Source organism: Dietzia sp. KRD202, from assembly GCF_017168155.1.
Classification (GTDB): Bacteria; Actinomycetota; Actinomycetes; order Mycobacteriales; family Mycobacteriaceae; genus Dietzia; species Dietzia kunjamensis.
Genome location: NZ_JABFAN010000005.1, coordinates 214,332 through 328,614 on the forward strand (window position 1 = coordinate 214,332; position 114,283 = coordinate 328,614).

The following is a 114,283-nucleotide window of genomic DNA, read 5'->3' on the forward strand; positions in this document are numbered from 1 at the left end:
CCCATCCCCCGCCGCCCTCGCAGAGGGCCTGGGGTCGCGCGCGGAGGCCGACCGGTGGTGGAGCCTCATGGGCCCCCTGGGTCGCAGGGCGGAGGACGTCGTCGCCACGGCGCTGTCCGATCAGCGCTCGGTCCCGCACCTGGGGGCGACCGCGGCGCTCGGCGCGGCGTTCGTCCGCGCCCACCCCCGCGGTGTGGTCGGCGATCCCCTCGGTCCGGACGGACGGACGCTGCTGTCCGGGATCTCGGCCCACGCGATCACCCCGCTGTCCTCCCCCGCCGCGACGGGGGTCGGCCTCGTCCTGGGCTCGTTGCTCCACTCGCCGCTCGGCTGGACGCTGCCGGTCGGCGGCAGCGGGGCCATCACCGCCGCACTGGCCGAGGCGATCCGGGATGCCGGGGGTGAGATCCGCACCGGAGTCGGCGTGGATTCGCTGGCACGGCTCGACGCCCGGGACGTCGTCTTCAACACGTCCTCCCGGATCCTCGGCGAGATTCTCATGGCATCCTCGCCCTCTCCGGCCGTGGCCCGCCGCGCACGCAGACTCCTGGAGGCGCCGGTCGGCGGGGCCGCGGCGAAGGTCGACCTGGTCCTGTCTGGCCCGGTTCCGTGGCGCGACGGCCGGCTCGCCGACGCCGGCACCGTCCACCTGGGTGGGGATTCCCATGCCATCGCGGCCGCCGAGCGCGAGGTCGCCGCCGGTCGGCACGCCGATCGGCCCATGATCCTCGTCTCCCAGCCGTGGGTGACCGACCCGGGACGAATCGCCCCGGACGGTCGACGTCCACTGTGGACCTACGCGCACGTGCCCGCGTTCTCCGACCGTGACCAGACCGAGCAGGTGCTCGCCGCGCTCGAGGCGGTCGCGCCGGGGGTGCGGGACGTGGTCGTGGCCGCCCACTGCACGCCCGCGGACCGGATGGCCGAGCACAACGCCAACAACGCCGGTGGGGACATCGCGGCGGGACGCGTGGACCTGCGGGGGCTCATCGCCCGCCCGGTGCCGCGCGCCGACCCGTTCGCGACCGGCGTGCCCGGGGTGTGGCACGCCTCCGGCTCGACCCCTCCCGGCCCGGGCGTGCACGGCATGGCCGGGCAGCACGTGGCGGAGCGCATCCTCGGCCGGCTACCCCCTCACTGGTAGGACACGAATCACTGGTAGGACACGAACCACGGCCGGGGCTCGACCGCCATGGTCTGCTCGGGCGTGAACGTGGGGGTGTCCTCGTCGTAGAAGTTCTTCCACGCCATCCGGATGCCGGACGGCAGCCCGCTGCGCAGGACGTCCCACGTCTCCATCTTCAGGTCCGGGGTGCCGTGACCGTCGGCGTGCAGGACGATTGACACCTCCGGCCTGGAGGTGTCGATCTGGTCGCGGTCGTCAATCATGGCCATGCTGAACTGGTGGAGGATGAGAAGCTTCTGTGGCCCTCCGCTGTCCCGGGTCAGGTCCGCCAGCCAGTCGGTGACCCGGTTGATCTCCTCGGCGTCCACCGACCCGATCTGCGCGCCCGGCTGTTGTCCCGGCTCGAGCTTCCACTCGGGGTCGAGCGCGAGTCCGACGTTCGGGCGGGTGAGCAACTCCTCGAAGATCCTCGCCTGATCGAGGAGGTCGGCCATGCCGGGCTGGAGGTCGATCACCGCGTACCCGCCGGCGTCGGTGATGGCGTCGATCAGCGGGACGAACTCCTGCGGGTCCCACTCGTTGGTGAAGTTGCCGTCGGGTCCGGCGGACGTCGAGGCGACCGTCGCGATGATCTCGAACGCCGGGATGACCGGTTCCGGGGAGTGCGGCTGGTACTCCCCGACCAACTGCTGAACCCGCGCCACGCTCTCCTCGGGGCCCTGCTCGCCGAGGATACCCAGGGCAGGGGTGATCGGCGACCCGTAGGCGGCCACGAACCGCCGGCCCGGGAACAGCAGCTGTCCGCCGCCCGGCAGTTCGGGAACCGTCCGCGCCTTCTCCACCCGGTCCCCGAGTTCGTCCTCGGTGCCCCACCCGGGCCCGAGCGCGTAGACCGCCTCGGCGTCCCGCACCGCCTCCACGGACCCGCCGTCGACCCGCGGGTCCGGGGTACGGAGGTGGGACACCGCCGCCCCGACGGCCACTGCCGTCGCGACCGCCGCGACCGGCGTCTCGTCGTACACGAGCACGCTGGGTGCGCCCTCGCCGTCCCATGCGGGTTCGCCGCTGTCGAACGGATCGGGGGCCGCGCCCGCGCCGTCGGCAGCGGTGATCTCCCCGGCCGTCATCAGCGCAGGCGTACCCGGCACCTGGTGGACGGTGACGTCGTCGATCCGCCCCGGCGGGACCTCGACCTCGGAGTCGAACGTGATCCCGGTCAGCTCCTCGAGCTCCGGCCGACCTCCCGGGGCGTCGACCACCTCGCCGTCGTCGGGTGTGAAGGCCACCTGCCCGACCCGCAACACCCGCTCGGCGCCGAGTCGCGACACCTCGTCGGCCAATGCCGCGTCCCCGCCCTCGACGGCGGTGAGCATCGGTGCGTGCAACCCGACCGCGACGGAGGCGGCGCGCGCCTGCGCGGCGGCGTCCGGGGCTGCCACCACGACCACCGGGGCGGACTCGATGAGCAGTCTCGTGGTCTCCACGCCGGACCCGTCGGCGTCGGCGGCGACCCGCGTGCCCTCCACCGGGGCGGCTTCGGTTCTCGGTCCGCCGTCACCGGGGTCGGACGTACACGCCACGGTCGTCCCCACCAGGGAAACGGCGAGGACCGCCGCACCCACTCCTCGGTTGAAGTGGCGCACGGCGGTCCTCCTGCTGAAGTCGGGAATCGATCCCGGTGGACCCTACAGGGGCTTCACCGGGTCGGACCCGAGGACCCTCAGGCAGTCTCCGTGATCGGCCGGTCGACCCAGCTCATGAGGTCGCGCAGCTTCTGGCCGGTGACCTCGATCGGGTGCTCGGCGTTCTCCTTGCGGAGCTGCTCAAGCTCCTTATTGCCGCCCTCGACGTTGGCCACGAGGCGCTTGGTGAAGGTGCCGTCCTGGATGTCGGACAGGATCTCCTTCATGCGCTCCTTGGTGCCGGCGTCGATGACCCGCGGGCCGGAGAGGTAGCCGCCGAACTCCGCGGTGTCGGACACCGAGTAGTTCATGCGCGCGATGCCGCCCTCGTACATGAGATCGACGATGAGCTTGAGCTCGTGGAGCACCTCGAAGTAGGCGAGCTCCGGCTCGTAGCCGGCCTCGACCATGACCTCGAAGCCCGTCTTGACGAGCTCTTCGGTGCCGCCGCACAGCACGGCCTGCTCACCGAACAGGTCGGTCTCGGTCTCGTCCTTGAAGGTGGTCTTGATGACGCCCGCGCGGGTGCCACCGATCGCCTTCGCGTAGGACAGCGCGAGCGCCTCGCCCTCGCCCTTCGGGTCCTGCTCCACGGCGATGAGCGCCGGGACGCCCTTGCCGTCGACGAACTGACGACGCACGAGGTGACCGGGGCCCTTGGGGGCGACCATCGCGATGGTGATGTTCTCCGCCGGCTTGATGAGGCCGAAGTGGATGTTGAGGCCGTGACCGAAGAACAGCGCGTCGCCGTCGTTCAGGTTGGGCTCGATGTCCTCGGTGAAGATCTGCGCCTGCGAGGTGTCGGGGGCGAGCAGCATGATGACGTCGGCCCACTTGGTGGCCTCGGCGGCGGTCATGACCTTGAGGCCGGCCTCTTCGGCCTTCGCGCGGGACTTGGAGCCCTCACGCAGGCCGATCGCGACCTCGACTCCGGAGTCGCGCAGGCTGAGCGAGTGCGCGTGCCCCTGCGAGCCGTACCCGATGACGGCGACCTTGCGGCCCTGGATCAGCGACAGATCCGCCGAGTCGTCGTAGAACATCTCCACTGCCATGGTGGATTCCCTTCGTGTTGTTTCGTGAAGTCGAGACTTGTGTAGGAGTCGAGACTATCGAGTGGTGTTGATGGACTTGGGGCCGCGTCCGAGCGCGACCATGCCGGACTGCACGATCTCGCGGATCCCGTAGCCGTCGAGCATCCGCAGCAGCGCGTCGAGCTTGTCGGGGGTACCCGTGGCCTCGAGAGTGAGCGACTCGGGTGAGACGTCCACGATGTGTGCGCGGAACAGACTCGCGATCTCCACGATCTGACCGCGGTTGGTGGCGTCGGCGCGGACCTTGACGAGAGTGAGCTCGCGGGCCACCGAGCCGGCCGGATCCTGCTCGACGATCTTGATGACGTTGACGAGCTTGTTGAGCTGTTTGGTCACCTGCTCGAGCGGGAAGTCCTCGACGTTCACGACGATGGTCATGCGCGACAGGCCTTCGGTCTCGGTCGGGCCCACGGCCAGCGACTCGATGTTGAACCCGCGCCGGGAGAACAGCGACGAGACGCGCGCGAGCACGCCAGGCTTGTCCTCCACCAGCACGCTCAGGGTGTGGGAGCGAGCGCTCACTGGTCCTCCTCCTCGGCGGCGATCACCGCGGCGTCGATCCGCTCGGTCGCCTCGTGGATATCCGCGGCGTCGTCCGCCACGGAGTCGGTGTCGTCGAACAGCGGCCGGATGTCCCGGGCCGCCATGATCTCGTCGTTGGACGTGCCCGCCGCGACCATCGGCCACACCTGGGCGTCCTTGCCCACGATGAAGTCGATGAGGACCGGGCGGTCGTTGATCGCGCGGGCCTGTGCGATCACGTCGTCGACGTCCTCGGCGCGCTCACACCGCAGCGCCACGCAGCCCAGGGCCTCGCCGAGCTTGACGAAGTCCGGGATGTGCATGGAGTGGGTCGACAGGTCGGTCTGCGAGTACCGCTCCTCGTAGAACAGTGTCTGCCACTGACGGACCATGCCGAGGTTGCCGTTGTTGATCAGCGCCACCTTGATGGGTGCGCCCTCGATGGCGCAGGTGGCCAGCTCCTGGTTCGTCATCTGGAAGCAGCCGTCGCCGTCGATGGCCCAGACCTCGGCGTCCTGACGGCCGAACTTGGCACCCATCGCCGCGGGGACCGCGTACCCCATGGTCCCCAGGCCGCCCGAGTTCAGCCACGTGCGCGGCTTCTCGTACTGGACGAACTGGGCCGCCCACATCTGGTGCTGGCCGACGCCCGCGCAGTACACGGCGTCCGGGCCGGCGGCGGCGCTCAGCCGCTCGATGACGTACTCGGGAGACAGGGAGCCGTCCGACTGCGGGCCGTAGCCCAGCGGGAACTCACTGCGGATCTCGTCCAGCTCACCGACCCACACGGCGGGCTCGCCCAGCGTGCCGGATTCGCGCTCGCCGCGCAGCGTCTCGACGAGCTCGACGAGGACCTCCTTGATGTCGCCGACGATCGGCACGTCGACGGCCCGGTTCTTGCCGATCTCGGCCGGGTCGATGTCGGCGTGGATGACCTTGGCGTCCGGGGCGAAGGTGTCGAGACGACCGGTGACCCGGTCGTCGAACCGGGCGCCCAGGGTGACCAGCAGGTCGGACCGCTGCAGCGCCGCGACGGCGGCGACGGTTCCGTGCATCCCCGGCATGCCGTAGTGCAGCCGGTGGGAATCCGGGAACGCCCCGCGCGCCATGAGCGTGGTCACGACCGGGATGCCGGTCAGCTCGGCGAGCGCCATGAGCTCCGCGGAGGCGTCGGCCTTGATGACGCCGCCGCCGACATACAGCACCGGGCGCCTGGCCTTGCCGATCATCCGGGCGGCCTCACGGATCTGCTTGCCGTGCGGCTTGGTGACGGGCCGGTAGCCGGGCAGCTTCATCTCCGGCGGCCACGAGAACGTCATCTCGGCCTGCAGGACGTCCTTGGGGATGTCCACGAGCACAGCGCCGGGGCGACCGGTCTGCGCGATGTGGAACGCCTCGGCGATCATCCGCGGGATGTCCTCGCCGTGGGACACGAGGAAGTTGTGCTTGGTGATCGGCATGGTGATGCCCGAGATGTCGGCTTCCTGGAAACCGTCCGTGCCGATGAGTGCGGTCCCGACCTGACCCGTGATCGCGACGATCGGGACCGAGTCCATCTGCGCGTCCGCGAGCGGGGTCACCAGGTTGGTGGCGCCGGGGCCCGAGGTCGCCATGCAGACGCCGACCCTTCCGGTCGCCTGGGCGTAGCCGGTCGCTGCGTGACCGGCGCCCTGCTCGTGCCGGACCAGGACGTGCCGGACCTTGGCCGAGTCGTAGAGCGGGTCGTAGACCGGCAGGATGGCCCCGCCGGGGATGCCGAAGACGACCTCGGTGCCGATCTCCTCGAGGGACCGGACGACGGCCTGGGCCCCCGTCATCCGCTCTGGGGCCGCGGACCGGGCCTTCTGCTCTGCACCCGGACGGGGTCCGGGCTGTGCCGTTGGTGCGCTCACTTCAACTGTCCTTCATGCTGGTCGTGGAGCCGTGGTTCGTGGTCGGCCGTGATCGTGGATTTCTCTGACCGCGGTCTGACCCGGCAACAAAAAACCCCCGTCGGCCACGAAAGGCCGGCGAGGGTGCGCGTCGACGGAAAGCCAGGTAGGGCTCAGGCGCCGACGCGCCGGCCGAGTACGAGACCGTTCCAGGTGTTCACGAGGCCCAGACTAGGCCGCGGCCGACGGCAGCGTCAACTCGTGGAACATCGATCCCACTATGTGGGCCATGCCAGACTGGAGGCATCATGAGTGCCCCTTTCAGAGCTCCCGTCCCGGAGTCGAGCCCCCGCGATCACGCCCTCTTCCGGGTCAACCCGATGTCGTACGTCGTCATCGCCATTTTCGTGCTGGCGATTCTCTGGCCCGTCACGTCCTACCCCGTCGCCCTGGGCTGGCTGGTGCTGCTCCCCGTCGCCTTCGGTTGGTGGGTGGCCCGGACCTGGACCCGACTGGACGAGGACGGTGTCCACCTGTCGTCCTGGCGCTCCCGACGGTCCGTGCCGTGGGATGAGGTCAGGGGTGTGATGTTCCCCAGGCGTGGGTTCGCCCGGCTCGTGACCACCTCTGACACGTCACTCCCGATGGGCGGGGTCTCGTTCCACGACCTCCCGCGGCTGTCCGGCGCCAGCCGTGGCCGTATCCGCGACCCGTACGCCGCGAGCGGACCCGAGTCCGCCTGACCCTCCCGCTCCGCCTGACCCTCCCGCTCCGCCTGACCCTCCCGCTCCGCCGGTCACCCCGCGGCCGGCGGGGACCCGGTCGGCCACGGCCTGGCGTCGCATACCCATCCGCTCGTAGCCGACGGTGACCGCCACACCCACGACGAGTCCTGCGACCGCCCAGCCGCCGAGGACCCAGACCGCGTGTCCGAGACCCGCCTCCCACCCGGAGTCGAAGAACATGATCGACCGCAGCCCGAGGTAGGCCTGGTGCATCGGCTGCAGTGTCCCGATGGCGACGAACACCCGCGGGAGCATCTCGGTCGGGGTGGCGCCGCCCGAGGTGGGGATGCCCAGCACCACGAACACCACGAGGTTCACGAGCAGACCGGCGTTGCCGACAGCAGCGATGATCGTGTGCGCACACACCCCGACCGCGACGATGACCAGGTTCGAGAACCAGAACATGTGCCACGGGTCGTACCCGGTGACACCGATGATGTCCGCCACCCACAGGACGAGCCCCGAGACGAGCGGCGCCGTGATCAGGGTGACCACCCACTTGCGGGCCAGTGTCTGGAGTCGCCCGAACGGCGCCACGTGGACGTGGAGGGCCAACGGCCCGATCTCCAGCGGGATGAAGCCGAGCCGGGCGTCCAGGAGCGCGGAGATGATCATCGCCCCGGTGAATCCCGCCAGGATCACGACCAGCGCGTAGAACATCGGGAGCGACGCGTTCGACACCCCGTCCGGCAGCGGGTTCCACGCGACGACGTCGATCGCCACCGGATCGGAGAGGGCGACCGCGGCCGCGGCGCCGACGGTCCTGCCCTCGGCCTCGGCCAGCAGCCGGGACTGTGACAGCAGTTCGGTCCCCATCCGGTCGTGGAACGATTCCTGCATCGCGTCCGCCATGGTGTTCATGACCTGGCCGGAGACGATGGACACGCGTGGCGAGTACTCGAGTGAGATGCGGGCGCGTTCGGGTGGCCCCGCCGTGTCGCCCGCCTCCGTCGCCGCGGCCTCGACGAGCCCGGCCACCCGCCCGCTCAGTTCGGGTGGGATACGGACCGCACCGAAGTACGTGCCGTCCCGGAGGCCCTCCTCGGCGGCCTCCGGATCCACCACGTGCAGCCGGACCCTCCCCCAGTCGTTGTTCTGAAGCAGCCCCGCGGTGATCCGCGACCCCATGTCGAGACCACGCGGACCGATCGGGGTCTCCAGGGTCGCGGCGACGTCCTCGTCCACCACCGCCACGGGGATGTACCTCGCGTGGGACTGCGGATCCGCGGTGCCCCCCAGGTACATGAACGACAGGAGGAAGAACAGTCCACAGACCAGGGCCACCGCCCCCGCCGAGTGCGAGAGGAACTCACGTAGCCCACCCGTGTGACCGGAGTCGGTCATGTCCATCCCCATTCGCGTCACGTCGAGGCCGGCCGGATGGCCGACCGTGAGAAGAGTAGACCCACATCGGGGCGTATTGTGTGGTGGTCACGGCGCGATCGGGTGTCGCTGCGGGGCGCGCGCACACTGCGGCCCCGTACGGCACGACTCCCGGAATGCGCCCTCCCCATCGAGTCGGAGCGAGGTCCCATGCCGCCCCTGAGGTCACGAACCAGTACCGCCGGACGCAACGCCGCGGGGGCGCGTGCCCTCTGGCGCGCGACCGGCATGACGGACTCGGACTTCGGTAAGCCGATCATCGCGATCGCGAACTCGTACACCCAGTTCGTGCCGGGCCACGTCCACCTGAAGAACGTCGGGGAGATCGTCGCCGAGCAGATCGCGGCGTCGGGCGGCGTGGCCCGGGAGTTCCACACCATCGCGGTGGACGACGGGATCGCGATGGGCCACGCGGGCATGCTCTACTCGCTGCCCAGCCGGGAGATCATCGCGGACTCGGTGGAGTACATGGTCAACGCCCACACTGCGGACGCCCTGGTGTGCATCTCGAACTGCGACAAGATCACCCCGGGCATGCTCAACGCCGCGATGCGGTTGAACATCCCCACCGTGTTCGTCTCCGGCGGGCCGATGGAGTCGGGGTTCTCCGTCGTCGTCGACGGCGTGGTCAAGGCGGGCTCGGACCTCATCACGGCGATCTCCGCGTCCGCGAACTCCGCCGTCGACGACGAGGGCCTGGACGCCATCGAGCGCTCGGCCTGCCCGACGTGCGGGTCTTGCTCCGGGATGTTCACCGCCAACTCGATGAACTGCCTCACCGAGGCGCTGGGGCTGTCGCTGCCCGGCAACGGTTCGACCCTCGCCACCCACAGTGCGCGGCGTGAACTGTTCGCCGAGGCCGGCCGGGTCATCGTCGACCTGTGCACCCGCTACTACCGGGACGAGGACTCCTCGGTGCTCCCCCGTTCGGTCGCCACCAGGTCGGCGTTCACCAACGCCATGGCGCTGGATGTCGCGATGGGCGGCTCCACAAACACCGTGCTCCACATCCTCGCCGCCGCGCAGGAGGGCGAGGTCGACTTCGACCTGAGCGACATCGAGCAGATCTCCCGCCGGATCCCCTGCCTGGCCAAGGTCGCGCCCAACTCGGACTACTACATGGAGCACGTCCACCGGGCCGGCGGCATCCCCGCGATCCTGGGCGAGCTGTACCGCGGGGGCCTGCTGGAGACGGACGTCCACTCGGTCCACTCCCCGTCGCTCGAGCAGCACGTCGCGGACTGGGACATCCGCAGCGGCACCGCGACCGAGAAGGCGATCGAGTTGTTCCACGCGGCCCCGGGCGGGGTGCGGACGATCGAGCCGTTCTCGACCGACAACCGCTGGGAGTCGCTCGACACGGACGCCGAGAACGGCTGTATCCACTCGGTCGAGCACCCGGCGACCGCGGAGGGCGGGCTCGCGGTCCTGCGCGGGAACATCGCGCCGGACGGGTCCGTCTTCAAGACCGCCGGCGTGTCCGAGGACAGTTTCCACTTCTCCGGTCCGGCCAGGGTGGTCGAGTCCCAGGAGGAGGCCGTCTCGGTCATCCTGGACAAGACGCTGCAGGTCGGCGAGGTGCTGGTGGTGCTCTTCGAGGGCCCGGCCGGCGGTCCGGGGATGCAGGAGATGCTGCACCCCACGGCGTTCATCAAGGGCGCCGGCCTCGGAACGAAATGCGCGCTCATCACCGACGGCCGCTTCTCGGGCGGGTCGTCCGGGCTGTCCATCGGTCACATCGCCCCGGAGGCCGCCTCGGGCGGCCCGATCGGCCTGGTGCGTGACGGAGACATCGTGACCATCGATGTCGCCACGCGGTCCATCTCGGTGGATGTCGACGACGACGAGCTGTCCCGCCGCCGCGCCGAGAGGGGCCCTCTCCCGTGGCGACCGGTCAAGCGTGATCGGAAAGTGTCCACCGCTCTCCGCGCGTACGCCTCGATGGCGTCCTCGGCGGACAAGGGTGCCGTGCGCATCCTGCCCGACTGACGCGCCTGGTCAGGGCCGCGCGCCCCGGCTCCCGGGCTCTCAGCCCGCGGTGACCGGGGCGCTGTCGGCTGAGGAGGTCAGCGGATTGGTGCCGTTGAGGAAGTACCACACCAGACCGGCGATGACCGCCACGACGATCACCCACACGACGCCGCTGAAGCGGGGACGGTGGGACCATGCCCACTTGCGGTCGGCGGACCATCGTCCCGGTCCGGAGAAGAGGAGGGTCACCAGCGCCGCGGCGTAGAGGATCGACACCTCGAGTCCGCGGGTGGTGTCACTCAGCACGGGGATGGGGTCGGTCCCGGTCAGTCGGATCGCTATCCCCAGTCCGATGAGCCCCAGCAGACCGGCCGCCGCCACCGGGGTGGCGAGTCCCACCACGAGCATGACGCCCGCCACCAGTTCGACGGCGCCGCCGGCGATCGCCAGGATGCGGGCCTGGTCGAATCCGGAGTCGGTGAGAGTCTGCGTGAACCCGTCGATCCCGGGCCCGCCGAACAGTCCGACGAGCTTCTGCAGTCCCCGCATCGCGAGGAGGACGCCCACGGCCAGTCTCAGGACGAACAGCCCGAAGTCGGCCGTTCCCCGGCGGCCGATCGTGTCCCGCGACGCGGGCGCGATGGTGGTGGGCTGGTCACCGAAGGGCAGGGGCGAGGACACGTCGTACCCCCCGGACTCGGCGAACTGCGAGTAGTCGGTGCGCCCGGCCGCGGGGAACGCGGTGGTCGCGCCGTCCCCCGGGCCGCCCCGCGAACCGGCGCCCGCGCCCTGGGCGTTGGGGACGTCGAGCGGGTAATCGACGTCGTGGATGATCTCGGTACGGGCGTCGTCGTCTCCGCGCTTTGAGGAAGTCACGGATCGACTGTAGGCCGATGCCGGTGCGCGGACGCTGAAGGACACGGCGCGCCGTAGTCTGGTCGGCATGAGATCGCTCCCGCTGCTGCTGGCACTGGCCGTCGCCGTGTCCGGTTGCGCGAGGTTCGACGACCGCCTCGAGGACCCGTTCACGCCCGCGGCCGGGCCGGGGATGGGTGCCGCTCCGCCGAGCCCTCCCGGCGCACCGACCCCTCCCCCGACGTCGCGCCCCGGGGAGCCGGAGCCCCCGGCCGAGACGGGCCCCTGCGTCGATCCCGACCCCGCCGTCATCGCGACCTGCCTCGAGCCGGCCGTCGCGGTGGCCGGGCTCGGTGAGCGAGCGCTGGTCGCCGAGTCCACGGGCGGGGTGAAGATCGTCTCCGCCGATGCGGACCCCGAGCAGTTCGGCAGAGTGGATCCCCGGTCCGGTCGGGTGGCCGCGGTCGCGCCGTCCCCGGATTTCGCCCAGGACCGGTTGGTGTATCTCCTCGTCGTCGGCGACGGACCCACCCGGGTCGAACGACTGGCGCGCGGCGACGCCCCCCGCACGGTCGCGGAGCTCGCACCCGCGGACAGCGGTGGCCTCGCGTTCGTCGACGACATCCTGACCGTCGGCGCCGGCTCCGAGGTCGTCCGGTTCCCGACGTTCACCGGGATCGGCCGCGCGGAGGACCCTGAGGTGATCGGACGCGACCTCGGGCGCATCCAGGCGTTGTGTCCTCTCGGCGAGGATCTCTTCCTCTCCACGGTCACCGACCGCGGTGCGGCGATCCGGACACCGGATCGCACGGTGTGGACGTGGCCGGACCAGCGTTCCGCCGGTGGGTGCGCCGCATCCGAGGGCACGCTCGCCATCGCCCTCCCGGACGCCGAGCGGGTCGACACCCTCCAGACCGCCGGCGGCGCGGCTCGTGGTCAGCCCGAGGCGCTGGCCGAGGGCCGGTACGGGCGGCTGACCGGGTTGTCCGTCGTCGGCGAGGGCGTCCTGCTGGCGGGCACCACCAACAAGGATGGTGCATCACCAGTGCCCACCGATGACCGGGCCGTGATCCTCCCCCAGTCCGGTGGTGGCGGCGACGCCCGGACCTAGCTCGTCGAACGCTTGTGCCAATACGACACCCCGGGTAGGGTAGTACACACATTCGATTCGGAATGCCTGGCGCATGGGGGTGAGGGCCTTGGTGACGACGATGAGCCCTTCCGACTTCGGGGCGCTGCGCGCGGTGGATGAGCCGTTGGAGTCGTTGGACGCGTCAGCGCTCAGCGAGGTGGCCCGGTCGGTGACGCTGGCGCAGAACCTCGCCGCGGCGACCCGGCTGCACGCCGCGTACCTGCTGGTGGAGAGCTTCCGCCGCCTGGACGAGGCCACCCACGGCGACACGCAAGACGACACCCGCCCCGCCCACGCCCGCCTGGATCCGGCCGGCCGGGCCCGCGACCACCTGGCCGCGGCCATGTCACTGACCTGCTGGCACGCCGGCCACCTGGTCACCGCCGCCATCCAGGCCCACACCCGGCTCCCGCTACTGCGGGGCGCCCTCGAACGCGGCCTACTGCCCGAGCAACTCGCCATCGACGCCGCCTGCCGCCTGGCCGGCGTGCCCGACGAGGTCGTCGGCGCCGTCGAGTCCGATGTCATCGGCCGCCTCACCCGGGCCCTTGCCGGCGGCCACCGGCCCAGCCGCTCCGCACTGGACACCTCCGTCGACAACGCGGTCGCACGCCACGCCCCACAAGCCGCCCAGGACGCCGCAGACGCCGCCGCCGAAGAACGGACCGTGCGGTTCCGCCCCGGACGCAACGGCATGACCTCCATGTGGGCCAACCTGCCCTCCGGTGACGCCGAGAAGCTGCGCCGCCGCATCGAGGCCGCCGCCCGTGCCGCCGCAGACCTGTGCCATCCCCGCAGCCGCAACCAACTCCGCGCCGACGCCCTCATCGCCCTGGGCGACCCCAACACCACCGACATCGCCGACCCCGCACACCACCCCGAGGAGACCGCGAACACCGTCGACGGCGACCGCGGACACCTGCCCCCGCTGGGCGCCTCGTGGGGCACCGACAAGCCCGTCCGCATCTCGGTCATCAACACCATCGCCCAAGGACTGCCCAACCAGGTCCAGTTCGTCAACGGCGCCTACGCCAGCTTCGACTGGCTGTGCGAGGAGATCCTCTCCGGTGGCGACGCCACCGTCCGGTTCGAACTCATCGACCCCGCCCCCGGCAACCTGGACGTCCCCGAAGCACTCCTCAAATACTTCATCACCCCGGCCCTGGCCGAACGGATCCGACTACGCGACGGGACCTGCCGCCACCCCGGATGCACCGTCGACGCCCACGACTGCGAGATCGACCACGTCATCGCGTTCGATCACAGGCGCCCCGAGCTGGGCGGCCCCACCGCCGAGTGGAACCTGATGTGCCTCTGCCGCAAACACCACCGCGAGAAGACCTTCGGCCACTGCGCCTACCGCCCCGGCCCACTGGGCGAGCTGACCATCATCACCGAAACCGGCCACGAACACCACACCAACCCCACCGGCCCCCTGGCCCAGGCACGCAACCACATCCTCGAACACCAATGGCGAGAACACCTCGACCGCCTCACCGCCGACGACGGCCACCTCACCAACCCGCCAGGCACCACCCGGCCGAACGCCACCGGTACCGACCGGCGACTCCGCCCTGATGACGCGACCGAGGGAGATCAGTCCGCATAGCCATGGTCAGTCGGCGTGGGTGGCCGTGCCGATTTCGCTACCGTTCCGATTCAGTTGCCGTGCCGATTCAGCTACCGTGCGAGTTTCAGTTACACGCCGCGATAACCAGCTCTTTCACGCGCGCCGGGTCGGCCTGACCGCGGGTCGCCTTCATGACGGCACCGACGATCGCACCGGCGGCCTGGACCTTGCCCGAACGGATCTTCTCCGCGATGTCGGGCTGCGCGGCCAGGGCGTCGTCGACGGCCTTCTGCAGCGCCGAGTCGTCGCGTACCACCTCGAGGCCCTTGTCAGCGACGATCTGGTCCGGCTCGCCCTCGCCGTCGAGGACGGCGTCGACGACCTGGCGGCCGAGCTTGTTGGTGAGCTTGCCCTCGGCGACCAACTCGATCACGCGCGCCAGCTGCACCGGCGAGATCTCCAATTCGGTGAGCGCGACGCCGCGCTTGTTGGACTGCTGGGTCAGGTACGACACCCACCACGAGCGGGCCTCGGCGGCCGGAGCGCCCGCGTCGACCGTGGCGAGGATCAGGTCGAGGGCCCCGGCGTTGACGAGGTCCCGCATCTCCTCGTCCGAGACCCCCCAGTCCGCCTGGACCCGGGCGCGGCGAACCCACGGCAGCTCCGGCAGTGTCGCGCGGATCTCCTCGATGAGCTCCTCGGTCGGCTCGACGGGCGCGAGATCCGGCTCGGGGAAGTAGCGGTAGTCCTCCGCCGACTCCTTCGGCCGGCCGGAGGTGGTGGTGCCGTCCGACTCGTGGAAGTGCCGGGTCTCGAGCACGACCTCGTCACCCGCGGTGAGCACGTCCGCCTGGCGGCACATCTCGTGTCGGACCGCGATCTCGACGCTGCGGAGGGAGTTGACATTCTTGGTCTCGGTGCGGGTGCCGAACTCGGTGGCGCCCTTCGGCATCAACGAGACGTTCGCATCGCAGCGCATCGAGCCCTGGTCCATCCGGACGTCGGACACGTCGAGGCTCCGGAGCAGATCACGCAGCGTCGTGACGTAGGCGCGCGCGATCTCGGGTGCCCGCTCCCCCGCACCGACGATCGGCTTGGAGACGATCTCGATGAGCGGCACGCCCGCGCGGTTGAAGTCGAGCAGCGAGTGGGTGGCGCCGTGGATGCGGCCGGTGGCGGATCCGACGTGGGTGGACTTGCCGGTGTCCTCCTCCATGTGCGCGCGCTCGACCTCCACGCGCCACGTGCTGCCGTCCTCGAGCTGCACGTCGAGGTACCCGTCGTGGGCGATGGGCTCGTCGTACTGCGAGATCTGGTAGTTCTTCGGCTGGTCCGGGTAGAAGTAGTTCTTCCGCGCGAACCTGCTGTACGGCGCGATCGAGCAGTTCAGCGCCAGACCGATCTTGATGGCCCACTCCACCGCCTGGCGGTTGGCCACCGGCAACGCGCCCGGCAGACCGATGCACACCGGACACACCTGGGTGTTGGGATCCGCCCCGAACGCGGTGGGACACCCGCAGAACATCTTGGTGTTGGTGTGCAGCTCTACGTGCACCTCCATGCCCATGACGGGATCGAAACGTGACACGACCTCGGTGAACTCCATGCGGAACAATCTAGCCGAAGAGGCATGCGGCCTCGCGGTAGCGGTCCTCCGGGACGGTCTTGAGCACGGCGACCGCGTCCTCTACCGGCACCATCTCGATCGACTCCCCACGGAGCGCGACGATCTGCCCGAAATCCCCCCGGTGCGCGGCGTGCGCCGCGTGTACCCCGAAACGGGTCGCGAGCACGCGGTCGTACGCGGTCGGCGTACCGCCGCGCTGGATGTGGCCCAGCACGGTCGTCCGGACGTCGCGGTTCATCCGCTCCTTGATCGCCGCGGCCATCTGGTCGGCCACCCCGGTGAACACCTCGTGGCCGAACTGATCGTTGCCTCCCTCGCGCAACGTCATGCCGGAACCCTCGACCGGCGTGGCACCCTCGGCGACCACGCAGATCCCGTACGCCTCCCCCATCTGGAACCGGCGTTTCATCACCTTGCACACGTAGTCGATGTCGAACGGGACCTCGGGGATCACGATCATGTGTGCACCGGACGCCAGGCCCGCGTGCAGGGCGATCCACCCGGCGTGCCTGCCCATCACCTCGACGAGCATGACCCGCTCGTGCGACTCCGCCGTCGTGTGCAGCCGGTCGATGGCATCGGAGGCGATCGAGACGGCGGTGTCGAAGCCGAACGTGTAATCGGTGCCGCCGACGTCGTTGTCGATGGTCTTGGGCACCCCCACCACGGGGATGCCGTTCTCGGTCAGCCAGCGGGCCGCCTTGAGCGTGCCGTCTCCGCCGATCGCGACGAGCGCGTCGATCGCGTGCCGCTCGAGGGTCTGGCGGATGACCGGCAGGCTCGCAGTGAGGATGTCGGGGTTCAGTCGGCCGGTTCCGAGGATCGTGCCACCGCGGAGCAGGATGCGATCGATGCCCTCGTCGTCGAACAGCGGCACGGCACGGTCGTTCACCAGCCCGGACCACCCGTCCTGGAAGCCCAGGACCGGGGAGTCGTACTCCGAGTTGGCGGTGCGGACCAAAGCGCGGATGACCGCGTTGAGTCCCGGACAGTCGCCGCCGGCGGTCAGTACACCTATACGCACGTCGAGCTCCTCTCGGTTACCCCGCAGTCTAGGTCCGCCCGCCCCGCATCGCGGCGGTCACCGCCCCGGGCTCACCGACTGTTCACCGGTACGGAACGCCATGGTGGCCAGACCTCCCAGCAGGACGACAACAGCGGGGAGGAACATCGCGTCGGCCACCGCCTGGCCGATGTCACCGTGGGCCACGAACCGGGCCTGTACCACCGCGCCGATCGCGGCGGACCCCAGCACCGCCCCGACCTGGCGGGTGGTGTTGTAGACACCGGATCCCGCGCCCGCCGACGCCAACTCGAGGCGTCGCATCGCGGTCGACGACGTCGGCGCCCACACACACCCGTTGGCCACCCCCATGAGGGCGATCGGACCGAGCAGGACGGGGATCGAGGTCTGGGCGTCCATCACCAGCGCGAGCCAGAACAGGGAGACCGCATACGAGAAGTAGCCGATGCCCGTGAAGATCCGCGGATCGAGACGATCCGCCCAGCGTCCGACCAACGGCGCCAGAACACCCGCGATCAGGGCCATGGGCAGCAACATCATCCCCGCGCGGGTCGGGCTGAGTTCCTTGACCCCCTGGAGGTAGAACATGAGCGGCACCATCGTGCCGGCGGTGACGAAGCCGATCGTCGAGACGCCGAACGTGCCGATCGAGAAGTTGCGGTCCCGGAACAGTCGTAGAGGTACGAGCGGCTCGGTGCGGACGCGGGACTGCCACCACACGAACACGGTCAGACCCGCCACGCCCGCCGCGATGAACCCGGCGGTGGTGCCGCCCCATCCGTGCTCCTCACCCTGCTGGATCCCGAACACCAGCAGGAACATGCCCACGGCGGACAGGAAGATCCCGGCTATGTCGTACGAGCGCGACCTGGTCTCCAGCACCGGGACCCAGAGCCACACCAACACCACCGCGAGGACACCGAACGGGATGTTGACGAAGAAGATCCACCGCCAGTCGAACGCGTCGATGAGCACACCGCCGAAGACCGGGCCGACCACGGAGGCGATACCCGCCACCGCACCCCATGCACCCATGGCCGCGCCGCGGCGCGCGGGCGCGAACACCCGGGTGATGACACTGAGCGACTGCGGGGTGAGCAGTGCCGCGCCGAAGCCCTGGAACACCCGCGCCACGATGAGGGTCTCGATGTCGGGCGCCAACCCGCACCACAGGGAGGCGCCGGTGAACAGCACCAGGCCCGCGATCGACACCCGTCGCGGCCCGATCTGGTCCCCCAGCCGACCGGTGAACAGCAACGGCACCACGTAGGCGAGCAGATACGCGCTGGTCACCCAGATGACCTGGTTGGTCGTGGCGCCGAGTTGGGTGACGAACGCGTCGGTGGCCACCGCCACGATCGTCTGGTCCACCAGGATCATGAAGAACCCGATGACGAGTGCCGCGAGCGCCTTCCATGCGTCCCTCTCGGGGACGGTCGTCACGCTATCGCGCCTCTCGCGGCCTCGTAGGCGGCCCCGACCCGGTAGAGACGGTCGTCGGCGAGTGCCGGTGCCATGATCTGCAGACCGGCGGGCAGGCCCTCCACCAGACCGGACGGCACGGACATCCCGCAGTGACCGGCCAGGTTCAGCGGCAGGGTGCACAGGTCGAACTGGTACATCGCGACCGGGTCCTCGACCTTGTCCCCGAGCGGGAACGCGGTCGTCGGCGTGGTCGGCGAGATCAGCACGTCGACCTTCTCGTAGGCCGCGTCGAAGTCGCGCGCGATCAGCGTGCGTACCTTCTGGGCCTGACCGTAGAACGCGTCGTAGTAGCCGGCCGACAGCGCGTAGGTGCCGAGCATGATGCGGCGCTTGACCTCGGGGCCGAAGCCCGCCTCGCGGCTGGCGGCCATGACCTGGTCGGCCGACCCGTCACCGGTCCGCAGGCCGTAGCGCATGGCGTCGAAGCGTGCCAGGTTGCTGGACACCTCGGACGGGAGGATGAGGTAGTAGGCGGGCAACGCGTACCGGAAGTTGGGGCAGGAGACCTCGACGATCTCGGCACCCAGGTCTCGCAGGGTGTCCACCGCGGCGCGGAACGACGCCTCGACGCCGGGCTGGTAGCCCTCGCCGGAGAACTCCGTGACCACGCCCACCCGCAGGCCCGTCAGGTCACCCTTCGCGCCCTCACGGGCGGCGGCGACGACGTCCGGGACCGCCACGTCGAGGCTCGTCGAGTCGCGCGGGTCGTGCCCCGCGATGACCCGGTGCAGCAGCGCGGTGTCCTCGACTGTGCGGCCGCAGGGCCCGCCCTGGTCGAGCGACGACGCGCAGGCGACGAGCCCGTAGCGCGAGACCGTCCCGTAGGTGGGCTTGACGCCGACCGTCGCGGTGAGCGCGGCGGGCTGGCGGATCGACCCGCCGGTGTCGGTCCCGATGGCGATCGGGGCCTGGTGCGAGGCCAGCGCCGCGGCCGAGCCACCGCCGGAACCACCGGGGGTGCGGCTCGGATCCCACGGGTTGCGGGTGGGGCCGTAGGCCGAGTTCTCGGTCGACGACCCCATGGCGAACTCGTCCATGTTGGTCTTGCCGAGGATCGGGATCCCCGCCTCGCGCAGTCGCGCGGTGACCGTGGCGTCGTACGGCGAACGGTAACCCTCGAGGATCCGTGAGCCACAGGTGGTGGGGGCGTCGGTGGTGGTGAACACGTCCTTGAGGGCGATGGGCACGCCCGCCAGGGGTCCGAGCTCCTCGCCGGCCGCCAGTCGGGTGTCGACGTCCCGGGCCGCCCGGAGGGCCTCGTCCGCGCCCACGTGGAGGAAGGCGTTGATCTCGCCGTCGACCTCGCCGATACGGTCCAGGTGCGCCCGGGTGACCTCCTCCGAGGACACCTCCCGCGCGGCGATCCGCCCGGCCAGCTCGGCGGCGGTGGCGGTGGTGAGCTCGGTCATGCGTCCTCCCCCAGGATCTGCGGAACCTCGAAGCGCTGTTCGTCGGCCGCCGGGGCCTGGTCGAGTGCCTGCTCCGGGGTGAGGCCGGGCGTGACCACGTCGTCGCGGTAGACGTTGGTGATCGCGGTGGGGTGGCTCATCGCGGGCACGTCCTCCGCGGCGACCTCGGACACCGCCTGCACGTGGTCGAGGATGTCGGTGAGCTGCTGTGCGAACGAGTCCAGCTCGGAGTCGCTCAGTTCCAGGCGGGAGAGCCTGGCCAGATGCGCGACGTCCCCGCGTGAGATCGAGGTCACGTGCCTGCCCCTTTCCGTGACGTGGTCGGTACCGGCCCAGCCTAGTCAGCCCGAATGCGTGCGGCACAATGGGCGTCATGTCTTATCTGCTCCGTGTCATGCTGCCCGACCGACCGGGCAGTCTCGGCTCCCTCGCGGTGGCGCTGGGGACCGTGGACGCGGACATCATCAGCCTCGACGTGGTGGACCGGTTCGACGGGGTCGCCGTCGACGACATAGTCGTGGAGGTCCCGCACGGCACCTTCCCGGACGCCCTCATCACCGCCGCCGAGCGCCTGGACGGCGTGATGGTGGACTCCCTGCGGCCGTTCGGCGGGATCCTCGACGCGCATCGGGAACTCGAACTCATCGACGCCGTCGCCGGGGCGGGTGCCGGGGCTTCCCAACTGCTCGCCGACGAGCTCCCTTCCGCGCTGCGCGTCGGCTGGGCGCTGGTCGTGGAGGTGACCGCGGACGCGCGGTGCCGTCTGATCGCGCGGGGCGAGTCCGCACCGATGTGGGAGGGCGGCGAGGTCTCCGTGCTGTGCGGCCTGGAGCGGGTGACCGCACTGGACGACGACGACGACGGCGTGCCGGCGGAGTGGACGGCCATGGACACCTCGCTCGCGGCCGCGCCGTTGAACTCGGGGCACATCCTCGTGGTGGGCCGACCGGGCGGTCCCTCGTTCAGGCCGTCCGAGGTCGCTCGGCTGGGGTACCTCACAGGGATCCTGCGCTCCCTCGACGCCGGCTGACCGGGCGGGCCCGCCGCTCCCTCGACGCCGGTCCGGCACGGATGTCGGTCAGCGGCGGGGTCCGCGTCGCCACGACCACACCGCGACCGCCGCGAAGAGCAGCGCTGTGACCGGCAGGACCCATGCCAGGTCCGTCATGAGGACGATCTGACGGAACTGCTCGTTCGACAGGAACTGCGCGACTTCGTTACAGGAGTAGAGGCAGGAGACCGGGTTCGACATCGGGCCGACCCAGAGCCACACCAGTCCGGCGAACGCTCCGGTCGATGCCCCCGCCACGGCGGAGGCCGACACCGAGAGGAGGCGCCCGGGACCCTCGCCCCGCAGACCACGGAGGGAGACACCGACCGCGAGCGCGAGACCGACGCCCGCTCCGAGGAACAGCGGCCAGGGGAACTGGGCGAGGGGCGTCACCGGGGTCACGGGTCGGTTTCCTCCGGTTCCGCGTTCACATCCGGGTCCAGGTCCCCTTCCCCCGCCCCGGCCGGACCGTTGTCCATCAGGTCGACGAAGCCGGCCTCGTCCAGGATCGTCAGGCCCAACTCCTCGGCCTTGGCCGCTTTGGACCCCGGATTGTCGCCCACCACGACGTAGTCGGTTTTTTTGGAGACCGACCCGGAGGCCTTGCCGCCGCGTGCGATGATCGCCTCCTTGATGCCGTCGCGCGTGAAACCCTCGAGTGAGCCGGTCGCCACGATCGTCAGGCCCTCGAGCGTCCGCGGGATCGATTCGTCACGCTCGTCGGCCATCGAGACGCCGGCGGCGGTCCACCGGTCGACGATCTCGCGGTGCCAGTCGACGTCGAACCACTCGACCACCGAGGCCGCGATGGTCGACCCGACCCCGTCCGTCTCCGCCAGTTCCTCCTCGGACGCGGCGCGGATGGCCTCCATGGTCCCGAACCGGGTCGCCAGGGCGCGCGCGGCCGTGGGGCCCACGTGTCGGATCGACAGCGCGACCAGTACCCGCCAGAGCGGTCGGTCCCGGGCGGTGGCGAGGTTGGCCAGCAGCTTGCGACCGTTCTCGGTGAGCACGGTGCGTTCGGGTTCGGCCCCCGCCTCGATCTGCTTGCGGGTGGCCTTGTCGACGCGGGTGTAGAGGTCTGTCCTGAGCAGGTCGGACTCGGTGAGGTCGAACAGTCCGGCCTCGTTGACGAGCACCCCGCTGGTCAGTAGATCCGAGGCGCCCTCGTACCCGAGCGCCTCGATGTCCAGGGCGTTGCGCGAGGCCAGATAGAACAGCCGCTCCCGCAGCTGGGCGGGACAGGAACGCTGGTTGGGGCAGCGCCAGTCGGCGTCGCCCTCCTTCGCCGGGGCCAGGACCGTATCGCACTCCGGACAACGTTCGGGGAAGACGAACTCGCGCTCGGTACCGTCGCGCCGCTCGACCACCGGGCCGAGGACCTCGGGGATCACGTCACCGGCCTTGCGGATCACCACCGTGTCGCCGATCAACACGCCCTTGCGGATCACCTCGGTCTGGTTGTGGAGGGTGGCCAACGAGACCGTCGAACCGGCGACCGTGACCGGCTGCATGTGGGCGAAGGGGGTCACCCGCCCGGTGCGCCCGACGGAGACCCGGATGTCCAGTAGTTCCGTCATGACCTCCTCCGGTGGGTACTTGTAGGCGATCGCCCACCGCGGCGCGCGAGAGGTCTGGCCGAGTCGACGCTGGACCGCGCGGTCGTCGATCTTCACGACGAGACCGTCGATCTCGTGTTCGGGGTCGCTGCGGTGCTCACCCCAGAACCTCATCCGATCGACCACCTCCTCCACCCCGGTGGCGGGCGCCGTGTGCGGTGAGACTGGCAGTCCCCAGTCGGCGAGGGCGAGGTAGACGTCGTGGAGGCTCTCGAAGGTCGCGCCCTCGACCGCGCCCAGACCGTGGCAGTACATGCCGAGTCGGCGCTGGGCGGTGATGGCGGGGTTCTTCTGGCGCAGTGACCCGGCCGCGCTGTTGCGCGGGTTGGCGAACGGTGCCTTGCCCTCGGCCACGAGACGGGCGTTAAGCTCGGCGAAGTCCTCGAGTCGGAAGAACACCTCGCCCCGCACCTCGATGAGCGAGGGCAACGGGCGGTCGTCCGACGGGGTGAGCGTGACCGGGATGTCGTCGATGGTCCGCGCGTTGAGGGTCACGTCCTCCCCCGTACGCCCGTCACCGCGGGTGGCGGCGCTGACCAACCTCCCGTCGCGGTAGACCAGGTCCAGGGCCACCCCGTCGATCTTGACCTCGCACAGGAACGGCAGCCGGTCCTCCGATACTCCCGCCTGCTCGACGGCGGAGGCGACCCAGTCGCGCAGCTCCTCCTCGGAGAACACGTTGTCCAGGCTGGTCATCCGCTCGAGGTGCTCGACCGGGGCGAAATCCGTCGAGAAGCCACCGCCGACCAGTTGGGTCGGCGAATCGGCGGTCCGCAGCCCCGGGTGCGTCACCTCGAGCGCCTGCAACTCCTCGAAGAGCCGGTCGAACTCGGCGTCGGAGACGATGGGCGCGTCCTTGACGTAGTAGCGGAACTGGTGATCGCGGACCGTCTCCGCGAGCTCGGTCCACTCCTGCCGCACCTCGGGCGGGATGTCCCCCGTGCCGACGGGCTGACTGTTGTCATCGGGAAGGCTCACGAGGACAGGGTAATGCCGGGCGGGGCCTCGATGTCGGAGCGCTGCCCTACGGTGAGCCCATGACAACCCACACACAGCCACCCCTCGCCATCGACCGGAACCGACTGCTCGCGTTCGACCTCGAGACCACGGGCCCGGACCCCCGGACCGCCCACGTCGTTTCCTCCGCCCTCATCGCGATAGACGGGCAGCACAAGAAGGAACGGAACTGGCTCGCCGACCCGGGCATAGAGATTCCCGAGGGGGCGACGGCGGTCCACGGCATCACCACGGCCCATGCCCGCGAGAACGGCCGCCCCCACGCCGAGGTCATCGCCGAGACGGTGGCCGCCATCCGCCGGGGATGGGGCGAGGGACGCACGCTGGTGGTGTTCAACGCCTGTTACGACCTGACGATCCTGCGACGGTGGGACCCGTCGTTCGAGATCCTCGGTCCCGTGATCGACCCGTACGTCGTGGACCGCGCGGTGGATCCCTACCGGAAGGGCAAGCGGACGCTCGAGGCCCTGTGCGGTCTACACGGGGTACGACTCGACAGCGCCCACGAGGCCGCGGCGGATGCGCTCGCCGCCGCCCGGCTGGCGTGGAAGATGCTCGGCGGACAGCCGGAACTGTCGGGTCCGGACTGGCGGGAGGTCAATGCGCGCCAGGCGAGCTGGCACGAGACGCGCCAGCGGGACTTCGTCGCGTACCTGGAGCGGTCCGGAAAGGACTCGTCCGACGTCAACACGCTCTGGCCGATGGCGATGCCGTAGCGCCGCGACGCCTGCTACTCCGCCACCCGTGGGGTGGTCTCGGCCACCAGACGGGCGCCGCGGAGGGCGGCCGCGGCTCGGCCCTCACCGGTCGAGGTCTCCTCTTCGGTGGGCGTGAGGACGACGCGGTCCAGGCTCGAGTACCTGGGTGCGCTCAGTCGGTCGAGCAGGGCCAGCAGCCCCACTGCGGTGTCCTCGGCCTCCGCCACGGTGCGTGGCGGCGGGCCGCCACCGGGTAGGCCCTCCAGGTGGAGGATCCCGCCGTCACCGAGGACCGTTCCGGCTGCATCCAGCGCGGCATGCGACCGGGCAGCGTGCAGCGGCGCGGCCGCCAGGCACACCCCGTCAAGGGGCGTCTCACCCCGCGGGGGGTCGCTGACGATCTCCCAGACCGGGGGCGCCCCCGGGTCGGAGGTGACCGGGAGCCGGATCAGGACCTCTGCGGCCCCGGCGGAGCGGAGCGCATCGGCGAACCGGCAGAGCGACAGGGCGAGTCGATCGGGCGGGACGGCCGCGATCGGGTCGAGACGGCTGGGCGAGCGGACCGTCCCGGCGGCGACATGCCAGAGCAGGGGCTCGTCCACCAGGATCCGTGCGCCTGCCCCTATCCGGCCCGCCAGCCGCACGGCTCGCTCACCCGCGCCCTCCGCCAGGGAGGCGGCCAGGTCCCGCCGGGCGCCGCGGTCGCTGAGGACGGGGAAACCGCCGGGCAGTTCCACCCCGGCCGCAAGGGACCACGGGCCCACTATTCGGGCCTGCAGACGACGGGAGTCGGTGGCGGGGTCCCCCTCGGGATCACGGGCCCGCGCGTCGGCCTCCTCGAGGGCGTCGGCGTCCCGGTCGAGGAAGTCGGCGGCACGACGGGCGAGGCGGCCCGGGGCGTCGGCGAGTCGCCATCCGCGTGGCGAGACGTCGACCGGCAGGTCGGCGAGCATCGCCAGCGTGCGGCCGACCTGGTCGGCCCCGGGGCCGCGATCCGGAAGCTCGGGCAGGAACGGCAGCGCGTGGCATTCCCCCATGATCACCCGCGCCGATTCCCGCGGGTCGGTGCCGGGCATGGGGCCGGCCCCGGTGCTGGACGGTCCCACCGGCGTCACGCGCTCTCCGCGGCCGGACGGGACGCGGAGATGGTGCCGCTGCCCAGAACGCGGTCGCCGCCCGGTTCGGGCCGGTACAGCACGGCGGCCTGCCCGGGGGCGACGCCGCGGATCGGCTTCTCGAGCGTGATCTCGAGCCGGGCATCCGGTCCGTCGCCGAGGCGTCGGACGTGGCCCGGGGTCGCCTCGCCGTGGGCGCGGATCTGCACCAGGCAGTCGGTCTCGCGGATGTCGTCGTCGACGAGCCAGTAGGGCGAGGACGCGGTCATGCCGGACGAGAGCAGATGGTCCGCGCCACCGACGGTGACGGTGCCACTGTCGGCGTCGATCGCGGTGACGTAGCGGGGGCGGCCGTCCGCCGCGGGGCCGCTGACCCCGAGGCCCTTGCGCTGGCCGATGGTGAACCCGTGGATTCCCTCGTGGCGGCCGAGCTCGTCGCCGGTGTCGGCGTCGACGACAGCGCCGGGACGCATGCCGATACGCGCCCCGAGGAAGGCGCGGGTGTCGCCCGACGGGATGAAGCAGATGTCATGGCTGTCGGGCTTCGAGGCGACGGGCAGCCCGCCGGCCTCGGCCTCGGCGCGGACCTGCGACTTGAGTGAATCCCCGAGGGGGAACATCGAGTGCGCGAGCTGCTCCGGGGTGAGCACTCCGAGGACGTAGGACTGGTCCTTGGCGTCGTCCACGGCGCGGCGCAGGACCGGCCGCCGGGTGCCGTCGGGCAGTTCCTCGGATGACGACCGCGCGTAGTGGCCGGTGGCGACCGCGTCGAAACCGAGCGCCATGCCCCGGTCGAGGAGGGCCTCGAACTTGATCCGCTCGTTGCACCGGAGGCACGGGTTGGGGGTCTCACCCCGCGCGTAGGACTCGACGAAGTCGTCGATCACGTCGGCACGGAAGCGCTCGGCGAAGTCCCACACGTAGAACGGGATGCCCAGCAGGTCGGCGACCCGGCGGGCGTCCCCGGCGTCCTCCCGCGAGCAGCACCCGCGCGATCCCGTTCGCAGGGTCGCCGGATCCGCACTGAGTGCGAGGTGGACGCCCACGACATCGTGTCCGGCGGCGACGGCTCGGGCGGCGGCGACGGCGGAGTCCACTCCCCCGCTCATGGCGGCGAGGACCCTCATGATGCGGCCATCCCGGTGCGGGCGAGCCCGAGGCCGGCGACGCGGGCGCGTTCGGCCGCGGGCCCGATGGCCGCGACGGCGGCGTCGACGTCGTCCTCGGTGGTGGTGTACCCCAGGCTCAGGCGCAGACTGCTGCGGGCAGCGGCCTCGTCGGCACCCAGGGCCAGCAGGACGTGACTCGGCTCGGCCACCCCGGCGGTGCAGGCCGAGCCCGTGGAGCATTCGATCCCGGCGGCGTCGAGCAGCAGGATGAGCGACTCGCCGGAACAGCCGGGGAAGGTGAGGTTGGCGATCCCGGGAAGGCGCTCCCCGCCCCCGTTGGCGATCGCACCGGGGACCTCGGCGAGCACCCCGGCGACGAGCCGATCGCGCAACCGGCTCAGACGCAGGGCCTCGGACTCCATCTCACGGACCGCTTCCCCGAGCGCGGCGGCCATCGCGACAACCCCCGGCACGTCCACGGATCCGGACCGCAGGTCCCGCTCCTGGCCACCCCCGTACCCGATCGGCACGCAGTCGGCACCGCGGTCGAGGAGCAACGCACCGACGCCGAGCGGTCCACCGAACTTGTGCGCGGAGAGACTGAGAGAGGTCACGCCGAGGCCGGAGAAGTCGACCGGGACGTGCCCGACGGCCTGGACGGCATCGGTGTGGACGGCCGCGCCCACCGCGCGGGCCGGGCCGGCCGCCGCCGCGACATCCGTGAGGGTGCCGATCTCGTTGTTGCCGAGCATCACCGCGACGAGGGCCAGTCGCGGGCCGAGCTCGTCGGCGAGGTCGCGGACCGTTGCCGGGGTGACGGCGCCGCGGGGGTCCACGGGCAACACCCGGACGGCCTTCCGACCGCCACGGTCGGTCGCCAGGTGGGCGGCGGCGTCGAGGACGGAGTGGTGCTCGGTCGCCCCCACGGCCACCACGTCGCCCGCCGAGGCACCCACCTGCCCGAGAACGGCGAGATTGTCGGACTCCGTCCCGCCGGAGGTGAACACCACCTCGGACGGTCGGCAGCCGAGGTGGTGCGCGAGGGACTCACGGGCCTCCTCGACGCGGCGGCGGGCGCGGCGTCCGGAGCCGTGGAGCGAGGACGCGTTGCCGACCGAGGAGGACGCCTCGGCGTAGGCGTCGACGGCCGCCGCGCGCATCGGGGTGGTCGCGGCGTGGTCGAGATAGTGCACGGAGCGGGTGGTGGGCATATCGCTGGCAAGGATACGCCCGAACGCGCCGGACCCCGGCACCGCAGGGGTGCCGGGGTCCGGGTGACGCTGGTGGACGGGGTGCGTCCTGCTCACTTACGGGCGTTGATGGCCTCGGTGAGCTGCGGGGCGACGCTGAACAGGTCGCCGACGATGCCGTAGTCCGCGATCTCGAAGATCGGGGCCTCCTCGTCCTTGTTGACGGCGACGATGGTCTTCGAAGTCTGCATGCCGGCGCGGTGCTGGATGGCGCCCGAGATACCGAGCGCGATGTACAGCTGCGGCGACACGGTCTTGCCGGTCTGGCCGACCTGGAACTGGCCCGGGTAGTAGCCCGAGTCCACGGCGGCGCGCGACGCGCCGACGGCGGCCTTGAGCGAGTCGGCGAGCGGCTCGACGACCTTCTCGAAGTTGTCCGCGGAGCCGACGCCACGACCACCGGAGACGACGACGGTCGCCTCGGTGAGCTCGGGGCGGTCGCCGCCCACGATCGGGTTGCGCGAGATGACCTTGGCGGCGTTCTCGGGCTCGGGGACCTGCACCTCGACGACCTCGCCGGCGCCGGCGGCCGGGGCGGCCTCGACGGAGCCCGGACGCAGCGTGTAGATCGGCGTCTCGCCGGAGACGGTCGCCTCGACGGTGAAGGCGCCACCGAAGATCGAGTGGACGGCGGAACCGTCGGACTTGATCTCCACGACGTCGCAGAGGGTGCCGGAACCGGTGCGGGCCGCGAGACGACCCGCGACCTCCTTGCCCTCGAACGTGGCGGCCAGGACGATCGCGGCCGCACCCTGCTCGGCGAGGCCTGCCAGGACGTCGACCTTGGGGGTGACGAGGTAGTTCTGGACCGCATCGCCCTCGGCGACGTAGATCTTCTCCGCGCCGGCCTCCTTGAGGGCATCGGTGAGCGCGGCGGCGGTGCCGGTCTCACCGAAGACGACCGCGGAGGGCTCTCCGAGGGCACGAGCGGCGGTCAGCAGCTCGAGGGACACCTTCTTGAGTTCGCCGTCGACGTGCTCGACCGCGACGAGGACTTCAGCCATGGTGGATTCTCCTTGAAAAAGACTGGGATGAGTCGGTCGGGGTGAGTTCGCGTCAGATGAGCTTCTGCGACACGAGGTACTTGGCGACGTCGTTGCCGCCTTCGCCCTCGTCGGTGACCTTCTCGCCGGCGGCGCGCGGCGGCTTGGGGCTCGCGGAGGTGACGCTGGACGCGGCGTTGTCCTTGCCCACCTGGGCGGCCTCGACGCCGGCGTCGGCCAGCGTGAGGGACTCGACCGGCTTCTTCTTGGCGGCCATGATGCCCTTGAAGGACGGGAACCGCGGCTCGTTGATCTTCTCGCCGACGGAGACGACGCACGGCAGGGTGGCCTCGACCTCGAAGAGGCCCTCGTCGGTCTCACGCTCGCCCTTGGCGACGCCGTCGGCGATCTCCAGGGTGCGCATGTGCGTCAGCTGCGGGAGGCCGAGGTACTCGGCGAGGATGGCCGGGACGGCACCCATGCGGCCGTCGGTGGCCTCGTTGCCGGCGATGACCAGCTCGGTGCCCTCGATGGTGCCCAGCACGTTGGCCAGGGCCCACGAGGTCTGGACGACGTCGGAACCGTGCAGGGCCTCGTCGTTGAGGTGGACGGCCTTGTCGGCGCCCATGGACAGGGCCTTGCGGATGGCCTCGGTGGCGCGGTCCGGACCGGCGCACAGGACGGTCACCTCGCCGCCGTTGGCCTCCTTGATCTGGAGCGCCTGCTCGACGGCCTTCTCGTTGATCTCGTCCAGGACCGCGTCCGCGGCCTCGCGGTCCAGGGTGTAGTCCCCGTCCGTGAGCTTGCGCTCGGAATAGGTGTCGGGAACCTGCTTGATCAGTACGACGATGTTCGTCATGGGCCTGCGTCGACCTCCTGCGAGTCGGGGCGGGGTGCGCCCCCGTCTAGACCGGGCGCACCGGATTGTGGTCCTGCCAGACACAATAACGTGATCCGGCCCGCGACCGCCGGACCGGGGCCGTCAGTTGATGCGCTTGTCCCAGCCTGACCAGGCGGCGTCGCGCAGTTCGTTCTTGCGCACCTTTCCCGTCGACGTCCGGGGCAGCGCCTCGGTCAACTCCACCGCACCGGGCACCTTGTAGCGCGCGATCCTGGTCCGGCAGTGCTCGATCACGGCGGCCTCGTCGAGCGTGGAGCCCGGCCTCACCACGACGTAGGCCTTGGGACGCTCGCCCCACTTCTCGTCGGGCATGGACACGACCGCGCAGTCGACCACGTCGGGGTGGGACACGACCGCCTGCTCGACCTCGATGGTGGAGATGTTCTCGCCGCCGGAGACCACGACGTCCTTCGCGCGGTCCAGCAGTTGCACGTATCCGTCCGGGTGCATGACGCCCAGGTCGCCGGAGTGGAACCACCCGCCGGCGAACGCGGTGGCCGTGGCCTCGGGGTCGCCGAAGTACCCCTTCATGACCCCGTTGCCGGTCATGACGACCTCGCCCATGGTCACGCCGTCGGCGGGGACGTCGACCAGCCGGGTCTCCCCCGGTGAGGTGCGCTCGACCACGCGCACGGTGTCGGCGTGGATCATGGCGACGCCCTGGCGCGACTTGAGCCCGGCCCGCTCGTCAGGGTCCAGGTCGGCCCATCCGGGCTGCGGGGTGCACACCGTGAACGGGCCGTAGGTCTCGGTCAGTCCGTACACCTGGGTGACGTCGATGCCGAGGTCCTCGAAGCGGCGCAGGATGGTCGGCGAGGGCGGCGCCCCGGCGGTGACCATGCGGATCCCGTCGATCGGCCGGGCGGCCGGGTCGTCGGCGATGGTGGACAACACGGCTGGTGCACCGGCCAGGCGGTTGACCCCCTCGTCGTCGAACAGTCTCCAGATTTCGTCCCCGCGGACGGCGCGCAGACACACGTGGGTCCCCCTCGCACCGGTCAGCGCCCAGGTCGTGCACCACCCGTTGCAGTGGAACATGGGCAGCGTCCAGAGGTACTTGGAGTCGGCGTCCAGGCCCTGGGTGACGATCTCGCCGAGGGAGTTGAGGTAGGCGCCCCGGTGCGTGTACATGACGCCCTTGGGTCGGCCGGTGGTGCCGGAGGTGTAGTTGACCGCGATGACGGAGTCCTCGTCGGCGACCGTCCACGAGACCGGCTGCGGGGAGGCGGACGCGAGGGCGTCCTCGAGGGCCTCGGCGCGCGGGCCGAAGCGGGCCGGGTCGGGTTGCGTGCCGTCGGCGTCCGGGGCGACCAGGACGAGACGCAGCGCGTCGGGGACCTCGTCGCCCAGCCCCGCGAGGAGTTCCGCGTCGGCGATGAGGACGGCGATCCCGGCGTGCTCCACGATGTAGGCGATCTCGGCCGGGGCGAGGCGGGTGTTGAGCGCGACCACGGCGCCGCCCGCGAGGGGGACGCCGAACTGCGCGAGCAGCGCCTCGGCCGAGTTCGGCGCCAGCACGCCCACCCGGTCACCGCGCGCCACGCCGCGCATCTTCAGCAGGGAGGCCAGCCGGGTGGCCCGGTCGGCGAACTCGGCGTAGGTCTGACGGCGCGGGCCGTCGATGACCGCGGTGGCGTCGGGTGAGACGCGCGCGGCCTTCTCGAGGAAGCTCAGCGGGGTGAGCGCGGTGTCGAGTCCGGAGTTCGCTGTCATCGGGGTGTGGCCGCCTTCCGTGGGCACGGGTGATGCCCGTCACGGTAGCGGCGGAGTGCACTCCGCGATCCGAGATTCCCCCGCCCCGCACCCCCCGCGATCCGAGATGCCCCCGCCCCGCACCCCTGCCCGTCGGTCCCCACGTCCGCGTCGTCGGAGCGCCGGTCGGGCGGGCGGCGGGCGGCGGACTACTCTCTCGTGTGACTGTCTCGACTCGACGGGGGGACCTGTGGCACCGGCACCTACACCGGCACTGACACCGCGCACCGCGCGGGCCCTGGTCGCCGTCGCGCTGACGGCGGGGGTGGTCGCCGGGTGCGCCTCGGACACCGAGAGCGGCGGCGCCCGCCTGGGCCAGGCCGCGAGCTGGTCCTCGCTCGCGGGTGGCCCGCCGAACTCCGGTCGCGCACACTCCGGGGTCTCGGACGCCCCCGGACTGCTGTGGTCACGCGCCCTCGGTGCGCCCGCGGTCGGCGTGGCCTCCTCGGACGGCATCGGCACGTCGTTCCAGGCCACGATCTCCGAGCGCGGGTGCAACCTCTTCGCACTTACCGCCGACGACGGCCGCAAGCGGTGGTGTCTGCGCCTGCCGACCGACGGGCCGCGGATCACCGCGACAGTCGACGGGCGCGGTTCGCTGTTCGTGCCCCTCTACGGCGGGGTCGGCGCCCTGACGGCCGAGGGCGAGAACCGATGGACCGCCGCGACCCGGGGCGTGCCCACGACCGTGACGTTGCTGGACGGACGCCACCTGCTGCTCGTGTCGCACCTGGGGGCGGCACGGGTGATCAACGCCCACACCGGTCTGGACGTCACGCCCGAACTGCGGATCGCCGGCGACATCTCCACGGACGACCCGGCGTACGGGCTCCCGTGGTGCGCGACCGGCGCGCGGGGTTGCCCGGTCCCCGCCCCCGCGGCCGTGGACACGGACACGGCCACCGCCTACCTCACCGCGTGGACGCCGGGCGCCGACGATCCGGAGTTGGTGGCGGTGCGACTGGTCGCCGGTGAGTTCACTGCCCTCGACGTGCTGTGGCGTGCACCCCTGCCCGACGGGCGCCTGGGGACGCCGGTGGTGCTGTCGAACGACCGGGACGAGGTCTACGTCCACGCGGCCGACGGCGGTCTCGCCGCGTACTCGACGTCCGACGGCGCGGCCCTGTGGTCCGCCCCCGTAGGGTACCGGCCGGACACGCCGCCCGCCCTGTTGCCCGACGGCACCGTGGTCAGCGGCGGTCGCACGACGACCGTGTGGAGGGGACCCGACGACGACCACGACGACGACGCGGGCCCGGCGCCGGTGGTGGCCGTTCGCGGGCAGGACGGAACCGGCCGGGTGGTCTGGCGCCGGGACGACCTGCGCCAGCTCACCAACCCCGCCGCGACGCCGGACGGGCGGGTGCTGGTGGCCGTGCGCTCGGGCGGATCCGACGACGAGCCCGGCATCGCGGTCCACCTGCTCGACGGCGCCGACGGCGCCACCCTCCACCGGATCGAGGTGCCCGCGGCGACGGGCCCGGTCTCGGGACTCAGCGTCGACGCGGATGGCCGGATCGCGCTGACGACCGCGGTGGGCGCCCTCTACGTGTTCGAGTGAGCGGTGCGCGGCCCGCACACGAACACCACGGCGGAGCTGCCGATCCGGGTCACCACCAGCGCGAGTGGCCGTGACCCGCTGAGCGAGAGCGAGCGTCGCAGCACGTCCGGGTCGGTGTCGACGCCGCGGACGAGGATCTCCAACGACCCGCAGTCTCGCCGGCGCAGCACGCGACGCAGCTGCTTGCGGTCGAGCCTGCACTTCTCGAGCACCTCGAACCCGGTGTAGCCGTCCGGGACCCGTGGCCCGGTCAGATGGGCGATCCTCGGGTCGAGCTGACGGAGCCCGTGGCGGCGGGCCCAGTGCCGTACGAGTCCGGCGCGGACGACCGCCCCGTCGGGGTCCACGATGAACCGCTCGGCCTCCTCGTGGGCGTCGACCTCGTCGTCGTCGCCGTCGGTCACCTCCTCCACGTGGACCGCGACCCCGTCCGCGACGAGGCGCGGTGGTCCCCACGGTCCGGCCGCGTCGGCGGCGGTGGTGCGGACCACGGTCGCACGGCGGCGCACACCCGCGGACAGGCCCGGCGACCACAGGCACGCCTCCCGCACCGAGCCGTCGAGGGACACCAGTTCGACCTCCCCGCAGTGGTCGAGCACCGAGGTGTCGAGGCCCGGGGCGCACTTGATGACGTGATCGCGGTCGGCGGCGACGGCGAGCAGGTCGGGCAGCGGCGGGCTGAGCCGCGCCGGGTCGTGGACCCGACGGCCCCCGGACCGGCGGGCGGGGTCCGCCACCAGGACGGCGTCGCGGCTGGGCGGGGCGAGCGCGTCGGCCACGCACACGAGTGCTCCGGGGACGTTGTGGGCCGCCATCCGCGCGCGGACCGGATCCAGATCCGAGCCGATCACCCGGTCGGCCGTCCGGACGAGTTCGGTGAGCTCGGCGCCGACGGAACAGGTGACGTCGTGGACGTCCCGTCCTGCCAGGCGCCCGGCCCGCAGGGCCGCGACGGGCCACGCGGTGGCCTGCTGGACGGCCTCGTCGGTGAGCAGCATCGCCCCGGCACCCCGGATTCGACCCCTCGCGCGCGCCCGGGCGGTGACGACGTCGATCGCCGCCGCCGCATGCACGGGATCCGCGCGCCGGACGGCCGCTGTCGAGGCCACGAGGTCCGCGCGGGACCACGCCAGGCCGGCTGCGAGGTCGAGCAGGTCGCGTCCGGCGGCGGTGCGCAGGAACTCCAGGTCCTCGGGGGTCACCGACGCAACGTTAGTTCCCGCCCGGAGCGATGGCCCGCGGGGTGGCCAGGACCTCGTCGACATCGGCGGCGGCGGCCAGATCGGACAGCACGTCGAGGGTCGGGCGCAGCATGCCGAGCCGGCCGAGGGTCCCCGCCTGCGCGGCGTCGTCGGCGCGGATCCACTCGGTCGCGCGCGCCTCGGTCGTGCCGCCGTCCGGCTCGACGCCGTGGGGCAGGGCCGCCACGAAGAACAAGGTGTCGTACCGGCGCGGGGGTCCGACCGGGGTGGTCCACCGGTCCCACGGGCGCAGCAGGTGCGCGGACAGCACCAGCCCGTGCGCGGCGAGCAGCGAATCCAGGTCGCCCTCCCCCGCGTCGAGTGCGCGCCGCTCGTCGGGGCCCGGCGGGTCGGCCGGTGCGGCGGCTCCCGGCCCGGTCGCCGGCTCGGCGAGCAGCACCCCGGTCTCCTCGAACAGTTCCCGCGCCACCCCGCGGACGGCCGCGGCGGCGCGGCCCGCGTCGATCCCGAACCGCCCGGCCCACCACTCCGGCTCGGGCCCGCGCCAGGGGCGGGTGCCGTGGTAGTCCCGCGGTTCGACGCCTCCGCCGGGGAACACCGACATCCCGGCGGCGAACTGCATGGTCGCCACCCGGTGCTGCAGGAAGACCTCCACTCCCCCGCCGACCCGCGCGTCGCGGACCAGGGCGACCGTGGCGGCCTCGCGGACCGGCACGGACTCCGGCGCGAACGCCGCGGGAGCCTCACGTGCCGTCATGCCCGTGGTGCCCGCCGGTGCCGGCCCGAGCGGCGCGCCCGGCGCGCGAAGTAGCGTCCGTCGATCGCGTCCACGACGATCGACTGGGAGAAGGCCCTGCTGAGATTGTCGGAGGTGATCACCTCGTCGATCAGCCCCATCGCGGTGACCTCGCCCTCCGCCAGGAGCATGGCGTGGGTGAACCCCGGGGGGATCTCCTCCACGTGGTGGGTGACCAGGACCGTGGCGGGGGCGTCCGGATCCATCGCCATGTCCCCGAGGCGGGCGACCAGGTCCTCCCGGCCGCCCAGGTCCAGCCCCGCCCCCGGCTCGTCGAGGAGCAGCAGTTCGGGATCGGTCATCATGGCGCGGGCGATGAGCACGCGCTTGCGCTCCCCCTCGGAGAGGGTGCCCCAGGTTCGCTCGGCCAGGTGCTCCGCCCCGATCGACTCGAGGGTGTCCGCGGCGCGCTCGAAATCCTCCGGGTCGTACTTCTCCCGCCAGCGGCCCAGCACGGCGTATCCGGCGGAGATGACCAGATCCTGCACCACTTCGTCGCCGGGGATGCGACCGGCCACCGCGACCGACGACAGGCCGACACGGCTGCGCAGCTCGGTCACCTCCGTCCGGCCCAGCTGCTCCCCGAGGATGACGGCCGTCCCCGTGCTCGGGTACTCCAGGGCCGAGGCGATCCGCAGCAACGAGGTCTTGCCCGCGCCGTTGGGGCCGAGCACCACCCACCTCTCGTCCAGTTCCACCTGCCAGGACAGGGGCCCCACGAGGGACGTGCCGCCCCGCCGGAGCGAGACGTCGCGGAGGTCGAGGACGAGGTCGGGGTCGATGTCGATCAGGGTGCTCACGACGCCCATCTAACCGGTAATCGGGAGGACGGGTGGCGAAGAACACGGCCGTGCAGGTGAACGCCGACTCGGGCACCCCTGAAGGATCGGCCCGACTTCGCTAGCGTCGTGGAGGTGACGCCGCCCACCGCGGCGCCCACCCGCCGAGAGGAGCACCGACGTGAACGACCGTCTGGCCATCGATGAGGTCCGCCCCCTCGTCTCCTGCGGGAGGTTCCCGTCCAAGTCCGTGGTCGGGGAGATCCTGCCCGTCTCCGCGATCGTCTGGCGCGAGGGCCACGACGCCCTGTCCGCCAGCCTGGTCGTCCGCCGACCCGGCGGCGCGTCCTCCCGCACCACGATGGTGCCCGGCACCGAGCCGGACACCGTCCACGCGCTGCTGCCCACGGATGTGGCGGGGATGTGGTCGTTCCGGGTGGAGGCGTGGTCCGACCCGTTCGCCACGTGGCGCAGCGGCATCGTCAAGAAGATGGCCGCGGGCCTGGACTCGGGCGAGCTGGGCAACGAGTTCGAGGTGGGCGCCCGCGTGCTCGACACCGCGATCGCCCGGGCGACGGTCGCCGGCGCCGCCGCCCGGGTCGACCTGCTGACCGGGGCCACCGCCGCGCTGCGTGGTCCGGGCGACGCGGCCACCCGGACCGCCCCGGCGCTGTCGGACGAGACCGCGGCCGCGCTGGCCGCCGATCCCGTCCGCGAACTCGTGACCGTGGGTCAGACCCACCGCGTGTGGGTGGACCGTCGCGAGGCGCAGTTCAGCTCCTGGTACGAGTTCTTCCCCCGCTCCACCGGCGGGTGGGACGACGAGGGCCGTCCCGTCCACGGGACGTTCACCACCTCGCGCTCCTACGTCGACCACGCGGCCGACCTCGGGTTCGACGTCGTGTACCTGCCGCCGATCCACCCCATCGGAGAGATCAACCGCAAGGGTCGCAACAACACCCTGACCCCCGGGCCCGACGACGTCGGGTCACCGTGGGCCATCGGCTCCGCCGAGGGCGGACACGACGCGGTCCACCCCGACCTCGGCACCGTCGACGACTTCCGGGACCTGGTGACCTACGCCGGGGAGCGCGGCGTCGAGGTCGCACTGGACCTGGCCCTGCAGTGCGCGCCCGACCACCCGTGGGCCGCCGAACACCCCGAGTGGTTCACCGTGCTGCCCGACGGGCACATCGCCTACGCCGAGAACCCGCCCAAGAAGTACCAGGACATCTACCCGGTCAACTTCGACACCGACCCCGAGGGCATCTACGCCGAGGTGCTGCGTGTCGTCCGGCTGTGGACGTCCCTCGGGGTACGGATCTTCCGGGTGGACAACCCGCACACCAAGCCGGCCGACTTCTGGAACCGACTCATCAGCGAGGTGAAGCGGACCGAGCCGGACGTGCTGTTCCTGGCGGAGGCCTTCACCCGGCCGGCCCGGCTGTTCGGACTGGCCAAGCGCGGGTTCTCGCAGTCCTACACCTACTTCACGTGGAAGACCACGAAGGCCGAGTTGGTGGAGTTCTGCGAGCAGCTGCTGGCCCACGTCGACGAGGCCCGCCCCAACATGTTCACCAACACCCCGGACATCCTCCACGAGTCGCTCCAACGTGGCGGCCCGGCGATGTTCGCGATCCGGGCGGTGCTCGCCGCGACGCTCTCGCCCGCGTGGGGCGTGTACTCCGGCTACGAGCTCTACGAATGGCAGCCCGTCGCCGACGGCAGCGAGGAGTACCTCGACTCGGAGAAGTACGAGCTGCGGCCCCGTGACTTCGCCGCCGCGGAGGCCGCCGGGCAGTCGCTCGCCCCGTGGCTGCGCACCCTCAACCGGGTCCGCCGCGAGCACCCCGCCCTGCAGCAGCTGCGCACCCTGACGTTCCACGACGTGGACAACGACCAGATCATCGCCTACTCCAAGGTCGACCCGGCCACCGGAGACTGCGTTCTCACGGTGGTCTCCCTGGACTCCCTCGGCGTCCAGGAGGGCACCCTCCACCTCGACATGGCGGCCCTGGGGTACGACGCCGACGCCCGGTTCAGCGTCCGCGACGAGGTGACGGGCTCCGAGTTCCACTGGGGGTCGAGCAACTACGTCCGGCTCGAGCCGTGGACCGCCGTCGCACACATCATCGCGATCCCGCCCTGCGACGAAGCACGTAGGGTCGAACTGTCCTACCGCACGCACACCGTGGATTGAGGCGAACGGCCATGGCAAAGCACAAGAAGAAGGACCGCTCCACCGACCGGCTCCAGCCGGAGCAGACCTCGTCGTCGTCGCCCTCGTCGTCGTCGCCGCCGTCTTCATCACCGCCGTCACCGCCGTCACCGACACCGCCCGCGCCGGCCACGGCGCCCGTCGCGTCCCCCGGGCCCGTCACTCCCACGGAACCGACGCCGATCCCGCACGACGTCCTCGGCCGGCTCCGGTCCGGCACCCACCACGACCCGCACTCCGTCTACGGCGCGCACCGCGACGGCGACGGCTCGGTCGTCCGCACCGTCCAGCCGGGCGCGGTGGAGGTGGAGATCGTGTTCGACGACCGCACCGTCCCCATGACCCCGGTCGGCGACGGACTGTTCCACGCGGCGGTGCCCGAGACGGAGGTGCCCGACTACCGTTTCCGGGTTCGCTACCCCGACGGCCACACGCGCACCGTCGCGGACGGCTACCGCTTCCTCCCGACGCTGGGCGAGGTCGACCTGCACCTCATCGGCGAAGGGCGCCACGAACGACTGTGGGATGTCCTCGGCGCCCACGTGCGCACCTACGAGACCGCGGGCGGACCGGTCACCGGCACGTCATTCGCCGTGTGGGCGCCCAACGCCCGCGGGATGAGCGTCGTCGGCGACTTCTGCGGATGGAATCCCACCGCGCTGCCCATGCGCTCGATCGGGTCCTCCGGGGTGTGGGAGTTGTTCGTCCCCGACGTCGCCGACGGCGCCGTCTACAAGTACTGCGTCCGCGGGGCCGACGGCCGGACCATCGACCACGCCGACCCCATGGCGGTGGCCACCGAGGTGCCGCCCTCGACCGGGTCGAAGGTGTTCACCTCCGGCTACGAGTGGAACGACGACGAGTGGATCGCCGCCCGCGCGACCCGCGACCACTCGCACTCCCCGATGACCGTCCTCGAGGTCCACGTCGGCTCCTGGCGGCCCGGCCTCGACTACCGCGAGTTCGCGCACGAACTCGCCGACCACATCATCGAGACCGGGTTCACCCACGTGGAGTTGATGCCGGTCGCCGAGCACCCCTTCGGCGGCTCGTGGGGCTACCAGGTCTCGTCGTACTTCGCCCCGACCAGCCGGTTCGGCACCCCGGACGACCTGCGCTACGTCATCGATCACCTCCACTCCCGCGGTATCGGAGTCCTGGTGGACTGGGTACCCGCCCACTTCCCCAAGGACGAGTGGTCGCTCGGCCGGTTCGACGGCACCCCGCTCTACGAGCACGCCGACCCCCGACGCGGCGAACAGCCCGACTGGGGCACCTACGTCTTCGACTTCGGCCGCCACGAGGTGCGCAACTTCCTCGTCGCCAACGCCCTGTACTGGGCCGAGGAGTTCCACATCGACGGACTGCGGGTGGACGCCGTGGCCTCGATGCTCTACCTCGACTATTCCCGCGAGGCCGGCGAGTGGACCCCCAACATCCACGGTGGACGGGAGAACCTCGAGGCCATCTCGTTCCTCCAGGAGGTCAACGCCACCCTGGCCCGGGAGCACCCCGGTTTCCTCACCGTGGCCGAGGAATCCACGTCCTGGGGCGGCGTCACGTCGCCCACCTACACGGGCGGCCTCGGGTTCTCCATGAAGTGGAACATGGGCTGGATGAACGACACCCTGCGCTACGTGGGGCTCGACCCGATCTACCGCGGTTTCCACCACGGCGAGATCACCTTCTCGATGATGTACGCCTGGAGCGAGCGCTTCGTCCTCCCCCTGAGCCACGACGAGGTGGTCCACGGCAAGGGATCGATGTGGGAGCGCATGCCCGGCACCTCGTGGGACCGTGCGGCCGGCATCCGCAGCCTGTACGCCTACATGTGGGCGCACCCCGGCAAGAAGCTGCTCTTCCAGGGCCTCGAGTTCGGGCAGACCACCGAGTGGGACGCCGACAAGGGTGTCGCCTGGGAGAATCTCGAGGGCTGGGAGGGCGAGTACCACCGAGGCATCCTCGCCTGCGTGCGTGACCTCAACGCCCGCTACGCCGACAATCCCGGCCTGTGGTCGCTCGACGACGACCCCTCCGGGTTCTCGTGGATCGACGCCAACGACGCCGCCCACAACACGCTGTCCTTCCTGCGGACCGACCACGCCGGCAACACCGTCGCGTGCGTGGTCAACTTCTCCGGCGCCGCGCTCGGCGACTACCGCATCGGGCTCCCCGAGGACGGGTACTGGGAGGAGATCCTCAACACCGACGCCTCGGCCTACGAGGGCTCGGGCGCGGGCAACCTCGGCGGTGTCCACGCCGAGCCGGCACCCCACCACGGGCGGCCCTACTCCGCGGCGATCACGGTCGGCCCCCGCGCCACCGTGTGGTTCCGACACACGGCCCCGACGACGGCTGCGGAGCCGGCGGGGACGGCGGGAGGCTGACCGGCGACGTCGCAATCGACAACGGGCGCCCCGTGCGGGGCGCCCGTTGTCCGTATCGGAAGCGGAGCGTCAATAGAGAGCGCTCGCGAGGTTCCGGCGCGCGGCCAGCACCCGCTCATCGTCCACCGGCAGGGCCTCGAGGAGCTCGAGCAGGCGCGCACGCAACGTGATGCGCTCGTCGCCGACGTGGACACGGATCGCGTCCACCAGTGTCGAGAACGCGGCCTCGTACTCTCCGCCCACCAGGGCAGTGTCTGCAGCCCGCAACGCGTCGGGGACGGAACCCTCTCCCGAGTCGGTCGCTTCCGTCGACCGGCGCGCGGCCTGCACGTAGCGCAGCGCCTCCACCAGGGAGTGCTCGCCCGGGCGGGCCTCCACGAGCGCGGTGAACCGTTCCTCCGCGGCCGCCAGGTCCCCCTCGGCGAGCGCGTCCTCGGCGGCGTCCCGCTCGGGGTCGGTGGGCTCCTCCGGCTCCACGTCGTCGGTGTCCGGTGCGGGCCCACCCAACTTGCCCTCGGTCGCGCGCAGCACGGCCGCGAGCCACTGCCGCAGGGCCTCCTCCGGCTGCTCGCCCTCGAAGTCGGCGAGCGGGCGGCCCGCCGCCACGGCGTACACGGTCGGCACCGCGCGGGCCTGCAGCGCCTGTGCGATGCCCGGGGAGGCATCGACGTCCACTGTCGCGTGGACCCACTGCCCGCCGGCCTCCACGGCCAGCGCGTCCAACAAGCCGGTCAACGCGGTCGGCGCCCGCTGGGACACCAGCTCGAGGATCACCGGAACCTGAGCGGAGCGGGCCAGCACCTCCTGCTCGAAGGAGGCCTCGTCCACCTCCACCACCACTTCCGGACCGGAGCCCGGCGGCGGGCCGCCCTGACCCGGGGCGCGACCGGTGTCGGTCGCGCCCCGGCGGGTCTCGGCCCGCTTCTTCAGACCGGACAGGTCGACGGCGCCTGCGAGCGACGCCGCGAGCTTCTGTTCGGCGGCGGACGGGGGTCGGTTACCTGGTCTCGTCACGGCACCGATCCTGCCACGACGGGCGCGCGGGGGTGTCAGCCGGCCGCGGGCACCCGGATGATCAGGGCGTCACCCTGGCCGCCGCCGCCGCACAGGGCAGCCGCTCCGAGCCCGCCGCCGCGGCGTGCGAGCTCGAGGGCCAGGGTCAGCACCACGCGGTTGCCGGACACCCCGATCGGGTGACCGATCGAGATGGCGCCGCCGTTCACGTTCACCTTGTCGGGGCTCAGGTCGAGCATGCGGGTCGAGTGCAGTCCGACGGAGGCGAAGGCCTCGTTGAACTCGAACAGGTCGATGTCGGAGACGTCGACTCCCGCCCGCTCGCACGCGTTCAGCACCGCGTCGGCGGGCTGGTGCTGCAGGGTCGAGTCCGGGCCGGCCACGGTGCCGTAGCCGACGATCTCGGCCAGCACCGGCCAGCCCTCGGCCTCGGCACGGGCCGCGGACGTGATGATGGTCGCCGAGGCGCCGTCCGAGATCTGCGACGACGAACCGGCGGTGATGGTCCCGTCCTTGGAGAACGCGGGACGGAGCTTGCCCATCGACTCGGGGGTCGAGTCGGCGCGCACGCCCTCGTCGGTGTCCACGACGGTGTCGCCCTTGCGGCCCTTTACCGTCACCGGCACGATCTCGTCGGCGAACCGCCCCTCCTTCGCCGCCGCGGCCGCGCGCTGGTGGGAGGTCGCCGCGAACTCGTCCTGGTGCTCACGGGTGATCTCCAGCTCGACGTTGCGCGCCTCGGTGAGCGCACCCATGGGCTGGTCGGTCGGAACGTCGTGCAGGCCGTCGTACGCCATGTGATCGAGGACCTCGATCGACCCGTACTTGTACCCGGCGCGGCTCTTGGGCAGCAGGTGCGGAGCCTGGGACATCGACTCCTGGCCGCCGGCAACGATGACCTCGGAGTACCCGGACCGGATCGCCTGGTCCGCCAGCGCGATCGCGGTCATACCGGACAGGCACATCTTGTTGATGCTCAGCGCGTCGACGCGCTTGGGCAGCCCGGCGGCGAGCGAGGCCTGACGCGCGGGCATCTGGCCGTTGCCGGCCGAGAGCACCTGTCCCATGATCACCTGATCGACGGCCTCCGGGGAGACGCCGCCCCGCTCGAGGGCCGCACTGATCGCGATGCCGCCGAGCTCCGGGGCGGACAGCGAGGACAGGCCGCCCTGCAGGCGGCCGAACGGGGTGCGGGCGCCGGAGACGATGACGGTACGGGTGGGGTCGGCGGTCATGAGACACCTTCCGATGGAGGGGATGAGACTGTGGGGCCAAACTACCGCGAGTGGGGACCGACTAGCGTGGGAGGTATGACGACTACCCCAGCAGGCCAGCCCCTCCTCCCCTCCGAGCTCGTCCTGGCGATCGACCACGTCGGGGTCGCCGTGCCCGATTTCGACGCCGCCGTCGACTGGTATCGCGAGAACCTGGGGATGGAGAACCTCCATGAGGAGGTCAACGAGGAGCAGGGCGTGCGCGAGGCCATGCTCGGCTCCCCCGGTCGCCCGGAAGGCGGCGCCCTGTTGCAGATCCTCGCGCCCCTGGACGAGTCCTCCACGATCGCCAAGTTCATCGACCGCAACGGCCCCGGCATCCAGCAGATGGCCGTCCGCGTGACCGACATCGACGCGATCACCGCCCATCTCACGGGCCGGGGCGTCAGGGTCCTCTACCCGGCACCCAAGAGGGGCACCGCGGACTCGCGGATCAACTTCGTCCACCCCAAGGACGCGGGCGGCGTGCTCCTTGAGCTCGTCGAGCCGGCCGACGGGCAGCACTAGTCGCTCGCCCGGGTCCCGCCGCTAGGGTGGGGACATGTCGAGCATGCACACGCCACCCACCACCGCGGAGTCTTTCGCGGTGGTGCGCAGGGGATTTGACCGTGAGCAGGTGATGGGCGCCCTCACCCGACTCGAGTCCGAGACGGGGGTCCTGCGCGCTGACCGGGATGCCGCCGTCGCCCGGGCCGAGCGGGCCGCGGCGGACGCAGACCGGGAACGAGCACGGGTGGCACACCTCGAGGCCAGGGTCGCCGAACTCGGTCGGGCTCCCGTGACCAGCGGTCAGATGTCGGACAGGGTGTCGACGATGCTCTCGCTGGCCACCGCCGAAGCGGAGTCCATCCGTGACTCCGCGCACGCCACCGCCGACCGGATTCGCGCGGAGGCCGAGGAGGACGCGTGGCGGCTACGGGAGACCGCGGGCGCGGAATTGGCCGCGGTCCGCAGGAGTGCCGAGGCCATCCGAGCAGAGCACACGGCCGTACTCGATGCGGCGCGTGCGCGCGCCCGGGAGATCATCCTCGTCGCGGAGCGCGACGCCCGCCGGCTGGACGACGAGGCGGCGCGTCGGCGGCAGGAGATCGATGAGGACCACCGGCTGGCCTCTGATCTGCGTCGCAGCGAGACCCTACGCGAGGTCACTCGGCAACATGACGCCTCGATGGCGGCCGCCGCGACCACGCGTCGCGAGGCCGAGGAGGAGGCCCGACGGATCGTCGACGACGCCCATCGCCGGGCGGACCAGCTGGTCTCCCGGGCGCGACGACATGTCGACGATCTGCGCGTGCTCCGCGAGCGTGTGCTCGACGATCTCGGCGCGATCCGGGCGAAGCTCGAACCTGTCCCCGGGACAGGCGACGACGTGGAGTTCGACCTGCCGGAGGAACCGGACCTCAACTCCAGCGACGGGTGAGGCCTCTCCGGCCCCGGCCGGACCAGCACCCGGTGTGCCAGTGGCGACGTTCCTCGTCCCCTCCGGGCCGGTCCGGCCACACCACCACATGCGCGGTACCGGAGGTCACCAGGTGATCGCACCCCGGGCACCGGTAGTCCTTGCCCGCCCTGGCGCCGGGGATCCGTCGGACGTGGTAGGAGTCGGGGTCACCCGCGGGTCCTGGTTCGAGCGCCGAGCCCCCGAGTCCGTGCCGCTGCGGTAGCGGTCGGTCGGACCCGCCACGTCGGTGTCGTCTGGGCATCGCGAACGACTCGTTCAGAACAGCCGGAGGTCGGTGGACTCGATCCCTCGCAGGGAGTCGTAGTCCAGGGTCACGCATCGGATGCCACGATCCTCGGCGAGGGTGCGAGCCTGGGGCTTGATGATCTGGGCCGCGAAGATCCCGCTGACCGGCGCGAGCAACGGGTCGCGGTTGAGCAGCTCCAGATAGCGGGTCAGTTGCTCCACCCCGTCGATCTCGCCGCGACGTTTGATCTCCACCGCCACTGTCGTGCCCTCCCCGTCACGGCCGAGGATGTCGACGGGGCCGATCGCCGTCATGTACTCCCGGCGGACCAGGCTGTACCCCTGACCGAGCGTCTCGATGTGCTCGGCGAGCAACTCCTGCAGGTGGGCCTCGACACCGTCCTTCACCAGTCCCGGGTCCACGCCCAGTTCGTGTCGGGAGTCGTGGTGCACCTCGGCGACGGTGATCCGTAGCTGCTCCCCCGCCTTGTTCTCCACGACCCACAACTGATGCTCCGGGTTCTCCGGGTGATCCCGCTCGCTGAGGGAACACGGCGGGGTCATCCAGTTGAGGGGCTTGTAGGCGCGGTCGTCGGCGTGAACGCTCACAGACCCGTCGGCCTTGACGAGCAACAACCGCGGGGCCATCGGAAGATGAGCCGTGAGGCGACCGACGTAGTCGACCTGGCACGTGGCTACGACGAGACGCAACGGTTCCTCCTGGGTACGGGCACCGCCCCCGGCACGCGGCGCGGATGGTGTCAGCGGTGGGGACGCCGGGGGCGGACCTGCTCGGTGGAGCAGGCCTCGACCCACGCGAGCATCCCGGTCAGTTTTGCGAGGGCCACGCAGAGTTCACCTTCGACCGGACGGGCGCGGCGGTCGTGTCCGGAGAACGGAACGATCACCTCGCCCTCCTCTGCCACGTCGAGCTCCGGACCGGTGGGCTGTCGACGCGGGCCCAGCACGAGGGTCCGCCGGTCCAACCGCACGTCGGCACCGAACTTCACGCTCAGCAGACGGTAGAACGCGACCTCGGTATCCGAGTACCGGACGGCGCCGTATCCCCACGCATCCTCCCCGGCCCTGCGAACGAGGACCGACGTGGAATTACGACGCACGACGACCAGTCGATACACGACGGCCGCGACCACCGGGACGAGCACGAGCAGGATGACGACACCGAGAATGATCTCGATGGGAGCCGTCACTCTGCTCATCCCCTTCCGGCGGTCGCGGCCGTGTGTGACGGGCGGACCGTGCGTACTAGGCGCCGGCCTTCTCGATGGCGAGGAGTCGGCCCCGGGCGGTGGCCGCGGCGGAGGCGTCATCGCCGGCCTCGGACAGCTGCCGCTCCGCGGCGGCGCGATCGATCGCGTCCGACCACTCTGCGGACTCCCCGAGGATGCTGACCTTGTTCGCGGTCACTGACAGGAAGCCGCCCTGGACGGCAGCGACCTTGCGCCCCTCGTCCGTGTACACCGTGACGGTACCGGCGGCATCCAGCTCACCGAGCAGAGGCTCGTGACCGGCCTGGATACCGATCTCACCCTCGCTGGTCTTGGCGACCACCATGGATGCGGTCCCGGACCAGAACCTGCGCTCGACGGTGACGAACTCGACTTCGATCTCAGCCATGGACGACCGTCACTTCCCGGAGAGCTTCTTGGCGTTGGCCTCGACATCGTCGAGACCGCCGATGCCGTTGAACGCCTGCTCCGGAAGGTGGTCCAGCTCGCCCTTGCAGAGCTTGTCGAACGCCTCGATGGTGTCCGACAGCGGGACGACCGAACCGACCTGACCGGTGAACTTCTCGGCGACCAGGAAGTTCTGGCCGAGGAAGCGCTCGAGGCGACGGGCACGCTGAACCGTGACCTTGTCCTCCTCGGACAGCTCGTCCATACCGAGGATGGCGATGATGTCCTGGAGTTCCTTGTACTTCTGGAGGATCTGGATGACCTCCTGGGCGACGCGGTAGTGCTCCTCGCCCACGATGCCCGGCTCGAGGATCCGAGAGGTCGAGGTGAGCGGGTCGACGGCCGGGTAGATGCCCTTCGACGCGATGGAGCGGGAGAGCTCCGTGGTGGCGTCGAGGTGGGCGAACGTCGTGGCCGGCGCCGGGTCGGTGTAGTCGTCGGCGGGGACGTAGATCGCCTGCAGCGACGTGATCGAGCGACCACGCGTCGAGGTGATTCGCTCCTGCAGCTGACCCATCTCGTCCGCGAGGGTCGGCTGGTAACCGACGGCGGACGGCATGCGGCCGAGCAGCGTCGAGACCTCGGAACCGGCCTGCGTGAAGCGGAAGATGTTGTCGATGAACAGGAGGACGTCCTGGCCCTGCACGTCGCGGAAGTACTCGGCCATGGTGAGGGCCGAGAGGGCGACGCGCATACGCGTCCCCGGCGGCTCGTCCATCTGACCGAACACCAGGGCGGTGTCCTGGAGGACGCCCATCTCCTCCATCTCGAGGAAGAGGTCGGTGCCCTCACGGGTGCGCTCACCGACGCCGGCGAACACCGACGTACCGGAGAACTCACGCGCGATACGGGTGATCATCTCCTGGATGAGCACCGTCTTGCCGACACCGGCACCACCGAACAGACCGATCTTGCCGCCCTTGACGTACGGGGTCAGCAGGTCGATCACCTTGACGCCGGTCTCGAGGATCTCGGTCTTGCCCTCGAGCTGGTCGAAGGCCGGCGGCTCGCGGTGAATACCCCACTGCTCGCCGTCCCGGCCGGTGCCGGGCGCGTCGAGGCAGTCGCCCAGGGCGTTGAAGACGTGGCCCTTGACGACGTCGCCGACCGGAACCGAGATCGGCTGACCGGAGTCGACCACCTCGGCACCGCGGACGAGTCCGTCGGTGGACTGCATCGAGATGCAGCGCACCATGTTGTCGCCCAGGTGCTGGGCGACCTCGAACGTCACGGTCTTGGCGACCGCCGCGAGGGTGATCTCGGCGGTGAGGGCGTTGAAGAGGGCCGGGAGGGCGCCGCGCGGGAACTCCACGTCGACGACCGCACCCAGGACGCGGGCGACCCGACCGGTGAGACCGGCCGTGCCCGTCGTGCTCTGATCGGTAACAGCTGTGGTCATTGCTTAGTCACTTCCTGCGCTAGCGGCGAGCGCACCAGCGCCACCGACAATCTCGCTGATTTCCTGGGTGATCTGTGCCTGGCGTGCCTGGTTCGCCTCGCGGCTCAGGCCCTCCACCAGCTCGGTGGCGTTGTCGGTCGCCGACTTCATGGCGGTCCGTCGTGCCGCCGACTCCGACGCCGCCGCCTCGAGAAGCGAGGCGAAGGCACGGGTCGACATGTACCTCGGGAGGATGTTGTCCAGGAGGGTGTCCGCATCCGGCTCGAAGGAGACCTCCGGCTTGAATTCGGACTCCGACCTGGGGCTGTCGTCCATCATGCCGTCGCTGAGGTCCAGCTCCTCGATCTCGACCTCGGTCTCGATCGGGGCCAGTCGACGCGCCCGCGGGGTCTGCGTGAGCATCGACTTGAACTGGGTGTAGACGATGTGGACCTCGTCGACGCCCTTGCGGGTGGTGTCCGTGCCGTCCCCCTCGAGGAACTCGGAGGCGTCGAACGTCGACTCGCCGCCGGCCTTGAAAGCCGCCGACAGGAGCTGAAACGCCGGACGCGCTTCCTGGTAGTCCGGCTTCTGCGAATGCCCGTGCCAGGCACCGGCGAGCTCGACCTCGCGGAACGTGTAGTACACGATCCCCTTGTTGCCCATCACGTAGATGTCGACCTCACGCCCCTCGCTCTCGAGGTAGGCGATGAGCTCGGCGGCCTCCTTGAGCACGTTGTGGTTGTAACCACCACACATGCCCCGGTCGGAGGTCACCACCAGCACGGCGGACCGCTTCGGGTTCTCCGGCTCGTTGAGCATCGGGTGCTTGAGCGACGAGGCACTCGCGAGATCGGTGAGGATCGCGGTGATCTGGTCCGCGAAGGGCTTGGCCTCCGCGACCCGGGCCTGGGCCTTGGAGATCTGCGAGGTCGCGATCAGCTCCTGGGCCTTGGTGATCTTCTTGGTCGAGTTGACCGACTTGATCCGGTCGCGTAGTTCACGCATGTTGGCCATGGACGTGGATCACTCTCCTCTCGACCTTGAATCGGATGGCTGTCATCGCAGGCCTCAGGCCTTCTTCTTCTTGGTGACCGTGAGCTTCTCACGATCGATCTCGTCCTCGGACAGCGCCTCGGCCTCGGGCTCGTTGACCACACGGGAACCGTCGGTGGCGACGAAGCCCTGCTTGAACTCGTTGGTCTTGGCCTCGAGGGTCGACTTGGACTCGTCGGAGAGCGCGGCTCCCCCCTCGATCTGGCTGTAGACGTCGGAGGCGGAGTGCCGCAGGGTCTCGAGCAGCTCGCCCTCGAAGCGACGGACGTCCTCGACCGGGACGGAGTCGTAGAAACCCTCACCGGCGAGGTAGATCGAGACGATCTGGTCCTCCACGGCGACCGGCGAGTTCTGGTCCTGCTTGAGGATCTCGACCAGACGCTGGCCACGCTCGAGCTGCGCCTTCGAGGCGGCGTCGAGGTCGGACGCGAACGTCGCGAACGACTCGAGGTCGCGGTACGCGGCCAGGTCCAGACGCAGCGAGCCGGAGACCTTCTTCATGCCCTTGGTCTGCGCGGCACCGCCGACTCGGGAGACGGAGATACCGACGTTGACGGCCGGACGCACACCGCGGTTGAACAGGTCGGACTCGAGGAAGACCTGACCGTCGGTGATCGAGATGACGTTGGTCGGGATGAACGCCGAGACGTCATTGGCCTTGGTCTCGATGATCGGGAGACCCGTCAGCGACCCACCGCCCATCTCGTCCGAGAGCTTGGCGCACCGCTCGAGCAGGCGGGAGTGCAGGTAGAAGACGTCGCCGGGGTACGCCTCGCGACCCGGGGGGCGACGGAGCAGCAGCGAGATCGCGCGGTACGCGTCGGCCTGCTTGGACAGGTCGTCGAACACGACCAGGACGTGCGCACCGTCGTACATCCAGTGCTGCCCGATGGCCGAACCGGTGAACGGCGCGAGCCACTTGAAGCCGGCCGAGTCAGAGGCGGGGGCGGCGACGATGGTGGTGTACTCCATCGCGCCGTTCTCCTCGAGCGTCGCCTTGACACCCGCGATGGTGGAGCCCTTCTGGCCGATCGCGACGTAGATGCACCGGAGCTGCTTGGTCTTGTCGCCCGACTCCCAGTTGGCCTTCTGGTTGAGGATCGCGTCGATGCAGACCGCGGTCTTGCCCGTCTTGCGGTCACCGATGATGAGCTGACGCTGACCGCGACCGATCGGCGTCATGGCGTCAATGGCCTTGATGCCGGTCTGCATGGGCTCCTCGACCGGCTGGCGCTCCAGAACGGACGGCGCCTGCAGCTCGAGGGCGCGGGTGCCTTCCGACTCGATATCGCCGAGGCCGTCGATGGGCTGCCCGAGCGGGTTGACGACGCGACCGAGGAAGCCGTCGCCGACCGGAACGGAGAGGACCTCCCCGGTGCGACGCACCTCCTGCCCCTGGGCGATCTCGTCGAAGTTGCCGAGCACGACCGCACCGATCTCGCGGTCCTCGAGGTTCAGTGCGACGCCGAGGATGCCGCCCGGGAACTCCAGCAGCTCGTTGGCCATCGCGGACGGGAGTCCGCTGATGTGGGCGATACCGTCGCCCGTGTCGGTGACGATTCCGACCTCCTCGCGCGACGCCTCGTTGGAGACCGTCGAGGTGTAATTCGCAATCGCACTGCGGATCTCGTCGGAGGAGATAGTCAGCTCCGCCATGTCATTCCTGCTCTCACTAAGTGTGGTCTGGATGTGTCTTGTCAGGTGAGCATCGACCGAGTGCGACCGTTGCTCGTCGGGTGTCGAGGCCTAGGGAAGCGCCCGTCGTACGGCCGAGAGCCGCCCGGCGACGGAACCGTCGATGATCTCGTCACCGACGCGGATCACCATGCCGCCGAGGACCGCCTGGTCGACCTGGACGTGGACCGCCATCTCCCGTCCGTAGATCTCGGCGAGCTTGCCCTCGAGTGCGGCCCGCTGCTCGGTGGTGAGTTCCGTAGCACTGGTGACCACGGCCACCGACTGTCCCTGGAGTTCGGCCGCCTGCCTGGACAGCGCGTCCAGATCGTCGGCGGGCATGGCGTCCGGCCGGGCGATCGCCTGTCCGGCGAGCGCCTCGGTGACCGCGGTCACCTTGCCGTAGAGGACCTGACCGAGGAGTGCGCGCTTGGACTCCGTGGTGGTCGTGCGGTCGGACAGAGCCTGCTCGAACTCCGCGTCGCCGGCGACGATGCGGCCCAATCTGAACAGTTCGTCCTCGACCGTCCCGAGCTGACCCTGCTCCCGGGCCGAGAGCAGGAGCGCTTCCCGGCCGAGGGTGACGAGGCCCTCACGGAGATCCCGCGGGGTGGACCAGGACAGTGCGACCGCAGCAAGCACGACCGCGAGGGTCGACTCGTCGATCTTCCAGCCGAACACCGAACGGGCGAGGTCCTCGCGGGCCTCGACCGGTGCGGACGAGTCCGCGACGGCGACCCGCAGGGAGCGGTCACCCTCCAGGACGTCGACGACCCGGAAGAGCTCGGCACCGACCTTGGCGCCCGTGGCGCCCCCGGCCGGGTTCGCGGAGAGCGTGGACTGCAGGACCGACCGGGACTGCTCGAGGGCGTCGCGGCTTGCTGCGTGCATAGTCTGCTTGTTCCTTACTTCTGGCCCGCCCCGGCGACCTTGTCCAGGTCGGCGAGGAAACGGTCGATGGTGCCCGAACGGCGGACCGGATCGGACAGCTGCTCACCCATGAGCCGCTCGGCGAGCTCGACCGACTGGCGTCCGAGGTCGCCACGGAGCTCCGTGACGATCTGCTGACGCTGCGCGGCGAGCTGCTGCTGCCCGGCGGCGACGATGCGGTCGCTCTCGGCCTGGGCCTCCGCCTTCATGTCGGCGAGGATCTGCTGCCCCTGCGCACGCGCGTCGTCGCGGATCTTCGCGGCTTCGCCACGCGCCTCGGCGAGCTGGGCGTTGTACTTGTTCAGGGCCGCCTTCGCCTCGGCCTGTGCGGCCTCCGCCTTCTCGATGCCGCCCTCGATGCGCTGGGTGCGCTCGTCCAGGACCCGCTTGAACATCGGGAGGACGAACTTCCAGAACACGAACAGGACGACAGCGAACGGGATCAGCGACCAGACGATGTCGTACAGCGCCGGCGAGAGGACGTTGGGCGTCTCCTCCAGCGGGAGCCCCTCGGTCTCGCTCTGGGCGAGAATGTGGATCGGATTCATGTCGTTGACCTTCGCCAGCCGGCGATCAGAAAATGAAGCCGGTGACGATACCGATGAGCGCCAGGGCCTCGGTGAAGGCGATGCCCAGGAACATCGTGGTGCGCAGCTGGCCGGCCATCTCGGGCTGGCGGGCCATGCCCTCGATCGCCTTGCCGACGACGATGCCGATGCCGATGCCGGGGCCGATCGCGGCGAGGCCGTAGCCGATGGCGCCGTAACCGCGGGCGGTCGTCTCGGTTGCCTGGGCGAGAGTGACGATATCCATGTGGGTTTCCGTTCCCTTTCAGATGGCCGGTGCGGGATGTCCGCACTCGGTCGTCGGTGTGGTCTGGGTGTCCCGGCGCTCGCGGCGCCGGAAGTCTTTTAGTGACTGTCGGCGTGCAACGACAGGTCGATGTACACCGCGGTGAGCAGCGCGAAGATGTACGCCTGCAGGAAGATCACCAGCAGCTCGAAGAACGTGAACGCCACCGACACGATGATGGTCACGAGGCTGACCGCGGTCCACCCGTTGAACTGCCAGAAGAAGAAGTTCGTGGCGGAGAACAGCAGCACGATCATGATGTGCCCGGCCAGCATGTTGGCCATCAGACGGATGGTCAGCGTGGCCGGCCGCAGGATGAAGGTCGACACGAACTCGATCGGCACGACCAGCAGGTGCAGCGCCGGGGGAAGGTTCGGCACGACGACCGACTTGCCCACGAAGGAGAAGAAGCCGTACTTCTTGGCTCCCGCATAGATGAAGACCACATACGCGACCGCGGCCATGACCAGCGGCATGCCGATCCGCGCGTTGGGCGAGATGTTGAAGCCCGGGATCACGGCAGGCAGGTTCATGAACAGCGTGAGGAAGAAGATCGTCGCGATGACCGGGAGGAACCGGTCACCGTCCTTCTTCCCGATGATCTCGTCCGAGATGTTGTTCTTGACGAAGTCCAGCGCGATCTCGCCGACGTTCTGCAGTCCGCGCGGCACGACGGCCGACCGGCGCATCGCCAGGTAGAACAGCACCGCGACGACGGCCGCCGCGATCAGCCGGATGATCATCAGCCGGTCCAGAGCGAACGGAGTCCCCTCGAAGAGCACGGCCGGCGGGAAGAAGTCATTTAGTGACGGCGGATGGAACTCGCCCTTGAATGCCAGCAGTGACGTGCTCAGCGCTCTCTCCCCTGTTCGGGCCGCCTGCAGAGACGGTGGTCATGTCCAGTGTTTCGTTCCGACCTGCGGAACCCGGGAGGGCCCGGGGATTCTCGCGGCGTGTACCGCCGCACCCTTTTCCGGTTTCCCTCCGCAGAGCATCGTAGCAAAGGCCATCCCCTGCGGACCCCTGGGGGCACCTCACGCCGTTATCAGCTCCACATCTCCCCGAAACCAGTCCGTGACCGATCGGGAGTGCCGGAAAATCCCAGCTCAGGGCTCCACGTACGGGGCGCGCGTGCGCAGAATGGCCACCGTCTCCGACGCGAGGACCACGACCATGGCCACGACGATGGTCGTGGCGAACGCGGGCTTGGAGTAGAAGTCGAGCGGCTTGAGAGCCGCGACGACCCCGATCGCCACGATGAGCTTGAGGAGCCACGTTCCCAACAGGACGGCTCCGGTCACCTGGGGTGAGGTTCGGGCCGTGGCGATCACCACCACCGCGGTGAGGAGGACGAACACGCCACCGATCGCGGCCCCGAGCAGGGCGCCCCACAGGCCGGAGCGACCATCCACCGCCCACCACAGCCCTGCGCTGATCACCATGAGCACGGCGAGCGCGGCGGCGCCGAGGGTCACCGCCCTGCGTAGTCCGATGGTGTGGGCGCTCTCGACCTGGTGTCCGGGGGCGTCGTGTCCGGGGGTGTCGTCCATACCCCGCAGCCTAGTCGCCCGGGGATCGGGGCCCGTCGGCCGTCCGGTGCTTCCCGCGCGAACTGCGGAGGCGAGGGACGAGGGTCGCCGCCAGGACGGAGAGGAGACCGGCCGCGATCGCGGGGACGATCACCTCGGTGGGCAGCATCGTCGCCCCGACGGCCCCGAACGCGATGAGGGAGACCCACGCGTAGATGACCAGCGCGACCCTCCGGTGGGAGTGCCCCAGCGCGAGCAGCCGGTGGTGCAGGTGCATCTTGTCGGGTGCGAAGGGGCTACGGCCGGCCCCGACCCGCCGCACCACCGCCATGACGAGGTCGAGCATCGGCACGAACATCGCGGCCGCGACCACGATCACCGGCGAGAGCAGGACGATCATGTCCTGGGGCCCGTACAGGCTCTGCGAGATCTTCCCGGAGGCGCTCGTCGAGGCCGCGGCGAGGACCAGTCCGATCAGCATGGACCCGGAGTCGCCCATGAAGATCCGGGCGGGTTGGAAATTGTGGGGCAGGAACCCGATGAGCGCCCCGGCCAGGACCGCGGTGACCAGTGCCGGCGGGTAGGCCCCGACGGTCCCGCCCTGGTCCAGCATGATGCCCACGGAGAACACGCAGATCGCCGTGGCCGCGATGGCCCCGAGTCCGGCGGCGAGCCCGTCGAGTCCGTCCACGAAGTTCATCGCGTTGACGATCGTCAGTGTGAACACGACCGTGAGCAGTCCGGCCTGGAGCTGGTCGAGGACGAGGATGTTGCCGTCCCCGAAGGGGATGTACAGCAGCGTCCACGACACGCCCATCGCGACCAGGACCCCGGCCGCGGCGGCCTGGCCCGCGAGTTTGGTGACGGCCCCGAGCCCGAGGATGTCGTCCACGATCCCCACCAGCACGATCACCCCGCCGGCGACGATGGTGGCCTCCACGTCGGGGGCGAAGGGCGGGAAGGCCCGGTTCAGGGCCGGCAGCTGCGCGGCGAGGTAGACGGCGATGAGCATCCCGGTGAAGATGCCCACCCCGCCGAGCCGGGGGGTGGGGACCTGGTGCACGTCCCGCTCCCGCGGGTAGGCGAGCCCGCCGATCGCGGGTGCCACTCCCCTGACCAGACCGGTGACGACGAAGGTGACCAGTCCGGCGGTGACCGCGATGAGCAGCAGCTCCCGGAACGGGACCCCGGCACCCATGGTTCAGCCGCGCAGGACCGCGGGGTCGACGCCGAGGACCTCTCCCACGCGCTCGGCGGTCACCGCACCCTCGCGGACGATGCGCGGACCGGGCCCGGTGAGGTCGACGATCGTCGAGGGCTGGCCGATCGCACATGGGCCGCCGTCGAGGTACACGGCCACCGAGTCGCCGAGCTGCTCCCGGGCCTGGGCCACGGTGGTGGCCGGCGGTTGACCGGAGACGTTGGCACTGGACACCGCGAGCGGGCCGACCTCGCGCAGGAGTTCGATGGCGACGGGGTGCAGCGGCATCCGGAGCATGACCGTGCCGCGGGTCTGGCCGAGGTCCCAGCCCAGGGACGGTGCCTGGTGCACGATGAGACTCAAGCCCCCCGGCCAGAAGGCGCGGATGAGGTCGCGGGCGGCGGCCGGGGTGCTCACGACGAGGCCGTCGATGGTCTCCCACGAGCCGACCAGGACCGGCACCGGCATGTCCGGGCCACGGCGCTTGGCCGACAGCAGCGAGACCACCGCGTCCGGGTCGAAGGCATCGGCGGCGATGCCGTAGAGCGTGTCGGTGGGGGTCACGACCAGCCGGCCCGAGCGCAGGGCGCCGGCAGCGGAACTGAGACCGACCTCGCGGCCGGTGTCCTCGGTGCAGTCGTAGGTGATGGTCACCGGGTGGTCCCCTTCCGGACTGTCGTGTCGACCTTGTCGTCGTCGCGGTCGTCGTCGTCGTGCGTGTCGTCGTGGCCCGCGTCGAGTCGCGTCGCGGTGACGAATCGCGGTCGGCCGGCGAGGTCGGTGTGCTGCTCCACGGTACCGAAGCCCCCCTGCGCGGCCACGACCGCGGCGACCGCGGCGCCGGTGGTGTCGTCGTGCTCGACGGCGAGGTGCCCTCCCGGGACGAGGAGGGCGGCGGCCACGCCGACGAGGGGGGTGACGACGACGAGGCCGTCCCGTCCCCCGAACAGCGCCGTCGCCGGCTCGTGCGCGAGGACGTCGGCGGGGAGATCATCGGTGACCGGGATGTACGGGGGGTTGGACACCACGGCGGCGGCGCTGCCCCGCAGGTGCGAGAGGACGTCCGCGTCGGTGGCGTCGGCGTGGTGGACCTCGATCGGGGTGTCCCCGGCGGCGGCGCGCTCGGCGGCGTTGCGGCGCAGCCACTCCAGCGCGGCCTCGTACAGTTCGACGGCGTGGACGCGGGCGTCGGGCCGGGCGTGGGCGATCTCCAACGCGAGGGTGCCGCTGCCGGCGCAGAGGTCCACCACGACCGGGCCGGGGCCGGGGCCCGGTGCGGGCAGGGCCGCGAGCGTCGACTCGACCAGCAACTCGGTCTCCGGTCGCGGGATGAACACCCCCGGCCCGACGGCCAACTCGAGCCGTCCGGAGACCGCGCGGCCGAGCAGGTACTGCAGGGGGGTCCGGTCGCGGGCGCGGGCGGCGACGATCCGCTCGAGCTCGCTCACCGCGGCGGCGTCGAGGTCGTCGGCGAGCATGAGCCGGGTGCGGTCGACGCCGAGCACGTGCGCACAGATGAGCTGGGCCTCGACGTGCGCGGAGTCGACGCCCGCCGCGCCGAGCGCCTGCGCGGCCGAACGCACGACCCCGGTCACCCCGGCCGAGCGCGGGTTCACGGCCTAGGCCTCTTCCATTCGTCGCCGCCGCTCCTCGGTGGCGAGGGCGTCGAGCACCGCGTCGAGGTCACCGTCCAGCACGGCGTCGAGATTGTGCGCCTTGAACCCCACCCGGTGGTCGGCGATGCGGTTCTCCGGGAAGTTGTAGGTGCGGATGCGCTCCGACCGGTCGACGGTGCGGACCTGGGTGGCCCGGCCCTCAGACGCCTCGGCGTTGGCGGCCTCCTCGGCGGCGGCCTGGAGTCGCGCCGCGAGCACCTGTAGCGCGCGTTGCTTGTTCTGCAGCTGACTGCGTTCGTTCTGACACGTGACGACCGTGCCGGTGGGCAGGTGGGTGATCCGCACCGCGGAGTCGGTGGTGTTGACGCCCTGCCCGCCCTTGCCGGATGAGCGGTAGACGTCGATGCGCAGGTCGGACTCGTCGATCTCGACCGGACCCACGTCCTCGGGCTCCGGGTAGACGAACACGCCCGCGGCCGAGGTGTGGACCCGGCCCTGGGACTCGGTGACCGGCACCCGCTGGACCCGGTGCACCCCGCCCTCGAACTTGAGGCGGGACCACACCCCGTCGCGAGACGGCTGGCGAGCCCGGATGGAGAAGGTCGCGTCCTTGTACCCGCCGAGGTCGGACTCCGTGAGGCCGAGGACCTCGATCACCCATCCGTGTTTCTCGGCGTACCGCGTGTACATGCGGGCGAGGTCGGCGGCGAACAGTGCGGACTCCTCGCCGCCCTCCCCCGACTTGATCTCCATGACCACGTCGTCCGCATCGTGTGGGTCGCGGGGCGCCAGCAGGTCGGCCAAGCGGGTCTCGAGCTCGGCCGCCTCAGCCTCCAGCTCCTCGGCCTCCCCGGCGAACGAGGAATCGTCGCCGGCGAGCTCCCGCGCCGCGGCGGCGTCCTCGCGCGTGGACACCAGCGCACGGTGACACTGCACGATCGGGGTGAGCTCGGCGAAGCGCTTGCCCACCCGGCGCGCGGCGGAGGCGTCCTCGTGCAGAGCGGGGTCGGACAACTGCGCCTCGAGGCCCCCGTACTCGGCCAGGACGTCGTCGATCGAGGACGGCGACCGTCCCTCGTTCCCGCTCACTCCTCGTCCTGCGGCAGGGTGGGCGTCGTCTTGGCCACCTGCAGCAGGAATTCGTAGTTGTTGTTGGTCTTGCGCAACTGCGACATGAGCAGGTCGATGGCCTGGTGGGAGTCCAGCCCCGAGAGCACGCGGCGCAACTTGTGCATGATCCCGGCTTCCTCGGGGGTCATGAGCAGCTCTTCCTTGCGTGTACCCGAGGGCCCCACGTCGACCGCGGGGAACACCCGCCGCTCGGCGATGCGCCGGTCCAGTTTGAGCTCGGCGTTGCCGGTGCCCTTGAACTCCTCGAAGATCACCGTGTCGCCGGCCGAGCCGGTCTCCACCATCGCGGTGGAGATGATCGTCAGCGATCCACCGTTCTCGATGTTGCGCGCCGCGCCGAGGAACCGCTTGGGCGGGTACAGGGCCGTGGAGTCGACGCCGCCGGACAGGATGCGACCCGAGGCGGGCGAGGAGTTGTTGTAGGCGCGGCCGAGTCGCGTGATGGAGTCGAGGAGGACGACGACGTCCTGCCCCATCTCCACCAGACGCTTGGCCCGCTCGATCGCGAGCTCCGCGACCTGGGTGTGGTCCGACGGCGGACGGTCGAAGGTCGAGGCGATGACCTCGCCCTTCACCGAACGCTGCATGTCGGTGACCTCCTCCGGCCGCTCGTCGACGAGGACGACCATGAGGTGGCACTCCGGGTTGTTGACCGCGATCGAGTTGGCGATGTTCTGCAGGATCGTGGTCTTACCGGCCTTGGGCGGGGAGACGATCAGCGCGCGCTGCCCCTTGCCGATCGGCATGATCAGGTCGATCACGCGGGTCGAGATGATGTTCTTCTCGGTCTCGAGGCGCAGCCGCTGGTTGGGGTACAGCGGGGTGAGCTTCGCGAAGTCCGGGCGGTTGCGAACCTGGTCCACCGGGCCACCGTTGACGGTGTCGATGCGAACCAGCGGGTTGAACTTCTGACGGTTCTTGCCGCCACCCTGGCCCCCGCCGCCGCCCTGGCCGCCGCCCTGGCCGTCGTTCTGGCCGTCGCGGGGCATCTTCACCGCGCCGGTGATCGCGTCACCGCGACGCAGGCCGTGACGACGGATCATGTTCATGGAGACGTAGACGTCGTTGGGTCCCGCGAGGTAGCCGGACGTGCGGACGAACGCGTAGTTGTCCAGCACGTCGAGGATGCCCGCGACCGGCTGCAGGACGTCGTCGTCCCGCACCTCCGTCTCACCCTCGGCCGGGCGCCCCCCGCCGCGATTGCGCTCGCGACGGCGGCGGCTGCGACGGCCGCGGCCCCCTCCGTCGTCATCACGGTTCTGACCGTCACCACGGGGGCCGTTGTCGCCGCCGCCCTGGTCGGACTGGTCGTTGCGGCCGCTCTGCTGATCGCGGTTGCCGCCCTGGTTGCCCTGGTCGTTGCGCGCGCCCTGCTGATCGCGGTTGCCGCCCTGGTTGCCCTGGTCGTTGCGCCCGCCCTGCTGATCGCGGTTGCGGCCGCCCTGCTGATCCCGGTTCTGCTGGTTACGCCCCTGTCGCTGCCCGCCACCGCGGTTGCCGTCCTCGCGACGGGACCGGTCCCCCTGGCGACCGGAGTCGGAGTCATCCGACCCGCCCCGGGGGTTCTCCGCACCGCCCCCGGCCCTGTCGCCACGATCCCGTCGGCCGGACTCGGCCTGCGGGGCGGGCGCCCCGCTCCGTGCAGACGCCTCGTCTCGTGCAGACGCCTCATCGCGGTCCGGCGCCTTCTCCGGAGCCGACTCGGCCTTCGCCGCGGGCTCGCCGGCCACCGGGGGTTCGGTTCTGTCTCTTATACCCATCTCCGAGCCCACGAGACGCGTAGTAATATCGTATGCCGCCCTCGGGCCTGCCACCCCGGGCGCCCTCGATCATCGCGACGAGGTCGCCCTTGCGCTTACCCGACAGGCCTTTGAGGCCCATCTGCTGGGCCAGCGACTTGAGATCGTTCAGGCGCATCGCCGACAGCGAGGCACCCTGTGCTGGCGTGGAAGTGGTGTCCGTCGAGGTCACGGGGATCCTTTCTGGGCCCGGGGCCGGGGCGGCGTACGCCGCCTCGCATCGAGCAGGTGTCCGGGAAGCGGACTCGGCGTCCCGGGGTGGCCGCTGGGGCCTTCCGTGGCGGCAACGTGGCCGGACACGGATCTTTCGTCTGAGGGGGATCCTCGTGAGGGGAGAACCGCTCGATAGTGGGGATCCCTGTACGCCACTCGCCGATCGGCCTGTCCCACCGAGTCCGATCCACACCACACCGACCTGGTGCGGAGGGTGCTGCGAGGATTGACTCGGAATGCTGGGACGACCGGGCGCCCGTGGCTGGGTGCAAGCATACTACTCTGTGGCCGATCGCGCGCAGGTCCCCCTTCCGCGAGTCGCGACTGGCGCTCACCGCGTCGGATGCGGGCGGTAACGTACAGCACACGACAAGGGCCACACGACCTCGGAGGTGACCGTGCTCGGAACGATGCTGGACACGCCACTGCTCGTGTCCCGGATCCTCGAGCACGCGGCGGAACGACACGGTGGGTCCACTGTCACCGGATTCGTCGGCGACCTGGAACCCCGTCCGGTGCGATACGACGTGCTGGCCTCCCGCGCGGCCGCCACCGCGCACGCCCTCGCCGGGCTCGGGGTACGACCCGGCGATGTGGTGGGCATCCTGTCCGGCAGCCGCACCGAGGTCGTCGAGGCGATGTTCGCCCTCCCCGCGATGGGCGCGGTCGCCCTCCCGGTGAACGTCCTCCGCTCGCGGGAGTTCATGCTCTCCGTCCTGAGCGACAACCGGGTGTCGGTCGTACTCGTCGACCCGGAGCTGCTCTCCTCGGCACTCCCGGTGGCCGCGCAGCTCGATTCGCTGCGCCACCTCGTCGTCGTCGACGGTCAGGTACCCCCAGACCTCGGCGAGCTCGATGCCGACGTCCACGCCCTCGAGACCCTCCTCGACGGCCAACCCACCACCTACCCGTGGCCCGACCTCGATGAACGCTCCGCCGCGGCGATCGCCTACACCTCCGGCACCACCGGCGCGTCCAAGGGCGTCGCCTACACCCACCGGTCCATCTGGCTGCACTCCATGCAGATGTCCATGGCCGAGAGCGCGGCCCTGCGCAGCGGCGACACCGTCCTGACCACCGTGCCGATGTACCACGTCATGTCCTGGGGGCTGCCGTACGCCGCGTTCATGACCGGCGCCGGCCTCATCACCGCGCGACCACGGCCCGGCCGGGTGCTCACCACCGGCCACGACATGGCCGACCTGCTGCGCACATACAGGCCGAACAAGATGGCCACCACACCGGCCACCCTCCAACGGCTACTCCGGCGGCTGGAGAACAATCCGCAGTCGATCGCACATCTCAGCGAGGTCCTCGTCGGCGGATCGCCCGTCCCCGAGGCCCTGTTCGACGCGTTCGTCGAGCGCCACGGGGTCACGATCATGCAGGCCTACGGACTCACCGAGTCCAGCCCCATCGCGTCGTTCGCGCGCCCGGACCCCCACTCCTCCGCGACCCGGCGACGCGCACAAATGCTCGGTCAGGGACGTTTTCCCGCCGGCGTGAAGGCACGCATCGTCGACGGCGGTCGGGTCCAGCACAACGACGGGTGGTCGGTCGGCGAACTCCAGATCCGCGGCCCGTGGGTGACAGCCCGCTACCTCGGCGACGAGGCCTCCGATCGCTTCGTCGACGGGTGGCTACGCACCGGGGACGTGGCCAGCATCTCCCCCAAGGGCTACCTCGACGTGGTGGACCGGGTCGACGACATCATCGCCTCCGGCGGTGAACTGATCTCGACGGTCGAACTCGAACACGCGATCCTGCTCGACGACCGGGTCGCGGAGGTGGCCGTGGTCGGTGTCCCGGACGAACGCTGGGGCAACCGGCCGCTCGTCCTGGTCCAGCTCAAGACCGGGGCGACCGCGTCCGCCCGCGCCCTCTGGGAGGGTCTCGAGGGCGTCGTGGAGAACTGGAAGCGCCCGGATCACTGGGCGTTCGTCGACCACATCCCGCAGACCACGGTCGGAAAGTTCGACAAGATCAGGATCCGGGCGCGCCACGCCGCGGGCGACTACGAGATCACGACGATCGCCCCGGAGGCGTCCGACTGAATCCCTCCGACGGGGTCTCGAAGGGACGCTCTACCGATCGGACGGGGCGTCGCCCGACCGGGTGTCAGTCTCCGGCCACGACCCGGGCACCGTCCGCGATCTGCAGGTCCAGCACCGTCCATCCCTGCGCCTCGGCATCGGCGCGCAGGTCGGTCGGCAACCCGTCGGTGCCCAACACCAGCACGGTCGGGCCGGCGCCGGAGACCGTCGCCGCGAGACCCCGCTCACGCAGTCTGGTGACCCACTCGGTGGTGCCGACCAGGGCCGGGGCCCGGTAGGACTGGTGGAGCCGATCCTCGGTCGCGGCCAGCAGGAACTCCGGATGGGCCGCGAGCGCGACCGACATCAGCGCGGCGCGGCTCGCGTTGAAGGCCGCGTCCTCGTGCGGGACGGTGGCCGGGAGCAGGCCGCGGGTCTGCGCGGTCGACGACGTCTCGGACGGCACCAGAACGGTGGCGACGATCGAGGGATCCACCTCCATGCGGACCGCACGGTAGTGCACGCCGGTCGCCGAGCGCTCCGTCCACGACACCACGACCCCGCCGAGGACACTGGCCGCCGCGTTGTCCGGGTGGCCCTCGAACTCGCTCGAGAGCTGGACCAGGTGGTCGTTCGTCAGCACCCCGCCCATCAGACCGTTCGCCGCGACCAGTCCGCCGACCGCGGCGGACGCCGACGACCCGAGACCGCGGGAGTGCGGGATCGCGTTCCGGCAGGAGATCCGTACGCCCGGCACACCCACACCACCGGCACGCAGCCCGGCCTCGACGGCCTTGGCCACCAGGTGCGAGGCGTCCTCGGGAACCTGACCGGCGCCCTCCCCCGACACCTCCAGCTCGAGGCCGGAGTCGATCGTGGTCACCGTGATCGTGTCGTACAGCCCCAGGGCCACCCCGAGCGCGTCGAAACCCGGCCCGAGGTTCGCGCTGGACGCCGGTACCTCGATCGTGACCGTGCGCCCGACCGGCAGGATGTGCCCACCCGAGCTGCCGAAGACCTCCGGGCCGGGACCGCTCACCTCGCTCACTGCAGGCCGAGGGCGCCGGCGACGGCCGACGGATCCACCGGGATGGCCTCGACCTCGGGCATCCCCAGCAGGGCGGTGTCGGGGTCCTTGAGTCCGTTGCCGGTCACGGTGCACACGATGGTCTGTCCCGCCTCCAGCTCACCGCCCGCGTGCGCGTCGAGCAACCCCGCCACCGAGGCCGCGGAGGCGGGCTCGACATAGACGGCATCCTTGCCGGCGACCATGCGGTACGCCTCGAGGATCTGCTCGTCGGTGCGCTTGCGGAACGTCCCCCCGGACTCGTCGCGGGCGGCCACCGCGCCGTCCCACGACGCCGGGGAGCCGATCCGGATGGCGGTGGCGATGGTCTCGGGGTTCTTGACCGGGGCGCCGTCGACCAGCGGTGCGGCGCCGGCGGCCTGCACACCCATCATCCGCGGGCGGGACGAGATGATCCCGTCGGCGTGGTACTCGGTGTAACCCTTCCAGTACGCGGTGATGTTGCCCGCGTTGCCGACGGGCAGGAAGTGCAGGTCGGGGGCGCGCCCGAGAACATCGACGATCTCGAACGCCGCCGTCTTCTGTCCCTCGATCCGGACCGGGTTGACCGAGTTGACCAACCCGATCTCAGCGTAGGTGGCGGTGGTCTTGCGGGCCAACTCCAGGCAGTCGTCGAAGTTGCCGTCGACCTGGATGATGGTGGCCCCGTGCATCACGGCCTGGGCGAGCTTGCCGGCGGCGATCTTGCCCTGCGGGATGAGCACGGCGCACTCCATCCCGGCACGGGTGGCATAGGCGGCCGCCGATGCGGACGTGTTGCCAGTCGACGCGCAGAGGACGGCCTTCTGGCCGCGAGCCTTGGCATCCGTCACCGCCATCGTCATGCCCCGGTCCTTGAAGGATCCGGTCGGGTTGAGGCCCTCGACCTTGAGGTACACCTCGCAACCCGTCACGGCGGACAGGTGGGTCGCGCGAATGAGCGGGGTCCCGCCCTCGTAGAGCGTCACCGGCTCCCAGTCGTCCCCGATCGGGAGTCGGTCGCGGTAGGCCTCGATGAGGCCGGGCCACCGGCTGTGCACGGGCTGGTGGGTGTTGCTCATTCGGTGTCCACTCCCTCGAGACGGATGACGCTGGTGATGGCCGTGACGGCGTCCTGATCCGACAGTGCTGCCACGGTGTCGGAGAGCGCGCGCTCCGACGCCCGGTGGGTCAGGACGGTGAGCTCCGCGGAGGGCTCGACATCGTCGAGCTCGGTCTCCGGCAGTTCGACCTCGGTCTGTCGCACCTGTGCGATGGAGACGCCGTGCCGCGAGAACTCGGCGGCGACGAGGGCGAGCACGCCCGGCTTGTCGGCGACCCGCATGCGCACGTGATAGCGCGTCGAGATCTCGTCCATGGAGGCGACCGGAAGAGCGGCGTACGTCGACTCCCCCGGGGCGCGACCCGCACCGACCTTGTTGCGGGCGGCGGCGACCATGTCGCCCAGGACCGCGGAGGCGGTCGGGGAACCTCCCGCACCCTGACCGTAGAACATGAGTCGACCGGCGGCCTCCGCCTCGACGACGACGGCGTTGAACGCCCCGTTCACCGTGGCGAGCGGGTGGGTGTTGGGCAGCAGCGCCGGGTACACGCGCGCCGACACGGCCTCGGACCCGTCCGACTGGGTGAGCTTCTCGCAGATGGCGAGCAGCTTGATGGTGCAGTCCATGTCGCGGGCCGACTCGAAGTCGTCCGGCGAGATCCGCGAGATGCCCTCGCGGTAGACATCCCCGGCGGTGACGCGGCTGTGGAACGCGATCGACGCGAGGATGGCGGCCTTGGCGGCCGCGTCATACCCCTCGACATCGGCCGTGGGGTCGGCCTCGGCGTACCCGAGACGGGAGGCCTCCGCGAGGGTCTCCGAGTAGTCGGCCCCGGTCGAACCCATCTCCGACAGGATGTAGTTGGTGGTGCCGTTGACGATCCCCAGCACGCGCTCCACCTGGTCGCCGGCCATCGATCGGCGCAGCGGGCCGATCACCGGGATAGCACCGGCCACGGCCGCCTCGAAGTACAGATCGGTGTGCGTGGAGTCGGCCACCGCCGCCAGTTCGTCCGTGTACTCCGCGAGCAGCGCCTTGTTGGCCGTCACCACGGCCTTGCCGTGACGCAGCGCCTCGAGGAGGAGCGGACGCGGCACGTCGATGCCGCCCATGAGCTCGACGACGACGTCGACGTCGTCGCGCGCGACCAACGACGACGGGTCCGCGGTGAGCAGGTCCGGATCGAGCCCGCGATCCTTGGTGAGATCGCGCACCGCCACGCCGCGGAGGGCCAGGGGCGCGCCGATGCGGGCCGCCAGTGCGTCGGCGTTCTCGGTCATGTAGCGGATGACCTCGGATCCGACGGTGCCCATCCCGAGCACCGCCACCCCCACGGGTCGCACGCCTGACGCGCTTGCGTCGCTCACTGTCCCACCTCCAGGCTCGTCAGATCGTCCAGGGTCTCACGGCGCAGCACCAATCGTGCCCGCCCGTCGCGCACCGCCACCACGGCGGGTCGCCCGATCATGTTGTATCGGCTCGACATGGAGTAGCAGTATGCGCCCGTGGCCGCGACGGCCACCAGGTCACCGCCAGCCACGTCCTCCGGCATCCACAGGTCGCGCACCACCACGTCGCCGCTTTCGCAGTGTTTGCCGACCAGCCTGGACACCACTGGCTCGGCGTCTGACGAGCGTCCCACCAGCCGGGCGTCGTAGACGGCGTCGTACAGGGCCGTGCGGATGTTGTCACTCATCCCGCCGTCGACACTGATGTAGCGCCGGTTCTCCCCGCCCGCGAGCTCGACGTCCTTGACCACGCCCACCTCGTACAGCGTGACCGTGCCCGGGCCGGCGATGGCACGACCGGGCTCGACGACCAGCGTCGGCGGGACGAGCCCGGCATCCCGGGCGAAACCCTCGACGATCTCCCGCAGGGACGCCGCCAACTGGGCCACCGGCGGCGGATCATCCGACGAGACGTAGCTGATGCCGAGACCGCCGCCGAGATCGAGGTGGTCGAGCTGAGCTGTCCGCTCGGCGCCGAACTCGTCGACGATCTCGCGCAGCAGTCCGATCACCCGTCGCGCCGCGAGTTCGAACCCGTCGATGTCGAAGATCTGGGACCCGATGTGACTGTGCAGCCCGGTCAGCCGGATGTTCGGCGCGTCGAACACCGCGCGGACGGCCTGCATCGCCGCACCGCCCGCGAGCGAGAAGCCGAACTTCTGGTCCTCGTGAGCGGTCGCGATGAACTCGTGGGTGTGGGCCTCGACGCCGACCGTGACCCGGATGAACACGTCCTGGACGACGCCCTCCTCACCGGCGATCCGGTCGAGGATCTCGATCTCCGACATCGCGTCGATCACGACGTGGGCGACGCCACTGCGGACGGCCAGGCGCAGCTCGTCCGCTGACTTGTTGTTTCCGTGGACGGTGATCCGTTCGGGCGGGAACCCGGCCCTCAGCGCGATCGCGAGCTCGCCGCCCGAGGCGACGTCCAGCCCCAGCCCCTCCTCGGCGACCCAGCGAGCAGTCTCCGTGGTCAGGAACGCCTTGGATGCGTAGTGCACGCGGTCCGCCCCGCCGAACGCTTCCGCCATCTCGCGGCACCGGGAGCGGAAATCGTCCTCGTCGATCACGAACAGTGGCGTACCGAACTCCGCGGCGAGCTCGCTCGCGGTGACACCCGCGAACTCCACCACTCCGTCGTCGCGCCGGTCGGCACCGCGTGGCCACACGGAGGGCGCCAGTGCCATGACGTCGTTCGCGTCGGCGGGCCGCTCACCGATCCCCGGCGCGTGCGGGACCTCGTGCCGGGCCCCGGCGGGGTGGGCGCTCACATCTTCTCCGGTGCGCTGACGCCGATCAGGCGGAGGCCGTTCGCGAGGGTCTGCCGGGTGGCCGTACTCAACGCGAACCGGGCGGCGTGCAGCGGGCCCGGCTCCTCGTCACCCATCGGCAACACACGACAGGTGTCGTAGAAGCGGTGATACGCGGCGGCCAACTCCTCGAGGTAGCGCGCGATGCGGTGGGGCTCGCGCAGGTCCGCGGCGCTGGCGACGACCCGGGGGAATTCACCGATGGTGCGGATGAGCGCACCCTCCCGGTCCTCGGTGAGCAGCGCCAGGTCCGCGCCCTCGGGGGTGACCCCCAGATCGGCGGCGTTGCGCGCCAGGGAGCAGAGACGGGCGTGCGCGTACTGCACGTAGAAGACGGGGTTGTCGTTCGTCGCCGACGTCCACAGCGCCAGGTCGATGTCCATCGTCTGGTCGACCGAGGACCGGATCAGCGCGTACCGCGCGGCATCGACGCCGATGGCGTCGACGAGGTCGTCGAGCGTGATGACGGTTCCCGCCCGCTTGCTCATCTTGATCGGGGCGCCGTCCCTGACGAGGTTGACCATCTGACCGATGAGCACCTCGATCGTCGCCGGGTCATCGCCCAGGGCCGCTGCGGCGGCCTTGAGCCGGGCGATGTACCCGTGGTGGTCGGCTCCCAGCATGTAGATGCACAGGTCGAAGCCGCGTTCGCGCTTGTCCAGGAAGTAGGCGATGTCGCCGGCGATGTAGGCGGCGTCGCCGTCGGACTTGAGAACCACGCGGTCCTTGTCGTCACCGAACGCGGTCGACCGGAGCCACCAGGCGCCCTCGGATTCGTAGAGGTTCCCGTTGCCCTTGAGCGTCTCGATCGCGCGGTCCACCGCACCGGAGGTGAACATCGAGTTCTCGTGGGTGTAGACATCGAAGACGGTTCCGAACTCGGCCAGCGAGTTCTTGATGTGGGAGAACATCAGGTCCACGCCGACCGCTCGGAACGTCTCGAGGGCCTCGGACTCCGGCTGCTCCAGCACGTCCGGGTGCTCGGCGACCACATTCGACGCGATGTCCTGGATGTACGCTCCCGCGTAGCCGTCCTCGGGGGTCGCCTCGCCGCGGGCAGCCGCGGCCAGCGAACGGCTGAAGCGGTCGATCTGCGCCCCGTGGTCGTTGAAGTAGTACTCACGCGTGACCGCTGCGCCGGAGGCCTCGAGCACACGGCCGAGGGCGTCACCGACCGCCGCCCAGCGTGTACCGCCCAGGTGGATGGGCCCGGTGGGGTTCGCGGAGACGAACTCCAGGTTCACCCGGCGGCCGGCCATCGCGTCCCCGTTGCCGTACTCCTCGCCCGCGGAGAGCACGGTGGCGACGAGCGAGCCCTGGGCCCCGGAATCGAGACGGATGTTGAGGAACCCCGGTCCGGCGATCTCGGCCGAGGCCACGCCCGGGTCGGCCACCAGCGCGGTCGCGAGATCCTGCGCCAGCTCGCGAGGGGCCGACCCGACCTTCTTGGCCAGTTGGAGAGCGATGTTCGTCGCGTAGTCCCCGTGCTCGGGGTTGCGCGGCCGCTCCACCGTCACCGACTCCGGAACGACCGACGTGTCGGCCCCGCGGTCGGCGAGAACGGAGATGAGGGCTGCGCGAATGACGGCGGCGAGATCGGCGGGAGTCACGTCTTCCTATCCTAGGTGTCGGCACGTCGCGGGGGGAATCGGACGTCTGTCCGGGCGACCCGTCCGAGCCCCGACGGGCCCGATGCGGTCCTGCCCGACCGCCGGTGCTACGATCAGTCTCGCTGTTCGAGCGATCCCCGCCAGTGCGGGGTGTCCGCTGGAGCGGCCTCCGGCCCGTGAGGGTCGGTATCCCGCCCTCGTAGCTCAGGGGATAGAGCGTTGGTTTCCGGTACCAAAGGTCAGGGGTTCGATTCCCTTCGGGGGCACACGCAGGACGAGAAGGGCCCGGGCGATTGCCCGGGCCCTTCTCGTCTCTCCCGCTCCGCGTCAGGTGGGCCGGGTGATGCCGTCCACCTCACCGATGCGGTCGACGATTCGCTCGTAGATGTCGGTGAGTGCGAGTACCTCGTGCTCGGAGAGCACATCGATGAACAGCTCCCGGACCTTCTCGACGTGCTTGGGGGCCACTGACGCGATCGCCTGGGCGCCCGCCTCGGTGAGGGTGACGACGGTCCCGCGACCGTCCTCCGCGCATTCTCCCTTGGCCACCAGGCCGCGCCCCTCCATACGCCGGACCTGGTGAGAGACCCGGCTGCGGTCCCAGCCGAGTGCGGCGCCGAGTTCCCTCGCCCGGAGTCCCCGGTTGTCGGCCTCACTGAGGCTCACCAGAACCGAGTAATCGGATTGAGACATCGAGGCGTCCCGCTGGAGTTGGCGCTCCATGGCGAGTTCGAGCAGTTGGTTCACATCGCGGTACCGGCGCCACATGCGCTGCTCGTCATCGCTCAACCAGCGTGTCTCCGTCATGGGGCTATTACAGCACGACGACCCACTCGGCATTCCTCCACCACCGCTCCGGGGCGCCCGCCGCCGTCAACGGCGTTCACTCGCGATCGGCGCCAGACCTCTGCATGACGTGGGTGTGTGCGCCCCCGATGCCCGCGAACCGGGCGCGGTCGCACGTGAGCACGATGACCTGTGACGTCGCCGCAGCCGCGGCGATGACCGCTCCCATGGTGAGTCGGCGAGAGGGATCCGTATAACCCATGGTGTCGTCGAGGAAAACGGGGACGCCGTCGTCACCGACGAGTCGCGCACAGGCGATCCGGACGATCACCGCCAACTGCTCCCTGGCGCCCCCGGACAGCGATTCGTAGTCGACGGTCACATCCCCGACCCGCCTGGACAGGATGGTCAGATCCTCGCCGAGCCTGACGTCGAAGTCACGCCCGTACACGAGGGAACCGAGTTCGACGACCGCCCTGTGGAACGGGGCCTGGTACGCGAGCAGAGCCTCCGATCGACGCGCCGCGAGTGTGCGGTGGAGCAAGTCCGCCGCACGGGCTCGGCGCCACAGCGCTGCGTTCTCCCTCTCCGCCGCCTCGAGTTCGCGCTCGGCGGAAGCGACCCCCTCGAACCGGCCCTGGTCGCCGATCGCGTTGACCCGGCCCATCGACGTGGCGACGGCAGCAGCCGATTCGCGTTCCTCGGCGGCCAGTGAGGACAGTGAGGCCCGGGCGTTGTCCAGCAGACCGGGCGGCGCGTCGGCGAGCGCCTCGTCCAATTCCGCCTTCGCCTCCCGTGCCTTCCCACGGGCGGTCTCTGCCCGGAGGCGCGCCTCCCCCGCCCTCTCCTCGAGGCTGAGGTCCGGGGCGGCGTCACGCGCGGCCGACAGCGCCTCCCCGCACTCACCGTGCCGGCCGGCTGCCTCGTCTGCCAGTGCGATACGGGTCGCGTACTCGGTGCGGAGTGTTTCGGCCTCGGCGGATGCGGCACGATCCTCCGCCCTGCAGCGGACGACCGATTCCTCCGCGGCGGCGTACTCGGTCTCCGGATCGTCCTCCCCCTCCGCGACGGCTCCTCCTGCCCTCTCGTCCGCGACCTGGCCGGACGGCACGGTCCCGGCCGGGACCCGTGAGCGCAGGTCGTCCCGTCTCGCGGTGAGATCATCCGCCGTCTCGCCGCCGAGGAGGTCCGATCGCCGTCGACGCAGTGCCTCGATCTCGGCACGCAGCGCGCCCGCCCGCCGGGAGCGTTCCTCCGCCTCCGTGGGGTTCTCCACACCGAGCTCCGCGAGAAGGTGGTCCAGCCGGAGGCGAGCGGACTGCTCGTCCCGTCGGACGGAGTCCGTGTCACCCGCGGGGACGACAGTCAGCGATACCGTCCCGACCTCGAAGACCGTGTCCTCCACGATCTCGTGCGTCCACCCCGCAGAGGCGTCGAGGCCCTCCCCTCCGACCCGGAACTCGCCCTCCCCGGTGATCTCCACCCGGGGAGCACTGGCTGCGGACCGGATGACGGCCTCCCGCAGCGTCTCGTCCGCGCGGCGGATGGCGTCGACCGAGCCATCGGCGACGTCGACCGCGGCGAGCTCCGCCTCCTTGCGGCGCAGCTCGTCCCCCACCTCTGTCAGGGTCCCGAGGAGTCGTTCCAGGTGCTCGAGGTCCGCCCGCCTGCGGTCGCCCTCCTCGACCGCGCGTGCGGCATCGAGGCGCGTGCGGGCCCGGATCACTCGCTTCTCCGCCGCCTCCAGTTCGGCCCGCGCCCGACGGGCCCGCTGCTGGGCTGGTTCCAGCCTCTCGGCCGCGGTGGCGGCGGCCGCCCGCAGATCGGTCTCCCTCCGCTGTTCGGTCATCGCCCTGTCGATGAGTTCCCGACGCTCTCGTTGCTCGCGCAGCGCGGCGTCATGCGCGGCCACCGCCCGGTCGACCTCGGCATCGGCGGATGCGCTGACCCCTCTGAGGTCCGCGACTGCCCGGCCCGCGGCCTCGAGACGCCCGACTTCCTTCTCGAGCGTGGCGAGCGCATCGAGTCGCGCGCGGTGGACGGCGGACCGGGCTTCGTGGTCCGCGACCGCCGCGTCGAGTTCCGAGTGCCGGGCCCGTGCCTCGGACAGCGCGGCCCGCGCCTCGGTGAGCCGGGACTCCGACCGCGCCAGGTCGCCGGTCGGCTCGCCCCGCCGCGCAGTGAGATAGCGATTGCGTTCCTCGGCGACGCGCTCGACCAGCGAGTCGTCGCCGGTCGGGTCCTCACCGCCCGCCGCGGCGTCCAACGCGCGGCGGAGAGAGTCCATACCCTTGGCCGCGTCGACCTGGCCCAGAGGTTCGTCCTGGGCTATGCGCAGGGCGCGCCACAGTGACCTGTCGACCTGACGGTCCAACAGGTCGCGGACGAAGTCGTGGGCGTCGTCTCCCGCCATCGCCGTGCGTGCCGATCCCGGGAACTCGAGGGAGGTGCGTTTGCCGCGGACGAACTCCTTGCGGTAGCGCATCCGTTCGCCGTCGACGGAGAACTCGGCCTCCACCACCACGGGGACGTCCCTGCCGACAGGGCTGGCGGCCTTGATCTCGGCACGCCCGGACGAGGCCTTGTGCTCGAGCAGCATCTCCAAGGCGTCCATGAGGCTGGTCTTCCCCGACTCGTTGGGGCCCTCGATCACCAGCACCCCACGTGGGGGCAGGTCGACCTCCTCGCGCACCACCCCGCGGAAGTCCTCGATCATCAACCGGTGCAGGATCATCGCGTTCCCCCGTCCACGAGCCGGTACAGCAAGCTCAGGGCGTGCCCGGCGTCCTCGGCGTCCACCCCGCCGTCGGCCGCCATGTCGACGAGGTCCGCGACCGCGCGGCCCGCATACCCGTCCACGAGATCCGTGAAGTCCGAGTCCTCCGCGCGGACCACGAGGTGGGTGCGTGACTGGCGCAGGTACGCGGAGGCGAACACCGCGTCCCAGGTCTCCAGGAGCGCATCGATCCGCGCGCGCAGGGCCACCCCGACGGTGCCGGTCAGCCCGAGTTTCAGCACGGTGCGCGGCTTGTCCTGCACCGCCTCGATCCGCTCGGCGAGGGAGTCGAGGTCCCCGTCCGTATCGATCTCCGCGTCCACCGCCAGGAAGGACCACCGGCCCGTCGCCAGCGGGGTGACCTCGCACGCTCGCCTCTCCCCCGACGGACCTCTCCCACCGAGCTCGACCAGTAGGACGTTGCCGGAGTCCTTCTCCACGTCGTCGAAGTCCGTGGTCTCCGGACTCCCCGAGAACCAGATGCGCCCGCCGGAGCCCACGCGGGTGACCGAGTGCCTGTCCCCGAGCGCCACGTAGTCCAGGCGGCGGGACTCGATCGCCTCCTCCAGCGAAGCCACGGCGATCGCCTCGACCGACGGGGAGTGCCCGCCGTAGATCTCGTCGGTACCCCCGTGCGCCACGAGGACCCGCACGGAGTCAGTGGGTTCGAGAGACGCCAGGAGCGCCGGTAACCGCGAGGGGTCCGGACGCTTGGACGTCCACGGGACGCCGACCACCTCGACGCCGGGAACGACCTCGACCGGGCCCGAACCGTCGAGGACCACGACGGCCCCGCCCTCGAGCGCCGGGGAGAAGTCCCTGCACCGGAACACCGAGGACGCGTCCAGTGGATCGTGATTGCCCGGCAGCACCAGCACCGGCACCGGGAACGCGGACAGGGCCTCGACCGCGCGGAGTACCACCGACCGGGGTACCGCGTTGTCCTCGAACACGTCGCCCGCGACCACCACGAACTGTGCCCCGTGTCGCTCGGCCAACCCACCGAGTGCCTCCACGGCCGCGAGCCTGTCCGCCGTGAAGACGGCCTGGGACTCGTCTCCGAGGAACCGCCGGGTCATACCGAGCTGCCAATCGGCTGAGTGGAGGAATCGGATGGCGTCGCCGTCCCGTGGGTTGGTCATGGCCGCATCGTAGGACGCGGGTCGGACACGCTACGCATCGGCGGCCCGCCTCACCGCGGCCGGTACCGGCCGAACGCGTCGAGGAAGTCCTCGAGGTCCGCCACCACCCGGAGTTGCTCGAGCGCGTCGTTGGTCGCCGCCGCGGCGAGCCTGCGGGTGACGGGCGCGTCCAGCAGGTCCTCGAGACCGGCCGGTCCGGGTGACGGCGACGCCGGCAGGATCGGCTCACCACCCCACAGCGCCTCCTCCACGTCGAAGGACACCTCGTCGTCGTCCCCTCCGCCCCGGAGGACGGCGCCGAGTTGCTCGGGTCGCAGACCCCTGAGCTCGAACAACACCTCCGGCCGGGAGTCCCACCACTCGACCATGATGTAGGCGGCCGCCAGCACGTGTCGGCAGGGGCCGGGTTGCACCGGACAGTGGCAGGTGAACGCGGTTGCCCCGTGCACCGCGGGCAGGAGGAGGAACCCGACGGTGTCGGAGAAGTCCCCGGCCAGGGCGCCGAGCACGCCCCGTTCCTCCCGCCTGAGGGCGGTGCGCAGGGCGTCGGAGTCGGTGTCGTCAAGCGGGGCGAACGTGAACTCCACTGTGAAGGGTTCCGGTCTGCTCCCGTCGACGTCGATCCGGACCGACCGGCCCGAGTGGTGCAGGGAGAGGACCTTGTTCTTGCGGGCGTCCTGTCGGGCCATGTGGGCGTCACCCCGGGAGACCCCGGATTCGATGTCACTCGCCCAGCGTCTGCTCCACATGTGTGCGCCGAACTGCCCGGCCCGGGACCTCGCCCGGATGCCCGCTTCGCCGCTCACGGTTCGTCCCGCCCCACGTCGGTGAACTCGACGAGTGCCGCCAGGTCCGCGTCCGCGAGCTCGGTCAGCGCGCCTGCCAACGGTCCCAGCGTCAACTCAGCGAGGTCCCGCTTGGCTTCGAGGAGTTCGTCGATACGGTCCTCGACCGTGCCCGGTGCGACGAGCGTGCGTACCTGGACCACCCGGGTCTGGCCGATGCGGTGGACCCGGTCGGTGGCCTGGTTCTCCACCGCCGGGTTCCACCAGCGATCCAGGTGTACGACGTGGTTGGCCTCGGTGAGGGTCAGTCCGGTCCCTCCCGCGCGTAGCGACGCGAGCATCACCGGTGGGCCGTGCGATGCCTGGAACTCCTCGACCATCTGAGCCCGTCCGGCCGCGGTGACCCCGCCGTGCAGGAATGGCACGGCGGTGGCGGCCCGACGCTCGAGTAGGGGCAGGATCAGATCGCCGAACGCCCGGTACTGGGTGAACAGCAGCACCTTCTCCCCCGCGTCGAGGATCTCGGTGAGGACCTCGTCGAGTGCGGCGAGTTTGCCCGAACGGTGGCGGCCGCCGCGCAGGAGTGCGGACCCGTCCCCGAGGTAGTGGGCGGGGTGGTTGCACACCTGCTTCAGGGCTGTGAGCCCCGAGAGGATGGCGCCCTTGCGGGCGGCCCCCTCGGACTCCTTGACCTGTTCCATCATGTCCTCGACGACCGCCCGGTACAGGGTCGCCTGCTCACGGGTCAGCGGCGAATCGACCCTGATGTGTTGCTTGTCCGGGAGATCGGCGACCACGCGGGGGTCGGATTTGAGGCGGCGCAGCACGAACGGTGCGGCGAGTGCCCGGAGCCTCGATGCCGCGGCCTCGTCGCGGTGGGACTCGATGGGGATCGCGAACCGGGCACGGAAGGTGCTGGCCGAACCCAACATCCCCGGATTGGCGAAGTCCAGGACGGCGCGGAGCTCGTCCAACCGGTTCTCCACCGGTGTCCCGGTCAGCGCGATCCGGTGCTCCGCCGGGATCGAGACGACGGCGCGCGCGACCGAGGTGGAGGGGTTCTTGATGGTCTGGGCCTCGTCGGCGACCAGCCGCCGCCAGGCCACCCGGGCGAGGAGTTCCGCGTCCCGGGACGCCGTCCCGTAGGAGGTCAGCACGAGGTCGGCGGCTCCGAGTAGTGTGGCCGCGTCGTCACCCCGTTCGCGGGCCGGTCCGTGATGGACGTGGATCCGCAGCTCCGGGGCGAACGTCGCCGACTCCCGGGCCCAGGTGGCCACCAGGGTGAGCGGCGCCACGACGAGAGTGGGGCCGGTCCGGCCCGCCGCGTGCTCGGACGCGGTGAGCGCGAGCACCTGCATGGTCTTTCCGAGCCCCATGTCATCGGCCAGCACGGCGCCGACATCGGCGCTGGACAGCGCGGTCAACCACCGCACCCCCTCCAGTTGGTACGGACGGAGCGTGGCGCGGAACCAGGGTGGGAGGTCGACCGGGATCGACGACGACGAGGGGATCCAGTCGATGGTCGTGGGCGCCTCCACCTCGACGCCCTCGCCTTCCTCGGACATCAGGGCGGCGACCAGTGCGGGTGCCGTGACCCGCCCCCCGCGCCGCGCGGCGAGGAAGCGGGCCGCCCGACGCAGTGCACCGGGGTCCGCCCGGACCCATTGGCCGCGGAGCTTGACCAGATCGGACGCGGCGTCGAGGAGCATCTGGGCCTCGGCGGGGTCGAGGGGGACGTCGTCGACGACCATCTCCCAGTTCACGTCCGCCAGCTGATCGAGCCCGAGCCGGCGACCCGAGTCGACGTTCTCGGTGCCCGGCTCCGTGACCGAGACCCGGACGGCGGTCCGCACCCTGGTCCAGGCTCGCGGCAGGAGGATCTCGACACCTCTCCCCCGTAGTGCCTCCACCCCCTCGTCGACCAACTGCACCACCAGGTCGGTGGGCATCATCAGGTCCGGACTGCCGGCGGTGTGGGTGGCACGCCCCAGCGGTGGCCACGACCGGACCGCCCGGTCGACGACGTCGCGCACCGCGTCACCCACGGCCGACGTATCGGGCAGCTCGGTGAAGGGCCGAAGGGAATCGTTGCCCGTGCGCACCAGCGTCTCCAGCCGCCACAGGATCTCCCCGGGCGCGGCGTGCCCGGCCCCGCCGTCGGAATCGCCCGGGCCCTCGTCGTCACCGCCGGTCGGCTCGACGATCCGGAACACCACCTCGACGTCCCGTGCCGCCGCCGCCCGTCCGAATTCGCCGATCGCTTCCGCCAACGCCTGGCCCCCGGACGTCACGCCCCCGCCCGTGATCAAGGCCGTGCCCAGGTCGCTCCGGCGATCGCCCGCCAGGGGCGCCAGGGCCATCCGCGCGTGCTGGTCCGCCAGGGCGGCGAGTAGTCGGTCGAGGTCCTCGCGGTTCGCCACCAGCCCGTGGCACCGGGACAGGCTCTCCGCTGCCCACGCCGACACCACGGGTGAGGCGGCGAGAGTCCATGACGCGTCCCATGCGCCCTCCGAACGGCCGAGGACGGGGACGACGTGCCCCGCACGCACGAAGGCGGCCACGCCCGACGAGAGCGCCGCGAGGGCCCGCAGCCCGGATCCGACCCAGTGGTCGGTGGCGTCGACCATCCCGCACAGATCCACCGCCGCGCCGACCGAGACCCGGATCCCCGGCACCGTCGCGGTCCGGACCCGGCCCTCGACCGGGGCACGAACCCCGATCCGGTGCGTCAGCGAGTAGCGCTCCAGGAACCGGATCACCTCCGGCGGGGCTCCGGCCCGGCCCACAGCCGTGACCTCGGCGGCGGGGGCGATCGATACCGGCCTACGCAATCCCGTCTCGCACCACAAGCCGACGACCCCGGACTGCCACACGGCGTGTAGTCGGGGTGCGGCGGTCGGGGTCACGTGCACATGTAAGCACGTGGGTCCGACAGCGGGCCGGCGTGCTCCCCTGAGAGGTACGGGCGAGGCCGCTGTCCACAGGCGCCCACCTGTCCACAGTCCCGCCCTGCCGACCCCCTCGGCGGGCGGGAGCCGGCGACATCCGCGTTCAGACTCGATGCGTGAGCCATGATCCCCGTACCCGGAGGCACCTTGCTGGCCGAGTCGTGCCGCCGCCCGCACCCCGGGCGCTCGCCCTGGCCCTCGTCGTGCTCGGCGTGCTCGCCGCCGTGTGGTGGTCCGGCCAACCGCCCCGCTCCGTCCCGGGCAGCCCACCGCGGGACGCGGTGGGGGCACTGCTCGACGCGGTCGAGGTGGTGGAGTCGCGGAACCCCGCTCCCGGGTACGAGCGGGACTGCTCGGGCGCGTCAGGGTGCGTGTTCGGCCCGGCCTGGAGTGACACGACCGGGGCGCCGGGGGCCGGAAACGGGTGCTCCACCCGTCACGATGTCCTGGCCCGCGACCTCGTCGGCGGCACCAGGACACCCGGGGCACGGTGCGAGGTGTCTGGCGGAGTCCTGACCGATCCGTACACCGGCAGGCTCGTCGACGCGGGCACCACGGGGGTGCGCGGCATCCACGTCGACCACGTCTACCCGCTCTCGGCGGCGTGGGACCTGGGGGCGTGGTCGTGGCCGGCCGGGCGCCGTGCCGCGTTCGCCAACGACATCGACCGGAACCTGCTCGCCGTCACAGCGTCGGTCAACACCGGCAAGAGCGACTCGACCCCGGCGGACTGGCTACCCCCGGATCCCGGTCGACACTGCTTCTACGCCTCCCGGTACCTCACCGCGGCCGTCGCCTACGGCCTGCCGGTGACGAGGGCCGACCATGACGCTCTCGCCGGTGCGGTCCGGCGGTGCCCGACCGGCCCGTAGGGCCCGGCGTCAGTGGCGGTCCGGGCCCCCGCCGGAACGCCCGCGGAACCCGCCACCGCGGCGGTCGTCGTCACCGCGGCGGAAGCCCCCACGGTCGTCGCGCTTCTCGTCACGGCCGCCGCGCCGGTCACCACGGTCACCTCGGTCGCCACGGTCATCGCGACGGGGTCCGCCGCCACGCGGCTTGCCGCCCCTGTCGTCCCGGAACGACGACGGACGACCCGACGGAGCGCCGGAGTCGGGGCGGATGTCGATCTCGGAACCCCCGACCCGGATTCCCTTCATCGAGTTGAGCTGGTCCGCGGGGAGATCCGCCGGCAGCTCGACGATCGAGTGGTCGAACCGGATCGAGATGCGTCCGATGTCACCGCCCCGGAGCCCGGCCTCGTTGGCCAGGGCGCCCATGATCGAGCCGGGCTTGACGTTGTTCCGCTTACCCACGGCGATCCGGTACTGCCCCATGTTCTTCCCCGACCGCGACGGACGCGGCCCGTCCGAGAAGTCGCGTGCCGGCCGCTCGCGACGGTCGTCCCGGCGCGGCGGGCGCTCGGGCTCCCGCATGAGGAAGTCGTCCGAGTTCCGCGACTGGGTCGCCAGAGCGGCGGCGATGTCGGACATCGAGACCGAGTGCTCGGAGGCGTACTCCTCCACCAGTCGGCGGAAGAGCGCGATGCTCGGGTCCTCGAGGCTCTCGGTGATCGACTGTGCGAACTTGGCCATCCGCATCTCGTTGACGTCGTCCACGCTCGGGAGCTGGATCTCGGTCAACGGTTGGCGGGTGGCCCGCTCGATCTGGGAGAGGAGCCGGCGCTCGCGCGGGGTGACGAAGAGCAGCGCCTCACCGCTCCTACCGGCGCGACCGGTCCGGCCGATCCGGTGGATGTAGGACTCGGTGTCGTGCGGGATGTCGTAGTTGACGACATGGCTGATCCGGGGGACGTCGAGACCTCGGGCGGCCACGTCGGTGGCGACGAGGATGTCCGTGCGACCGTCCTTCAGCGCCTCGATCGTGCGCTCACGCAGGTTCTGCGGGATGTCGCCGTTGATGGGCGCGGCGGAGAACCCCCGTGCACGGAGTCGCTCTGCCAGCTCCTCGGTGGCGGACTTCGTCCGGACGAACAGGATCATCGCGTCGAAGTCCTCGACCTCGAAGATCCTCGTCAGAGCGTCGAGCTTGTCCCGGTGGTTGACCAGGACGTAGCGCTGCGTGATGTTCGGCGCGGTCGACGTCTTCGACGCCACCTTCACCTCGGTCGGATTGGTGAGGTACTTCTGCGAGATCCGCCGGATGGCGGCGGGCATGGTCGCGGAGAACAGGGCCACCTGGGTCGTCTCCGGGGTGTCCGACAGGATCCGCTCGACGTCCTCCTGGAACCCCATCGCGAGCATCTCGTCGGCCTCGTCCAGGACGAGGTGCCGCAGACCCGACAGGTCCAACGTGCCCTTCTTCAGGTGGTCGATCACACGCCCCGGGGTGCCGACGATGATCTGCGCACCGCGCCGCAGCCCCGAGAGCTGGATGCCGTAGGCCTGCCCGCCGTAGATGGGCAGGACGTTCACCTGCGGCATGTTCGCCGAGTACGTGACACAGGCCTCGGCGACCTGGAGGGCGAGCTCTCGGGTCGGCGCCAGGATGAGGGCCTGGGGGCTCTTCACCGCCGGGTCGATCAGCGACAGGATGGGCAGCGCGAACGCGGCGGTCTTACCGGTGCCGGTCTGTGCCAGGCCGACCACGTCACGCCCCTCGAGGACCAGCGGGATCGTCGCGGCCTGGATGGCGGAGGGGACTTCGTAACCCACGTCCCTGACCGCCTGCGCGACCGCGGGGGCCAGCCCCATGTCGGCGAACGTCACCTCGGGCTCGTCCTCACCGCCGGCTGCAGGGGCGGCGGCGCCGGTGCGCGCGGGCGCGGCCGTGTCCGCAGCGCCGTTGTCCGCGGCGCCATTGTTTGCGGCGCCGTTGTTCGCGGCGCCGTTGTCCGCGGCGGAGGCTGGTTCGGGATTGCTGGCGTCGGTGTCGACCTCGTCGCCGGCGGTGGCGGTACGGTCCTCGTCGTTGTTCTCCATGAGGTTTTACATTCTACGGCGTCCGGGGGCTGTTGAGCGACACGGCTGCCGCAGGTCACTCCCCCGTGGTCACCGGGTTCGTGGCCTCACGGGTCTCCTCGGCGATGATCCACGGGATCGCGGCCCCCAGTAGGAGCACGCCGGACACCGCGAACCCCGCCTTGTAGCCCAGCAGGTCTACCACCAGTCCCACCACGACCGGTCCCAGGATCGCTCCGGAGTCGCTGGCCATCTGGAAGGTGGCGAGGACCTTGCCGCCTGCCCGGTCCGCGCCGATCACGTCCGCGACAGCGGCCTGTTGCGACGGGTTGAGGATCCCGGCCCCCATCCCGGCGATGACCGAGGCCGCCACGAGCAACGGCACGGTGTCACACCAGCCCAGGACGAGGGTGGTGACACCGGAGATCACCAGACCCAGGATCACCATCGGACGTCGCCCGTACCTGTCGGACAACCACCCGGCCGCGGAGACCACCGAGGCGGTCCCCACGGCGAACGACGCCAGCGCGGTGCCGGCGATACCGGCGCCGGCATCGAAGTTGGCCGCGGCGAACAGCGGGACGATGGCGACCCGCACACCGAACGAGGTCCACCCGTTGACGAAGCTGGAGATCAGCGCGGCGCGGTACCCGCTGTGCCGTAGCGCCTCGGCGACCGGGAGGGGTTCCTGCTCGGGGGACCCGTCGTCGGGTGAGGGCCGTCGGCCCCCGCGGAGGAAGACCGCCACCACGCCGGTCGCCACCAGCAGCGTGCCGGCGTAGACGAAGAACGGGATGCGCATGCCGAAGCCCGCCAACAATCCGCCCAGGACCGGACCGCCGATATTGCCGATGAGGAACGCGGTCGCATACAGGCCGGCGATCCGTCCCCGGGCGCCGGGCGGGGACAATCTGGTGAGCAGGGCCATCGCGGAGATCGTGAACATCGTCGACCCGAGACCGCCGAGACCGCGGAAGAGCAGGAGCTGCCAGTAGTTCTGCGCCAGCCCGGTCGCCAACGTGGAGACCACCACGATGAGGAGACCGGACATGTAGACCCACCGCTCGCCGAGTTTGTCGACGAGGAACCCACCGGCCGGCGCGAACACCAACCTGAAGAACGCGAATGCGCTGACGATGACCGACGCCGCCGTGACCGACACGTCGAAGCTGCGGGCGAACTGCGGCAGCACCGGCGCGACCAGGCCGTAGCCGATCGCGACGGCGAACGCGGCCGCGACGAGGACCCAGACGTCCGCGGGCAGGCGGGTCCGCGCAGACGGCGTCGGATGTCCGGTGAGCGCGCCCCTCACGCGGATCGGAGCACTCGGGCGAGCACGTCGGCACCGAAATGCAGTGCGTCGACCGGTACCCGCTCGTCGACGGCGTGGAAATGGCCGAAGACGTCGAACTCATCGGGCACGCGCAGTGGGACGAACCCGTAGCCGTCGATCCCGAGCGGGGCCAGATGCTTGTTGTCCGTGCTGGCGGGCAACAGGTACGGCACGACCATGGCATCGGGGTCGGATTCCCTGACGGCCTCGCGGATCACCTCCACGAACGGTGCGTCGGCCGGTGCGGCGATCGGTGGTTCCCAGATCCACTCGACCGTGACGTCGGGGCCGAGCTCCTGTTCGATCTCGGCACGGAACGTGTCCTCACCTCCGGGGAGTACTCGGCAGTCGATCTCCGCGCGTGCCTCGGTGGGGATGACGTTGGTCTTGTATCCGGCGGACAGAACCGTCGGCGAGGCGGTGTGGGACAGCGAGGCGGAGACGAGGGGCCCGAAGTGCCCGAGGACCCCGAGCCGATCCGGCAGTTCGGCGACCTCGCCGCTTCCTCCGGCCAGCCGACCGACCGCCGCGGCCAGCGCGGTGTTGGCCTCTGTCGGCTGCACCGGAAAGTCGAGATCGGCCACGCGATGAACCGCCCCGGCGATCGCGGCGACGGCGTTGTCCCCGGTCGGGCGGGACGCGTGTGCGGCGGTCCCGTGTGCGGTCACCGTGGCCCAGGCGACGCCCTTCTCGGCCACGGCGATCGGGTAGAGGCGGCGGCCGTCGACAGGTACCGACCAGCCCCCGACCTCGCTGAGCGCCTGGGTCATGCCGTCGAAGATCTCGGGCCGCTCCCGGACCACCCACTTGGCACCCATGATCCCCGCGGCCTCCTCATCCGCGAAGAACGCGAGCAGCAGCGGCCGCCGGGGCACGATCCCCTCCCGGCGGTAGTGGCGGACCACGGCGAGCATCATGCCGATCATGTTCTTCATGTCGACGGTGCCTCGACCATAGAGCCAGCCGTCGCGGATCTCACCGGCGAACGGCGGGACGGTCCAGTCCTCGGCGACCGCGGGGACGACGTCGACATGGCCGTGCACGACCAGACCACCCGCCTCCGGGTCGGCTCCCTCGATCCGGGCGAACAGGCTCCCTCGTCCGGGAACAGACTCCACGAGTTCGCTGGAGATGCCGACCTCGTCGAGGTACTCGGCGATCCGGCGGCACACCCTCGTCTCGCCGTCGCCGATCGTCGCGGGGTCACCGGTGTTGGTCGAGTCGATCGACACGAGATCCGCCGTGATCGCGACGGCCTCGGCATGCATCCGCTCCCGCGCCTGCTCGGACATCTGCTGGGCGTCTGTCATCCGAAACACTTCCCTTCACCACGGTAGGTGGGCCAGCGATCCACCACGGCGGGCCCGTCAGCAGTCTCGTCCACCACGTGGAGAGTGTCGAACCGCTCGCACAGTTCCCCCGCCTTCGCGTGACGCCACCATGCGCGCTCGCCGATGGGCACCTGCCCCCGCACGGGCGTCTGGACCTCTCCGGCCCCCTCCCGACCGAGGTATCGCAACCCCGCCGGGGCGGCGGGCACCGGGAGCCGGTCGCGCCCCGGGACGCCGGACGCGACGTATCCCCCGTACAGGAACGTGGTGAGACCACGCGCCGGCGTCCGCACGGCGGGCAGTGCGAACAGCAGCGCCGGCCGCGGGGTGAAGGTCCGATAGGCGTCGAACAGCCCCGGCACGTACAGTCCCGATCCCGCGGTGACCTCGGTGACGGCGGGCGCCCCGGCGCTCTCGGTGACGGACCCGGATCCCCCGGAGTTGATGATCTGCGGCGGTGTCCCGGTGATCGACTCGATCGTGGACGCCACCGCCGGTCGCACATCCCGCAGCCGCCGCATCGAGAGCCGTTTGACGACGCCGATCCCCGGTACGTCATCGGGCACCCCGGCCACCTGCGCCTCGTAGAACATCGCGCCCACCACGCGGAAGCCGGTGGCGACAGCCCGCCGTACCAGCGGCTCGACGTCGTCCGGTCCGCGTAGCGGGGAGCGGCGCACGCCCAGGTGGACGGGCCCCAGCCGGAGGGAGCAGTCGACGTCGATGCACACCCGCGCCCCGGACGCCCCCGCCTCCCGTGCGATCTCCAGCTGGCGCGGATGGTCGATCATGAGTGTCACGCAGTCCAGCGCCTGCGGATCTGCTCCGAGGCGTCCCAGGGCCGAGCGGTCGACGGTGGGGTACCCCATCAGGACGTCGTCGCACCCCGACTCCACCAACCACAACGCCTCGTCCAGCGAGTAGGCCATGATCCCGCGGACGGAGTCGTCGCCGCGCAGCCGGTCGCCGAGCACCTCCCGCAGCACGCCTCGGGATCTCACGGACTTGCTCGCCACCCGGATCCTGGTGCCCCCTGCCCGGCGGCGTAGGTCGTCCACGTTCGCCCGCAGACTCGGCAGGTGCAGAGCGGCGAGGGGCGCGTCGAGGCCCGCGGTCGCGACCCGGAGCGAGTCGACGACCACGGGGAGGCCGTCCGCCTCCCTGCTAGGCACCGTCGACCGGTCGCGCGTCCCGTACGACGAGGTCGACCGCCCGGTGGAGGAGGTCGTTGGCCTCGTCGTCGTTCCGGTAGATCTGCCACCGCAGGCTGATGCCGGTGATGACCGACAGGACGACGCGCACCATGTCGTCGAGGCCCATCGCCCACTGCACGTCGGCGGACTGCGCCGTGCGCTCGAGCACCGAACGCACGATTGCCTCGTTGGATTCCTGCTGGTCGCGGGCCAGGCCGACTTCGGGCAACCCGTGGGTCCTCAGCGAGTACGACACGATCTCGTAGGTGAGGAGCTGCCGGTCGGGCGATGCGGAGATCACCGCCCAGATCAGGTCGATCGCCTCGTACAGCCGTCGCCGCAGGCCCTCGGTGCCCCGGATCCCGGAATCGAAGTCGACGCTCACGAAGGCCCGGGCGGCCTGGTGGACCTCCGAGTTGACGGCGCCGATGACCTCGCGGAGAAGCTCTTCCTTATCCGTGTAGCAGTAGTGGACGACCCCCAGCGACACGCCCGCCCGTTCGGCCACGCCGCGGACGGTCACCGCACCCAGTCCGTCGTGTTCGGCGATCTCGAGGGCGGCCTGGAGGAGCTGCGCCCGGCGCTGATCGGCAGGAAGTCGTCTGGTCACCCGTCCATGGTACGACGACGAGGTGGACGTGCACACCGTTCACCGCACCCGCTCCCCCGGCGTGCCGGACGTCCGCCCCCACTCCGGGTCGATGGTCCAGGACCGCCTCCCGCCCCGCCTCGCGCGGGTACCCTCTCCTGCCATGACGACCTCGGTGGCCCCCTGGCAGAACTGGGCCGGCAATGTCCTGGCCTCTCCCTCGGGCCGGTCGCTCCCGACGACCGTCGCCGAGGTGAGCGACGTGGTCACGCGGGCGGCCGAGCGCGGAACCAGGGTCAAATGTGTCGGCGCGGGCCATTCCTTCACGCCGGCGGCCGCGACGGACGGCGTGCTCGTGTCGTTGGACGACCTCGCCGGTGTGGAATCGATCGTGCCGACCCGTGGTGCTGACGGTCGCGTCGACGGCGCGGACGTGACCGTCTGGGCGGGTACCCGGCTGCACCGACTGGGACCGCTGCTGTGGGAGCTCGGTCTGGCACAGCCGAACCTCGGGGACTTCGCCGAACAGTCCCTCGCCGGGGCGGTGTCGACCGGGACCCACGGCACGGGATGTGCGGCACCGGGCCTGCCCGCCACGGTCGTCGGCCTCCAGCTCGTCACCGCCGACGGTTCCGTTCTCACCTGTTCCCGCGAATCCGACCCCGAGGTGTTCGAGGCGGCCCGCCTCGGGATCGGCGCACTGGGGATCATCACCAAGATGACGGTCCGATGCGTCCCGGCCTTCGCACTGCAGGCCGAGGAGCGTCCGTGGACCCTGACCGCCGCACTGGCGGACCTGGAGGGTTTCGCCCGTTCCGCGGACCACGCCGAGTTCTTCTGGTTCCCCCACACCGACGCGATCAACGTCAAACGCAACACCCGGTTGCCCGGGGACGCCGAGCTGCACCCGGTGGGACGCATCCGGGGTCTGATCGGCGACGAACTCCTCTCCAACGAGGTCTTCGACGTGCTGTGCCGGGCCGCGACCCGACGTCCGGCGCTGACCCCCCGGCTCAACCGGGTCGCCTCACGGGCTCTGTCCGCACGGGACTTCACCGACCGGAGCTACCGGGTCTTCGCCTCCCCGCGGCGGGTCCGCTTCCGGGAGATGGAGTACGCCGTGCCCGTCGCGGCGGCGGCCGGGGTGTTGCGCGACCTCCGCGACACCATCGACCGCTCCGGCATCGTCACCCCGTTCCCCGTGGAGGTGCGGTTCGCCGCCGCCGACGACGTGTGGATGTCCACGGCGTACGGGCGCGAGGTCTGCTACATCGCCGTGCACCAGTACCACCTGATGGATCACACCGAACTGTTCCGTCTCGCGGAAGGGATCTTCCTCGCCGCCGGCGGGCGACCGCACTGGGGAAAGATGCACACCCGCACCGCGGAGGACCTGTCCGCCATGGTGGACCGCTTCGACGACTTCGTGTCCGTCCGTGACCGTCTCGACCCGGAGCGTGTCTTTGGCAACGACTACACCGAGCGTGTGCTGCCCTGAGCCACCACCCCGCGCGCCTTACGTACGGTGGAGGTTCGAGCCCGGCCCGCCCCCGCGCCGCCTTGACCTCCAGGAGTGCCCAGTGCCCGATCGAGTGCCCGCTGAATCCGACGTCTCCGGCCCGGCCGCGGGGGTGATCACTGCCGCCCTGCGCCGGGCGATCCGGAGCCAGACCGGTGCCGCCCGCGCCTACGTACGCACACTCCGGGCCCATCACCCGGACGAGAGCCCGGCCCGGATCCGCGAGCGTCTCGACGCGCGGTTCCTGAACACCGTCACCGCGTCCGGTGCGGCCGTGGGTGCCACGGCCGCGGTGCCGGGTCTCGGAACCATCGTCGCCTTCGGCGCGATCGGCGCGGAGTCGCTGGTGTTCCTCGAGGCCGCCGCGTTCTACACGCTCGCCGTGGCCGAGGTCCACGGCGTGGACGTCCGCCACGACGAGCACGAGGAACTGCTGGTCATGACAGTCATGTTGGGTGCGTCCGGCACCGCCATCCTGGCCAACGCGGTCAGCTCGTCGGGAGGGGCGGCCACGGGCGGCTCGTTGGCCGGCCGTGCACTCCGGGTACCCGGGCTGAAGGAGATCAACCGTCGGATGATGACCCGCTTCGTCAGGAAGTTCGCCGTGAAGCGGGCAGGGCTCGCCGTGGGCAAACTGGCACCCGCGGGGCTCGGCGCCGCTGTGGGTGGATGGGGCAACCGGAAGCTGGGGCGGACGGTCGTGGAGACCGCTGATGCCGCGTTCGGCACGCCACCGGACTCGTGGCCCGCCACGTGAACCGGCCGTGACGGGCCGGGGGCATCCCCCTGTCAGGTGAGATCGGAGAGCCCGGCACGGGCAGAAGGTCTAGCCTGGATCCATTGACGTGTGAAACCCACCACAGAACCAGAGAGGCACCAAGAGATCGTGAGCAACAACGTCTCACAGTTCGGACAGAACCAGTGGCTCGTAGACGAGATGTACGAGCGGTTCGCCAAGGACCCGTCCTCCGTGGACAAGTCCTGGCACGAGTTCTTCGACGCCAACCCGGAGGCCGCCTCCTCCTCCGGTGGTGACTCGACCAACGGCACCTCCCCCGGCAGCTCGGGCGGAAAATCCGGCAAGAGCAGTCGGCCCCGATCGGGAGGTGGGAGCAGTGGGGAATCGGTCACATCAGACAAGAAGCCGTCCGAGATCACCGTCGACGATTCCACCCCCGAGGCGTCCGCCAAGGACATCGCGGCGAAGCCCGCTGCCGACGCCTCGCCCAAGCGCAAGGCCCGCGGGGAGGGGGTGCCCGCCCCGGAGCACAAGTCGGAGACTCGGAAGAAGTCCGACACCGCGGCGACGAAGAAGCCGTCACGCCCCGAGTACGAGCCCCCCGCGGAGCAGGAGAGCAAGGTCATCCGGGGCGCGGCCAACGCGATCGTCAAGAACATGAACGCGTCGCTGTCCCTCCCCACCGCGACCTCGGTCCGCGCGGTCCCGGCGAAACTGATGGTCGACAACCGGGTGGTCATCAACAACCACCTCAAGCGCACCCACGGCGGGAAGATCTCGTTCACCCACCTCATCGGGTACGCCATGGTCCAGGCCGTCAAGGCCTACCCGAACCTGAACAACCACTACGAGGAGGTCGACGGCAAGCCGAACGTCGTCACCCCGAACGGGATCAACCTCGGTCTGGCGATCGACATGAAGACCAAGGCCGGCCGGTCCCTGGTCGTGGCCGCGATCCGCAACTGCGAGAAGCTCGACTTCCGCGGATTCCTCGACGCCTATGAGGACATCGTCGCCCGCGCCCGCGAGGGCAAGCTGACGATGGACGACTTCTCCGGCGTCACGATCTCGCTGACGAACCCCGGCGGAATCGGCACGGTGCACTCGGTCCCGCGCCTCACCGTGGGCCAGGGCGCCATTCTCGGCGTGGGCGCGATGGAGTACCCCGCCGAGTTCCAGGGCGCGAGTGACGAGCAGTTGGCCAACAACGCCATCGGCAAGATCACCACCCTCACCTCCACGTACGATCACCGGATCATCCAGGGCGCCGAATCCGGCGAGTTCCTGCGTGAGATCCACCGTCTGCTGATCGCGGACGAGTTCTATGACGAGATCTTCGACGTCCTCGGCATCCCCTACGAGCCGGTCCGGTGGCGTCAGGACATCACCGACCCGCGGGTGGACAAGGACGCACGCGTCCTCGAGCTGATCGCCGCCTACCGCGACCGCGGCCACCTCATGGCCGACATCGACCCGCTCGACGGGAAGCACGCCAAGCGGCGTCGCACGTTCCACCCGGACCTCGACGTCAACTCCCACGAGCTCACCCTGTGGGACCTCGACCGCAAGTTCTCCGTCGGCGGTTTCGTCGGCAAGGACAAGATGCGGTTGCGGGACGTACTGTCCGCGTTGCGCGCGGCCTACTGCCGCAAGATCGGTATCGAGTACACCCACATCCTCGAGAACGAGCAGCGCCAGTGGATCCAGGAGCGCCTCGAGGGGGTCGACGACAAGCCGACCGTCGCCGAGCAGAAGTACATCCTGTCCAAGGTGAACGCCGCGGAGGCCTTCGAGACGTTCCTGCAGACCAAGTATGTCGGCCAGAAGCGCTTCTCCCTCGAGGGCGCCGAGTCCGTCATCCCGATGATGGACGCGGTGATCGACGAGGCCGCCGAGTTCGGCCTCGACGAGGTCGTGATCGGCATGCCCCACCGCGGGCGGCTCAACGTGCTCGCCAACATCGTGGGCAAGCCCTACCGGCAGATCTTCACCGAGTTCGAGGGCAACATGGACCCCTCCGCCGCGCACGGGTCGGGTGACGTCAAGTACCACCTCGGGGCCGAGGGCATCCAGTACCAGATGTTCGGCGAGAACGAGATCAAGGTGTCGCTCACCGCCAACCCGTCGCACCTCGAGGCCGTCGATCCGGTCCTGGAGGGAATCGTCCGCGCCAAGCAGGACCTCATCGAGGATCCGGAATGGCGCTCCGAGTACCCGGTCGTGCCGCTCATGCTGCACGGTGACGCGGCATTCGCCGGACAGGGAGTAGTCGCGGAGACCCTGAACCTCTCGCAGATCGACGGTTACCGCACCGGCGGCACGATCCACATCGTCGTCAACAACCAGATCGGGTTCACCACGGCGCCCGAGGCCGGGCGCTCCAGCCAGTACTCCACGGACGTCGCCAAGATGATCGGCTCGCCGATCTTCCACGTGAACGGTGACGATCCCGAGGCATGCGTGCGGGTCGCCCGGCTGGCGATGGACTTCCGCCAGCAGTTCAAGAAGGACGTCGTGATCGACCTCGTCTGCTACCGCCGCCGCGGTCACAACGAGGCCGACGACCCGTCGATGACGCAGCCGCGGATGTACGAGGTCATCGACGACAAGAAGAGCGTCCGCCAGTCCTACACCGAGGATCTGGTCGGTCGCGGCGACATCACCGAGAAGGAGGCGGAGAACGCTCTCCGCGACTTCCAGGGGCAGCTCGAGCGGGTCTTCAACGAGGTCCGCGAGCTCGAGAAGCACCCGGTGAAGGCATCCGAGTCGATCCTGCCCAACCAGCCGCTGCCCAAGCGCCTGGTGACGGCGGTGGACGAGTCGGTCATCCACGCCATCGGCGACGCCTTCGGCAACCTGCCCGCGGACTTCCACATCCACTCGCGGGTGAAGCCGGTCTACGAGGCGCGCCAGAAGATGGCCTACAACGGCAACATCGACTGGGCGTTCGCCGAGCTGCTGGCGATCGGTTCCCTCGTCCTGGAGGGCCGGACCGTGCGTCTCGCAGGTCAGGACTCGCAACGCGGAACCTTCACGCAACGCCACGCCGTGGTGGTCGACAAGACCACGTCGGAGCCCTACTCGCCCCTGCAGAACCTCGAGGACGCCGAGGGCCGCTTCGAGGTGTGGAACTCCGCACTCACCGAGTACGCGGGCGTCGGATTCGAGTACGGCTACTCGGTCGGGGACCCGGAGGCCCTCGTGCTGTGGGAGGCGCAGTTCGGTGACTTCGTCAACGGCGCGCAGACCATCATCGACGAGTACATCTCCTCCGGCGAGGCCAAGTGGGGTCAGAAGTCCTCCGTCACCCTTCTCCTGCCGCACGGGCACGAGGGGATGGGCCCGGACCACACGTCCGGCCGCATCGAGCGGTTCCTCCAGCTGTGTGCCGAGGGCTCGATGACCGTCGCGCAGCCGTCGACCCCGGCGAACTACTTCCACCTCATGCGTCGTCATGCCACCGACGGCATCAAGCGGCCGCAGGTGGTCTTCACGCCGAAGTCGATGCTGCGGAACAAGAAGGCCGTCAGCGCGATCTCGGACTTCACCAACGGCAAGTTCCGTTCGGTTCTCGACGACCCGACGTTCGCCGACGGTTCGAAGGACCCGGGCAAGGTCAAGACCATGCTGCTGGTGTCCGGCAAGCTCTACTACGAGCTCGCCGCCCGCCAGGAGAAGGAGGGCCGCGACGACATCGCGATCGTCCGGGTCGAACAGATCCACCCGGTGCCGCACCGCCGCCTGCGCGAGGCGTTGGACCACTACCCGAACCTCACCGAGGTCCGGTGGGTGCAGGAGGAGCCGGCGAACCAGGGAGCGTGGAGCTTCCTCGCCCTGGAGCTGCCCGAGCGCATCGAGGACTTCCCGCCCCTCAAGCGGGTCTCGCGTCGCCCGATGGCCGCGACCTCGACGGGTCTGAGCAAGGTCCACGCCGTCGAGCAGAAGGCGCTGGTGGACCAGGCGTTCGAGTGACCGCCGAATCGGAGGACTGCGGACCTCGAGTGACCGCGTAGGAGGAAGGGCCCGACCACCAGGTCGGGCCCTTCCTCGTGTTCCACCCCTCGCGGAGGTCAGTAACCGTGCTCGTCCAACCAGTAGTTCGCCAACGCGACGGGGGTCGCGGAACCGAATTCGACCCCCAGCAGGAGCTCGCGGACATCCTCGGTGGTCAGCTCCCCGCTGATGCGGTTCACCAGGGCGAGCTGATCCTCCGAGAGCGAGCCCTTGCGGAACACGGGCACGAGGTGCTGGGCGAGGACTGCAGCTTCGTCGTCGTCCAACGCGACGATGTCCTCCGGATGGAGGACGGGGTCGGCCGACTGGACCAGACCCACCCCGATCTCCCCCTCCCGCAGGGCGTCGAACACCGCGCGGGGGTTGGGCCCCAGCGCCACGCGACGGCCGAAACCGCAGTCGTAGGTGGTACCGACGGATGTGGCGAGCTCCCGATCCGCGAGCGCCTCCTCGCGTGCGCCGAGGGTGAACTCACCGCACCTCCCGGCCAGGTCGGACATCGTCCGCAGGCCTCGCGATTCCGAGGTGTGCCGGGTGACCGCGTACACGGGGGCGTCCTCGGCGGGCGCAGGATCCGCCGCGGTCACGCCCTCCGGGAGGGCGGCCATCATGGCGGTGTACACCTCATCGGCCTCGACCTCGGTGGAGTTCTCGTCGAAGGTCCGGAGCAACTCACCGGTGAACCCGATCGTGAACGTCGCCTCCCCGGTCACCACGGACTCCACGACCTCGTCCTGGGTCCCGGCCTGCGGGCGGGCGGTCACCCGCGACCCCGACCGCACCAGGGCGTTGCCGTAGATATGACCGACGATCTCGACCTCGCCGAAGGATGCGGTCTCGACGACCACCACCGGATCGTCCCGGTGCGCGGGAACGATCGACGACTGCGCCTGGCAGCCGGACAGTGCCATCGCGCCAACCCCCGCGAGCACCATCGCGCACCGCCCCGCCCGATCCCCCGTCCGCAGCATCCGACCACGCCCTTCCTCACCCCGGCCGCGCCGGTCGGCGCGGATCACCTCGAGGGACAGTCTCCCAGCCACGCCCGCCGGTCGTCACTCCGAGGGCCCGCACGGCGGATATTGTCAGGCGAGACGAGGAAAGGGGACCGGGTGCCCGCGATCCCACCACGACGGCCGTCGACAACCCGAGCAGATGCCACGCCACGAGGCCCGGCCGGGTCGGCGCACCACGCGACCGTGGACTGCGTTGTCTACATCGACGGTGTCGGTGAACGCGGCCGGGTCCCGCACCGGGAGGCGATCCGCCGCGTGCGCGACAGCGGTCGAGGCTTCGTCTGGATCAGCCTCGACGCCCCGGGGCACGACCAGATGGAAGCGCTGTCCCGGGACCTGGGGCTGCACGAGCTCATCACCGAGGACGCGACCAGTGGCCGGCAGCGTCCCAAGTTGGAGGCCTACGACGACGCTCTCGTGCTCAACATGTCGACCGTGCGGTACCTGGCCCACGAGACGGTCACGCAGGTCAGCGACATCGTGTCCACCGGCGAGCTGATGGTGGTCCTGGGCCGGGACTTCGTGGTGACCGTCCGTCACGGGGACCAGATCACCCCCACGGACCTCGTCGGCGCGCCCGGGTACTCGCCGGAACGGTTCGCGATCGGGCCGGCGGCGGTGATGCACGCCGTGGCGGACCGTGTCGTCGACAGCTACATCGAGGCCGCTGAGGGGATGGCCGCGGACATCGACGAACTCGAGTCGGCGCTCTTCACGCCGCGCACCCGGGTGGACATCGAACAGATCTACGTCCTCAAGCGGGAGCTACTCGAACTCAAACACGTCATCGGGCCGTTGACCACGCCCCTGCGACGCCTGTCGGTCGATCATCTCGACCTCGTCGCTGCCGAGGCCCGCCACTACTTCCGCGACGTCCAGGACCACCACGCACAGGCGGCAGCGGTGGTCGCGACCCTGGACGAGCAGAGCACCTCGCTCGTCAGCGCGGCGGCGACGATAGTCGGGGTCCAACAGAACACCGACATGCGCAAGATCTCCGCCTGGGTCGCCATCGCGGCCGTACCGACGATGATCGCGGGCGTCTACGGCATGAACTTCCGCCACATGCCGGAACTCGAGGCGCGATACGGGTACTTCGTGGTGCTGGGGATCATGGTGGCGATGTGCGCCGGGCTCTTCCTGCTGTTTCGCCGGAACCGCTGGTTGTGATCAGCGGTTCAGCCCGGGGTTGACCGCCGAGCGCCCGGGATCGGTGACATCGATGCCGGCCTCCGCCCACGCCTCCTCCAGTTCCGCCGCGCCCTTCATCCGTACCCACGCCGCCTCCGTGTGGGTGACCGGAACGGCCCGGAACACGGTGACCGGCGCGGCGTCACCGGGCAACGGCACGTCCGGAATCTCCGGAGCCCGCAGGACGACCCCCGTGAACGACGCGCCCGGCCAGAGCGGCTCGCCCAGGTCGATCAGTGCTCCCTCCGACAGGACGAGGCCCTCCACCGCGGGTGCGGCCGCGAGCACCGCCAGCGCGCGGACCAGACCGTCCACCCCGCCACGCAGGATCAGACTCAGCTCCGCCCGCGGCGCGGTGGGGTCGGGAACGAGGGCCGAGGGGTCCCCCATCGGTTCGGCTGAGCACCCCAGCGAGACATACCGCACCACGCCGGACTCGATGTCCACGAACCGCAGGATCCTGATCGGTGACGCGCCGAGGAATGTCACCGACGCCTCCTGGGGCTCCGGGCCGTGGTGCTCGATCAGATGCGCCCGCACCACGGAGAGCACGTCCGAGGAGCTCGTCGGACCGCCGGGCAGCACTACTTCAGCCCGAGGCGGGCGAGCTCGTCGCGCACCCGTTCCGCGTTGGCGGGCTCGCACAGGACGTCGTACCGTCCCGCGACGAGCTGCGAGGTGGACGCGAAGTCACGCTTGCCGCGGGTGGCCGCGTAGGACAGCGAGGCCGAGACGACCCCGAACACCGACCCGCCCACCAGGCCCGTCAGGACGACTCCCCACATGGGCTGCGTGAAGATGCCGAGCAACAGGCCGATGAACAGCCCGAGCCAGGCGCCGGTGGCCAGGCCACCGAGCAGGACCTTGGGCCATGTGAGCCGGCCGGTCACACGCTCGACCTGCATCAGGTCCACTCCCACGATCGTGACCTCGTGGACGGGGAACTCCTCGTCCGCGAGATGATCGACCGCGGCCTGGGCCTGCGCGTAGGTGGGGTACGACCCGACCACCCAACCGGTCGGCGGCGTGGGCAGGCCCGGGGTCTGACCAGCCCGGGTCCTACCGCCTGCCGGATTCACGGGAGAGCTCATGATGTCCGTCCTTCCGGGTCCGTTCCTGCACCGGCCTGATCCGTCACGGTCATCCCGCCCGCACGACCCCGCGCGGACACGACCAGCGCCATCTTACGACTGGCCTCGTCGAGCATCTCGTCGCCGAACATCACCGCACCGCGAGCACCTCCCTCGACGGACGTCGACCGCGCGTAGGCGGCGAGGATGGCCTCGGCCTGGTCGAACTCCTCCTGGCGGGGGCTGAACACCTCGTTGCCCGCGTCGACCTGGGCCGGGTGCAACACCCACTTGCCGTCGAAGCCGAGTGCTGCGGTGCGGGCGGCCGCACGGCGGAACCCCTCCACGTCCCGCACCTTGAGGAAGGGCCCGTCGATCGCCTGGAGGCCGTGGGCGCGGGCGGCGACGAGGATGGTCATGAGTACGTGGTGGTAGGCGTCACCCGGGGCGTAACCCTCCGGTTGCTCCCCGACCGTGAGGGTGCGCATCCCGACGGAGGCCATGAAATCGGCCGGACCGAACACCAGCGTCAGGACACGCGGACTGGCCGTCGCGATCTGATCGATGTTGGTCAGCCCCAGGGCGTCCTCGATCTGGGGTTCGATGCCGATGTGCCCGACCGGTAGGCCCGCCGCCTTCTCGACCTGGGTCAGCACCAGGTCGAGGGCCATGACCTCCGCCGCGGAGCGCGCCTTCGGCAGCAACAGTGCGTCGACGCGGGCACCCGCGCGACCGACTATCTCGGTGACGTCCCGCACCGTGTACTCGGTGTCCCACGCGTTGACGCGCACCACCACCGTGGGTGCGGCGAAGTCCCCGCCGTTCAGGGCGGCCACCACGTTCTGGCGGGCCTCCTCCTTGGCGGGACCCGCCACCGCGTCCTCGAGATCCAGGAAGACCTCGTCCACCGGCAGTCCCCTGGCCTTGTCGATCATCTTGACACTGCTGCCGGGCACGGCCAGTACCGTGCGCCGGGGACGGGCACGGAGTTCGGCGAGCGCCGTGGCGGCGTCCTCCGATGGCGCGGGTGTCGCGTGGGGGGCTGCGGTCATCGTGAGTGGCACTCCCTTACGTCCGGTATGGCGGGCGGGCGCCGCCCGTGGGTGACTAGCCTGGTCGACATGGCGAACCTCAACAAGGCCTTCGTCGCCAGGCTAGCCGGACTACCGGTGATCGGCCCTGACGGGGACGACATCGGACGGATCCGGGACGTCGTGGTGACGATGCGGTCTCGGCACAAGCCCCCCCGGGTGATCGGACTCGTGGTCGAACTACCCACGCGTCGCAGGATCTTCGTGCCGATGCTCAGGGTCGCCTCGATCGACCCCCGGTCCGTCTCCCTGGTCTCGGGCACCATCAATCTGCACCGGTTCCAGTCCCGACCCGGGGAGAACCTGGTGCTCGGGGCGTTGGTGGACTCCGTGATCGGAGTCGAGCGGGACCAGGTCGGTTCGGAGAAGTCGGGCGCCGACCAGAAGGACATTCGTTACCAGGTGGTCGACGTGGAGATCGAGCGTCAGCGCTCGAGGGACTGGCTCGTCTCCCGACTCGCCGTACGCGCACGACGCGGGCGCGCCTCGCTCGGCCGCCGCGGCGAGGTGTCGATCCATCCGTGGAGCCGGATCCGGGGACTCGACGACGACGCGATCGGCACCCCGGAACACAGTGCCGAGAGCCTGGTCGAGCACTATGCCGACATGCGCCCGGCCGACGTCGCGAACGCCCTGCGGGAACTGCCGGAGGTCCGTCGGCTGGAGGTCGCCCGGACACTGGACGACGAGCGATTGGCCGACATCCTGCAGGAACTGCCCCACGACGAGCAGACCGAGATCGTCACCCGGCTCGAGCTGGAGCGCGCGGCGGACGTGCTCGAGGCGATGGACCCCGACGACGTGGCCGATCTGCTCGGCGAGTTGCCGGAGCAGGACGCCGAGTCATTCTTGGAACGCATGAACCCCGAGGACTCGGCTCCCGTCCGGCGTCTGCTCACGTTCGACGCGGACACCGCGGGCGGGCTCATGACCCCCGAGCCGATCATCCTGTCTCCGCAGACGACGGTGGCCGAGGCCCTCGCCCACTGCCGCAACCCCGACCTCAGCCCGGCCCTGGCCAGCCTCGTCTTCGTCGTGAGGCCCCCCACCGCGACACCGACGGGCAAGTACCTCGGATGCGTCCACATCCAGGCGCTGTTGCGGGAGCTGCCGTCGATGATGGTGGCCGAGACCGTCGACACCAGCCTGTCCACGCTGCGCCCGTCCGACTCGACGGACGCCGTGACCAGGTTCTTCGCCACCTACAATCTCGTGTGCGGGCCGGTGGTCGACGACGAGGGACACCTGCTCGGCGCGGTGGCGGTCGACGATCTGCTGGACCATGTCCTCCCGGACGACTGGCGGGACATGGACCTGCACGACGACAGGGAGGCGACCCGATGAGCGAGCCCACCGTGCGGTCCTCGCTCTCGATGCCGGTGACCTCGCGCAGACCGAGGATCAGCTTCGACGCAGACGCGGTCGGCCGCTACAGCGAGTCCGTCGCGCGGTTCTTCGGGACCGGCACATATCTGCTGATCCAGACGATCATCGTGATCGTCTGGATCATCATCAACGTCGCGGTGGTCGCCCTGCGCTTCGACCCGTATCCCTTCATCCTGCTCAACCTCGCGTTCTCGACGCAGGCCGCCTACGCCGCTCCGCTGATCCTGCTCGCACAGAACCGGCAGGAGGACCGCGACAAGGAGTCCGTCAGGGAGGATCGCCTCCGCGCCACGCAGACCAAGGCGGACACCGAGTTCCTCGCCCGGGAACTCGCCTCGGTCCGGCTCTCCGTCGGTGAGACGGTCACCCGCGACTACCTCCGGCGGGAGCTCGACGACCTCCGTGATTCCGTCGAGCGGATCGAGGCCCTCCTCTCCGGCCTCGAACCCGGGACGTGTAACGCCGATCACAACAAAACCGATTCAGACGTCAAGGGCCGGGGGTAGCCTCGGCCGGGACGGAACGTCGTGGGGCGCAGCACGTTCGCTGGGCCGACCGGGAAGTCGTAGGGGGAAGTCTTGCGCCGTTTTGCGCACAACGCCGATCGCCGGGTTCTGACCAGTGCCGCCGTTACCGCCAGCGCGATCGCTGTGCTGTCGGCCGTGGGACTGAACATGGACACCAGTCGCCCCGCGCCGCCGGACATCACTCCGCTGGCCGAGTACGCGCCCAGCACGCCGACGGTGACCGAGGCTCCCGCCACCTCCCGCACCACAGAGCCGTCCCCGGAGGAGGAACCGGCCGCACCGGAGGACCCCGGCGCCGCCCACATCGAGCCGGCGACCATCCCGGACGGGCCGCTGGGCATCCCCGGCATCGCCCTCGACGCCTATCACCGCGCCGCGGACCGCCTCAATGCGGAGAAGCCCGCCTGCGAGATGGACTGGACTCTCCTGGCCGGTATCGGCCAGGTCGAGTCCAACCAGGGACGTGGTCGGTTCGACGTCCACGGCAACACCATCGGCCGCATCCTGGGCCCCCGCCTCGATGGGAGCCTTCCGGGAACCGCCGTCATCACCGACACGGACGGGGGCCGGTTCGACGGCGATGCGGAGTTCGACCGCGCGGTGGGCCCCGTGCAGTTCATCCCCTCGACCTGGGCCGGTCTCGGTCGCGACGCCAACGACGACGGGGTGGCCGATCCGAACAACATCTACGACGGCGCGCTGTCGGCGGCGTCCCTGCTGTGTGGGCAGGGGGGATCGATGGCCGATCCCGCCGCCCGCACCCGGGCGGTCCTGGCCTACAACAACTCGCTGGCCTATGTCGCCAACGTGAACGCCTGGGCCCACGGCTATGCGGTCAACGCCGTCCCGCTGCCGTCGGACCTGCCGGAGATCCACCAGCCCGAACCCACCATCGAACCCCCGGAGCCGCCCGAGCGATGCCCCGAGGGATGGGAGGGCGAGCCCACCGAGGCACCCGAGCCCGTTGCTCCGGGTGAGCCCGAGGCCCCGGTGCCCGGTTGCACGGAGGTCGAGCCCCCGACGACTCCGGCCCCGCCCGCGCCCAGCGCCTCGCCTTCGCCGTCGGCGACGCCGACTCCGACGCCGTCGCCCGAACGCCCGGCGCCTCCGGCGGTGGCGCCCCCGGCTCCGGCGCTACCGGGTTTGCCCGTGATCGAGTTGCCCTGCATACCTCCGTTCTGCGTGCCGCCGCCTGCCTGAATCGTCACTCGGTGCCGTGACGCCTAGACTCGGGGCATCATGAGTGCACCCAGCGAAGAACTGATCCGGGCCGCCCTGGCGAAGGTCGACGACCCGGAGATCCGGAAGCCGCTCACGGAGCTCGGCATGGTCAAGGGTGTCGAGGTGGACCCCGCCACCGGCCGGGTCGACATCGGCATCTACCTGACCGTCGCCACCTGTCCGATGCGGGACACCATCACCGACCGCGTCCGCACGGCGGTGGCCGACGTCCCGGGCGTCGGCGAGATCGCTGTCGAGCTCGACGTGATGAGCGACGAGCAGCGCACCGAACTGCGCAAGCATCTGCGCGGGGATGCCGCGGAGCCCGTCATCCCGTTCGCCCAGCCCGGCAACCTGACCCGCGTCTACGCGGTCGCCTCGGGCAAGGGAGGGGTCGGCAAGTCCACCGCGACGGTCAACCTCGCCACGGCCCTCGCCTCGCGGGGGCTCTCCGTGGGTGTACTGGACGCCGACATCTACGGCCACTCGATCCCGCGGATGCTGGGGACCGACGCGCGGCCGACCCAGGTGGAGCAGATGATCCTGCCGCCCGTCGCGCACGACGTGAAGGTCATCTCGATCGCACAGTTCACGAAGGGCAACACCCCGGTTGTGTGGCGCGGGCCCATGCTCCACCGGGCGTTGCAGCAGTTCCTCGCGGACGTCTACTGGGGTGATCTCGACGTCCTGCTGATGGACCTGCCCCCCGGCACGGGCGATGTGGCGATCTCGATCGCGCAGCTCATCCCCTCCGCGGAGATCCTCGTGGTCACCACGCCCCAGCAGGCTGCCGCAGAGGTGGCCGAGCGGGCCGGATCGATCGCGCTGCAGACCCGTCAGCGCATCGCGGGTGTCATCGAGAACATGTCATGGCTCGAGCTGCCCGACGGCACCAGGATGGATGTCTTCGGCACCGGCGGCGGTGCCGAGGTGGCGGCCAATCTGTCCCGCTCGGTCGGTGCACCCGTCACGTTGCTCGGTCAGGTCCCCCTGGAGCAGGCCGTGCGCGAGCACGGGGACGAGGGCACGCCCATCGTCCTCGCCGAGCCGGATTCGCCGTCCGGGCGCGCATACCGCGAGATCGCGGACGGTCTGGCCGTGCGCCCCCGGGGCCTGGCGGGGATGAACCTCGGGATCGACACCACCCGGCACCTCTGACGGACGGCGACGGCCGGGGGCTCAGCCCCCGGCCGTTCGTGCCGTCTGTCCGCCGCGGGTCGGGCCGGACGCGCGCCGGACCGGTCGTGAGGGCGGGTCAGGTGGCGTCGCTGTCCCACACGGGTCCCGATGACGGGGGCGGCGGCGCCGGGGCGTCCCGGACGGGTGCGGTGCCGGCGGTCCGCGGCGCCGTCGACCGGCGGGGGTCGGCGGAGGCCGTTCCCGCGGAACCCGCCCCGCCGGCGACCGCGGGAGCGCCCGCCGGCGCAGCGGCTCCGAAGTCCCCGGAGAACAGGGAGTCGTCACCGTCAAGGAGATGCTTGGTGACCATCGCGCGCGGACTCAGCCCACGCAGGTCGTTGAGCTGCTTGAGGGGCTCCCGGAACTCCTCGAACTCGGTCCCGTAGTCATCCCGGAGCTGCTGCTGGGCGTTGCTGGCGAACTCACGGACCTTGCGGATCGCCGAGGCCAGCCAACGGGCGGCCTCGGGTAGGCGCTCGGGCCCCAGGACCACCAAGGCCACCACGCCGAGCACCAGGAGCTCGGACCACCCCACGTTTGTGAACATCGCAGCCAGGATACGTCGCCGGGCTCACCGGTGGGAACCCGAGTTGACCGGTGCCCCCGGATGCTCCTATGGATGTCAAGCGGCTTTGGCGAGGTCGGCGGTGGTCGGTGCTTTGGTGGCGGGGTCGCGAGCCTGCAGGTCGTTGATCAGGGCATGGTAGATCTCGCGCGCGATGTGGCGTTTGAGGCAGCGCATGATGTCTTTCTTGGACAGGCCTTGCGCGGTTCGTCGGTCAACGTATGAGCGGGTGCGTTCGTCCCATCGCATGCGGCTCAGTGCGATGGTATGCAGGGCGTGGTTCGCGGCCCGGTCGCCACCGCGGTTGAGTCGGTGTCGGTCTCGTCGTCCTGAAGAGGCAGGGATCGGGGCCACGCCGCACAGGTGCGCGAACGCCGCTTCGGAGCGCAGCCTGTCTGGGTTGTCGCCCGCGGTGGCCAGAAGCTGCCCGGCGACGTCAGGTCCCACGCCCATGCGGTTCATCAGGGTCGGAGCCGTCTGCGCGGTCAGGGCTTTTAGCTCGACGTCGAGGTCGGCGATCTCCTCACTCAGTGCCAGGATCCGGCGGCTCAGAATGCGTAGTGCCGCCTTGGTCGCGCCGAGGGGACTAGCGAGGTCGCTGGGACGGAACCGGGCGCAGACTGCGGCCAGCTCGCGGGCGGGCAGGCCACGCAACTGGGCTCGCAATTCCTCCGGAGCGGTGATCACCAGCTGCCTGGCCTGGTTGATCGCTTGGGTGCGGGCCTTGACCGCGGAGCGCCGAGGCACACGCAAGGCCCGGACGGCCTCCACGATCCCGTCGCGGGTCTTCGGCACGCCAGTGGCACGCCCGGAGGCGACCGCGGTAGCAGCGGCATAGGCGTCTATCGGGTCGGACTTGCCCTTCATCCGCCGGGTCTTGCGGTCGGGTCGGTCGACTTCGACCACCGGTAGTCCGGCCCGGGCCAGCACCCGAGACAGCTCGGCGCCGTAGGCTCCGGTGCCCTCGACCCCAACGGCCTGCACGGTGCCGTGGCCGCCGAGCCATGAAAGTAGCTGCCGGTACCCGGAACCCGTGGCCGGGAACTCTCGGTCGGCCAGATGCCGCCCGAGGGAGTCGATCACCGCCGCGTGATGGGTCTGGCCATGCGTATCCACTCCGGCGATGACATGCACGTGCTGATCGGACATCATGGTCACTGCTGCCTTTCTCGTTGATCCCGGTGGGGCAGCACGCGCCGGCCAGGCGGGCGGACAAGACAGTGGCGGGGCTTCTGAACCAAGCTCCTATGAGGTCACAAACGCCCGTCCGGTCGCGTGCGTAGCGATCCCCCGAGCGGGCCGACAAATCCGCTTCTAGTCAGCCACCGCGACGGTCAGCCCGTGAGTCAGACCCGCCCGAAGAACCACTACACACATCATCACTGTCAGCCCAGCGCGGGGCGCACGGTCAGTTCGACCCGCGTTCCACCGCGGATGACCTCGACCGGGACGTCGACGTCCGCCCCGGCGCGACGGACGGCCACCACCAGTTCATCGGAGGAACGCACCTGCCGGTCACCGACCCTGGTCACGACGTCCCCTTCCCGGAGTCCGCCCTCCTCGGCGGGCGAGCCCTCACGCACGTTGACGATCTCGGCGCCCTCCACCGACCCGTTGTCCGCCTTGCGGGCGTTGACGCCGATCGTGGCGTGGCGGACCGCCCCGTCGGTCATGAGCGACGTCGCAATCTCGCGGACGTCGTTGACCGGGATGGCGAAGCCGAGACCGATGGAACCCCCGGACTGGGTGAAGATGGAGGTGTTGATACCGATGACCGCTCCGGTCCCATCGATGAGCGGTCCCCCGGAGTTACCGGGGTTGATGGCGGCGTCCGTCTGGATCGCGTCGATCACCACGTCGCCGTCCGAGGTGGCCTCCCCGAGGGCGATCGGGCGCCGGGTCGCCGAGACGATGCCCTCGGTGACGGTCCGGGCGAGTCCGAGGGGCGAGCCGATGGCGATGACCTGCTCCCCCACCTGGACGTCGTCCGAGTCGCCCAGGGTGGCGACGGTGAGGTTCTGGACGTCGTCGACCTTGAGGACCGCGAGGTCGGTGGCGGGGTCGCGCCCCACCATCTCGGCCGAGGCCCTGGAGCCGTCGGGGAAGATGACGTCGATGTCCGCGCGGTCGGCGGCGCCGTCCAAGGTGACGACGTGGTTGTTCGTCACGATGTAGCCCTGTGGGTCGATGACGATCCCGGAGCCCTCCCCCTGGGCCGACGCCGTGGACACCGAGATGTTGACGACGGCGGGTTGGACGCGCTGGGCGACCTCACCGATCGGGTTGTCGGATCGGATGACGTTCTCCGGGGCGTCGGCGATCCGGACGGTGGAGGTGGTGAGGACGCGCGCGGAGTCCGCCACGACGGCGCCGATGGCGCCCGCGACGAGGGCGACGACGGCGACGGCCGCGGTCGCGCCGGCCACGGCCTGACTGCTCAGCCGACGTTCGAACAGTGCCTCGGACAGCGAGAGCCTGGCAGCGGGGGCCCCGGCCGCGCCCGACAGGTCGACCGGCTCGTGGTCGGCAGTGGCGGGCACCGCGGGTGCGCCGTACCCGACCGGGGCGTCGGGGTCGCGCCACGGGTCCGGAGCGGGCGGCGGTGAAACCTCGGACTCGTCCTGCCACGCCGGATGCCGCTCGATGCCCCGCGCGGTCCCGGGGGCCGGGGCGAAGGCCTGCTCGAGGGCCGGGTCGGCGTCGCTGCTGAGGAGCGGGCCGGGGTGCGCGGCGGCACCGACTCGGGACGGGTCGAATCCACCGGTGACACCGTCGGGTCGGGCGAACCGGGCGAGTTCGTCCTCGCCCACGGCCGGCCGATGGATCGGGGCGGGTTCACGAAGCGGGCGGTCCGGTTCCCCGTCCCGCGCCGTGTGCCCGGGCGCGCCTGTGTCGTCCTCCACCCGGCCCACCCTAGTTGCCGCGTCGCCACAGCCGGCGAAGCAGTCTCGACCAACCGTGGGTCTCCTCGGACCCGGCCACCGGATCGGGGCCCGTCCGCGTGGCCGGATCGGGTGCGTCCTCGAGTGACCGCAGCCGTTCGAGGAGTTCGCGGGGCATCTGGATGGGGCCGGATCCGCGCAGTGCGCGGCGTGCCTCACGCTGGTCCTCGACCTCCCGACGACAGTGCGGACACCGGGCCAGGTGGGCGTCGGCCCGGGACTGCCCCGAGGGCGGTAGCCGACCGTCGACATAGGCTGCGGCGGCTTCCGTGGAGAGGTGGTCGGTGGACAGGAAGCTCTCTCTGGCGCGGGGCGGGCCGGTCCTGTCGACCACTTTCCGCGCCGAGTCGAACGACAGCGTGAACTCGGGGCCGGGTCCGCGTCCGTGGAGGTGTCTGTCCACGCCCCTCCCCTTCTCCGGTCATCTCGTGGGCTCGTCTGAGTCCCCGTCGAGGTGTCAACGTCCGGCGTACTCGCAGGGTTCCCGCACCGCCACCCGCTGTTCCCGGTACGGACGCGGGTTGTGCCGATCGCCCGCGGGATCAGTCGATGCGCTGGTGGGCGCCGGTGACCCCGGCCGCCTCGAGTTCCGCACGCAACGCGGCCCGTCCGCGGTGGATCCGGCTCCTGACCGTGCCCATCTTCACGCCCAGGATGCGTCCGACCTCCTCGTAGCTGAGGTCCTCGATGTCACTGAGGACCACGGCGGCGCGGAACTCCGGGGACAGGTTGGCCAGCGCGGTCTGCAGGACGGGGTCGAACGTCTCCTCCGAGATCACCTGCTCCGGGCTGCGTTCACGACCGGGCACCCTTTCGGCGTCCTCGGGCAGCGCCTCGAAGCGGATGCGCCCGCGCCGGCGTGCGGAATCGAGGAACAGGTTGGTGACGATGCGGTGCATCCAGCCCTCGAAGGTCCCCGGCTTGTAGCGGTCCAGCGAGCGGAACACCCTGATGAACGCCTCCTGGGTGATGTCCTCGGCGTCGTGGGCGTTCCCGCAGAGGCGGTACGCCAGGCGGTAGACACGGTCACCGTGCTGCGCGACGAGCTCGGACCAGGACGGCATGTCCGTAGCCTCGCCGGTGGCGTCGAAACGAGCGGTCCCGGCCGCCTCGCCGAGGGCGACCGGTGCGATCGCCGTCCCGTGCACGGTTCGTGAGTACATGCGCTGCCGCCGCCTTCCGGCCCGGGCCTGTGGGAGCCCGCGCGGTGGTGGCCGCGCCCTCGTGGCGCGACGTGTGCCCACCCTCCCCTACGGGGCTGTCCTCACGGTATACGCGTACTGAGACAGCCCTGAGAGTCTGATACCGATCCGATCACCGCGCGTTGGTCACCGCTGCCTCCCCGGTCGGGGATACGCTGCTCAGGTGTCCGATTCCTCTGATGTCCCCGCCACCGATCGCTCCGGTCTCGACGGGATGGCGCAACGCAGCGCCGCCCTCGTCGACGACTCGCTCTACGCCTCCGCACGGGCCGAGGCCGAGGAACTCGGGGCCGCCTCGCCGGACGCCCTGACCGCGGACGCGATCCGCCTGGTGGCCCGCTTGAACGGCACCCGCGCCGCCGTGTGCATCACCCCCGCGCCGGGAGTCCCCGCTCTGGCGATCCTCGCGGCGGCCGCGCCCGGCTCCGGAACCGTGGTCACCTGCATCACCGACGACCCGCATCACCTCGAGGCGGCGCGATCGGCCGTCCGCGGCGCGGGCCATCCCGCCTCCTCCGCCCGCTACATCGCCGCCCGGCCGCTCGAGGTGGCGGACAAGCTCGCGGACGGCGCCTACGACCTCGTGGTCGCGGACGTCCCGGCACATTCGGTGCCGCGCGTGATCTCCCGATCCCACCAGCTGTTGCGCGCCGGCGGCGCGCTGGTCCTGATGGGTGAGCACGCCCCGCTGCCCGAGGACGCGGGGCTGCCCGAGCGCGCGCACGTCACGGTGCTCCCCGTGGGGACCGGCCTGACCGTGGTCACCCTCTGAGCGGTCGTCCCCTCCCGAGGGTTCACCCCCGGGCGCGAGGTCAACCCGGCAGTGAGGTGGTGGTGTTCTTGGCGACGCTCACCACGCCGCCCGCGCTGACCGGGAACCGGCTGCGATCGCGTTCGTGATCCACACCGATCAGGTCCCCGTCGCCGATGTGGCAGTTCTTGTCGACGATCGCCTTGCGGACCACGGCCCCTCGACCGATGCGGACGCCCGGCATGAGGACACTGCCCTCGACGACCGCCCCGTCCTCGACGATGACGTTGTTCGACAACACCGAGTTGCGCACGGTGGCGGCGGAGACGATCGTCCCCGAGCCGACCATGGACTCCTGGGACATGCCGCCGTTGACGAACTTCGCCGGCGGCAGGTTGTCCTGCTGGGTCCGGATGGGCCACAGGGAGTTGTAGAGGTTGAACACGGGGTGCACCGACACCAGGTCCATGTGCGCGTCGTAGAACGCGTCGATGGTGCCCACGTCGCGCCAGTACCCGGCATCACGCTCGGTCTCGCCGGGGACGTTGTTCAGGGCGAAGTCGTAGACGTAGGCCCGCTCCTGCTCGACGAGGGCCGGGATGATGTCGCCGCCCATGTCGTGGGTGGAGTCGGGCTTCTCCGCGTCCGCCTTGAGCGCCTCGATGAGGGCGTCGGTGGTGAAGATGTAGTTGCCCATGGAGGCGAAGGTCGCGTCCGGATCATCCGGCGTGCCCGGGGGGTCGGAGGGCTTCTCGACCCAGCCGCGGATCAGGTCGTCGTCGCCGGCGTCGATGCAGCCGAACGCGAACGCCTCGCTGCGCGGGACACGGATCCCCGCGACGGTCACGGCGGCGCCGGTGGAGATGTGGTGGTCCAGCATCTGCCTGGGGTCCATCCGGTACACGTGGTCCGCGCCGAACACGACGATGTGGTCCGGCTTCTCGTCGTAGACCAGGTTGAGCGACTGCAGGATCGCGTCGGCCGACCCGGTGTACCAGCGGGGGCCCAGACGTTGCTGGGCGGGGACCGGTGCGACGTACTCGCCGCCCATCCCGCGCATGTGCCACACCTGGGCGATGTGGCGGTCCAGCGAGTGGGACTTGTACTGGGTGAGGACGCAGATCTGCATGAACCCCGCGTTGACGAGGTTGCTGAGCACGAAGTCGATGAGACGGTAGGACCCCCCGAACGGCACCGCGGGTTTGGCCCGGTCCGCCGTGAGCGGGAAGAGTCGCTTGCCCTCGCCACCGGCGAGGACGATTGCTAGGACGTGCGGCTGATTCCTCACGCCCCCACCGTATCGACTCCGCCCTCACCCGGACCGGTCATCGTGGGGTTTGCCCCCGCCCAGTACCGAACCGTAACCCCGCGGTCGGGCGGTGTTCGCCGGGCACGCCTCGGGCGGGGGCCCGAGCGACTACCTTGGCCGGTGTGCGAGTAGCGATGATGACGAGGGAGTATCCGCCGGAGGTCTACGGCGGTGCCGGAGTGCACGTGACCGAACTGGTGGCCAACCTACGGCCGCTGTGCGAGGTGGACGTGCTGTGCATGGGGGCCGACCGCGACACCGCCCGCGCTTTCCGACCGGATCCCGAGTTGGGCGCGGACGCCAACCCCGCGATCCAGACTCTCTCCGCCGGGTTGCGCATGAGCGTCGCGGCCGAGGGCGCGGACCTCGTCCACTCCCACACCTGGTACACGGGGCTCGCCGGGCACCTCGCGGGGCAGCTCTACGGCATCCCGCACGTTGTGTCCGCGCATTCACTGGAACCCAGCCGGCCGTGGAAGGCCGAGCAGCTCGGCGGTGGATACCGGGTCTCGTCGTGGTCGGAGCGCACCGCCTTCGCGGGAGCCGACGCGGTGGTCGCGGTGAGCGCCCGGATGAAGGACGAGATCCTGCGCGTCTACCCCGAGATCGACCCGGACCGCATCCACGTGATCCTCAACGGCATCGACACCTCCGTGTGGTCACCCGTCGAGACCTTCGCCGGCGAGGGTTCGGTCCTGCGCCGGAACGGGGTGGACCCGGACCGGCCGATCGTGGCGTTCGTCGGACGGATCACCCGGCAGAAGGGCGTGCCCCACCTGGTGCGCGCCGCCCGGGACTTCCACCCTGACGCCCAGCTGGTGCTGTGCGCCGGCGCCCCCGACACCCCCGAGATCGCCGCCGAGATGGAGTCGCTGGTGGCGGAGCTGCAGTCCACCCGCGACGGTGTGTTCTGGCTGCGCGACATGCTGCCGCGCGAGGAGGTCATCGAGATCCTCTCCGCCGCGACGGTCTTCGCCTGCCCGTCGGTCTACGAGCCACTGGGCATCGTCAACCTGGAGGCGATGGCGTGCGACACGGCGGTCGTGGCGTCCGATGTCGGCGGGATCCCCGAGGTGGTCGTCGACGGCGAGACGGGCACCCTCGTCCACTACGACGCATCCGCGACCGACGCATTCGAGGCCGGGCTCGCGGCTGCCGTCAACGACCTGGTGGCGGACCCGGGCAAGGCCGCCCGGATGGGGCTGGCGGGCAAGGAGCGGGCCCGTACCCGGTTCTCGTGGGAGGCGATCGCCGAGCAGACCCATCGGATGTACGCCTCACTGCTGTAGAGGCTCCCCCGGCCGTGGAGGCGGCCTCCCGGCCGGCAGCGCCCGGTAGGTGTGCACCTCGACGTGTATCCGGACCGGGCGGTCCTGCGGGCCCAACCGGGCCTCGAGCCCGGACCTGTCGAGGTGGACGCCGCTCGGCCCCATGAGCGCCAGGTCCACGGCCACCGGGGCGGGGACCTCGGTGAGCACGTCGACGGTACGCACCTCGCCGGGGCGGAAGTGGTCGGCGAGGTCCGCGTCCAGGCGGTCCGACTTGTCCGGGGCCGGCTCCAGCATGCCGCCGGCCGAACGCAGCGGCTCGAGATGGCCCGGCCCGGGAACGGCGACGACCAACGTGCCACCCGGCCGGAGCACCCGGGCGAACTCCGCCGGGTTCCTCGGGGCGAAGACCACCTGCACCAGGTCGACGCAGTCGTCCGCGAGCGGGAGTCCGTCCCAGGTGTCCGCGACCAGGGCCGCGACGTCATCGTGGACCCTGGCGAGTCGGCGCGCCGCCGCGGTGGAGATCTCCGTGCCGACCCCGAGCGCGCCGGCCGGTCGCCCGGCCCCCGCCAGCGCGTCGACGACACCGGCGAGGTAGAAGCCGGTCCCGGCGCCGGGCTCGAGCACCACCGGCCGGGCCGGTCCCGCGTGGACGCCGCCGGTCCCGGGCGCGAACACCTCGCGGGCGACTCCGGCGAGGATCGCCACGAGGGGGTCGAACAGTCCCGAGCCGAGGACCAGGTCGCGCGCCGCGACCTGGGCCGCACCGTCGCCGGGGAAGCGCCGGCCGCGGGGACCGAAGAGGCTGAGGTGCCCCTGCCGGGCCCGGTCGAACGAATGCCCGGCAGCGCACACCACCGCCCGGTCCACGGCCTGCATACCCTGCCCGCAGACCGGACAGCGCAACAGCGGGACGACCCGCTCGAGGGCCCCGGGGCCCGGGCCCGGGCCCGCGGGCGGCGTCGGGCCGCCGCTCACGGGCGGGGCCGGTCCGCGAGGTCGCGGAGCAACGCCACCAGCGTGCGCGTCGCGAACCCGGTGGCCACCGGCCCGACCTCGTCGATCTCCTCGGACGATCGGGCCGGCCCGGCGATGTCGAGGTGTGCCCACGGTCGACCGTCCACGAAGCCCTCGAGGAACAACGCCGCGGTGATGGCACCCGGCCCCTTGGGGGCCTGCCTCCGGTCGGCGATATCGGAGCGGACCGCCGGGCGCAGATCGTCGGGGAGCGGCAGTCGCCACCACCGCTCCCCGGCCGCCGCCCCCGCTGCGGCGACCCGGTCCGCGAGGTCGTCGTCGTTCGACATCACCGCACCTGTACGCATCCCCAGCGCGACCTTCATCGCACCCGTGAGGGTGGCCACGTCCACGACGACCTCCGGGTCGCACTCGGCGATGCCGTGGGCGAGCGCGTCGGCGAGAACCATCCGGCCCTCCGCGTCGGTGTTCGTGACCTCGGACGTCGTTCCGCCCACGTGCGTGACGACATCACCCGGGCGGTAGGCGGAGCCGGACATCATGTTCTCGGCAGAGGGCACCACCACGGTCAGGTCGACGTCGGCGTACCCGGGCGACCCGTCCGCACAGAACGCCGCGGCCGCCGTCACGACCGCGGCCGAGCCCGCCATGTCCGTACGCATGAGGTGCATCCCGTCTGCGGGCTTGACCGAGATACCCCCGGTGTCGAAGGTGATGCCCTTGCCCACCAGCAGCACCCGCGGGCCCGGACCGCGGCGGCGGGCAACCAGGACGCGCGGGCCGGCCGCCGAACCCCCGCCCACCGCGAGCACGCCGCCGAACCCGCCGGAGACGAGCCCCTCTCCCTCGATGACCTCGGTCCGCATGCCCGCCGCGCCCAGTGCCTCGGACATCCGGGCCACCAGCCACTCGGGTGTCTTCAGATCGGAGGGGGCCCCGGCGAGATCGCGCGCCATCGCCGTGGCCCGGGCGGCCTCCACAGCCGCCGCCACCGCGCGGGTGACGATCACCTCGTCGTCGTCGCCGCCAATCCCCGACCCTGACGCCATCTCCACGACCAGATCGGGAACGACCGGTGCGGGGTCCGCGGCGAAGACGTCCTGGCCCCGCGCACCCAGGAGGTACCCGAGGACCAGCTCGCCGACCCTGTCTGCCGGCAGGGCCCCGGGCACGGCGACGGTCACCGGACCCTCCGCCCGCGAGTCTCGTAGGCGGCGGGCCAGCGCGGCGCCCGCCCGCCGGTGACCCAGACCGTGATCCACCGTTCCCGACCAGCCCGGACGGGGCGTGGAGTCGTCCAACTCGACCTCGACCACCGTCCGCCCGTCGTGGACGGAGACCCGCGCCTCGTCGGCGCGCCCCAGCGGCGTGCGACCGGGGTCGGGTGCGCGCGTGACGACCGCCAGCGCGGCATCGGGGACGGGACCGGAGACGACACGGACCGAGGGCAGTGGGCGGCCGGGGACGGCGGACATCGGGAGGACCTTCCGGGATATGAGTCGGCGCACCCGCCACGAGGGTCGGATGCGCCGGCATCGGTGGGGCGAAGAGATCAGGAGATGGCCTGCGACAGCTCCTCGCTGAGCGACTTCGCCTCATCGGGGGTCAGCTCGACGACGAGACGCCCGCCACCCTCCAGAGGGACGCGCATGACGATCCCACGGCCTTCCTTGGCCGCCTCCATCGGTCCGTCACCGGTCCTGGGCTTCATAGCCGCCATCGAGTCGTTTCCCTTCGTCCTTGTCCGCGGGGCGGCGCACTGTACGGGCGCCCGTGCCCACGATCGGTACTGCTGAGTGGATGGTGTCGATTCTAGCGCGTCCGGCCGCGTCCCGACGCCGTAGCGGGACGACCGTCCACCCCGTTCTGCGCCCCGTCCGCTGCGGCGTCCCCGGCCACGGTGACGTCCTCGCCCAACCGGGCCCGGAGCCGGTCGATCTCGACCGCGGCCTGCTCGAGTGCCCAGTCGACCTCTGCCATGGTGTATCCACGGGCCGACATGCCGAATCGCACCGAGCGGATATCGTCTCCGACGAGGGGTCCGTTCGGCAGCTTGGTGACCGTGTGGTCCCGGGTCACGGGCGGCAACACCTCGGAACGGCCGAACACCACGAGCGACAGCCCGAACAACCCCGCCGCGACGACCAGGGTGACGACCACGTAGACGACGATGGTGAGCATTCCGGTGCTCCCCTCCTGTAGTGACTAGCGCCGGGACCAGTCTGGCACACGGCCCGCCCGCGGCGGGGCGGCAAGTCAGGCCAGGCCGCGTACGGTTCGCGCAGGTCGGCGCGTCCCCACGATCGACGCCACCATCTCGAGGGCGCGCAACGTCCCCGGGACGTCGTGGGTGCGGAACACCCGTGCACCGAGGTAGGCCGCGACCGAAGTCGCCGCGAGGGTGCCCTCCGCGCGGTCGTCCACGCCCGCGTCCAGTGTCTCGCCGATGAAGTCCTTGTTGCTCAGCGCCATGAGGACCGGGTGCCCGACCGCCACGATCTCGTCCATCCGTCGCAACAACTCGAGGCCGTGGAAGGTGTTCTTGCCGAAGTCGTGGGTGGGGTCGATGAGGATGCCGTCCGGCGGCACGCCTGCCGCCAGTGCGCGGTCGGCGGCCGCCGTGAGTTCGTCGACGACGTCGCACACGACATCGGCATACCCCACGCGGAACGGCCGCGTCCGTGGCACCGCTCCGCCCGTGTGGGAACAGACGAACCCGGCTCCCGCCTCCCCCGCCGCGGTGAGGACGCCGGGGTCGTGACCCGCCCACGTGTCGTTGACCAGGTCCGCCCCGGCCGCCAACGCGCGCCGGGCGACCTCGCCCCGCCAGGTGTCGATCGAGATCACCACGCCCGGGTGACGGTCACGCACGGCCTGCACGAACGGCACGACCCTGCGGGTCTCCTCCGCGGCGTCGACGAGGTCGCCGGGCCCGGCCTTGACGCCGCCGATGTCGAGGATGTCCGCGCCGGCCGCCACCACCTCGTCGACGCGGGCCATCGCCGCCGTGTCGGTGAACGTGGCCCCGCGGTCGTAGAAGGAGTCCGGGGTGCGGTTGACGATCGCCATCACCAGCGGGCGGTCGACCGGGACCGGGCGGCCACACAGTGTGGGCGCCGGCGCCGGACCAGCACCTGGACCGGCGGCGATCACCGGCGACCTCCACAGGCGTCGAGCGCGGCCTCGAGGTCGTCACACACGACCAGGCGCGCCAGCGCCTCGGGTTTGACCAATCCGGCTTCCGCCAACCCTCGGACCCAGTCCAGTAAGGGGCGGTAGAACCCGATCGGGTCGTAGAGCACCACCGGCTTGTGGTGGAAGCCAAGGGAGGCCGAGGTCCACATCTCGAACATCTCCTCCATGGTCCCGATCCCGCCGGGCAGGGTGAGGAACGCGTCGGATCGCTCCTCCATCTCCCGTTTGCGTTCCCGCATGGTGGTGACGACGACGAGTTCGTCGGCCGCGGTGTCGGCGACCTCGCGGACCCGCAGCCCCTCGGGGATCACCCCGACGGTGCGTGCACCACCGGCCCGGGCCGCCTCGGCGAGCGCACCCATCATCGAGACGTTGCCGCCGCCCGACACGAGCGACCACCCGCGTCGGGCGATGCCCTCCCCCACGTCCGTCGCGATGGCCAGCAACTCCGGGTCGTAGGTGGAGGAGGCGCAATAGACGCAGACACGACGACCGGCGACCGGCGCCGTCACCGCTCGACCCCGCGGTGCTCCTCGCCGTACAGGTCCTCCCGCTCCTCGGACGTCAACGCCGCCCGGTGGTGGGCCGCACGGATGTACTCCACGGTCTCCGACACGGAGTCCGTCACGAGGAACAGGTCGGGATCGGAGGCGGAGATCATCCCCTCCTCCGCCAGCGTGCCGCGGATCCAGTCGGTCAGCGGGGCCCAGAAGTCCACGCCGAGCAGCACGATCGGGAACCTCGTGATCTTGTCCGTCTGGACGAGGGTGATGGCCTCGAAGAACTCGTCGAGGGTGCCGAACCCGCCCGGCGTGCACACGAAGGCCTGCGTGTACTTGACGAACATCGTCTTGCGGATGAAGAAGTAGCGGAAGTGCAGACCCAGGTCCACCCACCTGTTCAGGCCCTGCTCGTGGGGCAGCTCGATCCCGAGACCGACAGACTCACCATCCGCCTCCCACGCCCCCTTGTTCGCCGCCTCCATCTGTCCGGGCCCGCCACCGGTCACGACTGCGTAACCGGCCTCCACCAGTGCACGGCCCAGCTCCACGGCCTGCTCGTACGCCGGGTCCCCGGGCCGGGTGCGGGCCGAACCGAACACGCTGACGGCGTCCGACAGTTCGGCCAGTGCGCCGAATCCGTTGACGAACTCGCTCTGGATACGCAGCACCCGCCACGGGTCGGTGTGCAGCCAGTCGGTGTCCTGGTTCTTGTCCAGCAGCCGCTGGTCGGTGGTGGTGTGTTCGCCACCCTTTTCACGACGGACGAGGACGGGGCCTCGCATGTGCACGGGGTCGTTGGGGGCCTTCGATGATCTGGGGGTGGGCCGGGAGCGGCGGTACCCGGGACGTGGGCGATCCCGGGGCGCTCGCCGCCCTAGCTGGTGAGGTAGGCGCGCAGGACCCTGCTGACGTCGGTGATCTGTGCCGCCGGACAGTACTCGTCGCGCTTGTGGGCCATGCCGGGGTCGCCGGGGCCGAGGTTGACCGCCGGGATGCCCAGCGCCGCGAAACGGGACACGTCGGTCCACCCGTACTTCGCACGGACCCGCCCACCGGCCGCGCGGACGAGCTCCGCCGCAGCCGGGGCCCCCAGGCCGGGAAGCGCCCCCGGCGAGAGGTCGGTGAGTTCCCAGTACAGACCGGGCTCGGCGGGCGGGGTCTCCCCTTCCGTCACACGTGGGAGACCGGTCAGCCCCAGGGCGTCGAGGGCGTGCGCGAGGGCGGCATCGGTGTCCCGGTCCGGGGCCGACCGGAAGTTCACGTCGAGCCAGGCCTCGTCCGGGACCGTGTTGCCGGCGACCCCCGCCGACATCCGCACGGCCTGCAGCCCCTCGCGGTAGACGCACCCGTCGATGTCCACCGACCGGGCCTCATAGGTCGCGAGCGCCCCCAACACCGGCGCGAGCCGGTGCACGGCGTTGTCGCCCAGCCAGCTCCGCGCCGAGTGGGCCCGCACGCCGCGGGCGTGGACCCGGATCCGCAGGGTCCCCTGGCAGCCGGCCTCGATGAGCCCGCCGGTCGGCTCGCCGAGGATCGCCACATCCCCCGTCAGCCAGTCGCGGTGCGTGCGTTCGAGGACACCCAGACCGTTGGCCGTGGCCTCGATCTCCTCGCAGTCGTAGAGCACCAGGGTGAGGTCGTGCGCCAGCTCGTCGGAGTCCGCCAGCGCGGCGAACAGGTGCAGAAACACCGCGTCCCCGGACTTCATGTCCACTGTCCCGCACCCGTGCAGGACCCTTTCCGTCCCCTCGCCGGTGACCCGGCACGGGACGTTGTCCGCCAGGGGGACCGTATCGAGGTGTCCGGCGAGCACGACCCGGGTCGGGAGGCCCCGGGAGGTACGGGCGAGGACCCGGTTGCCGTCCCGGATCACCTCCGTCCGGCCCGCGGCCGGCCCGGTGAAGCCCGCGACGGTCGCCTCGAGAGCGGCCTGTACGGCGGCGGCGATCGCATCCTCCTCCCGTGAGGGACTGGGGATGTCGACGAGGGCGCGGGTGAGGTCGACCGGGTCGGCGGTCAGATCGAGGGCGGCGGTCACGGCCCCCACCCTAGTTGCCCGTGACCCGTGCCCGTCGGGGCAGACCGCTAGCATCGGGGCCATGAGTGCACATGGAGCCGTGGCCACCGGAATCGCCACCCTGACGTCCGACCACACCGTTCTCGACGTGTGGTACCCAGAGCCGGAGCTGGGCGCCGCGTCCGCCGGCGGTCACCGGGTGCTGTCCGGCGACGAGGTACCCGCCGAGCTGTCGCCGCTGACCGGCGCCGACGCCGACCGGGGGGTCGAGAGGGTGGCCGTGCGGGTGGAGATCGAGGACCTGACCCAGCCGCCGTCCGACGCCTACGACGCCTATCTCCGGCTCCACCTGATCAGCCATCGCCTCATCAAGCCGCACTTCGCGAACATGGACGGCTTGTTCGGCAAGCTGAGCAACGTCGTGTGGACCAACTTCGGACCGTGCGCGGTCCCGGGCTTCGAGCTGGTGCGCGCCAAGCTGCGGGCCCGCGGCCCGGTCACGGTGTACGGCGTGGACAAGTTCCCGCGCATGGTGGACTACGTGGTCCCGTCGGGCGTCCGCATCGCCGACGCCGACCGCGTCCGCCTGGGCGCCCACCTGGCCGAGGGCACCACGGTCATGCACGAGGGGTTCGTCAACTTCAACGCCGGCACGCTGGGCGCGTCGATGGTCGAGGGTCGCATCTCCGCGGGTGTCGTGGTCGGCACCGATTCCGATGTCGGCGGCGGCGCCTCCATCATGGGCACGCTCTCCGGCGGCGGCAAGGAGACCATCTCGATCGGTGAGCGCTGCCTGCTCGGGGCCAACTCGGGTGTCGGCATCTCGCTGGGCGACGACTGCGTGGTCGAGGCCGGACTGTACGTCACCGCGGGCACCAAGGTGGACGTCCGGGCGGGCGCCTGGGCCGAGCGGGAGCCCGTGAAGGCCGGCCAGCTCTCGGGCATGGACAACCTGCTCTTCCGCCGGAACTCCCTGACCGGTGCCGTCGAGGCGGTGCCGTGGAAGCGCGAGGGCGTCGAGCTCAACGCGGATCTCCACGCCAACGACTGACGCCGACGCTCGTCGGCGGCGTCACCCCCCGTCGATAAGGAGGTTCCGCACAGATCGCCCGAGTGCGGGTGCGCGGAACGTCCTTTTCGATGGGGAGGCCGGGCGACGCGGGAGGCCGGGCGACGCCGGGTGATGGGCGATGCGGGAGGG

General features: G+C 70.8%; 98 protein-coding genes, 1 tRNA gene and 1 pseudogene. 26 read left to right on the plus strand and 74 right to left on the minus strand.

What is annotated here, in order from left to right; all coding sequences use genetic code 11:
• Positions 1 to 1,144, plus strand: a 1,144-nt coding sequence (locus J1M64_RS01820) for an NAD(P)/FAD-dependent oxidoreductase (RefSeq protein WP_241260939.1), incomplete at its 5' end; no start/stop codon positions are given.
• 8 nt (positions 1,145 to 1,152) lie between these two features.
• Here the strand turns inward: J1M64_RS01820 and J1M64_RS01825 are convergent.
• The 4 genes from J1M64_RS01825 to J1M64_RS01840 all read right to left on the minus strand — a co-directional run bounded on the left by J1M64_RS01825 (position 1,153) and on the right by J1M64_RS01840 (position 6,313).
• The gene (locus tag J1M64_RS01825) at positions 1,153 to 2,769 is read right to left on the minus strand and encodes a hypothetical protein (protein WP_163375924.1); all 1,617 of its coding nucleotides are present in this window, start codon (positions 2,767 to 2,769) and stop codon (positions 1,153 to 1,155) included.
• A gap of 77 nt (positions 2,770 to 2,846) precedes the next feature.
• Positions 2,847 to 3,860 (minus strand): ketol-acid reductoisomerase, encoded by a 1,014-nt coding sequence (ilvC, locus tag J1M64_RS01830; RefSeq protein WP_069388416.1) that lies wholly within the window; start codon positions 3,858 to 3,860, stop codon positions 2,847 to 2,849.
• A 54-nt stretch (positions 3,861 to 3,914) separates the two neighbouring features.
• Entirely contained in the window at positions 3,915 to 4,421 is a 507-nt protein-coding gene (gene ilvN / locus J1M64_RS01835) for an acetolactate synthase small subunit (protein ID WP_067718247.1), read from the minus strand.
• Positions 4,418 to 6,313, minus strand: coding sequence for an acetolactate synthase large subunit (locus J1M64_RS01840; protein WP_082924012.1), 1,896 nt, complete (start codon positions 6,311 to 6,313; stop codon positions 4,418 to 4,420). The genes ilvN and J1M64_RS01840 overlap by 4 nt, the downstream gene beginning before the upstream one ends.
• Before the next feature lie 287 nt (positions 6,314 to 6,600).
• Between J1M64_RS01840 and J1M64_RS01845 the strand changes: the two genes are divergently transcribed.
• The gene (locus J1M64_RS01845; RefSeq protein ID WP_082924013.1) at positions 6,601 to 7,035 is read left to right on the plus strand and encodes a PH domain-containing protein; all 435 of its coding nucleotides are present in this window, start codon (positions 6,601 to 6,603) and stop codon (positions 7,033 to 7,035) included.
• Here J1M64_RS01845 and J1M64_RS01850 read toward each other — a convergent pair.
• Complete coding sequence (locus J1M64_RS01850) at positions 6,928 to 8,421, minus strand: YhgE/Pip domain-containing protein (RefSeq protein WP_241260940.1); 1,494 nt, start codon at positions 8,419 to 8,421, stop codon at positions 6,928 to 6,930. The genes J1M64_RS01845 and J1M64_RS01850 overlap by 108 nt on opposite strands.
• 189 nt (positions 8,422 to 8,610) lie before the next feature.
• Here J1M64_RS01850 and ilvD point away from each other — a divergent pair, with 189 nt between their 5' ends.
• Positions 8,611 to 10,449, plus strand: a complete 1,839-nt coding sequence (gene ilvD / locus J1M64_RS01855) for a dihydroxy-acid dehydratase (RefSeq protein WP_206472351.1) — start codon at positions 8,611 to 8,613, stop codon at positions 10,447 to 10,449.
• 39 nt (positions 10,450 to 10,488) lie between these two features.
• On the opposite strand, the gene J1M64_RS20125 is transcribed toward ilvD, so the two are convergent.
• Positions 10,489 to 11,307 carry a DoxX family protein gene (locus J1M64_RS20125; RefSeq protein ID WP_206472354.1) on the minus strand — a complete coding sequence of 273 codons (819 nt, stop codon included), beginning with the start codon at positions 11,305 to 11,307 and terminating at the stop codon, positions 10,489 to 10,491.
• Between the two features lie 67 nt (positions 11,308 to 11,374).
• Between J1M64_RS20125 and J1M64_RS01865 the strand changes: the two genes are divergently transcribed.
• Together J1M64_RS01865 and J1M64_RS01870 are read left to right on the plus strand one after the other, a co-directional pair.
• On the plus strand, positions 11,375 to 12,397 hold the full coding sequence (locus tag J1M64_RS01865; protein WP_067718261.1) for an oxidoreductase: 1,023 nt from the start codon (positions 11,375 to 11,377) through the stop codon (positions 12,395 to 12,397).
• 100 nt (positions 12,398 to 12,497) lie between these two features.
• Complete coding sequence (locus J1M64_RS01870) at positions 12,498 to 14,027, plus strand: HNH endonuclease signature motif containing protein (RefSeq protein ID WP_206472356.1); 1,530 nt, start codon at positions 12,498 to 12,500, stop codon at positions 14,025 to 14,027.
• 85 nt (positions 14,028 to 14,112) lie between these two features.
• Here J1M64_RS01870 and gatB read toward each other — a convergent pair whose 3' ends face one another.
• The 5 genes from gatB to gatC are packed head-to-tail and all read right to left on the minus strand — an operon-like array spanning position 14,113 to position 19,829.
• Positions 14,113 to 15,594: an Asp-tRNA(Asn)/Glu-tRNA(Gln) amidotransferase subunit GatB gene (gatB, locus tag J1M64_RS01875; protein ID WP_067718563.1), complete on the minus strand. Its 1,482-nt coding sequence runs from the start codon at positions 15,592 to 15,594 to the stop codon at positions 14,113 to 14,115.
• A 10-nt stretch (positions 15,595 to 15,604) separates the two neighbouring features.
• Positions 15,605 to 16,639, minus strand: a complete 1,035-nt coding sequence (locus tag J1M64_RS01880; protein WP_182636289.1) for an ATP-dependent 6-phosphofructokinase — start codon at positions 16,637 to 16,639, stop codon at positions 15,605 to 15,607.
• A 57-nt stretch (positions 16,640 to 16,696) separates the two neighbouring features.
• Entirely contained in the window at positions 16,697 to 18,082 is a 1,386-nt protein-coding gene (locus J1M64_RS01885) for a DHA2 family efflux MFS transporter permease subunit (RefSeq protein ID WP_067718267.1), read from the minus strand.
• Positions 18,079 to 19,533 carry an Asp-tRNA(Asn)/Glu-tRNA(Gln) amidotransferase subunit GatA gene (gene gatA / locus J1M64_RS01890; RefSeq protein ID WP_206472358.1) on the minus strand — a complete coding sequence of 485 codons (1,455 nt, stop codon included), beginning with the start codon at positions 19,531 to 19,533 and terminating at the stop codon, positions 18,079 to 18,081. The genes J1M64_RS01885 and gatA overlap by 4 nt, the downstream gene beginning before the upstream one ends.
• Positions 19,530 to 19,829, minus strand: coding sequence for an Asp-tRNA(Asn)/Glu-tRNA(Gln) amidotransferase subunit GatC (gatC, locus tag J1M64_RS01895; protein ID WP_067718272.1), 300 nt, complete (start codon positions 19,827 to 19,829; stop codon positions 19,530 to 19,532). Before gatC ends, gatA begins: the two co-directional genes overlap by 4 nt.
• Positions 19,830 to 19,906: 77 nt before the next feature.
• On the opposite strand from gatC, the gene J1M64_RS01900 reads away from it, so the two are divergent.
• Entirely contained in the window at positions 19,907 to 20,563 is a 657-nt protein-coding gene (locus tag J1M64_RS01900) for an amino acid-binding protein (protein ID WP_067718565.1), read from the plus strand.
• A 48-nt stretch (positions 20,564 to 20,611) separates the two neighbouring features.
• Here J1M64_RS01900 and J1M64_RS01905 read toward each other — a convergent pair whose 3' ends face one another.
• Together J1M64_RS01905 and ligA are read right to left on the minus strand one after the other, a co-directional pair.
• Positions 20,612 to 20,986, minus strand: coding sequence for a hypothetical protein (locus J1M64_RS01905; protein ID WP_067718274.1), 375 nt, complete (start codon positions 20,984 to 20,986; stop codon positions 20,612 to 20,614).
• Positions 20,983 to 23,181, minus strand: a complete 2,199-nt coding sequence (ligA, locus tag J1M64_RS01910; protein ID WP_067718277.1) for an NAD-dependent DNA ligase LigA — start codon at positions 23,179 to 23,181, stop codon at positions 20,983 to 20,985. The genes J1M64_RS01905 and ligA overlap by 4 nt, the downstream gene beginning before the upstream one ends.
• Before the next feature lie 59 nt (positions 23,182 to 23,240).
• Between ligA and J1M64_RS01915 the strand changes: the two genes are divergently transcribed.
• Positions 23,241 to 23,936, plus strand: a complete 696-nt coding sequence (locus J1M64_RS01915; protein ID WP_067718280.1) for an exonuclease domain-containing protein — start codon at positions 23,241 to 23,243, stop codon at positions 23,934 to 23,936.
• A 14-nt stretch (positions 23,937 to 23,950) separates the two neighbouring features.
• Here J1M64_RS01915 and J1M64_RS01920 read toward each other — a convergent pair whose 3' ends face one another.
• The 6 genes from J1M64_RS01920 to J1M64_RS01945 form a co-directional block, all read right to left on the minus strand.
• Positions 23,951 to 25,033: a cobalamin-independent methionine synthase gene (locus J1M64_RS01920; protein WP_206472359.1), complete on the minus strand. Its 1,083-nt coding sequence runs from the start codon at positions 25,031 to 25,033 to the stop codon at positions 23,951 to 23,953.
• A complete protein-coding gene (mnmA, locus tag J1M64_RS01925; protein WP_206472360.1) occupies positions 25,030 to 26,160 on the minus strand; it encodes a tRNA 2-thiouridine(34) synthase MnmA in 1,131 nt (376 codons plus the stop codon). Before mnmA ends, J1M64_RS01920 begins: the two co-directional genes overlap by 4 nt.
• Positions 26,157 to 27,353: a cysteine desulfurase family protein gene (locus J1M64_RS01930; RefSeq protein WP_206472361.1), complete on the minus strand. Its 1,197-nt coding sequence runs from the start codon at positions 27,351 to 27,353 to the stop codon at positions 26,157 to 26,159. Before J1M64_RS01930 ends, mnmA begins: the two co-directional genes overlap by 4 nt.
• Before the next feature lie 92 nt (positions 27,354 to 27,445).
• Positions 27,446 to 28,396, minus strand: a complete 951-nt coding sequence (locus tag J1M64_RS01935) for an electron transfer flavoprotein subunit alpha/FixB family protein (protein ID WP_067718290.1) — start codon at positions 28,394 to 28,396, stop codon at positions 27,446 to 27,448.
• 52 nt (positions 28,397 to 28,448) lie between these two features.
• Positions 28,449 to 29,234, minus strand: coding sequence for an electron transfer flavoprotein subunit beta/FixA family protein (locus J1M64_RS01940; protein WP_206472362.1), 786 nt, complete (start codon positions 29,232 to 29,234; stop codon positions 28,449 to 28,451).
• 123 nt (positions 29,235 to 29,357) lie between these two features.
• Complete coding sequence (locus J1M64_RS01945; RefSeq protein ID WP_206472363.1) at positions 29,358 to 30,989, minus strand: AMP-binding protein; 1,632 nt, start codon at positions 30,987 to 30,989, stop codon at positions 29,358 to 29,360.
• Positions 30,990 to 31,218: 229 nt separating this feature from the next.
• On the opposite strand from J1M64_RS01945, the gene J1M64_RS01950 reads away from it, so the two are divergent.
• Positions 31,219 to 32,589, plus strand: coding sequence for a PQQ-binding-like beta-propeller repeat protein (locus J1M64_RS01950; RefSeq protein ID WP_307872343.1), 1,371 nt, complete (start codon positions 31,219 to 31,221; stop codon positions 32,587 to 32,589).
• Here J1M64_RS01950 and J1M64_RS01955 read toward each other — a convergent pair.
• The 3 genes from J1M64_RS01955 to J1M64_RS01965 are packed head-to-tail and all read right to left on the minus strand — an operon-like array spanning position 32,574 to position 35,396.
• On the minus strand, positions 32,574 to 33,791 hold the full coding sequence (locus J1M64_RS01955; RefSeq protein ID WP_067718300.1) for an SAM-dependent methyltransferase: 1,218 nt from the start codon (positions 33,789 to 33,791) through the stop codon (positions 32,574 to 32,576). The genes J1M64_RS01950 and J1M64_RS01955 overlap by 16 nt on opposite strands.
• A gap of 10 nt (positions 33,792 to 33,801) precedes the next feature.
• Positions 33,802 to 34,548 (minus strand): NUDIX hydrolase, encoded by a 747-nt coding sequence (locus J1M64_RS01960; protein ID WP_206472365.1) that lies wholly within the window; start codon positions 34,546 to 34,548, stop codon positions 33,802 to 33,804.
• Entirely contained in the window at positions 34,545 to 35,396 is an 852-nt protein-coding gene (locus tag J1M64_RS01965; protein ID WP_119193552.1) for an ABC transporter ATP-binding protein, read from the minus strand. The genes J1M64_RS01960 and J1M64_RS01965 overlap by 4 nt, the downstream gene beginning before the upstream one ends.
• A gap of 151 nt (positions 35,397 to 35,547) precedes the next feature.
• Between J1M64_RS01965 and J1M64_RS01970 the strand changes: the two genes are divergently transcribed.
• On the plus strand, positions 35,548 to 37,566 hold the full coding sequence (locus J1M64_RS01970) for a maltotransferase domain-containing protein (RefSeq protein WP_206472366.1): 2,019 nt from the start codon (positions 35,548 to 35,550) through the stop codon (positions 37,564 to 37,566).
• Between the two features lie 11 nt (positions 37,567 to 37,577).
• A complete protein-coding gene (glgB, locus tag J1M64_RS01975; RefSeq protein WP_241260942.1) occupies positions 37,578 to 39,971 on the plus strand; it encodes a 1,4-alpha-glucan branching protein GlgB in 2,394 nt (797 codons plus the stop codon).
• A gap of 69 nt (positions 39,972 to 40,040) precedes the next feature.
• Here the strand turns inward: glgB and J1M64_RS20130 are convergent, their stop codons facing one another.
• Entirely contained in the window at positions 40,041 to 40,985 is a 945-nt protein-coding gene (locus J1M64_RS20130; RefSeq protein WP_206472368.1) for a tetratricopeptide repeat protein, read from the minus strand.
• A gap of 35 nt (positions 40,986 to 41,020) precedes the next feature.
• Complete coding sequence (locus J1M64_RS01985; RefSeq protein WP_067718314.1) at positions 41,021 to 42,220, minus strand: acetyl-CoA C-acetyltransferase; 1,200 nt, start codon at positions 42,218 to 42,220, stop codon at positions 41,021 to 41,023.
• A gap of 75 nt (positions 42,221 to 42,295) precedes the next feature.
• Between J1M64_RS01985 and mce the strand changes: the two genes are divergently transcribed.
• Together mce and J1M64_RS01995 are read left to right on the plus strand one after the other, a co-directional pair.
• Positions 42,296 to 42,766: a methylmalonyl-CoA epimerase gene (gene mce, locus J1M64_RS01990; protein WP_206472369.1), complete on the plus strand. Its 471-nt coding sequence runs from the start codon at positions 42,296 to 42,298 to the stop codon at positions 42,764 to 42,766.
• Between the two features lie 34 nt (positions 42,767 to 42,800).
• Entirely contained in the window at positions 42,801 to 43,679 is an 879-nt protein-coding gene (locus tag J1M64_RS01995; RefSeq protein ID WP_241260943.1) for a hypothetical protein, read from the plus strand.
• On the opposite strand, the gene J1M64_RS19670 is transcribed toward J1M64_RS01995, so the two are convergent.
• The 17 genes and pseudogenes from J1M64_RS19670 to rho all read right to left on the minus strand — a co-directional run bounded on the left by J1M64_RS19670 (position 43,660) and on the right by rho (position 58,981).
• Positions 43,660 to 43,962, minus strand: coding sequence for an ATP/GTP-binding protein (locus J1M64_RS19670; RefSeq protein WP_241260944.1), 303 nt, complete (start codon positions 43,960 to 43,962; stop codon positions 43,660 to 43,662). The genes J1M64_RS01995 and J1M64_RS19670 overlap by 20 nt on opposite strands.
• Positions 43,963 to 43,976: 14 nt before the next feature.
• On the minus strand, positions 43,977 to 44,657 hold the full coding sequence (nucS, locus tag J1M64_RS02000) for an endonuclease NucS (protein ID WP_206472370.1): 681 nt from the start codon (positions 44,655 to 44,657) through the stop codon (positions 43,977 to 43,979).
• A 50-nt stretch (positions 44,658 to 44,707) separates the two neighbouring features.
• Complete coding sequence (locus J1M64_RS02005; RefSeq protein WP_067718320.1) at positions 44,708 to 45,157, minus strand: DUF2550 family protein; 450 nt, start codon at positions 45,155 to 45,157, stop codon at positions 44,708 to 44,710.
• Between the two features lie 55 nt (positions 45,158 to 45,212).
• Entirely contained in the window at positions 45,213 to 45,584 is a 372-nt protein-coding gene (locus J1M64_RS02010) for a F0F1 ATP synthase subunit epsilon (protein ID WP_067718322.1), read from the minus strand.
• A 9-nt stretch (positions 45,585 to 45,593) separates the two neighbouring features.
• On the minus strand, positions 45,594 to 47,042 hold the full coding sequence (atpD, locus tag J1M64_RS02015; RefSeq protein WP_067718325.1) for a F0F1 ATP synthase subunit beta: 1,449 nt from the start codon (positions 47,040 to 47,042) through the stop codon (positions 45,594 to 45,596).
• Between the two features lie 3 nt (positions 47,043 to 47,045).
• Entirely contained in the window at positions 47,046 to 48,038 is a 993-nt protein-coding gene (locus J1M64_RS02020) for a F0F1 ATP synthase subunit gamma (RefSeq protein WP_067718328.1), read from the minus strand.
• Positions 48,039 to 48,092: 54 nt separating this feature from the next.
• Positions 48,093 to 49,733, minus strand: coding sequence for a F0F1 ATP synthase subunit alpha (gene atpA, locus J1M64_RS02025; protein ID WP_206472371.1), 1,641 nt, complete (start codon positions 49,731 to 49,733; stop codon positions 48,093 to 48,095).
• 90 nt (positions 49,734 to 49,823) lie between these two features.
• Entirely contained in the window at positions 49,824 to 50,642 is an 819-nt protein-coding gene (locus J1M64_RS02030; RefSeq protein WP_067718333.1) for a F0F1 ATP synthase subunit delta, read from the minus strand.
• A gap of 14 nt (positions 50,643 to 50,656) precedes the next feature.
• Positions 50,657 to 51,229, minus strand: coding sequence for a F0F1 ATP synthase subunit B (locus J1M64_RS02035; protein WP_067718335.1), 573 nt, complete (start codon positions 51,227 to 51,229; stop codon positions 50,657 to 50,659).
• 25 nt (positions 51,230 to 51,254) lie between these two features.
• Positions 51,255 to 51,494, minus strand: coding sequence for an ATP synthase F0 subunit C (locus J1M64_RS02040; RefSeq protein WP_067718337.1), 240 nt, complete (start codon positions 51,492 to 51,494; stop codon positions 51,255 to 51,257).
• Positions 51,495 to 51,592: 98 nt separating this feature from the next.
• Positions 51,593 to 52,276, minus strand: coding sequence for a F0F1 ATP synthase subunit A (gene atpB, locus J1M64_RS02045; protein WP_235027792.1), 684 nt, complete (start codon positions 52,274 to 52,276; stop codon positions 51,593 to 51,595).
• Positions 52,277 to 52,639: 363 nt separating this feature from the next.
• Positions 52,640 to 53,083, minus strand: a complete 444-nt coding sequence (locus J1M64_RS02050; RefSeq protein WP_067718342.1) for a hypothetical protein — start codon at positions 53,081 to 53,083, stop codon at positions 52,640 to 52,642.
• Between the two features lie 10 nt (positions 53,084 to 53,093).
• On the minus strand, positions 53,094 to 54,260 hold the full coding sequence (locus J1M64_RS02055) for a glycosyltransferase family 4 protein (RefSeq protein ID WP_067718345.1): 1,167 nt from the start codon (positions 54,258 to 54,260) through the stop codon (positions 53,094 to 53,096).
• A gap of 3 nt (positions 54,261 to 54,263) precedes the next feature.
• Positions 54,264 to 54,917: an L-threonylcarbamoyladenylate synthase gene (locus tag J1M64_RS02060; RefSeq protein WP_067718348.1), complete on the minus strand. Its 654-nt coding sequence runs from the start codon at positions 54,915 to 54,917 to the stop codon at positions 54,264 to 54,266.
• The gene (gene prmC, locus J1M64_RS02065) at positions 54,914 to 55,879 is read right to left on the minus strand and encodes a peptide chain release factor N(5)-glutamine methyltransferase (RefSeq protein WP_206472372.1); all 966 of its coding nucleotides are present in this window, start codon (positions 55,877 to 55,879) and stop codon (positions 54,914 to 54,916) included. Before prmC ends, J1M64_RS02060 begins: the two co-directional genes overlap by 4 nt.
• A 3-nt stretch (positions 55,880 to 55,882) precedes the next feature.
• Complete coding sequence (gene prfA, locus J1M64_RS02070) at positions 55,883 to 56,968, minus strand: peptide chain release factor 1 (RefSeq protein WP_206472374.1); 1,086 nt, start codon at positions 56,966 to 56,968, stop codon at positions 55,883 to 55,885.
• Positions 56,965 to 58,981: pseudogene (rho, locus tag J1M64_RS02075) on the minus strand (transcription termination factor Rho). The gene prfA and the pseudogene rho overlap by 4 nt, the downstream one beginning before the upstream one ends.
• A gap of 433 nt (positions 58,982 to 59,414) precedes the next feature.
• Here rho and J1M64_RS02080 point away from each other — a divergent pair.
• Positions 59,415 to 61,076: a long-chain-fatty-acid--CoA ligase gene (locus tag J1M64_RS02080; protein ID WP_256819689.1), complete on the plus strand. Its 1,662-nt coding sequence runs from the start codon at positions 59,415 to 59,417 to the stop codon at positions 61,074 to 61,076.
• A 64-nt stretch (positions 61,077 to 61,140) separates the two neighbouring features.
• On the opposite strand, the gene thrB is transcribed toward J1M64_RS02080, so the two are convergent.
• From thrB to argS, 5 genes are read right to left on the minus strand one after another with little or no spacing between them, the layout of a single operon-like run.
• Positions 61,141 to 62,103 carry a homoserine kinase gene (gene thrB, locus J1M64_RS02085; protein ID WP_096905249.1) on the minus strand — a complete coding sequence of 321 codons (963 nt, stop codon included), beginning with the start codon at positions 62,101 to 62,103 and terminating at the stop codon, positions 61,141 to 61,143.
• Entirely contained in the window at positions 62,100 to 63,182 is a 1,083-nt protein-coding gene (gene thrC, locus J1M64_RS02090) for a threonine synthase (protein ID WP_119191790.1), read from the minus strand. The genes thrB and thrC overlap by 4 nt, the downstream gene beginning before the upstream one ends.
• Positions 63,179 to 64,531, minus strand: coding sequence for a homoserine dehydrogenase (locus J1M64_RS02095; RefSeq protein WP_067718363.1), 1,353 nt, complete (start codon positions 64,529 to 64,531; stop codon positions 63,179 to 63,181). Before J1M64_RS02095 ends, thrC begins: the two co-directional genes overlap by 4 nt.
• Positions 64,528 to 65,946, minus strand: coding sequence for a diaminopimelate decarboxylase (lysA, locus tag J1M64_RS02100; RefSeq protein WP_206472376.1), 1,419 nt, complete (start codon positions 65,944 to 65,946; stop codon positions 64,528 to 64,530). Before lysA ends, J1M64_RS02095 begins: the two co-directional genes overlap by 4 nt.
• Complete coding sequence (argS, locus tag J1M64_RS02105) at positions 65,943 to 67,595, minus strand: arginine--tRNA ligase (RefSeq protein ID WP_206472378.1); 1,653 nt, start codon at positions 67,593 to 67,595, stop codon at positions 65,943 to 65,945. The genes lysA and argS overlap by 4 nt, the downstream gene beginning before the upstream one ends.
• 193 nt (positions 67,596 to 67,788) lie before the next feature.
• On the opposite strand from argS, the gene J1M64_RS02110 reads away from it, so the two are divergent.
• Positions 67,789 to 67,861 (plus strand) — tRNA-Arg (locus tag J1M64_RS02110).
• Between the two features lie 61 nt (positions 67,862 to 67,922).
• Here J1M64_RS02110 and J1M64_RS02115 read toward each other — a convergent pair.
• The 5 genes from J1M64_RS02115 to J1M64_RS02135 form a co-directional block, all read right to left on the minus strand.
• The gene (locus J1M64_RS02115; RefSeq protein WP_067718370.1) at positions 67,923 to 68,402 is read right to left on the minus strand and encodes a MarR family winged helix-turn-helix transcriptional regulator; all 480 of its coding nucleotides are present in this window, start codon (positions 68,400 to 68,402) and stop codon (positions 67,923 to 67,925) included.
• Positions 68,403 to 68,478: 76 nt separating this feature from the next.
• Positions 68,479 to 71,115: an AAA family ATPase gene (locus J1M64_RS02120; protein ID WP_206472380.1), complete on the minus strand. Its 2,637-nt coding sequence runs from the start codon at positions 71,113 to 71,115 to the stop codon at positions 68,479 to 68,481.
• Complete coding sequence (locus tag J1M64_RS02125) at positions 71,112 to 72,299, minus strand: metallophosphoesterase (RefSeq protein ID WP_206472382.1); 1,188 nt, start codon at positions 72,297 to 72,299, stop codon at positions 71,112 to 71,114. Before J1M64_RS02125 ends, J1M64_RS02120 begins: the two co-directional genes overlap by 4 nt.
• Positions 72,300 to 72,349: 50 nt before the next feature.
• A complete protein-coding gene (locus J1M64_RS02130; protein WP_206472384.1) occupies positions 72,350 to 73,105 on the minus strand; it encodes a hypothetical protein in 756 nt (251 codons plus the stop codon).
• Positions 73,102 to 75,990: a DEAD/DEAH box helicase gene (locus J1M64_RS02135; protein ID WP_307872344.1), complete on the minus strand. Its 2,889-nt coding sequence runs from the start codon at positions 75,988 to 75,990 to the stop codon at positions 73,102 to 73,104. Before J1M64_RS02135 ends, J1M64_RS02130 begins: the two co-directional genes overlap by 4 nt.
• Before the next feature lie 158 nt (positions 75,991 to 76,148).
• On the opposite strand from J1M64_RS02135, the gene J1M64_RS02140 reads away from it, so the two are divergent.
• Positions 76,149 to 76,904 (plus strand): HNH endonuclease family protein, encoded by a 756-nt coding sequence (locus J1M64_RS02140; protein ID WP_206472388.1) that lies wholly within the window; start codon positions 76,149 to 76,151, stop codon positions 76,902 to 76,904.
• A gap of 9 nt (positions 76,905 to 76,913) precedes the next feature.
• Here J1M64_RS02140 and J1M64_RS02145 read toward each other — a convergent pair whose 3' ends face one another.
• The 5 genes from J1M64_RS02145 to J1M64_RS02165 are packed head-to-tail and all read right to left on the minus strand — an operon-like array spanning position 76,914 to position 83,417.
• Positions 76,914 to 78,971 (minus strand): DEAD/DEAH box helicase, encoded by a 2,058-nt coding sequence (locus J1M64_RS02145; RefSeq protein WP_159148515.1) that lies wholly within the window; start codon positions 78,969 to 78,971, stop codon positions 76,914 to 76,916.
• A gap of 55 nt (positions 78,972 to 79,026) precedes the next feature.
• A complete protein-coding gene (locus J1M64_RS02150) occupies positions 79,027 to 80,262 on the minus strand; it encodes an MFS transporter (RefSeq protein ID WP_206472390.1) in 1,236 nt (411 codons plus the stop codon).
• Positions 80,259 to 81,593, minus strand: coding sequence for a M20/M25/M40 family metallo-hydrolase (locus J1M64_RS02155; RefSeq protein WP_206472392.1), 1,335 nt, complete (start codon positions 81,591 to 81,593; stop codon positions 80,259 to 80,261). Before J1M64_RS02155 ends, J1M64_RS02150 begins: the two co-directional genes overlap by 4 nt.
• Positions 81,590 to 82,786 carry an alanine racemase gene (locus tag J1M64_RS02160; protein ID WP_206472394.1) on the minus strand — a complete coding sequence of 399 codons (1,197 nt, stop codon included), beginning with the start codon at positions 82,784 to 82,786 and terminating at the stop codon, positions 81,590 to 81,592. Before J1M64_RS02160 ends, J1M64_RS02155 begins: the two co-directional genes overlap by 4 nt.
• Positions 82,779 to 83,417 (minus strand): TetR/AcrR family transcriptional regulator, encoded by a 639-nt coding sequence (locus J1M64_RS02165; RefSeq protein WP_206472396.1) that lies wholly within the window; start codon positions 83,415 to 83,417, stop codon positions 82,779 to 82,781. Before J1M64_RS02165 ends, J1M64_RS02160 begins: the two co-directional genes overlap by 8 nt.
• Positions 83,418 to 83,559: 142 nt before the next feature.
• Between J1M64_RS02165 and J1M64_RS02170 the strand changes: the two genes are divergently transcribed.
• The 3 genes from J1M64_RS02170 to J1M64_RS02180 all read left to right on the plus strand — a co-directional run bounded on the left by J1M64_RS02170 (position 83,560) and on the right by J1M64_RS02180 (position 89,626).
• A complete protein-coding gene (locus J1M64_RS02170; RefSeq protein ID WP_206472398.1) occupies positions 83,560 to 84,894 on the plus strand; it encodes a D-arabinono-1,4-lactone oxidase in 1,335 nt (444 codons plus the stop codon).
• An 82-nt stretch (positions 84,895 to 84,976) separates the two neighbouring features.
• Entirely contained in the window at positions 84,977 to 85,672 is a 696-nt protein-coding gene (locus J1M64_RS02175; protein ID WP_067718393.1) for a hypothetical protein, read from the plus strand.
• Between the two features lie 129 nt (positions 85,673 to 85,801).
• Positions 85,802 to 89,626 (plus strand): multifunctional oxoglutarate decarboxylase/oxoglutarate dehydrogenase thiamine pyrophosphate-binding subunit/dihydrolipoyllysine-residue succinyltransferase subunit, encoded by a 3,825-nt coding sequence (locus J1M64_RS02180; RefSeq protein WP_172812176.1) that lies wholly within the window; start codon positions 85,802 to 85,804, stop codon positions 89,624 to 89,626.
• Positions 89,627 to 89,724: 98 nt separating this feature from the next.
• Here J1M64_RS02180 and J1M64_RS02185 read toward each other — a convergent pair whose 3' ends face one another.
• On the minus strand, positions 89,725 to 90,711 hold the full coding sequence (locus tag J1M64_RS02185; RefSeq protein ID WP_253695908.1) for a glycine betaine ABC transporter substrate-binding protein: 987 nt from the start codon (positions 90,709 to 90,711) through the stop codon (positions 89,725 to 89,727).
• A gap of 69 nt (positions 90,712 to 90,780) precedes the next feature.
• On the opposite strand from J1M64_RS02185, the gene J1M64_RS02190 reads away from it, so the two are divergent.
• Positions 90,781 to 91,854 carry a magnesium and cobalt transport protein CorA gene (locus J1M64_RS02190; protein ID WP_374220831.1) on the plus strand — a complete coding sequence of 358 codons (1,074 nt, stop codon included), beginning with the start codon at positions 90,781 to 90,783 and terminating at the stop codon, positions 91,852 to 91,854.
• Here J1M64_RS02190 and J1M64_RS02195 read toward each other — a convergent pair whose 3' ends face one another.
• From J1M64_RS02195 to J1M64_RS02205, 3 genes are read right to left on the minus strand one after another with little or no spacing between them, the layout of a single operon-like run.
• Complete coding sequence (locus J1M64_RS02195) at positions 91,855 to 92,427, minus strand: suppressor of fused domain protein (RefSeq protein ID WP_069389885.1); 573 nt, start codon at positions 92,425 to 92,427, stop codon at positions 91,855 to 91,857. It abuts the gene before it with no gap.
• 32 nt (positions 92,428 to 92,459) lie between these two features.
• Positions 92,460 to 92,966, minus strand: coding sequence for a general stress protein (locus J1M64_RS02200; protein WP_173674746.1), 507 nt, complete (start codon positions 92,964 to 92,966; stop codon positions 92,460 to 92,462).
• Positions 92,963 to 93,997, minus strand: coding sequence for a CoA ester lyase (locus tag J1M64_RS02205; protein WP_083249775.1), 1,035 nt, complete (start codon positions 93,995 to 93,997; stop codon positions 92,963 to 92,965). The genes J1M64_RS02200 and J1M64_RS02205 overlap by 4 nt, the downstream gene beginning before the upstream one ends.
• A 69-nt stretch (positions 93,998 to 94,066) precedes the next feature.
• Between J1M64_RS02205 and J1M64_RS02210 the strand changes: the two genes are divergently transcribed.
• From J1M64_RS02210 to J1M64_RS02225, 4 genes are all read left to right on the plus strand, one after another.
• Positions 94,067 to 95,380, plus strand: coding sequence for a magnesium transporter MgtE N-terminal domain-containing protein (locus J1M64_RS02210; RefSeq protein ID WP_069389880.1), 1,314 nt, complete (start codon positions 94,067 to 94,069; stop codon positions 95,378 to 95,380).
• Positions 95,377 to 95,928: a DUF1003 domain-containing protein gene (locus J1M64_RS02215; RefSeq protein WP_206472400.1), complete on the plus strand. Its 552-nt coding sequence runs from the start codon at positions 95,377 to 95,379 to the stop codon at positions 95,926 to 95,928. The genes J1M64_RS02210 and J1M64_RS02215 overlap by 4 nt, the downstream gene beginning before the upstream one ends.
• A gap of 168 nt (positions 95,929 to 96,096) precedes the next feature.
• Positions 96,097 to 97,149 (plus strand): hypothetical protein, encoded by a 1,053-nt coding sequence (locus J1M64_RS02220; protein ID WP_241260945.1) that lies wholly within the window; start codon positions 96,097 to 96,099, stop codon positions 97,147 to 97,149.
• Between the two features lie 39 nt (positions 97,150 to 97,188).
• Entirely contained in the window at positions 97,189 to 98,328 is a 1,140-nt protein-coding gene (locus J1M64_RS02225; RefSeq protein WP_067718407.1) for an Mrp/NBP35 family ATP-binding protein, read from the plus strand.
• A gap of 97 nt (positions 98,329 to 98,425) precedes the next feature.
• On the opposite strand, the gene tatB is transcribed toward J1M64_RS02225, so the two are convergent.
• The 5 genes from tatB to sigE form a co-directional block, all read right to left on the minus strand.
• Positions 98,426 to 98,896: a Sec-independent protein translocase protein TatB gene (gene tatB, locus J1M64_RS02230; protein ID WP_206472404.1), complete on the minus strand. Its 471-nt coding sequence runs from the start codon at positions 98,894 to 98,896 to the stop codon at positions 98,426 to 98,428.
• Between the two features lie 75 nt (positions 98,897 to 98,971).
• Entirely contained in the window at positions 98,972 to 100,063 is a 1,092-nt protein-coding gene (locus J1M64_RS02235; RefSeq protein ID WP_187699930.1) for an IS110 family transposase, read from the minus strand.
• A 236-nt stretch (positions 100,064 to 100,299) separates the two neighbouring features.
• Positions 100,300 to 101,817, minus strand: a complete 1,518-nt coding sequence (locus tag J1M64_RS02240; protein ID WP_206472406.1) for a S1C family serine protease — start codon at positions 101,815 to 101,817, stop codon at positions 100,300 to 100,302.
• A 10-nt stretch (positions 101,818 to 101,827) separates the two neighbouring features.
• The gene (locus tag J1M64_RS02245) at positions 101,828 to 102,259 is read right to left on the minus strand and encodes an anti-sigma factor (protein WP_206472408.1); all 432 of its coding nucleotides are present in this window, start codon (positions 102,257 to 102,259) and stop codon (positions 101,828 to 101,830) included.
• Positions 102,260 to 102,398: 139 nt separating this feature from the next.
• Positions 102,399 to 103,019: an RNA polymerase sigma factor SigE gene (gene sigE, locus J1M64_RS02250; RefSeq protein WP_119191775.1), complete on the minus strand. Its 621-nt coding sequence runs from the start codon at positions 103,017 to 103,019 to the stop codon at positions 102,399 to 102,401.
• 202 nt (positions 103,020 to 103,221) lie between these two features.
• Between sigE and J1M64_RS02255 the strand changes: the two genes are divergently transcribed.
• On the plus strand, positions 103,222 to 103,830 hold the full coding sequence (locus J1M64_RS02255; RefSeq protein WP_159148617.1) for a hypothetical protein: 609 nt from the start codon (positions 103,222 to 103,224) through the stop codon (positions 103,828 to 103,830).
• A gap of 40 nt (positions 103,831 to 103,870) precedes the next feature.
• On the opposite strand, the gene glgC is transcribed toward J1M64_RS02255, so the two are convergent.
• On the minus strand, positions 103,871 to 105,097 hold the full coding sequence (gene glgC, locus J1M64_RS02260; RefSeq protein WP_206472410.1) for a glucose-1-phosphate adenylyltransferase: 1,227 nt from the start codon (positions 105,095 to 105,097) through the stop codon (positions 103,871 to 103,873).
• A gap of 143 nt (positions 105,098 to 105,240) precedes the next feature.
• On the opposite strand from glgC, the gene glgA reads away from it, so the two are divergent.
• Positions 105,241 to 106,407, plus strand: a complete 1,167-nt coding sequence (gene glgA / locus J1M64_RS02265) for a glycogen synthase (RefSeq protein ID WP_069388937.1) — start codon at positions 105,241 to 105,243, stop codon at positions 106,405 to 106,407.
• Here the strand turns inward: glgA and J1M64_RS02270 are convergent.
• The 8 genes from J1M64_RS02270 to dapE form a co-directional block, all read right to left on the minus strand.
• Positions 106,396 to 107,367, minus strand: coding sequence for a putative RNA methyltransferase (locus tag J1M64_RS02270; protein WP_307872346.1), 972 nt, complete (start codon positions 107,365 to 107,367; stop codon positions 106,396 to 106,398). The genes glgA and J1M64_RS02270 overlap by 12 nt on opposite strands.
• On the minus strand, positions 107,364 to 108,842 hold the full coding sequence (locus J1M64_RS02275) for a M17 family metallopeptidase (protein WP_206472412.1): 1,479 nt from the start codon (positions 108,840 to 108,842) through the stop codon (positions 107,364 to 107,366). Before J1M64_RS02275 ends, J1M64_RS02270 begins: the two co-directional genes overlap by 4 nt.
• A 77-nt stretch (positions 108,843 to 108,919) precedes the next feature.
• Positions 108,920 to 109,087 (minus strand): DUF3117 domain-containing protein, encoded by a 168-nt coding sequence (locus J1M64_RS02280; RefSeq protein ID WP_067718434.1) that lies wholly within the window; start codon positions 109,085 to 109,087, stop codon positions 108,920 to 108,922.
• Between the two features lie 92 nt (positions 109,088 to 109,179).
• Positions 109,180 to 109,548, minus strand: a complete 369-nt coding sequence (locus tag J1M64_RS02285; protein ID WP_163375956.1) for a DivIVA domain-containing protein — start codon at positions 109,546 to 109,548, stop codon at positions 109,180 to 109,182.
• Positions 109,549 to 109,623: 75 nt separating this feature from the next.
• The gene (folP, locus tag J1M64_RS02290) at positions 109,624 to 110,436 is read right to left on the minus strand and encodes a dihydropteroate synthase (RefSeq protein WP_163376098.1); all 813 of its coding nucleotides are present in this window, start codon (positions 110,434 to 110,436) and stop codon (positions 109,624 to 109,626) included.
• An 80-nt stretch (positions 110,437 to 110,516) separates the two neighbouring features.
• Positions 110,517 to 111,074 (minus strand): TIGR00730 family Rossman fold protein, encoded by a 558-nt coding sequence (locus J1M64_RS02295; protein WP_163375957.1) that lies wholly within the window; start codon positions 111,072 to 111,074, stop codon positions 110,517 to 110,519.
• Positions 111,071 to 111,847: a TIGR00730 family Rossman fold protein gene (locus tag J1M64_RS02300; RefSeq protein ID WP_206472414.1), complete on the minus strand. Its 777-nt coding sequence runs from the start codon at positions 111,845 to 111,847 to the stop codon at positions 111,071 to 111,073. Before J1M64_RS02300 ends, J1M64_RS02295 begins: the two co-directional genes overlap by 4 nt.
• A 92-nt stretch (positions 111,848 to 111,939) precedes the next feature.
• Positions 111,940 to 113,112 carry a succinyl-diaminopimelate desuccinylase gene (gene dapE, locus J1M64_RS02305; protein WP_374220832.1) on the minus strand — a complete coding sequence of 391 codons (1,173 nt, stop codon included), beginning with the start codon at positions 113,110 to 113,112 and terminating at the stop codon, positions 111,940 to 111,942.
• Between the two features lie 52 nt (positions 113,113 to 113,164).
• Here dapE and dapD point away from each other — a divergent pair, with 52 nt between their 5' ends.
• The gene (gene dapD, locus J1M64_RS02310) at positions 113,165 to 114,133 is read left to right on the plus strand and encodes a 2,3,4,5-tetrahydropyridine-2,6-dicarboxylate N-succinyltransferase (protein WP_206472416.1); all 969 of its coding nucleotides are present in this window, start codon (positions 113,165 to 113,167) and stop codon (positions 114,131 to 114,133) included.
• Positions 114,134 to 114,283 lie beyond the last annotated feature (150 nt).

What these genes read in the sequence shown, in the direction of transcription:
- ilvC (WP_069388416.1), bottom strand. Translation starts at nt 3,860, where the DNA reads ATGGCAGTGGAGATGTTCTACGACGACTCGGCGGATCTGTCGCTGATC.
- J1M64_RS01845 (WP_082924013.1), top strand. Translation starts at nt 6,601, where the DNA reads ATGAGTGCCCCTTTCAGAGCTCCCGTCCCGGAGTCGAGCCCCCGCGAT.
- J1M64_RS01850 (WP_241260940.1), bottom strand. Translation starts at nt 8,421, where the DNA reads ATGACCGACTCCGGTCACACGGGTGGGCTACGTGAGTTCCTCTCGCAC.
- ilvD (WP_206472351.1), top strand. Translation starts at nt 8,611, where the DNA reads ATGCCGCCCCTGAGGTCACGAACCAGTACCGCCGGACGCAACGCCGCG.
- J1M64_RS01865 (WP_067718261.1), top strand. Translation starts at nt 11,375, where the DNA reads ATGAGATCGCTCCCGCTGCTGCTGGCACTGGCCGTCGCCGTGTCCGGT.
- J1M64_RS01870 (WP_206472356.1), top strand. Translation starts at nt 12,498, where the DNA reads ATGAGCCCTTCCGACTTCGGGGCGCTGCGCGCGGTGGATGAGCCGTTG.
- gatB (WP_067718563.1), bottom strand. Translation starts at nt 15,594, where the DNA reads ATGGAGTTCACCGAGGTCGTGTCACGTTTCGATCCCGTCATGGGCATG.
- gatA (WP_206472358.1), bottom strand. Translation starts at nt 19,533, where the DNA reads ATGACCGAGCTCACCACCGCCACCGCCGCCGAGCTGGCCGGGCGGATC.
- J1M64_RS01900 (WP_067718565.1), top strand. Translation starts at nt 19,907, where the DNA reads ATGTCTTATCTGCTCCGTGTCATGCTGCCCGACCGACCGGGCAGTCTC.
- J1M64_RS01915 (WP_067718280.1), top strand. Translation starts at nt 23,241, where the DNA reads ATGACAACCCACACACAGCCACCCCTCGCCATCGACCGGAACCGACTG.
- mnmA (WP_206472360.1), bottom strand. Translation starts at nt 26,160, where the DNA reads ATGAGGGTCCTCGCCGCCATGAGCGGGGGAGTGGACTCCGCCGTCGCC.
- J1M64_RS01930 (WP_206472361.1), bottom strand. Translation starts at nt 27,353, where the DNA reads ATGCCCACCACCCGCTCCGTGCACTATCTCGACCACGCCGCGACCACC.
- J1M64_RS01935 (WP_067718290.1), bottom strand. Translation starts at nt 28,396, where the DNA reads ATGGCTGAAGTCCTCGTCGCGGTCGAGCACGTCGACGGCGAACTCAAG.
- J1M64_RS01940 (WP_206472362.1), bottom strand. Translation starts at nt 29,234, where the DNA reads ATGACGAACATCGTCGTACTGATCAAGCAGGTTCCCGACACCTATTCC.
- J1M64_RS01945 (WP_206472363.1), bottom strand. Translation starts at nt 30,989, where the DNA reads ATGACAGCGAACTCCGGACTCGACACCGCGCTCACCCCGCTGAGCTTC.
- J1M64_RS01960 (WP_206472365.1), bottom strand. Translation starts at nt 34,548, where the DNA reads ATGACGGCACGTGAGGCTCCCGCGGCGTTCGCGCCGGAGTCCGTGCCG.
- J1M64_RS01965 (WP_119193552.1), bottom strand. Translation starts at nt 35,396, where the DNA reads ATGGGCGTCGTGAGCACCCTGATCGACATCGACCCCGACCTCGTCCTC.
- glgB (WP_241260942.1), top strand. Translation starts at nt 37,578, where the DNA reads ATGGCAAAGCACAAGAAGAAGGACCGCTCCACCGACCGGCTCCAGCCG.
- J1M64_RS01985 (WP_067718314.1), bottom strand. Translation starts at nt 42,220, where the DNA reads ATGACCGCCGACCCCACCCGTACCGTCATCGTCTCCGGCGCCCGCACC.
- mce (WP_206472369.1), top strand. Translation starts at nt 42,296, where the DNA reads ATGACGACTACCCCAGCAGGCCAGCCCCTCCTCCCCTCCGAGCTCGTC.
- J1M64_RS01995 (WP_241260943.1), top strand. Translation starts at nt 42,801, where the DNA reads ATGTCGAGCATGCACACGCCACCCACCACCGCGGAGTCTTTCGCGGTG.
- J1M64_RS19670 (WP_241260944.1), bottom strand. Translation starts at nt 43,962, where the DNA reads ATGCCCAGACGACACCGACGTGGCGGGTCCGACCGACCGCTACCGCAG.
- J1M64_RS02010 (WP_067718322.1), bottom strand. Translation starts at nt 45,584, where the DNA reads ATGGCTGAGATCGAAGTCGAGTTCGTCACCGTCGAGCGCAGGTTCTGG.
- atpD (WP_067718325.1), bottom strand. Translation starts at nt 47,042, where the DNA reads ATGACCACAGCTGTTACCGATCAGAGCACGACGGGCACGGCCGGTCTC.
- J1M64_RS02020 (WP_067718328.1), bottom strand. Translation starts at nt 48,038, where the DNA reads ATGGCCAACATGCGTGAACTACGCGACCGGATCAAGTCGGTCAACTCG.
- atpA (WP_206472371.1), bottom strand. Translation starts at nt 49,733, where the DNA reads ATGGCGGAGCTGACTATCTCCTCCGACGAGATCCGCAGTGCGATTGCG.
- J1M64_RS02030 (WP_067718333.1), bottom strand. Translation starts at nt 50,642, where the DNA reads ATGCACGCAGCAAGCCGCGACGCCCTCGAGCAGTCCCGGTCGGTCCTG.
- J1M64_RS02035 (WP_067718335.1), bottom strand. Translation starts at nt 51,229, where the DNA reads ATGAATCCGATCCACATTCTCGCCCAGAGCGAGACCGAGGGGCTCCCG.
- J1M64_RS02040 (WP_067718337.1), bottom strand. Translation starts at nt 51,494, where the DNA reads ATGGATATCGTCACTCTCGCCCAGGCAACCGAGACGACCGCCCGCGGT.
- atpB (WP_235027792.1), bottom strand. Translation starts at nt 52,276, where the DNA reads ATGATCATCCGGCTGATCGCGGCGGCCGTCGTCGCGGTGCTGTTCTAC.
- J1M64_RS02050 (WP_067718342.1), bottom strand. Translation starts at nt 53,083, where the DNA reads ATGGACGACACCCCCGGACACGACGCCCCCGGACACCAGGTCGAGAGC.
- J1M64_RS02055 (WP_067718345.1), bottom strand. Translation starts at nt 54,260, where the DNA reads ATGGGTGCCGGGGTCCCGTTCCGGGAGCTGCTGCTCATCGCGGTCACC.
- thrC (WP_119191790.1), bottom strand. Translation starts at nt 63,182, where the DNA reads ATGAGCAACACCCACCAGCCCGTGCACAGCCGGTGGCCCGGCCTCATC.
- J1M64_RS02115 (WP_067718370.1), bottom strand. Translation starts at nt 68,402, where the DNA reads ATGACGGAGACACGCTGGTTGAGCGATGACGAGCAGCGCATGTGGCGC.
- J1M64_RS02120 (WP_206472380.1), bottom strand. Translation starts at nt 71,115, where the DNA reads ATGATCCTGCACCGGTTGATGATCGAGGACTTCCGCGGGGTGGTGCGC.
- J1M64_RS02125 (WP_206472382.1), bottom strand. Translation starts at nt 72,299, where the DNA reads ATGACCAACCCACGGGACGGCGACGCCATCCGATTCCTCCACTCAGCC.
- J1M64_RS02145 (WP_159148515.1), bottom strand. Translation starts at nt 78,971, where the DNA reads ATGGAGAACAACGACGAGGACCGTACCGCCACCGCCGGCGACGAGGTC.
- J1M64_RS02155 (WP_206472392.1), bottom strand. Translation starts at nt 81,593, where the DNA reads ATGACAGACGCCCAGCAGATGTCCGAGCAGGCGCGGGAGCGGATGCAT.
- J1M64_RS02170 (WP_206472398.1), top strand. Translation starts at nt 83,560, where the DNA reads ATGACGACCTCGGTGGCCCCCTGGCAGAACTGGGCCGGCAATGTCCTG.
- J1M64_RS02200 (WP_173674746.1), bottom strand. Translation starts at nt 92,966, where the DNA reads ATGAGCTCTCCCGTGAATCCGGCAGGCGGTAGGACCCGGGCTGGTCAG.
- J1M64_RS02205 (WP_083249775.1), bottom strand. Translation starts at nt 93,997, where the DNA reads ATGACCGCAGCCCCCCACGCGACACCCGCGCCATCGGAGGACGCCGCC.
- J1M64_RS02210 (WP_069389880.1), top strand. Translation starts at nt 94,067, where the DNA reads ATGGCGAACCTCAACAAGGCCTTCGTCGCCAGGCTAGCCGGACTACCG.
- J1M64_RS02215 (WP_206472400.1), top strand. Translation starts at nt 95,377, where the DNA reads ATGAGCGAGCCCACCGTGCGGTCCTCGCTCTCGATGCCGGTGACCTCG.
- J1M64_RS02220 (WP_241260945.1), top strand. Translation starts at nt 96,097, where the DNA reads ATGGACACCAGTCGCCCCGCGCCGCCGGACATCACTCCGCTGGCCGAG.
- J1M64_RS02225 (WP_067718407.1), top strand. Translation starts at nt 97,189, where the DNA reads ATGAGTGCACCCAGCGAAGAACTGATCCGGGCCGCCCTGGCGAAGGTC.
- tatB (WP_206472404.1), bottom strand. Translation starts at nt 98,896, where the DNA reads ATGTTCACAAACGTGGGGTGGTCCGAGCTCCTGGTGCTCGGCGTGGTG.
- J1M64_RS02235 (WP_187699930.1), bottom strand. Translation starts at nt 100,063, where the DNA reads ATGTCCGATCAGCACGTGCATGTCATCGCCGGAGTGGATACGCATGGC.
- sigE (WP_119191775.1), bottom strand. Translation starts at nt 103,019, where the DNA reads ATGTACTCACGAACCGTGCACGGGACGGCGATCGCACCGGTCGCCCTC.
- J1M64_RS02275 (WP_206472412.1), bottom strand. Translation starts at nt 108,842, where the DNA reads ATGTCCGCCGTCCCCGGCCGCCCACTGCCCTCGGTCCGTGTCGTCTCC.
- J1M64_RS02280 (WP_067718434.1), bottom strand. Translation starts at nt 109,087, where the DNA reads ATGGCGGCTATGAAGCCCAGGACCGGTGACGGACCGATGGAGGCGGCC.
- J1M64_RS02285 (WP_163375956.1), bottom strand. Translation starts at nt 109,548, where the DNA reads ATGCTCACCATCGTCGTCTACGTGGTCGTCACCCTGGTCGTCGCGGCG.
- folP (WP_163376098.1), bottom strand. Translation starts at nt 110,436, where the DNA reads ATGGCGATCGTCAACCGCACCCCGGACTCCTTCTACGACCGCGGGGCC.
- J1M64_RS02300 (WP_206472414.1), bottom strand. Translation starts at nt 111,847, where the DNA reads ATGCGAGGCCCCGTCCTCGTCCGTCGTGAAAAGGGTGGCGAACACACC.
- dapD (WP_206472416.1), top strand. Translation starts at nt 113,165, where the DNA reads ATGAGTGCACATGGAGCCGTGGCCACCGGAATCGCCACCCTGACGTCC.